Source organism: Pseudomonas matsuisoli, assembly GCF_014647635.1.
In the GTDB taxonomy this organism is placed as follows: Bacteria; Pseudomonadota; Gammaproteobacteria; order Pseudomonadales; family Pseudomonadaceae; genus Pseudomonas_P; species Pseudomonas_P matsuisoli.
Genome location: NZ_BMPO01000008.1, coordinates 56,596 through 171,938, shown reverse-complemented (window position 1 = coordinate 171,938; position 115,343 = coordinate 56,596). Strand labels below are relative to the sequence as shown.

Sequence of the window (115,343 nt, the reverse complement as noted above, 5' to 3'; positions counted from 1 at the left end):
TCGGCTCGGCTGTCGCGGCAATGGAAAGAACGCGCAAGAGCTGCCAGGGTGCTGCGGAGAAGACCACCGACGTCAATACGGGCCTGGATGAAATGGCCGGCTCGATGGGCCGTATCCACGACCTGAGTGCGCAAATCGCAACCGCCGCCGAAGAGCAGAGCGCGGTGAGCGAAGAGATCAACCAGAACATGGTCGCGGTTCGGCAAATGGTCGACGAGTTGGTGGGCAATGGTGTGCAGGTTGAGAAGAGCACCACTTCGCTCGCGTCGTCCAACGGCCAGCTGGCCTCGATCGTCCGGCGATTCAAGGTGTAACCCAAGAGTCACACCTCGCATGTGTGAGTTACCCACCGCCGAGGCGCCGCGCTGTCGCGCGACAAACAGGGGGCATGGCAGTGAGTGCAGACCTTGTGGGAGCGGGTCGGGCGGCGATTTGCGGGGCGGCCATCCGCCATGCCCGCGATGGAGTTATGCGCCATTGCCAATCGCGAGCATGGCTCGCTCCCACAAGGGTTCACAATCCACTCATTTTTTGCTTCTGAATCAAAGAGGTGTTTTTTATTTGATGAGAGCGGGCCGTGCCCGCGATGATTGAGGCAGGGCTGCGCGCATCCCTGCCTCACCCACGAACCAAAGCCCGTATCCCGTACTGACAATTGCTCCACGCTGGTGCGTTTCTTGTCGGTTGTCACCCCGGTGAATGATTAGCCCTATACACTTCGGCGTTTAGCTCTGCCCGAGGTTCGCTTGGATAACGTTCGCCGTCGCCGTATCGCCCTTTTTCTTCTGTTTCTCCTCCCCGGCCTGTTGCTCGCGTCGTGGGTGACGCGTACTCCCGATATCCGCGACCTGTTAAGCGCTTCCACCAGCGAGATGGGGCTCATACTGTTCGGCTTGTCGTCAGGCGCGATGTGCGGGGTCTTGAGTTCCGGAAGGCTGGTAATGGCAAGGGGCACGCGGCCGATCAGCATGGTTGGCACTGCGCTGGTGTTCGCAGGAACGCTAGTTGTCGCTGTCGCGGCTGCCAGCGCGTTGAGTGCGGGTGTTTTCGTTGGGCTGTTCTGTGTCGGTGCCGGTATGGGGCTGGCGGAAATCGCCATCAATATCGAAGGTGCGGATGTCGAGCGTCTGACCGAAAAGCCTTTGCTTCCGGCCCTTCACGGTTGTTTCAGCCTTGGCACGTTGTGCGGTGCATTGTTGAGCATGATGCTCGCGCACCTTGGACTCTCGGTTGTCGTGCATCTGACGCTGATTTCACTGCTGTGCGCGCCTGCCGCGGTATGGGCGTGCCTGCAAGTTCCGCATGGCGTCGGCCGTGAGAATGCGATGTCGACCTCCGATGATCCGGAGAAGGCTGAAGACCGCGCTGCCGTTTGGCCTGACCGGAAATTGATCATGATAGGCCTGATCGTACTGGCGCTCGCCATGGCGGAGGGCTCGGCCACCGACTGGTTGCCGCTGTTGATGGTGGACGGCCATGGCTTCGACCCGGCGTCCAGCGCGCTCATCTATGCCGGGTTCGCCGGGGCCATGACGGTGGGGCGGTTCTGCGGTAACTACGTGCTCCATCGCGTAAGCCGGGAAGCGGTGATTCGCGGTAGTGCCTTGTTTGGAGCCACTGGGCTTGCGTTGGTGATCTTTTCGGAAAGCCCTACGCTTGCCGCCTTTGCTGTAGTCCTCTGGGGCCTGGGTGCATCGCTCGGTTTTCCGGTGGGCATCTCTGCCGCAGGCGACTCCGAACGGCATGGCGCGCGCCGGGTGGCGGCAGTCGCAACCCTCGGCTATCTAGCATTCCTGGTCGGGCCGCCGTCCTTGGGATTCCTGGGCGAGGCGTATGGCCTGCGTTCAGCCATGCTGGTGGTGATGGTGCTCGTGGCGTGCGTGTTCGTGCTGGCGCCAGCCGTGCGCTCGGAGCGTAAGGCTCGTCGCGGGGCGGAGCGGGTATAGGCGCCCTACAGGACGCGAGTCTTATTTAGGTATTGGCCGGATGGTGATTGTTGTAGGGGCGGTGGGCGGCCATCCGCATTTGCTGCGAAGGCGACTAAAGTCGCCCCTACAGAACGCAATTGTCGTCTGTGGTCATTGCTGGATGGCAACCGCGTAGGGGCGACTTCAGTCGCCAAGTTCGCCAAAACGATTATCCGTAGGCTGGGTGAAACCCGCGGTTTTGTCGCTCTGTGCTGAAGGCGTGTTTGCGCTCGGCGTATTACCACGCTGTTTACCCGGCTACGTTTCGGCCCTTACGGCCGAGTTACCTTTTCTTGCTTGCGGATCGCCTCCCGACCCAAGAAGACGTAACCCAAAAGAAGGACACCCAAGCATTCGGGTCTAGCCCTTGGCCAGACTTCCCTGACGACGGGACGTCCCTGTCCCATCGCTCCTTGCTCGGCATCCTACCTCGCAGCCCCCTATGCAACGCCTGCGTTCGGCCTGCTGAACGAGACCCGAAAGCGCGCCTGGGAGATTAACGGGCGCCGTAGGCCCGAGGCGTTTTAGATCTATCGCGGGCGACTGAAGTCGCCCCTACAGTGGTACGGCGGCTGGTTTCGCTCGAGTCGCAGGGCGTGGGGTTCACGCCCCGATCACACCACCATCTTCCCGCGTGATGACCATGACCGACGAGCGTGGTGTGCCGTCACGTTGGTGATCTGGGAACGTCGAGCCGCCTTCTTCCCCAGGATGCTGGATGCCGACGAACATCGTTCGGTAATCCGGGGAGAACGCGAGGCCGGTCACTTCACAACCCACGGGGCCAACCATGAAGCGGCGGATCTCTCCGGTCTTCGGGTCGGCGCAGAGCATCTGGTTATTGCCCATGCCAGCGTAATCGCCCTTGTTGCTGTACTTGCCGTCGGTCAATACCCAGAGCCGGCCGCCATTGTCGAAACCAAGGCCGTCTGGGCTGTTGAACATGTTGTTCGCATCGATCTGGTGCGAGCCGGCATTCGGGCTGCCCGGATGGGCGACTGGGTTGCCGGCGACGATGAATAGGTCCCACTCGAACGTGCTGGCAGCCGCGTCGTCACCGGTCTCGCGCCAGCGCAGGATCTGGCCGTAGAGGTTGTTCTCGCGCGGGTTAGGGCCGCCCACCGGCTGGCCATCCTCGCCGCGCTTGGTGTTGTTGGTCAGCGTGCAGTAGACCTGCCCGTCTTCGGGGCTGACCGCGATCCATTCCGGACGGTCCATGCGCGTAGCACCGACCTGGGTGCCGGCCTGGCGCGCACGAATCACCACGTCCGCCTGGCTGGCGAAACCGTTGGTTTCCGTCAGGTCGCCGCTGCCATGCACGAGCGCGATCCATCGGCCACGTCCTTTGGGGTGGTCCGGATTGCCGTCGCCATCATCGAAGCGCGCCACATAGAGGGTGCCGTGGTCGAGGATGTGGCGATTGGCTTTCGCATCCACAGTATCCAGCCGGTCCCGGGTGATGAATTTGTAGATGAACTCACCGCGTTCGTCATCGCCCATGTACACCACGACCCGGCCATCCTTGGTGGTGGTCAGCGCTGCATTCTCATGCTTGAAGCGCCCGAGCGCCGTTCGTTTGATCGGCGTGGACTGCGGATCGAACGGGTCGATTTCCACGATCCAGCCGTGACGATTGAGTTCGTTCGGGTTTTTCGACAGATCGAAACGCGCGTCGTGTTTATGCCAGTCGTTGTCGGCGCTCGCGTGTTTCACGCTAAAGCGCTTCTGGTCTGGCGTGAAGGTCAGGTCCGCGTCGGTGCTGCCGAAGCAATCACTGAAGTTTTCTTCGCAGGTCAGGTAGGTGCCCCACGGGGTCTGCCCGCTGGAGCAGTTCTGGAAGGTACCGAGGACCTGTATCCCAAGTGGATCTGCCGAGGTCTTGAGCGCGTCGTGCCCTCGCGCGGGTCCGCTGACGTCGATGGGCGTGTTGCCGTGGACGCGACGGTTGTAGCTCGACCCTGGCTGGAAGGCCCATTGGCCATTCTTCTGCTGGACTTCGATCACCGTGACGCCCTCTGCGGACTGGGCCTTGAGCACGTCTTCAGCCGATTGCGGCAGGCCGCCGTGCGCCAGCAGATAGGGGTAATTGACGTATTCGTTGTTGATCGCCATGAGCGCGCGATTGGCGTCACCGGGCCACGGGAAAAAGCTCATGCCGTCGTTGTTATCGCCGAACTGGAGCAACTGCTCGGCAGCCGTGTTGCCGCCCTTGGGCTTGAACGCGGGGCCGTCCGCTGCAAGCGGCTGCCCCCAGCTGATCAGTACACGGGACACATAGCCGGGCGGCAGGGTAATGGCGTCGGCGGTGGAGGCGGCGAGGTTCGCAAAGCCCATGAGGGCTGAGTCGCTGCCGTTACTTACGGCTTGGGCCAGGGCAGACCTGCCCAGCAGGCCACCGCCCAGGAATAGCGCGGCTCCACCTAAGGCGCCCATGCCGATGAAACGGCGACGTGATAGTCCTGTGATGCGTTCGAAATCGGTGGGGGTTTCATCAAGCATGGTGTCGGCTCCGCGATCTTGTTCGGCGGACGCTAGATGAAGTAAATGACGTTTGGATGACAGGCGGGAGGCGAGTCGAGTGGCGCAGTAACGACGGGCCTGCTGCCTATAGGCAGCGGCCGTCGAATGGCGTGGAAATTGTCAGACCCAACGTCTGACGCGGGATTTGTAATCCAGAAAGGTCTCGCCGAATTTTTGTTCGAGGACGCGCTCCTCCGGCAGGATCTGCCAGTGGTGCAGGCATCCGCCAAAGATCGGTACGAGAATCGCCGAAAGCGGATGCGCGAGAATGACGGCCCACGCGGCGAGCAACAGGATGAAGCCTAAGTACATCGGGTTGCGGCTAAGACGGTAGATGCCCGAGGTGACGATCGCCGAGGCACGCCCCGGCCGGCGAGGGCTGACGCTCGTGCGGGCTCGGAGAAAACCGGTAAGCGCGCTGGCAATCAGCAACGCAGAAAGCGCAAGTAGGGTCAGTGCCAGGGGAATCTGCAGCGCGAATCGCGTTGAGCCAGGTGGCAGCATCGTCGCCAGCAGCATCGCGATGGCGAACAAGACCATGAGAAGCAGCGGCGGAATTTTTGAGGTGCTCATGCGAGGAAAGGTCTCCAGGTGAATGTCGGTGGCTGGGTTCGTGACCGCGCCTTCGCTGGCAATCCCGTCCAGCGGTGTGCCAGGGCCGGGAAACATTCAGTCCGTTGAGGGCGGTTGCCGGGTGAGCAGCCGCCGGAGACAAATTTCGATTCGCATTTATGCTGACGGTTCCCCGCATCGAGGCAAGCGCTCGCGAGGCGGATCATTGCACCGGCAGGAAATTCAGGAAGAGCAATCCGTGCGCGTAATTGACGCCGATGCGCCGGTAGCGCTCGTCGAGGATGTCCGTCACCAGGTCCAGCCGCGCGACGATCTTGGCGAATTCGACCGCGAAACTCAGATTGCGGCCGTTCTCGGTGATCTCGTTCGACAGCAGCCATGGGTTGCCGTCGAGGTCCTGGCGGTTGGCAAGCATCCAGGTGGCTTTCTCGATATTGCGTGCCGCGTTGTGGATGAAACGGGCGTCGAGTACGTCGGTGATGTAGAAGCTGGTATGCCCACCGTGGGCGGTGATGATCATGCTGCCCAGGGCATAAATGAAGGCGCCGACGCGATCGCCTTGGAAGTCGTCACTTAGCGAATAGCTCAGGGCGGCAATGTCTTTGCGGCCAGCCAAGGACGCCGGAGGACGGTTTTGCTCGATGGAAAGTTGGACGGCCTTCTCGGCGGCTTCCAGCGTCGGCAGCCCGGTCTTGTGCCATTCGGCTGGATTGCGGCGATACAGTTTGTCGAGCAGGCGGTAGAGGCTGTGCAGATTGTTGCGCATTGCCAGCGTGGCTAGCCGGTCCGAGTGGGTCTGGAACAGTTCACCTGGGTTGGCGAAGCTGCGGTTGCCGCTGATGGAGGCATGGTCCTGATTGCGCGAGCAGCCGCCCAGCGCGATAAGCAGAAACAGGGGCAACAGTAGATAGCTGACGCGTCGCCTCCTGGCGGGCATCGAATAGTTGGGAAGCATGGTGTTCAACCTTCGATTCGGACGTCCTGTGGGCAAGGCTGGCGCCCTCCGCAGCGTTCGGACCGCAGGAATCGAATCCGGTTTCATAATTGAGCGTCGCGGGTTGCACCCGCCCTACGGCAAACCGTGGCTTGGACGTAGGGCGGGTGGAGCCCGCGTGACCGATCGCAAACCGTCAGAACGAATGACTGACCGTCGCTGTGATGTTGCGCTCGGCGCCGAGGTAGCATGCATTCGCGGAGTAGCAGGAGGCGACGTAGTACTTGTCGGTCAAGTTATTGGCGTTAACGCGTACGGTCGTGCCTTTGAGGCCGACTCGTTGCAGGTCATAGCTGACCGAGGCGTCGAATAGCGTGTAAGACGGCACCTTGAAGTCGTGCGCGTCATTGCCCCAACTGCTGCCAACGTAGCGGGCACCCGCACCGATGCCGACGCCTGCAAATGCTCCCTGATCGAAACGGTAGTCCGCCCAGACGCTGCCCATGTGTTCCGGCGTCTGATAGGGCGTGTTGCCTTTCGCGTCGATCAACTCACCTGCCGCGTCATAGGCAAAATAGCTTTTGCTGTATTCCACGTCGTTCCAGGTATAGCTGCCGAGTACGCGCAGGTTGTCCGTTACGTTCACGCGCGCCTCGAGCTCGACACCACGCGATTGCACCTCGCCGACACCTTTGTAGAACGCGCTCGATTCGAGGTCGTTTTCCTTGGCATAGAGGTTTTCCAACGTCATGTCGAACACCGAGATCGTGTAGAGATCGTCGGTGCCGTTCGGTTGGAATTTCACGCCGGCTTCCCATTGCTCGCCGGTCGTCGGGTCGAGAATCTGCGCGCCGCTGGAGTAGTTCGACGTGGGGTTGAACGAGGTGGAATAGCTCAGGTAGGGCGCGATGCCGTTGTCGAAGGTATATAGCGCGCCGAGGTGGCCGCTGAGTTTTTCGCCGCGGTTCGCATCCTTGCCGACGAGGTTGTCGTCGATGGATACGTCGTACCAGTCCTGCCGCAGGCCAGCGGAAAGATTCCAGCGGCCCACTTCGATGAGGTCCTGCAGGTAAATGCCCGTCTGCTTCTGGCGGCGCAGCGCGTCGGCGGTGGGGGCTACGTTGGACAGGTCGACATTCCCATAGACAGGGTTGACGATATCCAGGTCGGCAATGGTCGCGTAGTCCGCATTGTTGTGGATGCGGTTCTTCGAGTACTGGTAATCCAGCCCCAGTACGACCGTGTGGGATGCCGCACCAGTATCGAACTCGGCTTGCAGCATGTTATCGACGATCCAGGCATGCAGCTTCTCATCGCCCCCGCTGTAGCCGCGGTTGAGCGCGTTACCGCTAGCGCTGGTATAGCCGCTCTGCCAGATCTGATCGAGCTCGGTTTCGGCGTCCAGATAGCGGAAGTTCTGCCGCGCACTCCAGACGTCATCGAAGCGGTGCTCGAATTCGTAACCGACCATCTGCTGGGTGCGGCTGAAATTCTCGATGCTTTCCTCGCCTTCGAAGAAATTGCTCGAAAGGCGCTTGCCGTTGCGTTTATCGATCGTACCGGAAGCGGGCAGACTGCCGTGGTAGCCGCCGTTAGGATCGTGCTGCAGGTAGGCGTAGAGATCGAGCAACGTGTCGTCGCCCAGGTTGAAGGTGATGCTGGGCATCAGCGCGTAGCGCGTCTGTTTTACGCCGTCCGTTTGGCTGTCACCGTCTTCGGCCACGCCCACCAGCCGGTAGGCGATGTTCTCATTCAGCGGCGCGGTGTAGTCGAGGCCAAGGCTGCGGGTCGCGTTACTGCCGTAGGACGCCTCGATTCGACCCGATGTTTCGAAGGATGGGCGTTTGGTGGTCAGTGCAGCCAGCCCGCCTGGATTGCTGCGGCCGTACAGAACGGAGGATGGCCCTTTGAGCACGTCGATGCGTTCCAGGAAGAATGGGTCGATCTGCAGCGTGGTGAATGAGCCGGGGTCGCCCATGGCTTTCAAGCCATCGATGATGATGTTGTCCACCGAGCCATCGTTGATACCGCGCAGGGCAAGGTAGTCGTAGCGCTGGGTATGCCCGTAGGGGTTGGTCAAGACGCCTGGGGTGTACCGGAGTGCTTCGGCAACGGTGATGGAGCCTTGGTTTTCGATCTGGTCGCGGGTGACGACGGAGACGCTTTGCGTTGTCTTGGCGATTTCCTTGCTGGTCTTGGTGGCAACGCTGCTGTGGGTGACGTTGTAGCCCTCCATCGAGCCGAGCGCGTTGCCCAAGCTGCCTTGCACGTAGAGTGGGTTCAGCTCTACCGCTGTGCTCTCGGCGCTGGTCGACTCGACGATCGTCCAGGTGCCCTCGCCATTTTGAACAGCCCGTAGTCCGCTATTGCCGAGTACGCGTGCGAAGCCTTCAGTCACGCCGTATTCACCGTCCAGGCCGCCGCTTTGCCGGTTGGCGGTGAGCGTCGCCGGGCTCGACAGCATGACGCCGGATTCCGCTGCGAACTGTGCGAGCGCGCTGGACAGCGGGCCTGATGAAATCGAGTAATGCTGCACACCCGATGACTCGGGGGTAGGCGTTTGTGCGAACGCGGGAGCGCTGGTCAGTAAGGGCAGCGCAAGGCAAGCGCTTCGAATGGCGAGGCGCAATGAGCGACGAGTGTTGAATGAGCAGGAGGAGCGGCGCATGGGATTCCTTGGCAATCGAGCTGGATTGTTCGTTTGCCAAGCGAGAATCGAAAAGGGGAACCGGAGCGCTAAACTTTTTTCCGTTCCCGCGTTTCACCCGGGCTACGTAGTTTTGGTCGGGCGGGTGCCGGCCCGCGCAACGGTTGAGGGCGTATCAGCCAATCGCGGCGAATCCCGCTTCCAGGTCGCGAATGAGGTCGTCCGGGTTTTCCAGGCCGACATGCAGACGCAGCATCGGGCCGTGGGTGCTCCAGTCTGCAACCGAGCGAGTTCCACGCGTGGTGACGACGCTGACCAGACTCTCGAAACCGCCCCAGGAATAACCGATGCCGAACAGCTTCAGGGCGGCGACGAAACGGTCGATCACCTCGGGATCGCGTTGTTTAAACTCGAAGCTGAGCAGGCCGTTCGCACCGCTGAAGTCGCGCTGCCATAAGGCATGACTCGGATCGTCCGGCAGGGCGGGGTGAAGCACGCGGGCGACCTCGGGGCGCGCTTGCAGCCACTCTGCGACCTGCAACGCGTGTTGCTGGTGCATCGCCAGCCGTGCACGCACGGTGCGGGCGCCGCGCAGCACGAGGTAGGCATCGTCTGGGCTGACCGTGTTACCGACGGCAGTGTTCATGCGGGTCAGGGTTTCCCAGCACGCTTCGGTCGTCGTCACGCTGCCCATCATCACGTCCGAATGCCCGGCGATGTATTTGGTGAGGGCCATGACAGAGATGTCCGCACCGAGTTGCAAGGGGCGATATAGCACCCCGGAACCCCAAGTGTTGTCCACCGCGAGCAGGATGTCGTGTCGCTTGCACAGCGTTGATAGCGCGGGCAGGTCGCACATTTCGAAGGCCAGCGAGCCGGGCACTTCGGCATAGACCATGGCGGTATTCGGGCGGATAAGGGATTCGATGTCGCACCCGTCCGCGGCGAAGTACTCGAACTCGATGCCAAAGGGCGCCAGGAAGTTATTGGCCAGACGGCGGACCGGGCCGTAGACGGCGTCGGTGATCAGTACGTGATCGCCGGGGCGCAGGTAGGACTGGAACATCTGCGCAATGGCCGCGAGCCCCGTGGCGTACAAGCGTGTGCCATGCCCGCCTTCGAGCTCCGTGACGAAGGCCTCCAGTGCCTGCGCGGTCGGGTTGCCATTGGCGCCATAGCTGAGTTGCCCACGGGATTCGGTTTCGCGCATACGCTTCAGATTGTCGAAGAGCACGCTGCTCCAGCGAACCACTGGCGGGTTGAAGGGGCGGCCGATGCCGCTGTCGAAGTCACGGCCGGCGTGTACGATGCGGGTATCGGTGTGAAGCTTACGGTCGTTCGGCATGGGACTCTTCCAGTACGAGGCATGCCGTCATGCTAGCGGAAAAATCACGCTGTACGGCTAGGCGGAAAATGCTTCGACCGTGACCCACCAGGGCAGCGTGCGATGAATGCGGACGGGTAGCGTCGCGGCCAGCGCGTCTAGAACGCGGTCGGTATCCGCCAGAGGAAATGCGCCGACAACACGAATTTCCGCGATTGCAGGGGCGTAGCCCAGGTATCCATGGCGATAGCGGGCGAGGTCGTCGAGAACGTCACCTAGACGGCGATCATTAGCCAACAAGATGCCCGTCGCCCAAGCCCGACGCGCCTCGTCGGCGGCGTTTCGGGCGCTGATGCCGTTGCTGTCGAAGCGAATTGTTTGACCAGCAGCCACGTGTTCGACTCGATCGTCGAAGGTGCGCAACATGGCGTCTCCAGCGAACACTGTCAGCCAAAGCGCACCACTGTCTGTCTCCCGTAGCGAGCAGCGGCCGTGTCGCGAAAGCGTGATACGCGCTGCAACGCAGTCGAGGTGGAGATGACCGTGCGTGCCGGCCTGTGCGAGCACTTCGCCCCGCAAGAAGCGAATGTGGTCCGGCCCTGCCAGGTCCACGGCGGAGTCGGAATTGAGCCATAACGCGGCGCCATCGGCTAAGGCGATCTGTCGAACCTGTCCCACGCCGGTGGCGGCATCCGCCTGCCAGTGTTGCCACAACCGGTCGGCACCGGCCTGCCAGGTGAGGGCTCCGCCGCCCATCACGACCGCGAGCGTCTTGAGCGCTTGGCGCCGATTCGTTCGGCCACGTAAGGTCTGGCTAGAGGCGGTGGCATTGGTGGACTGCAACTGCCGCATTTGCCCGCTGATTCGTTCCACTTTTTGCCAGGCCGAGGCGTGTGCGGGCTCGTCTAGCCAGACTTTCCAGGCGCGGTGATCGGCGTCGCTGTGTCGCTCGGAGGCGAACAGGGCGAACCAGTCCGCCGCCTCTTGCAGGACCCTGCGGTCAGGCGTCATACGTCAGTGTCCATCAAGGCCAGGCATTCGAACATCGCGCGTGCCATGTACTTCTTGACCATGCGCTCGGAAACCCCCAGCCGCACGGCGATGACGGAGTAGGTCAGGCCATCGAGTTGCGACAGGAGGAACGCGGTGCGCACGTTCTGCGGAAGGCTGGCGAGCAGTCGATCGATTTCTGTCAGCGTCTCGATGATCAATGCCCGGGTTTCGGGTGAAGGCGCCAGGGCGTCGGGCTGCGCAGCGAGCGCCTGCAGGTACGCCTGCTCAATGTCGCGCCGCTTCCAGTGGTTGACCAGCAACCCTTTGGCGATCGTATGAAGATAGGCGCGGGGCTCGCGAATGGCACTCAGGTCGCGATCCCGAGCGAGCAGACGAAGAAAGGTGTCGTGCGCCAGGTCCGCTGCCTGATCTTGGCATCCAAGCTGACGGCGTAACCAGGCACTCAGCCAGCCGTGGTGATCGATGTAGACGGTGCGGAGCGCGTGATGGTGAAGGACCGCGTTACTGGACATGAGCCGCACCGAAGGTGTGAGTCGGGGTGTACTGGCCCTGTCATGCCAGCGTCAATGTCCGGTAATGATAAGTATTATCAAAGAGGCTTGCCAAGTAGCCTTCAATTGGCAATTCCCAGTGTGCGGGGCTCAAACGAAAACGATTCGGCCTTTGCCTGTGCGTTTAGCGTCATACATGGCCGTATCGGCCGCTTTAACCCATTCCTCAGGGACCAGGGTGTCATCCGGATCGCTGATAGCAACGCCGATGCTAGCGCCGACGCTGGCTTCGCCCTCACTTAGGGGCACCGGTTCAGCGATCGCCGCCAACAGTTTTTCCGCGATTCGCGCAGCGCTGTCCTGGCCACCAGAGACATCTTCCAGCAGCACCGTGAATTCATCGCCTGCAAGACGAAATACGCCATCGCTGACCCGCACGTTGGCCCGCAGACGTTCGGCGACGGTGCAGAGGAGTTGGTCGCCTGCATCGTGACCGAATTGATCGTTCACCTGTTTGAAGCCGTCCAGATCGATGAAGAGCAGGGCGGTTCCTGTCCCATGGCGTTTGGCACGGCCAAGGGCTGCGGGAATCCGTTCGTACATGGCGCGGCGATTTGGCAGGCCGGTGAGTGCATCATGCAGGGCCTCTTGCTCGCGCCGTTGCTCGGTGAGCTTGCGCTCACTGATGTCGTGGAGGAAGGCGTTGAAGATCTTCTGGTCGGGCAGGGTGACGGTGCTGATGCGCACCTCGACGGGCACCGTCTGGCCATCCTTGCGCAGGGCTTCGAGTTCGAGGCGCTTGCCGAACGAGCCGGCACCCTGGGCCGCCTGCTCGTGCCAGTCGGCGCGGTATTCTGGACGCCGTGCAGGTGGAATCAGTAGCGTCTCGATGTGATTGCCCATTGCCTCGTCCGGCGACCAGCCGAACGTTTCTTCTGCTTGTTTGTTCCAGGCGCGAATGCAGCCATTCGCGTTGACGCTCACGAACGCATCGCTTGCGTTTTCCAGCACGGCAGAGAGCTCCGCCTCGCGCCTCGCCAACGTGTTCTGAGCTTCGATCTGCTGCAGCATGGCGTCGGAGAGTGCGCGATTCACGCGGCGCAAGTCTTGTGTCCGTGAGGTGACCTGATGCTCCAGATCATCGCGCAGCGCCTGCAGTTCGTTTTCGGCGACCTTGCGCGCATTGATGTCTTCGATGATGGCGATGAAGTAGTCGATTTCGCCCTGACGCTTGACGTGCTTGGTCACCAGCAGATTGACCCAGATGATTTCGCCGTTCGACTGGATATAGCGTTTTTCCAATTGATAGCGGTCGAGGTCGTCACTGATCAGGTGTTGCAGCAATTGCAGGTCGCTGTCCAGGTCATCGGGGTAGGTGATGTCTTGAAAGGTGCATTCCAGCAGGCCGGCCGCGTCGTAGCCGGTGATCTCGCAGAGCGCTTGGTTGACGCGGATGAAGTGGCCATCCGGTGCAACCAGCGCGATACCGACGCCTGCACGTTCGAAGATCGTCCTGAAGCGCGATTCGCTCGCTTCGATGCGGGCATCCGAGTCTTCCAGCTGGCTGCGCGAGCGCACGGCCGCCTCGCGAATCTGGATCTCGCGGGTCGCCATGTCCGCCAGGTCCTGCAGGGTTTGCAGCTGTTGTTCGGTCAGCTGGCGCGGGCGGCGGTCTAGCGCGCATAGCGTCCCAACCGCATAGCCGTCGATGGAGCGCAGGGGAATGCCCGCGTAGAAGCGAAACTGCTCTTCTCCGGTTACCAGGGGATTGTCCGCGAAGCGCGTGTCCTCGTGCGCATCGGGCACGAGCAGGATCTCCGGCTGGCGGATCGCTGTGTCGCAGAAGGCAATGTCGCGACTCGTTTCGGTGATTGGCATGCCGATGCGCGATTTGAACCATTGCCGGTCGATGTCCACCAGACTGAGCAACGCGACCGGCACATCCAGGCTCTTGGACAAGGTCCGGGTAATGCGGTCGAAGACCGGCTCCGGGTCGGTGTCGAGCAAGTTGAGGGCGTGCAGCAGCTTGATGCGCTCGACTTCGTGGTTGCTGGGTTCCAAGCGACGTTCTCTTCCGGCGTACGTACGGTAAGGGCGATTATGGCGCGCGGACGGGCTGGCGGACAGCCTTCTGCCCTACGCGAATGGAGGGCTAGAAATCGCCCCACAGGTGCTGGGCAAGGCTAAGTGCAACCACGGGGGCGGTTTCCGTGCGCAATACGCGAGGGCCTAGTCGCGCCGGGTGGAAGCCTTCCGCGTGGGCGCGCTCCACTTCGTCATCCGTCAAACCGCCTTCAGGGCCAATGAGAAAGGCGAGGCGGGTGGGCCTGGAATGGTCGCTGAGCGGTGTCGCCACCGGGTGCAGGACAAGTTTGAGGTCCGCCTCGATCGTGTGTGTCCATTCGTCCAGCGTGGCCGGCGCATGGATGACCGGCAGGCGAGAGCGACCGCATTGTTCGCAGGCGCTGATCGCGATCTGGCGCCAATGAAGGAGGCGCTTTTCGGCGCGCTCGTCTTTCAGGCGAACCTCGCAGCGTTCGGACACGACCGGTGTGATTTCCGCTACGCCAAGCTCCGTGGCTTTCTGGATCGCCCAATCCATACGCTCGCCTCGGGACAGGCCCTGGCCCAGATGGATGTGCAGTGGTGATTCTGATAGACCCGGCAGCGCTTCATCGAGCGCCACACGGACCTGCTTCTTGCCGGCCTCGATGAGCGTGCCACGGTATTCCATACCACTGCCGTCGAACAACTGCACCGCCGCCCCCGGTCCGAGACGCAGCACGCGCGCAATGTAATGAGCCGCCGCCTCAGGCAGAGCGTGCTCGCCGAGACCGAGGGGGGCGTCGATGAAGAAGCGGGAAAGTCGCATGGCAAATGGGCCTGTATCAGGAAGGCGGCAAGCTTACGGTTTTAGCGTTCGCTATCAACCCGGGTCGCGATGATCCGGATGGAAATCCGCGCTTACCTGCACACTCGGTCCTTTGCGAGTCGCGATGTCGATCCCCTCGCTAGCGACCTCGGCCAGGAAATCGATCTGCTCGGGCGTGATGACATAGGGCGGCAGGAAGTAAACGACGTTCCCTAGCGGACGCAGCAACGCGCCGCGCGATAAGGCGTGCCCGTAGACGGCCAGTCCACGACGCTCCTGCCAGGCATACGGTGTCCGCGTGGATTTGTCCTGGACCATCTCGATCGCCAGCGCCATCCCTGTTTGGCGGACCTCGGCAACATGCGGATGATCGGCCAGGTGCGCCGTGGCAGAACCCATCCGCTGCGCTAGGCCCTTGTTGGCTTCGATCACATTCTGCTGTTCGAACAGGTCGAGCGTCGCCAAGGCCGCGGCACAGGCGAGGGGATTGCCCGTGTAGGTGTGGGAATGCAGGAACGCGCGCAAGGTCTCGTATTCATCGTAGAAGGCCTGGTAGACGTCGTTTGTTGTGAGCACTGCCGCCATGGGCAAATATCCGCCGGTCAGGGCTTTGGACAGGATGAGGAAGTCCGGGGTAATGCCTGCCTGCTCACAGGCGAACATCGTGCCCGTGCGACCGAACCCAACGGCAATTTCATCATGGATCAGGTGCACGCCATACCGGTCGCATGCTTCACGCAGGAGCGTGAGGTAGACCGGGTGATACATGCGCATGCCGCCTGCGCCCTGAATCAGGGGTTCGACGATGACAGCGGCGGTCTCGTGAGCATGTTCGGCTAGGGCTCTTTCCATGTGCTCGAACATGCGCCGAGAGTGGGCTTCCCACGTTTCACCTTCGGGACGCAGGTAGCAGTCGGGCGTGGGGACCTTGATGCAATCCAGCAGCAACGCGCGGTAAGTCTCGGTGAACAACGAGACGTCCCCTACGGACATCGCGGCGACCGTTTCGCCGTGGTAGCTGTTGGTGAGCGTGATGAAGCGGCGTTTGCCGGGTTGGCCGTGATTGATCCAGTAGTGGTGGCTCATCTTGAGCGCGACTTCGATGCCCGACGAACCGTTGTCCGCATAAAAGACACGATCGAGCCCCTTGGGTGTCAGGGCGACCAGGCGCTCGGACAATTCCACCACAGGCGCGTGGCTGAAGCCGGCGAGCATGACGTGCTCGAGCTGATCCAGCTGGTCGCGGATGCGCCCATTGATGAACGCGTTCGCATGGCCGAACACGTTGACCCACCAGGAGCTCACCGCGTCGAGGTAGCGCTTGCCCTCGAAGTCTTCGAGCCAGACGCCTTCGCCGCGTTTAATCGGGATCAGCGGCAAGCGCTCGTGATCCTTCATCTGAGTGCAGGGATGCCAGAGGACGGCCAGGTCCCGCTTCATCCAGTCGGCGTTAAGTGTCATCGGCGTTCTCCGGGAGCTCGGCGCGGTAGGGTAGCAGATGGTGTTGAGGGGAGCGGCGTTACTGGGCGTTCCGGGGCCGAGGTATTTCCTGAAGCCTCGTGAAGCCAGCGTTAGATCGATTTTGTAGGAGCCAGCTTGCTGGCGATCCAGATCCAACCGATAGCACATTTTCGGCAGGTCGAGCGCGATCGCCAGCAAGCTGGCTCCTACAAAAAAACTGGCTTGAGTAGGATCGGGAGAACGGACGGACCTGGGAGCCGTCATGCAGTTGTACCGCCCAGAAAGTCTCGTTCGCTGAAGGACAGCACTGTGTCAGAGAAGCAGAAACACTGGTACGAGCAAAACCGAGTCACAATACTGTTGATCTATCGACAAAGACGATATTTCAAAGCGAATTTTTGTTCTAGATTTCGATGGGTTTGACGCTACGCTTAGCCGAGTTTTTATTCATTGAGAGCTTGCTCCCATGCAATGGCGCAACAACCAACATCGATACGGTTTCGTTTCGATCATGCTGCACTGGGTCGCTGCACTGACGGTCTTCGGGCTGTTCGCGCTGGGTTACTGGATGGTAGGGCTGGGTTATTACGATACGTGGTACCACCGCGCGCCCGACATTCACAAAAGCATCGGTATGCTGTTGCTCGCCCTGATGGTGATGCGCCTCATCTGGCGACACGTCAGTCCAGTGCCGCCGCCGCTGCCGACGCACGGCCTGGTCACGCGCAGGGCGTCCAAGGCGGGTCACCTTCTGCTTTACTTCGGCCTGTTCGCCGTGATGATCGCGGGCTACCTGATTTCCACGGCGGACGGTGTCGGAGTATCGGTCTTCGGCTGGTTCACCGTCCCGGCATCGATCACTGGCGGTTCGACGCAAGCTGACGTAGGGGGCGTGATCCATAAATACGCGGCCTGGTCGCTGGTCATCTTTGCGGTTCTACATGGCTTGGCGGCGCTAAAACATCATTTCATCGATCGTGACCGTACATTGGTGCGGATGCTGGGTCGCTGATTCAAACGGGGAAGCGCAGCTTCCGACGTCACTAAAGGAGAAAGAGATGCTGAAGAAATCCCTCGCTGCATTGGCACTGGGTTCTGCGCTGTTGGCAGGTAATGCCATGGCGGCCGATTACGTGATCGACAAGGAAGGCCAGCACGCCTTCGTCAACTTCAAGATCAGCCACCTGGGCTACAGCTGGCTATACGGTACCTTCAAGGACTTTGACGGCACGTTCAGCTTTGATGAGAAGAGCCCTGAGGCCAGCAAGATTTCGGTCTCGCTGAAGACTGCAAGCGTCGATACCAATCATGCCGAGCGCGACAAGCACATTCGCAGTGCGGACTTCCTGAACGTCGACAAGAACCCGACCGCGACCTTCGAATCCACTGCGGTTAAATCTACCGGGGAAGGCACGGCAGACGTGACCGGCAACCTGACCTTGAACGGCGTGACCAAGCCGGTCGTGATCAAGGCGAAGCTGCTCGGCGAGGGCAGCGATCCATGGGGCGGCCACCGTGCCGGCTTCGAAGGCACCACAATGCTGAAGCTGAAAGACTTCGATATCGAGAAGGACCTCGGCCCAGCATCTCAGGAAGTCGAGTTGATCATTTCCTTCGAAGGCGTACGTAAATAACGGCTGGAAATGTTTCTGGCTATGACGGAAAGGCCGGTCGAGTGACCGGCTTTTTCATGCCTGGATGATTGTCACGACTCGTTGCGCTTGATGCGAAGTGCCGGGCTCAGTCGCAGCATGTCCAAGCAGCTATCCACGATCTGCGCGCTGTAGCGGTCGAGGTCGAACGCATCTGGAATCAGTAACCACTGGTCCAGCAGGCCCGCGATATAACTGTGCATGCAGAACGCCGCGAGGGTGACGTCCAGATCATCCGGAAGCTGCCCTTTGCTGATCGAATTACGCAACGATGCTTCGATTTCGAGGTCGCATTCGCGTCGCTCTTCTTCCATGCGCCCCCGCAAGTCACCGAGTTCATCCGTATATTCACATTTATGGAACATGATCTCGTGGATGCGTCGGTTTCTGCGGTCGTGGACGACGTCATGAAGGACTTTGATCAGCAACTCGCGCGTGCGGCCGAGAGGATCTGGCTCGTTCTCGTTACGGGTAGCTTCGCTCAAAGGTTCCAGTGGTTGAGTAACGCGATTCAGCATCGCGTCGAAGACGTCGGTCTTGTTCTCGAAGTGCCAATAGATAGCGCCACGCGTAACCCCTGCCGCATTCGCAATGTCCGCCATCGTGGTGCGCGAAACGCCTTTGACGTAAAAGCAGTGTTCCGCGGCGTCAATGATGTGCGAGCGGGTCTCGAGGGCTTCTTCTTTGGTACGGCGGGCCATGGCAGTTCTCGGCGCGTGTCGAGTGGTAACACCCAGGAATTGAGGTAACACGTCGTTCTATATTTGCAACGTTGCTACGTTTACAAACAATCATGCATGTAAGTATATTTTCGCGTCAATGTCGCGATCCCGTCCGCTGGTCAGTCCATAAACGCCTGTCTTTTCGTCCAGCTCAGCCCGTTTTCATGAGGTCTTCCATGTCGATCAAGCCAGCTTCCACAGCTCTGGTTTCCGCTCTCGTAATTGCTATATCGCTCGCCGGATGCGGGCAGCAGAGCGATGCTCCACAACAGGAAGGTGCAGCGCCAGCGCCAAAAGTTGGTGTGGTTACGCTTCAAGCCCAGCCCTTTTCACTGACATCCGAACTGCCTGGTCGCACCGCTGCGTTCCGCATGGCGGAAGTCCGGCCGCAGGTCAACGGCATTATCGAGAAGCGCCTGTTCAAGGAAGGCACCGAAGTTAAGGTGGGTCAGCAGCTCTATCAGATCGACGATTCTGTCTATCAGGCAACGCTCGGTAGCGCGAAGGCGACCCTTGCGTCGGCGCAGTCTCTGGCGCAGCGCTACAAGCAGCTGGTGTCGGATCGTGCGGTGAGCCAGCAGCAGTACGACGAAGCGCAGGCGGCTTATCTGCAAGCTAAGGCCGACCTCGATCAAGCCCAGATCAACGTACGCTACACCAAGGTGATGGCACCGATCGCCGGTCGGATCGGTCGCTCCGCCGTGACTGAGGGCGCTTTGGTCAGCAATGGCCAGACCAATGCGATGGCGACCATCCAGCAGCTCGACCCCATCTACGTCGATGTTAGCCAGTCCGTTACCGATCTCCTGTCCCTGCGCCGTGACCTGGATGCGGGTCGCTTGCAGCGTGCCGGCGATAACAGCGCAAAGGTGAAGTTGTTGCTGTCCGACGGCTCGACCTACGGACAGGAAGGCACGCTGGAGTTCTCGGAAGTATCCGTGGACGAAGGCACTGGCTCGGTCATTCTTCGCGCGGTCTTCCCTAACCCTGATCGTGTCCTGCTGCCCGGCATGTTCGTCCGCGCGGAACTACAGGCTGGCGTTCGTCAGGAGGCGTTGCTCGTGCCGCAGCAGGGCATCACGCGCAACCAGCGTGGCCAGCCGACGGCAATGGTCGTGAATGCAAGCAACGAAGTCGAGCTTCGCGATGTGAAGACGGACCGTGCTGTCGGCAATCGCTGGTTGGTCAGTGAGGGCCTGCAGCCGGGCGACCGCGTTATCACTGAAGGCCTGCAGTACGTGCAGCCTGGCGCCAAAGTCGATGCATCAGAAGCCACCAACGTCGATCAGCCTGGCGCGGCTAACACGGAAGGTTGAGGAATAAACGAACATGTCGAATTTCTTCATTGATCGACCGATCTTCGCGTGGGTTCTCGCGCTGATCATTATGCTTGCGGGCGGCCTGGCCATCCTCAAGCTCCCGGTCAACCAGTACCCGAACATCGCGCCCCCGGCCGTTTCCATTCAGGTCAACTATCCTGGTGCGTCGGCTCAGACCGTTCAGGATACGGTCGTTCAGGTCATCGAGCAGCAGCTCAACGGTATCGACCACCTGCGCTATATCTCCTCGGAAAGTAACTCCGACGGCAGTATGCGGATCATCGTGACCTTCGATCAGGCGGCAAACCCCGATATCGCTCAGGTCCAGGTGCAGAACAAGCTGCAGGCCGCCATGTCCATGTTGCCGCAGGAAGTGCAGCAGCAGGGCTTGCGCGTGAACAAGTTCCAGCAGAACTTCCTGATGGTCGTCGGCCTCGTCAATACAGACGGGACGATGTCCAACTTCGACCTGTCCAACTACATCGTGTCGAACATGCAGGATCCGATTTCACGTACGCAGGGCGTGGGTGATTTCCAGGTGTTCGGTGCGCAGTACTCGATGCGCATATGGCTCGATCCGGACAAGCTGAACAACTTCCAGATGACGCCCACCGACGTGACAGCCGCTATCCAGGCGCAAAACGTCCAGGTTTCGTCCGGCCAGTTGGGCGGCTTGCCCGCCGTCAAAGGCCAGCAATTGAATGCCACCATCATCGGCAAGACGCGTCTGCAGACGCCCGAGCAGTTCCGCAAGATTCAGCTTCGGGTGAACGCGGATGGTTCGCGGGTCTATCTCAGTGACGTCGCGCGCGTCGAGCTCGGCGCTGAGAACTACAGCATCAGTGCGCAATACAACGGCAACCCGGCGTCAGGTATCGCGGTTCGCTTGGCGACCGGTGCGAATGCGCTGGATACCGCTGAGGCCGTGCGGGCGACGGTTGCGGAGCTTGAGCCGTTCTTCCCACCCGGTGTCGAGGCGGTTTTCCCGTATGACACCACGCCAGTCATTTCGGCCTCGATCGAGGGTGTGGTACACACACTTATCGAAGCGTTCGTACTCGTGTTCCTGGTGATGTTCCTGTTCCTGCAGAATCTGCGGGCGACGATCATTCCGACGATTGCCGTTCCAGTCGTGCTGTTAGGAACATTCGGCATCCTGCTGATGTTTGGCTACAGCATCAACACCCTGACCATGTTCGCGATGATTCTCGCCATTGGTCTGTTGGTAGACGATGCGATCGTCGTGGTGGAAAACGTCGAACGGGTCATGCGTGAGGAGGGCTTGAACGCTAGAGAAGCCACGCGTAAATCCATGGGCCAGATCCAGGGTGCGCTGGTGGGCATTGGTGTAGTGCTCTCGGCGGTACTGCTGCCAATGGCGTTCTTCGGTGGGTCGGTCGGCGTAATCTACCGTCAGTTCTCCATCACCATCGTTTCGGCCATGGTGCTGTCTGTATTGGTGGCGCTGATCTTCACCCCGGCGCTGTGCGCTACGCTGCTGAAGCCGATCGACGCCGATCACCACGAAAAGAAAGGCTTCTTCGGCTGGTTCAACCGCTTCTTCGATAACCTCTCGCAGCGATATCTGGGGGGCGTGAAAGTCGTGCTCGGGCGCCGGGTGTCCTTCATCCTGATGTACGTCGTGATCGTCGGCATCATGGTCTTCCTGTTCACGCGTATCCCAACGTCGTTCTTGCCTGAAGAGGACCAGGGCGTTCTCTTTGCTCAGGTACAGACGCCGGCCGGCTCTTCAGCCAACCGCACGCAGCAGGTCGTGGATCAGATGCGCGAGTATCTGCTCACTGATGAGAAAGACACTGTCAATTCTGTATTCACCGTTACCGGCTTCAACTTTGCCGGTCGGGGGCAGAGTTCGGGTATGGCGTTCATAATGCTCAAGCCGTGGGGTGACCGCACGACCGAAGAGCAGGGTGTGTTCGCATTGGCGCAGCGCGCTCAGCAACACTTCTTCACCTTCCGTGATGCGATGGTCTTCGCGTTCGCGCCACCGGCGGTGATGGAGCTCGGCAATGCGACTGGCTTCAACTTGTTCCTCGAGGACCGCGCGGGTGTCGGTCACGACGTCATGATGCAGGCGCGTAACCAGTTCCTGGGGTTGGCGGGCAAAAGCTCGGTGCTTGCCGGGACGCGTCCGAACGGCCTTAACGACGAGCCGCAGTTCCAGCTCGTCATCGATGACGAGAAAGCGCAGGCGCATGGCGTGTCCTTGAGTGAAGTCAACAGCACGCTGTCCATCGCGTGGGGTGGTTCCTATGTGAACGACTTCATCGATCGGGGCCGGGTCAAGCGGGTCTACGTGCAGGGCGAGTCCTCGGCTCGGATGAACCCAGAAGACCTCGGCAAGTGGTACGTGCGGAACAGTTCAGGCGAAATGGTGCCGATGAATGCATTCGCCACCGGCGAATGGAGCTACGGTTCGCCGAAGCTTGCGCGTTACAACGGTGTCGGCGCTCAGGAGATCCTCGGTCAGGCCGCGCCTGGTTACAGCTCGGGTGAGGCCATGGCGGAAGTCGAAAGGATCGCTTCGGAGCTTCCTGACGGGGTCAGCTTCTCCTGGACAGGCCTGTCCTACGAAGAGCGTTTGTCAGGCTCACAGGCACCCGCGCTCTATGCGATCTCGTTGTTGATCGTATTCCTGTGCCTAGCTGCACTGTACGAGAGCTGGTCCATCCCGTTCTCAGTCATGTTGGTCGTGCCGTTGGGCATTCTTGGAGCTGTCATCGCGACCTTGGGACGCGGCCTATCTAACGACGTGTTCTTCCAGGTGGGACTATTGACCACCATCGGGCTGTCGGCGCGGAACGCGATCCTGATCGTCGAATTCGCCAAGGCGCAATACGAGTCCGGCATGTCCTACGTCGACGCCGCGCTTGAAGCGTGCCGGATGCGTCTACGCCCGATCGTGATGACGTCGTTGGCGTTCATTCTCGGTGTCGTCCCATTGGCGATTTCGAGTGGCGCTGGCGCGGGTAGCAAGCATGCCATTGGTACGGGTGTGATCGGTGGCATGCTGTCGGCCCTGGTACTCGCTATTTTCTGGATTCCATTGTTCTACGTTGTGATTGGTTCGCTATTTACCCGTAAGCGCGAAACCAGCCAGGGTGATGAGGAGAAAGTATCGTGAGGAAGTCACTCATTGCCGTCAGCCTCAGTGTCGTGATCAGCGGCTGCACGCTCATCCCGGAATACGAACGGCCGAACGCACCCATCGACAATGCATGGCCGCAGGGTGAGGCCTACGCGGCTGATGCGGCGAATAGCGACGTTCGGTTGTTGGGATGGGAGGAGTTTTTCCAGGACCCTGCGCTGAAGCAATTGGTCGGTATCGCGCTCGAGAACAACCGTGACCTCCGTGCCGCGGCGCTGAACGTACAGTCGTACGAAGCGTTGTACCGGATTCAACGCGCACAGCTGTTCCCTTCATTTACCGGCGATGCGGCGGGAACTCGCACGCGTACGCCGTCTGACCTGAGTTACTCGGGCCAGTCGACTACCGGCGGACAGTACAGCGCGACGCTCGGCGTTTCGTGGGAGATCGACCTGTTCGGCCGTTTGCGCAGCCTCAACGAACAGGCGCTGCAGCAGTACTTCGCGACCGAGGCGGGTCGGCGTGCGACGCAGATTAGCCTCATTTCCAGCGTCGCGACGGCTTACCTGACCTGGCAGGCCGATCAGGCGCTGCTGCAGTTGAGTCGCGATACGTTGGGCACCTATGACAACAGTCTGCGTATCACGCAGCGCAGCTTCGACGTGGGCGTGGCGACATCGCTTGAACTTCGTCAGGCGCAGACGGCGGTCAACAGCGCACGGGCTTCCGTCGCGCGCTATACCCGGCAGGTTGCTCAGGACCAAAACAGCTTGAACGTGTTGCTGGGGGGCGCGGCGCCTGCCGGGTTGCTGCAGCAGCGTGACCTAGGAAGCCAGCAACTGGCACAGCTTCCAGTTGGGTTGCCTTCAAGCCTGCTCAATCAGCGCCCCGACCTTCTCCAGGCCGAGTACCAACTGAAAGCGGCAAACGCCAATATCGGCGCGTTGCGCGCAGCGTTGTTCCCGAACGTCAGCCTCACCGGCTCGGCCGGCACGGCGAGCAGTCAGCTATCGGGTCTGTTCGATGCTGGGTCGGGCTACTGGAACTTCGCGCCGCAGATTTCCGTACCGATCTTCAGTGCGGGTCGCCTGCGCGCCGAGGTCGACTACGCGACGCTGCAAAAGGATGTTCGGGTCGCCGAGTACGAGCAAGCGGTACAAGGGGCTTTCCAGGAAGTGGCCGATGGTCTCGCAGCGCGCCGTACCTATGTGGACCAGGTCCAGGCACAGCGTGATTTGGTGGAAAGCACGCAGGGCTACTACGACTTGGCTGATCGCCGCTACCGTACCGGTGTGGACAGCTACCTGACATTGCTCGATGCGCAGCGTGAACTGTTTACCGCGCAACAGCAGCTGATCACGGACCGACTCAGCCAGTTGACTAGCGAAATCGATCTTTTCAGAGCGTTAGGTGGTGGATGGGACGCACAGAGCCAGGTGCAGGCAAAACAGATACCTGATGCCTGAATGATTGTCTTCGTATCAGAGCCCGGCCTAGTGCCGGGCTTTTTTACGTGTCTGAGTCTGAGCGGCAAATAAAAAGGCCCGTACTCACATAGAGTGCGGGCCTTTGCGTAGCGCAGCCTCTTAGCGATTACGCGTCAGCAGTGCTGGCTTCTCAGTACGCTTGCGCTCATCGCTGAGGCTTTCCAGCTGCTCGAGTGACGGTAGCCGTTCGCCCTTCCGTACGATCAGCGGTTGCCGCTGTTGACGTTCTTGGGGTTGTGGCTCGCCTCGCGAGAAGTTGTCGCGGTTATGCGTATCCGCTCGGCGTTGTCCCCGTTGGCCATTGGCGCCTGCACCATTGTTACGAGGGGCACCATTGCGGCCCTTGGGCTTGCCGCCACCGCGATTGTTGGCATTCGCTTGATTGGCCGTGTCGCCACGCCCCGCTGGCCTGCCGCCCTGCTGATTGCGAGCTGGCTTCTGACCACCGTTGCGACCACGACGGTTGTTGTTCTGGTTCGGGCTGACGTAATCCGCCCGATTGCCAAAGTTGTCGAAGTCGTCGTCTAGGAACTCTTCCGGGTCGCGATCCGCGGGCGCTGCCACGGTAGCCGGTTGGCTCTTCGCTACCGTCGATTCTCCAGTGCCTTCAGGACCTTTTCCGCGTCTGCGATTACGGCGGCGCTTGGTACGTTCCGGGCGGTTTTCGCCTTGCTCTGCGGAGCCGCTCGCGGCGGAAGTTGTCGCCTCGGAATCCTTGGCGGCTGCCGGACGCTTGCGCTCGCCGCGTGGTTGGCGTGGCTGGCGAGGTTCACGTGCCTCACGCGGTGCGCGGACCTCAGGCTTCTCGACTTCCAGCGTGCTGGGGTCGAAACCCTGCATGTCACCATCCGGGATACGCTGCTTCGTCAGGCGTTCGATTGCCTTGAGCAGCTTCTCTTCATCAGGCGCTACGAGCGAGATCGCCTCGCCGCTACGGCCAGCGCGACCCGTACGGCCGATACGGTGTACGTAATCCTCTTCGACGTTAGGCAGCTCGAAGTTGACGACATGAGGCAGTTGGTCGATGTCCAAGCCGCGTGCAGCGATATCGGTCGCGACGAGGATACGGATGCTGTTTGCTTTGAAATCAGCCAACGCCTTGGTGCGTGCGTTCTGACTCTTGTTGCCGTGGATCGCCGCAGCAGGCAAGTTCTGCTTGTTCAGGTATTCGGCAAGGCGATTCGCGCCATGCTTGGTGCGCGTAAACACCAGGACCTGTTCCCACGCACCCATGGTGACCAAATGCGCCAACAAGGCACGCTTCTGGTTGGCAGCGAGGCGGAAGATACGTTGTTCGATACGCTCCACCGTTGTGTTAGGCGGAGTGACCTCGATGCGCTCCGGGTCATGCAGGAGCTTGGTAGCGAGGTCCGTGATGTCTTTGGAGAAGGTCGCGGAGAACAACAGGTTCTGGCGCTTGGTCGGCAGTTTTGCCAATACCTTCTTGACGTCGTGGATGAAGCCCATGTCGAGCATGCGGTCGGCTTCGTCCAGTACCAGTATCTCGACAGCGGAGAGATCGACCGCTTTCTGGCCGACCAGATCCAACAGGCGGCCTGGGCAGGCGACAAGAACGTCGAGTCCTTTCGCCAGTGCCTTAATTTGTGGATTCATGCCAACGCCGCCAAATATGCAGGCGCTGTGTAGAGCCAGGTCACGTGCGTACAGCTTGAAGCTGTCGTGCACCTGAGCGGCTAGTTCGCGCGTGGGGGTCAACACCAGCACGCGAGGTTGTTTTTCGGTACGGCTGCACGCAGGGTCCGCCTGGCCGCCTGGGAATAGCAATTCCAGTACGGGGAGAGCGAAACCGCCGGTTTTTCCTGTGCCTGTCTGGGCGGCGACCATCAGGTCGCGACCTTGCAACACGGCGGGAACAGCCCGCTGTTGCACCGGCGTAGGTTCGGTGTAGCCCGCTGCCTCGACGGCGCGGACTAAAGCCTCGGAGAGACCGAGGGATGCGAAGGACATGGGCAATCCTGTCATATGTATGGGCGAGGCCCGGTAGGGATAGAAGCCTGGCTTGAATCGCGCGTTGGTGGCGTGATCCCGTCCGGTCCTGCTGGCTGAAGAAGCCAAGCATCCGGGCGCAAGTCTGGCGGAAGCGTTCGCAGTATATTCAGTAGCGTTACAAAAGAAAACGAGCGAGGCGGCGCAGGGCACCGGCCGGCTTAATTGCTACGGATTCATGGACAGCGATGCGGTAAATAGGTTCCGGCAAGCGTGCTCCTGATCTCCAATGAACACCCGGCAGAGCGCTGTGCCTGGTGTTCAAAGAAGCATCGCCTTCGTCCTTGAATGCGTGGAGAACAATCAAATGCCGTTGAGGTTCTTCCATATCGCCAGACACGGTTCGGCCTGGTTGAGGGTATAGAAGTGGAGGCTCGGTGCGCCGCCCTCGATCAACTGTTCACTCAAACGTGTCATGACCTCTTCGCCGAACGCCTGGATGCTGGCTGTGTCGTCACCGTAGGCTTCGAGCTGTTTGCGCAACCAGCGTGGCAGTTCTGCGCCGCAAGCGTCGGAGAAGCGCGCCAGCTTGCTGTAGTTGGTGATTGGCATGATGCCGGGGATGATCGGGATCTCCACGCCCGCCTTGCGTACGCGTTCGACGAAGTAGAAGTAGGCATCCGTATTGAAGAAGTACTGGGTGATGGCGCTGTCCGCACCGGCCTTGGCCTTGCGCACGAAATTCATCAGGTCATGCTCGAAGCTGCGTGCCTGGGGATGTGTCTCAGGGTACGCCGCGACTTCGATATGAAAGTGGTCGCCGGTCTCTTCGCGAATGAACGACACCAGGTCGTTCGCGTAACGCAACTCGCCGCTGGAAAGCCCCATGCCGGAGGGCAGGTCGCCACGAAGCGCGACTATCCGCCGGATACCCTTGCTGCGATAGAGCGTCAGCAGTTCACGCAATTCGGCCTTGCTGTCACCTACACAGGAGAGATGGGGCGCGGTCGGGATTTTTACTTCGCTGTCCAGTTGCAGAACGGTACTGAGCGTTCGATCGCGTGTCGAACCGCCCGCGCCGTAAGTGCAGGAAAAAAACTCGGGGCCGAGTTCGGCAAGCTGCCGGGCCACATTGATCAGCTTTTCGTGTCCGGCCTCGGTTTTGGTCGGAAAGAACTCGAAGCTGATGGGAAGTCGGTTGGATTTCATATGCTTTACCACGGATGTTCGACATCGTCGCAGAGACGGCAGCTTGGCTGCCAGTCCCCGCGACGGCCATGATTAGTACCGATAGGTGTCCGGCTTGAACGGGCCTTCGACCTCGACGCCGATATAGCGCGCCTGGGCGTCCGTCATACGGGTCAGTACGCCACCGAAACCTTTCACCATTTCTGCGGCGACTTCTTCATCCAGCTTCTTCGGGAGCACCATGACGGTCACGTTCGCGGTCTTCTCGGTGACCGGCAGGTCAGCGAATTTCTCCTGATACAGGTGAATCTGCGCGAGTACCTGGTTGGCGAAGGAGCCATCCATGATCCGGCTCGGGTGGCCAGTGGCGTTGCCCAGGTTCACCAGACGGCCTTCGGCCAAGAGGATCAGGTAGTCATCGTTGGCTGGGTCGAAGTTGTCCTTGCCGGTGCGGTGAATCTTGTGCACCTGCGGCTTAACTTCTTCCCAGTGCCAGTGTTTGCGAGTGAAGGCGGTATCGATCTCATTATCGAAGTGGCCGATGTTGCAGACCACGGCGCGCTTCTTCAGCGCCTTGAGCATGTTCGCGTCGCACACGTTGACGTTGCCGGTGGTGGTGACGATCAGATCGATCTTGCCCAGCAGTAGGCTGTCGATGCTGGCTTCGGTACCGTCGTTAAGACCGTTCTTGTACGGCGAAACCAGCTCGTAGCCATCCATGCAGGCCTGCATCGCGCAGATCGGATCGACTTCCGAAACCTTCACGATCATGCCTTCCTGGCGCAGGGAGGCCGCGGAACCCTTGCCTACGTCACCGTAGCCGATGACCAGTGCCTGCTTGCCTGACAGCAAGTGGTCGGTGGCGCGCTTGATGGCATCGTTGAGGCTGTGACGGCAGCCGTACTTGTTGTCGTTCTTGCTCTTGGTGACGGCGTCGTTGACGTTGATCGCTGGTACCTTGAGCGTACCGCCCTTGAGCATGTCCAACAGACGGTGGACGCCAGTGGTGGTCTCCTCGGTGATGCCGTGGATTTTTTCCAGCATCTGCGGGTATTTGTCGTGGACGATCTGCGTCAAGTCGCCGCCGTCGTCGAGGATCATGTTGGCATCCCACGGCTGGCCATCCTTGAGGATGGTCTGCTCGATGCACCACTCGTATTCCGGCTCGGTCTCACCCTTCCAGGCGAAGACGGGAATACCGGCAGCGGCGATGGCGGCAGCCGCCTGATCCTGGGTCGAGAAGATGTTGCAGCTGGACCAGCGCACTTCTGCACCCAGCGCAACCAGTGTCTCGATGAGCACGGCCGTCTGAATGGTCATGTGGATGCAGCCAAGAATCTTCGCACCTTTCAGTGGCTGCTCGCCGGCGTATTTACGGCGCAGGCCCATCAGTGCAGGCATTTCCGATTCGGCGATGATGATCTCGCGGCGACCCCATTCGGCCAAGGAAATGTCGGCAACCTTGAAATCATTAAAACCGGCAGGCGTGAGTACAGCGCTCATGCGGTGAGTCTCCATTCGTTATGTGCGAATGGGCGCCGTTGATGCGTTCTGGGAAAACGCCCCGATCGAGCCTGACAGGTCATTGGCCTGCTGCAGCGCCCCTCGCTCGGGTGGCGGGCATGGGCGGGCGGTGCCGACCATGTGAAACGGGTCGAAGTATAGCTTGGTCCAACGAGTCACCAAAGATATTCCGTCACCGCGCGGACCGGCTATCGACGCTATTAAGACGAATGACGCGACAATCAAGCGGTGCATCGGCAGCATCCGTGACGAACGCAACGATCAAGACAACAGAACAGGGAGAATTTATGAATTTCCACACACGCAAATGGGTAAAGCCTGAAGACCTCAATCCGAACGGCACGCTGTTCGGTGGAAGTCTGTTGAAGTGGATCGACGAGGAGGCAGCTATCTATGCCATCGTCCAGCTCGGCAGCCAGAGTGTCGTGACCAAATTGATCTCTGAGATCAACTTTGTCAGTTCGGCACGTCAGGGAGACATCATCGAGCTCGGCATCACGGCAACCGAATTTGGGCGTACTTCTCTCACCATGCGTTGTGAGGTGCGCAACAAGATCACGCGCAAAAGCATTCTGACCATCGACAAGATGGTGTTCGTGAACATGGGCGAGAACGGTACGCCGGTTGCGCATGGCAAGACCGAAATTACCTATATCAAGGACCAACTGTAGCGAGATATCGCCGCAGATTTCTTTCCCTCGTGTACGAGACGCCCACTGCATTCACTGTAAAACGCTGGCAATAGGCGAACGTACCGGTTGGCTGAAACCTTCTATGCCGGCTGCCGCCAGGCGCTCACGCAGCGCCACGACATCCGGATGCTGGAAGAACTCGACGAGGTTTTGCGCGCGTTTTGGTCCGATGCCGGGATGAGCGCTCCAATCGTCCACAGTCCACGAGGCGATGGTATTCCAATCGTTGGGCAGCTCCGTGCTACCACTTGGAGGAAGGCCGAGGGCGCGTAGCCATGTCTGAAACGGCTGCGACCGAGCGCGCTCTATCTGACTCAGAAACGCCGTCGACTTCCGCTCGCCGAATCCCGGCAGTGACGAGAGTTCTTGCCCGTCCAGTTCCAGCCAGTCCAGCAGGCCGGTCACCTTGCCGTGGTCGGACAGGATTTTCCACGTTCCTGGCCCTATACCGTCCAAGGCAAGGCCACGTTTGCCGCTTAGCCATTCCAGCCGCGCCATGAACTGGCTTTCGCACGCGATAGAGCGGTGCCAACAGCTGAGTTCGTTGTAGTCGTTCGGTTCGGGGCTTTTAACGGGGGCGCGTTCGGGGTTTCTGAATACGACGCTTTCCAGCTGCGGAATGGTGAGGCCCGCAAGCGCAATGGAGACTTTGTCTCCAGGTCGGATGTCGAGCTCCTGCCAGCGTCGTAGCGAACCAAGGCTCACGTTTTCGATCTGGCGGTCATCGAGGGCGACAGGAATGATTTTAAGGATTGGCGTGATTTTTCCACTACGACCGATGGTGAACTCGATCGCGGCGACGTCCGCCAGCACGCGGGAGTACGGGTATTTCCAGGCAATCGCCCAGTGCGGTGGTTCGGCGCGCCACCGCGCCGCATCTGGCCGTACGCCTCGTCGCAGGACGACTCCGTCGGTAGCGAACGGCAAAGGCGCTTCGTACCAGGTCTGGCGCCAGCGAGATGCGTCGGTGATGGTCTCGATAGGTTGAGTCAGCGCCGCGCTTTCTGCGAAACCCAATGCTGCCAGCCCGGTCAATCGATCGCGCATGGCATCCGGGCCGTTTGGCCAGTCCCATACGAAGAGGCCCAAGCCGGCGAGGTCGGCGTCGGAAGGCGCTTTCTGTGCCATCAATCCAGCGGCCCGAGACCGAGCGTTTTGGCCGCCCACTTGGGCCTGGATGTGATCGGCGAGCCTCCAGTAAAGCTCGCCTTGAAGGACCAGTCGTGGTGATGTGTCGGTCAGTTCACTAGGAATGGCCGGAATACGCTGTGCGTGCGCTGTCCAGTCCTGGCCCGTTACCCCGTCGCCACGGCTGATGACTTGAAACAAACAGCCGTTGCGATATTCGAGCGTGACCGCGACGCCGTCGACTTTTGGCTGTATCCACAGATCACGTTTATCGCCCATCCAGGCCGCAACCGCCGCACGATTCTTGGCCTTATTCAAGCCGGTTTGCGGGATAGGGTGTCGCCGGGGGCCGGAAGCGCTGGCAAGCGCATCGCTTTCCGAATGACTGATGTCCAGGCAGTTCTGCAGGTGCTCGAGATGAATCTTGGCCTGGTCGTAGATCTGGTCATCGACCAGGGACTCACCTTGGCGATGGTAGGCATCGTCCCAAAGGATCAATTGTTCGGTGAGGGTGGCAAGTTCCGCTTGCGCGACATCGCTATGCGGGCACTCTTCCGCATGCAGGTGTGCGCAGGTCAGGAAGAACAAAAGTGGAAGGCGTCGAATGAGGCTGAGCATCCTTGCTCCGGATTCATTTTGCGTGGCCCGCATGATGCCGCCACCGGAAAAATCTTTCCGGGCGGCGTTCACGCTTTTTTCAGCCAGTCGAAACGGTTAGATCCCTGCCGCGTTACGCAAGGCTTCGGCCTTATCGGTACGTTCCCAGGTGAACGTGGTGAAGGAGTCATCGCCAACGGTCAGTTGCCCTGGCTCGCGGCCGAAATGGCCATAGGCCGCAGTGGCGCGGTACATCGGATGGAGCAAATCGAGCATCGTAGTGATGGCGTACGGACGAAGGTCGAAGTGCTCGCGGACAAGTTGCACGATGCGCTCGTCACCCACCTTGCCCGTGCCGAAGGTATTGATGGAGATCGAGGTCGGTTGCGCGACACCGATGGCGTAGGACACCTGGATTTCGCAGCGGTCCGCAAGGCCCGCAGCTACGATGTTTTTCGCCACGTAGCGACCCGCGTAGGCGGCGGAGCGGTCGACCTTGGACGGGTCCTTGCCGGAGAATGCGCCACCGCCATGTCGGGCCATGCCGCCGTAGCTGTCGACGATGATCTTGCGACCGGTCAAGCCGCAGTCGCCCACCGGGCCGCCAATGATGAATTGACCCGTCGGGTTGATGTGGAACTGGGTGTCCTTGTGCAAGAGATCCGCCGGGATCACGTGCTTGACGATCAATTCCATGATCGCTTCGCGCAGGTCGCTGTTTTTCACTTCCGGGTTGTGCTGGGTCGAAAGCACGATGGCGTCGATACCGACGACCTTCCCGCCGTCGTAACGGCAGGTAACCTGGGATTTGGCATCCGGGCGCAGCCATGGGAGGAGGCCGGATTTGCGGGCTTCCGCCTGGCGCTCGACCAGCGCATGCGAGAAGCGAATCGGCGCGGGCATGAGCACGTCGGTTTCATTGCTCGCGTAGCCGAACATCAGCCCTTGGTCGCCGGCGCCCTGGTCTTCCGGCTTGGCACGATCGACGCCCTGGTTGATGTCCGGAGATTGCTTGCCGATGATGTTCATCACGCCGCATGTCGCACCGTCGAAGCCGACGTCGGAGCTCGTGTAGCCGATATCGCAGATCACATCGCGGACGATTTGCTCGAGGTCGACCCAGGCGCTGGTGGTGACTTCACCGGCGATGATCGCCACACCCGTCTTGACCAATGTTTCCACGGCGACGCGGGCATGCTTGTCCTGAGTGATGATGGCATCGAGCACGGCGTCGGAGATCTGATCGGCAATCTTGTCTGGATGCCCCTCGGAAACGGACTCGGACGTAAACAGGGAATATTCGCTCATCTATCGGTTCCTAATTACCGGTGGGTGAGGCGGTCTTCTACCGGCTTGGCAAAATGCCGTACCTGGATCTGAAAACCGTTGCGTAAACCAATGTAAAGGCTCTCCCCAGAGAGGAGGCCGGCGGCTTCGGCCCAGCGGGCCAGGTCGTCCTGTTCGAACCCAAGCCAGAGATCGCCGCAGGCCTCCCTGGCCCATTTCTGGTCATGGTTGCATAACTCAGTCAGCAAGAGGCCGCCACCTGGATTGACCAGGCGCGCCAGTCGCCCGATCGCGGTTTCGGGTTGCTCGAAGTGGTGCAGCACCATATTCACGATCACGCAGTCCGCGGCAGCTTCGCTTTCCGCAAGCGCGTCTGCCAGCTTAAGTGTCACGTTTTGCAGCTGATGTTCAACGCAGCGCTGGTTCGCTTGTTCCAGCATGGCAGGGTTGTTGTCGACGGCCGTTACGTGGCGAAAGCGCCTTGCCAGCTCCGGAAGAAACGAGCCGTCGCCAGGGCCAATCTCCAGCGCCGTAGCCTTTTCCGGCCACGATAGGGTGTCCAGCAGCGCCAGGACGCTATCGCCGTACTGCGGCAATCCTGCGATGAGATCCTGCTGTGCCTGGAATTTCTCGGCCATCCGGACGAAGAACTCATGGCTGGCGGCGGCACGCTGTTCATGGACACGGCATACGCCGTCTTGCACGGGCGCTGGCAACTCGAGCCTATCGACTTCGTCGAGCAGGGCGATATGCAACGCTCCACCCGTTCGATCGGGTTGCGGTAGCGCACGACGGTAGAAGATCGCATTGCCTTCGCGCCGTGTCGCGACGAGGCCCGCTTGGGCCAGCACTTTTAAGTGATGACTCATGCCCGACTGCCCGATCGCGAAGATCTGGGCGAGCTCCAGGACGCCGAAGGAGTCATGCGCCAACACCCGAAGCACGCGCAGGCGCAACGCATCACCGGCGGCTTTGCAGACGGCGGCAAGCAACTCGCAGGTATCGTCGGGAGCAACCGAAACGCGCATGTTCATAGGGAGCGAAGTCTAGTCGGCGATAGTGCTTGGAGCAATCTCAATATCAAAAAGTTTTGATATTGGTTTTGGTGTATCTCGACCCGATGCCATCCAATAGTGGCACCGCCGGTAATTCAGTATTTGCTAGCGACCTCTGGCTGGGCGAAAATGCACGTCCTTTTTCGACGCAATGCCCCGCAGGAGAACCATCGATGCCCAGCCGTCGCGAACGCGCCAATGCCATCCGCGCCCTCAGCATGGATGCTGTGCAGAAAGCCAACAGCGGCCACCCCGGCGCCCCCATGGGCATGGCCGACATCGCGGAAGTGCTCTGGCGCGACTATCTGAAACATAGCCCGACCAACCCACAGTGGTTCGACCGCGACCGTTTCGTCCTGTCGAACGGCCATGGTTCGATGCTGATCTATTCGCTCCTGCACCTGACAGGTTATGACCTGTCCATCGATGACCTGAAGAATTTCCGGCAGCTGCACAGCAAGACCCCGGGCCATCCCGAATACGGTTACGCACCAGGCGTTGAGACCACGACGGGCCCGTTAGGGCAGGGCATTGCCAACGCGGTCGGCATGGCGGTCGCGGAAAAAGTCATGGCTGCTCAATTCAATCGCGATGGCCATACGATCGTCGATCACTTCACCTACGTGTTCCTGGGTGATGGCTGCATGATGGAAGGCATTAGCCATGAAGTCTGCTCGCTGGCCGGAACGCTGGGCCTGGGCAAGCTCATTGCCTTCTACGACGACAACGGCATTTCCATCGATGGTGAGGTGCACGGCTGGTTCACCGACGATACGCCAGCGCGCTTCGAATCCTATGGTTGGCAGGTGATCCGCAACGTCGACGGCCACGACGCCGACGAAATCCACATGGCGATCGACACCGCTCGCAAGAGCGAACAGCCGACGCTGATCTGCTGTAAGACGATCATCGGCTACGGTTCGCCGAACAAGCAGGGCAAGGAAGAAAGCCATGGCGCGGCGCTGGGCAACGACGAAGTCACGGCTACGCGCAAGCAGCTGAACTGGGCGCACGGTCCGTTCGAAATTCCGGCAGACATCTATGCCGAGTGGGACGCGCGTGACAAGGGGGCTGCGGCCGAGAACGAATGGGTCAAGCGTTTTGCGGCCTATGAAGCGGATCACCCGGGCCTCGCGGCTGAATTCACCCGCCGCATGGCTGGCGAATTGCCGGATGATTTTTCCGCCAAGGCTTCCGAGTTCATTCGCGCCGTGGCTGAAAAGGGCGAAACCATCGCCAGCCGCAAGGCGAGCCAGAACTGCCTGAACGCGTTCGGCCCTCTCCTGCCTGAACTGCTGGGCGGCTCGGCCGACCTTGCCGGATCGAACCTGACCCTATGGAAAGGCTGCAAGCCGGTCGTTGAAGAAGACGCCTCCGGCAACTACATGTATTACGGCGTGCGCGAGTTCGGCATGACTGCCATGATGAACGGTATCGCCTTGCACGGCGGTCTCGTTCCTTATGGCGCGACCTTCCTGATGTTCATGGAATACGCCCGTAACGCCGTGCGCATGTCCGCGCTGATGAAGTTGCGCGTTCTGCACGTCTACACCCACGACTCCATCGGTCTGGGTGAAGACGGCCCGACGCACCAGCCTGTCGAGCAACTTGCCAGCCTGCGTTACACGCCAAACCTGGACACCTGGCGCCCGGCCGATGCGGTCGAAGCCGCTGTGGCCTGGAAGTATGCGGTCGAGCGCAAGGACGGCCCGAGTGCATTGGTCTTCTCACGCCAGAACCTTCCGCACAACCTGCGTGACCACGAAACCGAGTCGGCGATCGCGCACGGCGGCTATATCCTGAAAGACTGCATCGGCGAGCCGGAGCTGATCTTGATTTCGACCGGTTCCGAAGTTGGCCTGGCGATGCAGGCATACGACCAGCTGATCGCGAAGGGTGTGAACGTCCGCGTGGTCTCCATGCCATCCACCAGCGTCTTCGATCAGCAGGATGCCGCGTACAAGCAGAAGGTTCTACCGGTGGAAGTCTCCGCTCGTATCGCCATCGAGGCCGGCCATGCGGACTTCTGGTACAAGTACGTCGGCCTCGAAGGCCGCGTGATTGGCATGACCACTTACGGTGAGTCGGCGCCTGCTGGACAGTTGTTCGAGCATTTCGGCTTTACCGTGGAGAACATTCTCTCGGTGGCTGAGGAGTTGCTGGAGGACTGATTGTCGTAAGGCGCCGTCTTCAAACGGCGCCGGTTTTTTTTGTAGGAGCCCACTTGTGGGCGATCACGCCAATTCAGCCGGCACAGAGTCGTCGACTAGATCCGGACGCCCACAAGCTGATCGCAGCCCGGTGGGCTCCTACAGGAAGCGTCATTTGCACGACAAACGATTTGTTATTCCCCGCCCCCAAAAATACGCGACGGCCTGCGCAGCAGCGGATCGAACGGATTGATCCGTGGCGTAATCGCGTTCGCCTCCCGCTTGAGCAGCTCGATCACCGTCGGCATCCGGTCTGGCCCCAGGCGGTCGCTGATGGTTGCCACGCTCAATGCCGCAACTGAATGCCCGTTGCGATCCAGAATGGGCACTGCTACCCCCGCCATTCCTTGAAGCAACCCCGTATTACGGTTCGCGAAACCCTGGGCCCGCACGCGCTCGATCTCGGCGCGCAGCATCACTTCGTCATAGAGATGCATCTCCTGTAGCCGAGGCAGGTTGTAGCGGATCACCGCTTCACGTTCCTCCTCTGGCAGGAAGGCCAGAATCGCGAAGCTGCCTTGGCCGATCCCCAGCGCGACGCGCCCCCCGATATCTCCTGTAAAGGTTCGAATCGGGAAGGGGCCTTCGCTTCGATCCAGGCAGATCGCATCGAATCCGCTACGTGCCAGCAGGAACAGGGAGTCGTTGATCGATGCTGAGAGGCGCAGCAGCGTCGGGCGCACCAAGTCGCGCAGGTTGGTGATGTTGCCGGCCTTGGCTGCCAGCGCGAACAGCTCGAGGCTCAATCGATAGCGTTTGCTGCGACCGTCCTGCTCGACCATGCCCTCATCCACCAGTTGCTGTAGGAGTCGGTGCACCGTGGGTTGAGACAGGCCGACCCGCTCAGCCAGGCGCGACACCTTTTCGCCATCCGTCGTATCAGAGAGCGCACGCATGATCAGAAAGGTTCTTGAGACCGATCCTGTCGAAGAATTCTTATCAGTGGAATTATTTTCAGAATCAACCATTAGTAATTTCACTAAACGGAATAAATAAGAAATAACCTTCGATATATGGAATATCGTGTTGAGTCCATCCTAAATCGCGGCCTACTCTGCGTCCATCGGGTCATTCGAATAACAAAGCCCACCGTTTTCTTGCTGTACCAACCATAAAAGTCATTCGGCTTTCGCCCTTCGAATCTGCCCAGAACCGTCGTGCCCTTGGTACGCCTGATGTGAGGAGGTAGATTCAGAATGGCTTTCCTGTCCCTGGAAGGGTTGACCAAGCGCTACGCGGATGTCGCCGCTGTGGCCGATACGAACCTCACGATCGAGAAAGGCGAATTCGTTTCCCTGCTGGGTCCCTCAGGGTGTGGCAAGACCACCACGTTGCAGATGATCGCGGGATTCGTCGACGTCACCGAGGGACGGATCGTTCTCGATGGACGCGACGTCACCCACGCCAAACCAAGCTCGCGCGGGCTGGGCGTCGTTTTCCAGAGCTATGCGCTGTTCCCGCACATGACCGTTGCGGATAACGTTGCCTTCGGCCTCTTGATGCGCAAGGTGGCCAAGTCCGAGCGGGATGAGCGCGTCAGGAAAGCGCTTTCGCTGGTTCGCCTCGACGCTCATGCCGAGCGTTATCCACGTGAGTTGTCAGGTGGTCAGCGTCAGCGTGTGGCACTGGCGCGCGCGTTGGTCATCACACCGCCGGTTTTGTTGCTGGACGAGCCCCTGTCCAACCTCGACGCAAACCTGCGCGAGGAGATGCAGTACGAGATCCGCCGCATCCAGCGTGAAGTGGGCATCACCACGCTGATGGTCACCCATGACCAATCCGAAGCACTTTCCATCAGCGATCGCGTCGTGGTCATGGAAGCCGGGCGTATTACCCAGATCGACGCGCCTTACCGTCTCTATGAACACCCCCGTACACGCTTCATCTCCGACTTCGTCGGCAAGGCGAATCTGGTGGGTGGGCGCGCGGGTTCAGCCGGTCAACAAGAAGTCTGCAAGGTGGGCGAGGGCGACTTCCAACTCAGTCTGCGCCCCGAGAAGATTCGCCTGACCGAGGTGGGCCAAGGGCTGTTGGACGGCGAGATCCGTACACGGTTCTTTCTTGGCAGCCAGTGGTTGTATCGCGTTGAAACGCCGCTGGGTGAGCTGACGGTCGTCAGGCCTAACGAAGGTTCGCTTCCACTTGAAGACGGCACACGGGTCGGGCTTGTCTGGTCGACCGAGCTGCTGCGGCCTCTTGAAGAGGATGTACGCGCATGAAGGCCTTGCGGGGCTACCTGCTGACCGGGCCCGCGTTCGCGTTGTTCGCCGGCCTGCTCATACTGCCGCTGGGGCTGACGCTGGTGCTGTCGTTCAACGTGTTCGACTACAACACCGGTGTCGATGCCGACGCCTACACGCTGGACCACTACGCCGAGGTCTTCGGCGATTCCTACTTCTACGAAGTGTTCTTCCGGACGCTGTGGATCAGTGCGCTGACGACCTTGCTCTGTGTGCTGATCGGCGTACCCGAGGCGTACATCCTAAGTCGCATGAAGGCGCCATGGCGATCGGTCTTCCTCATTCTGATCCTGACTCCGCTGCTCATTTCCGTCGTGGTACGCGCATTCGGCTGGAGTCTGCTGCTGGGCGCTGACGGCCTGGTAAACCAGGCGATCCAGGCGCTGGGTGGCAATCCTGTAAAGCTGCTCTATACGCCGTTCGCCGTGGTGATCGCGCTGGTCCACGTGATGCTGCCGTTCATGGTGATCCCGGTCTGGACGTCGCTGCAGCGGCTTGACCCACTCGCGGAGCAGGCCGCGCTTTCGCTGGGGGCGAGCCAGGCGACCGTCATGCGCAAGGTGGTTCTGCCGCAGATCCTGCCGGGTGTGCTTTCGGGCAGCCTCATCGTCTTCGGGTTGGCCGCCAGCTCCTTCGCGATTCCCGGCCTGTTGGGCGGGCGCCGCCTGAAGATGGTGGCCACGTTGATCTACGACCAGTACCTCGCCGAGTTGAACTGGCCCCTGGGCGCCACCGTAGCGGTGCTGCTGCTGGTACTGAATCTGGTGGTGATGCTGACTTGGAACCGCATCATCGAACGCCGCTACAAAAAGGCCCTGGGGTAATCCGATGTCCAGAAACGGTCCTCTCGCATTGTCTTTTCACGCCCTTGTCGTGATCTTCATGCTCGCGCCGCTGGTGGTGGTGTGCCTCGTCGCATTCACGCCGGAAAACACGTTGAGCCTGCCGACCAGCGGATTCTCGCTTCGCTGGTTCGAGGCTGTATTCGAACGCGCCGACTTTCTCGATGCCTTCCACAACAGCCTGATACTCGCCTTCTCGTCGGCCACGCTGGCGACGTTGATCGCGGTGCCGGCAGCATTGGCCATTACGCGGCTGCATTTCCCCGGGCGGGACTTCCTCAACGCGCTGTTCCTGTCGCCCATCATCATTCCGCATCTGGTGCTCGGTGTGGCGATGCTCAGATTGTTCGCGCTGATGGGCGTGAGTGGCAGCTTCAGCTGGTTGATCCTCGCGCATGTCGTCGTGATCACGCCGTATGTGCTGCGTCTGGTACTCGCGGCCGCAGTCGGGATGGATCGCAGCGCCGAGCAGGCGGCGGAGTCGCTTGGTGCAGGTCGGGTCTCGCTGTTCTGCCGCATCACCCTGCCGATGATCCTGCCGGGTGTGGCCGGTGGGTGGCTGCTGGCGTTCATCAACAGTTTCGACGAGGTGACGCTTTCCATTTTCGTCACGTCCCCGGCGACCCAGACGCTGCCGGTACGCATGTATGTCTACGCGACCGAGTCCATCGACCCGATGATGGCCGCCGTGTCGGCCCTCGTCATCGCACTGACAGTGGTGACCATGGTCGTGCTCGATCGTGTGTACGGCCTCGACCGTGTGCTGGTCGGTAAGCAGTGAGGGTGCCATGGCATTGTTGAAACGTCTGGCCGAGCTGGATCGTCCCCAGGTCGACTTTGTGCTCGATGGTCAGCCCGCTATCGCGTTGCAAGGCGATACGCTGCTGACGGCGCTGCTCTGTTCCGTGGATGCCTTGAAGGGGAGTGATTTCAGTGCAGAGCCGCGGGCGGGCTTCTGCCTCATGGGTGCCTGTCAGGATTGTTGGGTTCGCCTGGAGGATGGGCGCCGTGTTCGCGCCTGTTCGACCCTCATCGAGCCAGGTATGCAGGTCACGCGTGAGCCGGGACGTCAGCCATGAATAGCACTCATGTGGTGATCGTGGGGGCGGGGCCGGCAGGTGTTCGCGCGGCAGAAACACTGGTACGCAAAGGTGTGGCACCGGTGCTCATAGATGAAGGAATGCGCGCCGGCGGGCAGATCTATCGCCAGCAGCCGCAGGGTTTCTCCCGTCCAGCCAAAGCGCTCTATGGCTTCGAGGCTTCCAAGGCGAATGCTATTCACGTGTGCGCCGAAGACCTGGCCAGTCAGATCGATTACCGGCCGAAAACGCTGGTCTGGAATGCCAATGCCGACACCCTCGATCTGCTGTGTGACGACCGATTCGAGCAGCTCGGCTATGACCGCCTCATCGTCGCGACGGGCGCCACCGACCGTGTGTTGCCCGTACCCGGGTGGACGTTGCCTGGCGTTTACACACTAGGAGCCGCGCAGATCGCCTTGAAGTTTCAGGGCTGTGCGATCGGTGATCCCGTTGTGTTCGCCGGGACCGGACCGCTGCTCTATCTCGTTGCCTATCAGTACGCCAAGGCGGGCGCGAAGGTCACGGCTGTGCTGGACGAGGCCGGTTTCTCCGACCAATGTCGCGCCCTTCCCGGGCTGTTGCGTCAACCGAGCACGCTGGCAAAGGGGCTGTATTACCGAGCCTGGTTGCTGGCGAATGGTGTGCGTGTGGAGCAAGGCGCGAGCCTGGTCCGGATCGACGGTGAAAAGCGCGTGGCCTCGGTGGCCTGGCAGCAGGGTGGAGTCGAGCACAGTTTGCCGTGCTCGGCTGTGGGGTTTAGCTATGCCCTGCGCAGCGAGACGCAATTGGCGGATCTCCTCGGGTGTGAATTCGTCTGGAGCCCCTTGAATCGGGCCTGGTTGCCTCGGCGAGATGCTTCTGGGCGAAGTAGCCTCGAACACGTTTATCTGGCCGGCGATGGTGCCGGGATCATGGGCGCCGATGCCGCGGAAATGGCGGGCGAGCGAGCCGCATTGGCGGTATTGCAGGACATGGGTATCGCTGTCGATGGCGCGCGAGCCGAAAAGCTGGAGCGCGGACTGGCTCAGATCGAACGCTTCCGAGACGGATTGGAGCATGCATTTCCCTTCCCCGAAGGCTGGGCGGCGAAAGCCGATGACGCCTTGATGCTATGTCGTTGCGAGGAAATTCGTGTCGGCCAGCTGCGCGATGTCGTGCGCGCGGGGGCGGTAGACATCAATCGCGCCAAGGCGCTTTGCCGCGTTGGCATGGGTCGCTGCCAGGGGCGCATGTGCGGTGCGGCGGCGATGGAGATCATCGCTTGCGAAAGCGGCCTGACGATCGATTCGGTCGGACGCTTGCGCGGCCAGGCGCCGATCAAGCCGTTGCCGTTCGCTGTGGGGCCCGACGCATGAGCGCTTTAGTCGAGACCGATGTGGTGATTATCGGTGGCGGGATCGTCGGTGCTTCGGCGGCCTTGTTTCTGCGCCGTCGCGGCATGGAGGTCGCACTTATCGAGCGCGATTACTGCGGCTCGCGTTCCAGTGGTGTGAATTTCGGCGGTGTACGTCGGCAGGGGCGCCCTTTGATCCAGCTGCCGCTCGCCCAGCGGGCGCATGCGATCTGGAACGATTTGCCGGGCCATATCGGTATCGATGGCGAGCTGGTTCGCTCTGGTCATCTCAAACTGGCTCGCAGTGACGAAGACATGCGTTCGCTCGAACGTTATGAGGCCGAGACGCGGGGCTTCGACATGGGGCTCGAATTGCTCGGAGAGGATGACATACGGCGACGTTACCCGTGGGTTGGAAAGAGTGCCGTGGGTGCCTCGCTGTGTCCGGCGGATGGTCACGCCAATCCTCGGCTGATTTCACCGGCGTTCGCCGTTGCAGCGAAGCGCCTCGGTGCGCACGTGTACGAGCAGACACCGGTCGTGCGCGTCGAGGATGCGGGGGATGATTTTCTGGTTACCGCAGGTGATGGGCTCCGCTTTCGCGCTCCTTGGCTTCTGAACTGCGCGGGCGCTTGGGCCGCTGGCTTGGCCCTGCAATATGGCGAACCCGTGCCGATGCGCGCCGGCCATCCAGCCATGCTCGTGACCGAGCCCTTGCCGGTGTTCATGACGTGCAGTACAGGGGTCGAGGGTGGCGGTATCTACGCCCGGCAAGTCGCTCGCGGTAACTGCGTGATCGGCGGCGGTCAGGGGTTTGCATTGGACGATCGCCGTGCCCGGGTGGATCAGCAGGCGGTCGTCACGCTACTCCGTCAGGCCACTACGTTGTTTCCGTCGCTCCATGGTGCCCATGTCATTCGGACCTGGAGCGGTACCGAGGGCTACCTGCCTGATCGCCAGCCTGTGATCGGTTTCAGTCGTATGCGGCGAGGGCTCGTGCATGGTTTCGGTTTTGCCGGAGGAGGATTTCAGATCGGCCCGGCCGTAGGCGATGTCTTGGCGGAGCTGGTCTGCGAGGGCGCGAGTCGCACGCCAATCGAGCCCTTTTCCATTCAGCGTTTCCAACACGTGGCCGCCTAGTGCGGCCTATTCATCCAGCCAAAAAGGAAGGTCGCTACATGAGGAACGTCACAAAACGCACCGCACTGACCGGTCTGCTCGGTCTAGCCATCGCCGCAGGAAGCGGCGCCACCTTTGCCGCGGAAACCCTCTACCTGGGCATGAACGGCGGCACCATGGAGCGCCTCTATGCGGATAAGGTCCTGCCTGCGTTCGAAAAGGCCAATGACGTCAAGGTAGTGATCGTGCCCGGAACGTCCGCCGATATCCTGGCCAAGGTTCAGGCGGCAAAGGACAAGCCGCAGATGCACGTGATGTTCCTCGACGACGGCGTGATGTATCGCGCCATTTCCATGGGTCTCTGTTCTCCACTGGAAAAGAGCGAATCGCTATCGCAGATTCCTGAAAAAGCGTTGATCAAGGATCAGGCCGCTGCGGTGAGCATTGGCGTCACCGGCCTGGCCTACAACACGCGGATGTTCAAAGAAGAAGGCTGGGAAGCACCGACCTCCTGGATGGATATGGCCGATCCGAAGTTCGAGGAGAAACTGGTCTTCCAGTCGATGCCGTCTTCCAGTTTCGGTCTGCACGGCTTCCTGGCCTACAACCGCATCAAGGGTGGCACCGAGGCGGACGTCGAGCCCGCATTCAAGGCCTGGCCGGATGAGGTCGGGCCGAACGTGCTCGAGTACATTCCGAGTTCGGCCAAGATTTCGGAAATGGTGCAGACCAACGAAGCGGCGCTGTTCCCACTGACCCCGACGCAGGTCACCGCACTGAAAATGCGCGGTGTACCGGTCGAATATGCCCAGCCGAAAGAAGGTGCGGTGGTACTCAACGTGGCTGAGTGCGTGATCGCCAACAATTCAAATTCGGCGTTGGCGCAGAAGCTTGCCGCATTTTTGCTGACACCTGAGGCGCAGGCCGCTGCGCTGGAGTTCGGTGATCAGATCCCGTCGAATCCCAATACACCGACGACTGACAAGACCCGCGGCCAGGTCGAAGCCATGGCGGAGTATCAGAAAACCGCGCTCGTCATTGATTGGGATCAGATCAACCAGGCGCGCCCGGAATGGAATTCAAGGTGGAATAGGACTATTGAGCGTTAGAGGTCTTTAAGTGGGAGCCGGGCCGCGGCTCCCAATTCCAGTCGCTTCACCGCATAATGCCGGCCTTCGTAGCTTGATGCTGTTCACATAAGTCGGATCTGTAGCTTTCTAGTTCGTGGGAGCGGGCCATGCCCGCGATTTATGGGCATGGTCTATCGCTGCCTGACACGTCCCCACAAGCAGAAAAGTTCTTATTGAACAGCGTTAAGTTTCCGCTGGCCTTATACGGCTTCAAACGATTCGACGGGAACCTGGCATTTCATGGCTTCACGCCCTTACCGAGTCGCCCTCAACGGCTACGGCCGCATCGGCCGTTGTGTACTGCGCGCCTGGCATGAGCGGTCGCCCTCGCCGAACTTCGAGATCGTCGCCCTCAATGATCTCGCCGACGCTGCTTCCATCGAATATCTCACCCGCTTCGACTCTACCCATGGCCGCTTTCCCGGTTCGGTTCATGCCGGAGCCGATTGCCTGGACGTGAATGGAAGCCGGGTGCAGGTGTTTCGCGAGGGTGAGCCGGAAGCTGTGAATTGGCGGGGACTGGATGTCGATCTTGTCCTCGAATGCTCTGGCGTGTATCCAACGCGAACTGCTGGAGAACGATTCCTTCAGGCAGGCGCGCCGCGAGTGCTGTTCTCGCAGCCCATGGCGAGCGAGGCGGATGTCGATGCCACCATCGTTCAGGGCGTGAATCAGGCGACCCTTACGGGCAAGGAAAGGCTCGTTTCCGCTGCGTCCTGCACTACCAATTGCAGCGTTCCGCTGCTGCGCTTGCTGAACGAGCGCGTTGGCCTCGAATACGTCTCCATCACCACCATCCATTCGGCCATGAACGATCAGCCGGTGATCGACGCCTTCCACGACGCAGACCTGCGCCGTACTCGTTCGGCGTTTCAGTCGATGATTCCGGTATCCACAGGTTTGCCGCGCGGGATCGAGCGCCTGCTTCCGGAACTAAGCGGTCGAATACAGGCCAAAGCGATTCGTGTGCCGACAGTGAACGTGTCCTGCCTCGATATCACTCTGCAAACGGCGACCGATGTGACGGCCGACGCGATCAACCGGATGCTGCGCGAAGCCTCCGAACAAGGCCCCTTGCAGGGTTTGCTGGCCTACACCGAACTGCCGCACGCCAGTTGCGATTTCAACCATGACCCGCATTCGGCGATCGTCGACGGCAGTCAGACCCGGGTATCCGGCCCTAGGCTGGTGAACCTGTTGGCCTGGTTCGACAATGAATGGGGGTTCGCCAACCGCATGCTCGACGTTGCGAGCCATTTCCTCGACGTCGCTCACTCACATAGCAATTCCATTGCAAAGGACTGATCGCATGACCGTTTTGAAAATGACTGATCTCGACCTCACCGGAAAACGCGTACTGATTCGCGAGGATCTCAACGTGCCGGTGAAGGATGGCAAGGTCAAAAGCGATGCCCGTATCGTCGCCTCCCTGCCCACGATCAAGCTGGCGCTGGAGAAAGGTGCTGCCGTACTGGTGTGCTCGCACCTTGGACGCCCTGAAGAAGGCGTCTATAGCGAAGAGGACAGTCTCAAGCCAGTCGCCGATTATTTGTCCAAGGCACTGGGACGCGACGTCCCGCTGGTCAAGGATTACCTGGACGGCGTCGAGGTTCAGCCTGGTCAGGTCGTATTGCTGGAAAATGTGCGCTTCAACAAGGGCGAGAAGAAAAACACCGATGAGTTGGCGCAGAAATACGCCGCGTTGTGCGATGTTTTCGTGATGGACGCTTTCGGTACTGCGCACCGCGCCCAGGGTTCGACCCACGGCGCCGCCAAGTTTGCGAAGGTCGCCGCCGCCGGTCCACTGCTCGCGGCTGAACTGGACGCGCTTGGCAAGGCACTTAACAGTCCAGCACGTCCGCTGGCCGCTATCGTCGCGGGCTCGAAGGTGTCCACCAAGCTGGATGTGCTGAACAGTCTGAGCAGCCTTTGCGACCAACTCATCGTGGGCGGTGGCATTGCCAACACTTTCCTCGCTGCCGCAGGTTACAAGGTAGGTAAGTCGCTGTACGAAGCAGATCTGGTCGATACCGCCAAGGCCATCGCGGCCAAGGTCAACGTGCCGCTCCCGGTCGACGTGGTGGTCGCCAAAGCATTTGCAGAGGATGCCGAGGCCACTGTCAAGGCGGTCGGCGATGTCGCCGACGACGATATGATTCTGGACATCGGTCCGCAGACGGCGAAACAGTTCGCCGAGTTGCTGAAGTCTTCCAAGACCATTCTGTGGAACGGTCCAGTGGGCGTGTTCGAGTTCGATCAGTTCGGTGAGGGCACCAAAGCGCTGGCTCTTGCCATCGCGGAAAGCCCGGCGTTTTCGATCGCAGGTGGCGGCGACACCCTGGCGGCCATCGACAAGTATGGCGTGTCGGAGAAGGTGTCCTATATCTCCACCGGTGGTGGTGCGTTTCTCGAATTCGTCGAAGGCAAAGTGCTCCCAGCGGTAGAAATCCTCGAGGAGCGCGGTCGCTAGGTCAGCGGCACCACGTGCAGGTCATGAAGGTCCAACCGGATAAACCCGTCTGGAGGATCTGCACATGCGCCCGTTTGCTCTCGTACTGTTGGCTCTCGTTCTGTCTGGTTGTGCTGGTGGCGGTTCCGGAAGTGCGTGCGAAGTGTTTTCGCCGCCCCCGCCCATGGATCCGGGCGCGCAGAACTCCGAGCGTGTCGAATCGCTGAGTACTGGAAACCGCGGCGAGGTCAGAGGTGCTCAGGATTGCTGAGTCAGACCGTAAACGTAATGTGGTCCCTGTAAAGTTGGAGATGTGATGAAAACGGTGATCGCCCTGCTGGCCCTGGCCATATTGGCAGGCTGTGCAGGGCGTGATGAGGCTCGGTCCACCAGCGGACCCTGGGTCCGTTGGGTGTGCGACGGCCAAAGTGAAGTGTTTTGGCGATTCGCCGACGACAGCCGAGATATCGTGGAGGTCCGCTTTGAGGGGCGCGACGATATCTATCGCCTGCAACAGGAACCTGCCGCCGATGGTGTTTTCTATAGCGACGGCATGCTCGCGTTCCAGACCCAAGGTGATCAGGGGCTGGTGTACTGGGTCGCGAACCAGGCGCCCATAGGACAGGGCTGCGAAGCGCCTTGAAGACGCGCGATTAGTATTAATGCAGCGGTTTTCCGCTGAAAGACTTGAATACGGCCTGCCCACCCGGCAGGCTTTCACGATTAACGACTCCAATCGGGAGAGGAGACCCCATGGCACTCATCAGCATGCGCCAGATGCTCGACCACGCCGCCGAATTCGGCTACGGCGTGCCGGCTTTCAACGTCAACAACCTTGAGCAGATGCGCGCCATCATGGAAGCGGCGGACAAGACCGATTCGCCGGTCATCGTCCAGGCTTCTGCCGGTGCCCGTAAATATGCGGGTGCGCCGTTCCTGCGCCACCTGATTCTGGCGGCGGTCGAAGAATTCCCGCACATCCCGGTCGTCATGCACCAGGATCATGGCACCAGCCCGGATATCTGCCAGCGCTCCATCCAGTTGGGATTCAGCTCGGTGATGATGGACGGCTCGCTGAAAGAAGACGGCAAAACGCCTTCTGACTACGATTACAACGTTCGCGTAACGCAGCAGACCGTCGCTTTCGCTCACGCCTGTGGCGTGTCCGTCGAGGGTGAGCTGGGTTGCCTGGGCAGCCTGGAAACCGGCATGGCCGGTGAAGAAGACGGTGTTGGCGCAGAGGGCACGCTGGATCACAGCCAGCTGCTGACCGATCCGGAAGAGGCCGCCGAGTTCGTCAAGGCCACCAAGGTCGATGCCCTGGCGATCGCCATCGGTACCAGCCACGGTGCCTACAAGTTCACCAAGCCACCTACAGGTGACACGCTGTCCATCCAGCGCATCAAGGAAATCCACCAGCGTATTCCTGATACCCACCTGGTGATGCACGGCTCCTCCAGCGTCCCGCAAGAGTGGCTGAAAATCATCAACGAGTACGGTGGCGACATCAAGGAAACCTACGGCGTGCCGGTCGAGGAAATCGTCGAAGGTATCAAGTACGGTGTTCGCAAGGTCAATATCGATACCGACCTCCGTCTGGCTTCTACCGGTGCGATCCGTGAATTCATGGCGAAGAACCGTAGCGAGTTCGACCCGCGCAAATACCTCGCCAAGACAGTAACTGCCATGCGTGATGTCTGTATTGCACGTTACGAAGCGTTTGGCACCGCCGGCAATGCCTCCAAGATTAAGCCGATCTCTCTGGAAGCGATGTTCCAGCGTTATGCCAATGGTGAGCTCGATCCAAAAGTGAACTGATCACAGTCGGTTCCAGAAAAACCCGCTTCGGCGGGTTTTTTCGTTTCCCATAGTCGACGTCTGTAGCCGGCTCTCACTGTTCTGCGCAGCTTTGAGACGCGCTATTTCAGCAAACCTCCGGATACATAACGTCATTAGTGCATTTCCACTATTGGGCACTTTCCCGGTTGGGGCTTGGTCAACCGCTAGTGGGCGAAGGCCCGACAGTGAACCGAGGAGAAGAAAACCATGCGTTTGCACGCCTTACTACTGCCACCGTTTATGGCGTTAACCCTCACCGCTTGTGGGGGTGCGGACGAACCGGAGAAGCCTCAGGGGACTGACGAGCAGCCTGCTCAGTCCACGCCCTCTCCAGCGCCAGCACCTGAGAAAAGCGAGCCGTCGTCGGCGTCGGATAACGAGCCGACTGCTTCGGAAGGTGTTGACACCAAAACGGGAACCGCACCAAACGTAGGCGATTCCCTGCCTGCAGAAACGCCGCCGTCCGGCAGTGAGGGTGAGCGGCCGAGCCAATAGATTTCGGGTTCGACTGTCGAGGGAGTGCTCATGACGAAGAGCGGCCTCGAGCCTTCAGCTGATCCGCTTGATAGAAGCCGTCATTACCCAATAGACCAGTGCGTTGGTTTGATCCGCTGTCGCCGACAAACGCGGTCAACATAAATGAAGGAGATTTCCATGCGTATCTACGCCTTACTGCTGCCACCTGTTCTAGCGCTGTCGCTCGCCGCGTGCGGTGGGCCGGACGAGCCAAAAGCGCCACCGGCGAACAGCGCCAGTGAGCAGCCTGCACAGCCGGCTCCTACGCCACCAGCGCCAAGTGGTGAACAGCCAGCTGCGCCGACCGAGCCCGCAACCCCAGCGCCTAACGCTCCAGAAGGCTCCGGGGCAGGCGAAGGTAATGCTATGCCTGGCGAAACGCCCCCACCCGCAACCGGCACTGGGACAGGTACCAATAGCGGTACTGGTACTCAGAACACACAGTGAGGGTGAGTCGACTCTGACGGGTCTCTACCCGTTGGAGTCGCTATGAGAAGTGCCCAATACCGTGACTCCACGGCCTTGATGCTTAGCGCGGTAGAGATTGCGATCGGCCTGGTGGAGCAGGTTCTCCAGATCGCTTGCCTTACTCTCATAAGCGCCCGCGCTAAAAGAGAGAGGTGGAGCGCCGGCGGCGTAGTCGAGTTTCGCGCATCGCTGCCTGAGTGCATCGAGCGTTGCAACCACTTCGCTGCCTGGGCGGACGCTTAACAGCGCGAACTCTTCCCCGCCTAATCGACCCAGCACGTCATCCGGGAAAAACCTTCGGAACGCTTTGGAGAAGGTCGAAAGCGCCGAATCACCGCTCGCGTGCCCGAACTGATCATTGATCGACTTGAAATAATCCATGTCGATCATGGTCATGCACACCTGCTTTTCCTCGCGCTTCGCGTCATGCAGCCGCTGGGTAGCCTGTTCGTAAAAAGCGCGTCGGTTAAGAAGATTCGTCAGCGAGTCGTATTGGGCTGCTCGCCTTAATGCGCGCATTAGGTCCCGCCGTTCCAGACTGGAAATCACGCGACAGTTCAGCTCTTCCGGGCAGAACGGCTTACGCAGGAAGTCGTCTGCACCGTGCTTGATGAACTGCGCGCTCAGCGTGCCTTTATCATCGGCGGACAACCCCAGGATGATGAGCTCGCTGCGGCGCATCTTCTGCCGAAGAATCTTCACCAGCTCGAATCCGCTAGTGCCCGGCATGCTGTGGTCGACCAGGAAAAGATCGATATCCGTTTGCGCCTGCAGCACGGCAAGTGCTTCGTTGCCATCCCGTGCCTCGATAATCTGGAACCGTTGCGGTGCCAGTACTCGCCGTATCAGGTTGCGGGTCGCTTCCGAGTCGTCGGCAACCAGTATCTTTACGTTCCGATTGCTTTCCAGACGGTGAAGCAGCCTGAAGGCGTAGTCGTAGGAGTACTGGCTCTCCTTCAGAACGTAATCGACGATGCCCTTTGCCAGCAGCTCGTTTCGCCGCGTTTCGTCGTACGAGCCCGAAAGCACTACGCACGGCAGCGAATAACTCAAAATGAGATCGACGATTTCGCCGCGTGGCGCATCGGGCAGGTGCAGATCGACGATGCTGGCCGAAAACGAGGCGGCTGAGGTTTCCAGCATGAGTTGCGCTTCCGCGTAGGAGGCGCAGAACACAGGCTCCAGTCCTGGCTGCTGACGAAACAGATGGCCAAGTATCTTCAATACGAGCGGACTGTCTTCCACTACCAGGATATGTCGCACTACGGTTGGCTCCATCTGACGCCTCGAACTAGGTGCGAGCGCGGCAAGCGTGTGTCTGGCTACGGGTGTTTACAGCGGCATCCAGCACACGGCTTTAACCTAGTGTAGACGGCCACCGATCGTTCCACCGCGACGAGCTTTCCATCACGGCGATGGAAGATTCTTCGGCACGCGGATGCTCGGCTGCTTCTTCTGTAGCAGGACGCCAAGCGTACGTAGCGGGCCGAGTTGGCGCAAGATCAGCGCCAATTGAGTTCTCACCAGACGATGGCTTTCGGGCAGATCGTCTGGCATCTGTTCGAGTTCGTTCGTGAGCGTTTCTTCGGTATCGCTGTGCACGGCGATGGTGGATTCATTGCGCAGGCCGCTGGCCACTTCCTCTAGCGTCTTCTGGATGAACGCGCTGGCCCGGTCGATGAGCTCGTCGCTGGTTGCGTCGTCCGGCAGTGCATCACGGTGTGCACCCAGGGCCGACAGGTAGCCGAGCAGCGTGTGGGACAACACGAGGAAGCGAAAGCCGGCGTCGGCATCGCGCCGAAAATGCCCTGGCTCCATCAACATATTGGACAAGGAGTTCGACAGGGCTGCGTCGGCGTTATGCGCGTTACGCCGGGCCAGGCGATAGTTCAGGTCATCGCGTTTGCCAGAGTCGTATTGCGCCATGACCGCCTGCAGGTAGCGCGCATTGGAGCTCAACGTATTCGCCAGCATTACGGTGAGGCGGCGACCCTGCCAATCAGGGAGGATCAGGAAGACCGCAAGCCCAGCGATGACCGTCCCCAGCACGGTATCCACCAGACGCGGCCAGATCAGGCCAAAGCCGTCGCTAATCTGGTTGAAGCACAGCAGCACCATCAAGGTGATCGCTGCAGTTGCCAAGGTGTAACGATCGACGCGGTTGACGAAGAACACTACGCCCGCAGCCACGGCGAACAGGCACTGCAGGATCGGCGCGGGGAAGAGCGTGATCAGCGCCCAGCCGACCACCAAGCCAATGATGGTGCCGATGATGCGCTGCTTCAGGCGTACGCGCGTCGCCCCGTAATTGGGTCGGCAGACGAACAGGGTCGTCAGCAATATCCAATAGCCGTGTGTAGGGTGGATCCAATGCAGCACGCCGTATCCGGCGGTCAGCGCGACGGTCAAACGAATGCCGTGGCGAAATACCAGGGAGGTTGGCGTCAGGTTCAGGCGGATGCGATCGAACGCTTCCTTGAAGGATTGCGGTGAGCGATCCAGCAGGCTGTTGTCCTGCTCATCCGAAAGCGCGTCCGGGTTGCTCGCGTTCGCAAGGTTCTGATCCAGCGTGTTTAAGTTGTTCGCCAATGCGTCCAACGAGCGCAGCAGGCGTCGCCAAGTTGGGTTGTTTTGTTCTCTTAAATACGCAAGCGATGCCTGAAGGTCGACCAATGCCTGGCCGCTCTGGTTGTGCTCGAATGGCTGGCGCCTCTGGATCGCCTCCGCCAGCATCCGGCACGCGCGTCCTTGCTGGGCGAGTAAGCGCTGCGCACGAAATAGGATGTCACTGTGGAAGAAGGTTTCGGCGAGCTGTTGGTAGTTGTAGTGCGATGAGCTCGCGCGCTCGTGAATGTCTTGGGCGATGAAATACAGGCGCAGGTAGCGTTTAACCTTGGTGCCATCGCGGCTGTTGCCCAGCCGGTTCAAGATGATTTCCTTGGTCTTGTTCAAGGCGCTGACGACTTTGCCGTTCTGTCGGGCGAGCGCCAGGCGGCGGCTTTCGATATCGACCTGGCGCAGCGGCTCGAACAAGTCGGATTTCAGTCGAAGGTAGGTCCCGAGCTCGACGAAGAGCTGCGCGAGCGCGTGCTGAATGGGCTTGTGGGCGAACACCGCGCTCCAGATAACCGACAGCAGCCCGTACCAAGCCGCGCCACCGAGCAGTAACAATGGTTCCCGCCAGAAATGCCCGCCGGTAATGGCACGGGCTTCGACGCCAATCATGGTGTAGACGGAGAGGATCAGGGTCCCGTAGGCGATGGTGTTATAGCGCTCTCCAACGGCGCCGAGCATCGTCAAGCCGAACGTGGCGAGCGCAAGCCCGGTAACGAATAACCAGGGATAGGGGAAGAGCAGTTGAACCGAGAATGAGGCGATGGCGAAGCACACAAGGGTGACGGTTAGGGCCTGCAACCGGCCGCGCCAATTGTCGTCCGTTTCCGCAAGGGCGCAGGCGATGATGCCGAGAAACAGTGAGATCACCAGCGCCAGCTGATCCAGGTACCAACCCAGCGCCATGGCCCCGGATAGCGCCAGCAGAACCCTGAGGCCATAGGCGAATTTCTCCCGCGCCCATAGGTCGCGGAAGGTTTTGCCAAGTGCTGCTTTCTTGCTCATGCGTGGCCGTCTATCGATGCAACGGAGGCAGCATACCCAAACCGGCTGGTGCCGTCTGGCTGGCGACGCGTTTTTCTTGGCCGTGCAATCACCCCTCGACCTCGTTGCGCTTGTCGATACGGCTGGTGGGGCCTCCGTCGACCGGATGCAACTGCAGGAAGATACCGGAAGATAGGATCGTCAGGCCGCCGATGCACAACAACGTCAGCTGGAAAGCCTCGATGACAGGACGGCCCGGGTCTTCGCCAAACCCACCCAGCAAGGCAGCCGCGGTTGCAACACCAAAGCTCATCGCGACCTGAACGACAACCGCCAATAAGCTGTTGCCGCTGCTCGCGTTGGTGTCGCGCAGATCGATCAGCGTGACCGTGTTCATGGCGGTGAACTGCAGCGAATTGACCGCGCCCAGTAGGGCCAGCAAGGCCCACAGCATCCAGGTGGGTAAGCCATAGCCGAGCAGCGCGAGGCTCGCGATCAACACGCCGAGGGCGACAGTATTACCGCCCAGCACGCGGCGATATCCCAGGCGGTCGATCAGCGGTTTGGCGAACGGTTTCATGGCCATTGCCGCCAGGGCGAGGGGAATCATGCTCATGCCGGCGCTGGCCGGTGAATGCCCAAGGCCCAGTTGGAGCAGCAAGGGAACAAGAAAGGGTAGGGCGCCGCTGCCCAGGCGTGCGAAGAGATTACCGAGCAAGCCCACGGCGAACGTACGGGTATGGAACAGCGTGGGACTGAACAGCGGGCGATCGAAACGTGCGGCGCGTAACCAGTAAGCCGCCATGCAACCCATTCCAGCTAGCAGCAAAAGCGTCATGCGTACCGGCGACATCGTCTGGTGGCCGAGCCCTTCCAGGGCAAGGCTGATCATTGCCATGGCCGTACTGAATAGAATGAAGCCGAAGCCATCGAACCGTGAGGTATCGATGCCGCGCAGGTCCGGCAGATGACGCCGTACGGCGATACAGCCAATGACGCCAACCGGCAGGTTGATCAAGAAGATCCAATGCCACGACGCGTACTCCACCAGCCATCCCCCCAACGAAGGGCCGACCAGCGGCCCTACCAGCCCAGGCATGGTGATGAAACTCATGATGCGGACCAAGTCTTCTCTAGGGTATGTCCGCAATACCACCAGCCGGCCCACCGGCATCATCAGCGCGCCGCCCAATCCTTGGATGATCCGACCGGCAATGAGCATCTCGAAGTTCTGCGCGATCGCACAAAAGAGCGAGCCAAGCGAAAACGCGACGATGGCGCCAAAGAACACGTTCCGCGTGCCAAAGCGATCTGCAATCCAGCCGGATGCCGGGATTAGCAGCGCCACGGTGAGCATGTAGGCAATGATCACGGCCTGCATGCGTAACGGGTTCTCGCCGAGATCGGTCGCCATGGCGGGCAGCGCAGTGTTGAGGATGGTGGCATCGAGCGACTGCATGAAGAAAGCAATCGCGACCAGCCAGGGCAGGAGGCGGGCAGTGCGAGGGTCTAATGCGACAGGCATCGGTGTCGGAATTCTTTAGCTTGCGGAATGCGTTGGACTCTTTTTGCGACGGATTGTCGCGGCGGTTTTGGGAGAAAACCTAGTACCAGAGCTCGTGTACGTACTCAGAACGCGTTGCGTATATGTAGCAGCCCGGCGGGCTCCTACATTGAAGCGGTGGCGATAGCCTATAGGGTGGGTGCAACCCACGTACGGTAGCGCCCCCGACTACTACGCGCTCGCTTTACCCGCGCTACGCCGACCGCTGCATCTCATGCCGCGTGGGCAGGCCGCGAACAGGTGCACCGTTCGCCTGGTAATACGGCGCAGTACTGCGTGGCAGCGGTGCCTGGCCATGGATACGGTCAGCGATCTTCTCGGCGATCATGATGGTGGTCGCGTTGAGATTACCGGTAATGATCTCCGGCATGATCGACGCGTCCACCACGCGCAGTCCATCTACGCCATGCACTCGGCCTTGTCCATCGACGACCGCCATCTCATCGTTGCCCATCTTGCACGAGCAGGATGGATGGAACGCGGTCTCCGCATGCTCGCGGACGAACGCATCCAGCTGGGCGTCGGTGACGCAGTCCAACCCTGGGCTGAGCTCGCGCCCCCGATAAGGATCGAGCGCGGGCTGCTGCATGATCTCGCGGGTGATGCGGATCGCGTCGCGAAACTCCTGCCAATCCTGCTCGTGGGACATGTAGTTGAATAGGATGCTCGGATGTTGGCGCGGGTCCCTCGATTTCAGGTGAACCCGACCGCGGCTTAGCGATCGCATCGAGCCGACATGTGCCTGGAAGCCGTGCTCGTGTACCGCGTTGCTTCCGTTGTAGTTGATCGCCACCGGCAGGAAGTGGAATTGGATGTTCGGCCACTCGAACTCCGGGCGTGTACGGATGAAACCGCCCGCTTCGAATTGGTTGCTGGCGCCGATGCCTTCACCCGAGAACAGCCATTTGGCACCGATACCCGGCTGATTGAGCATCTTCAAGGCCGGATACAGCGACACGGGTTGGGTGCATGCGTACTGCAGGTACATCTCTAGATGGTCCTGCAGGTTGGCACCCACGCCGGGCAGGTCGTGGACCAGCGGAACGTCGAGATCACGAAGCAGGTCGCTGGGGCCCACGCCGGAGCGCTGCAGGATCTGCGGCGAGGCGATCGCGCCGGCGCACAGCAGTACTTCGCGCCGCGCATGGGCGGATTTTGCCTGATTGCTGTTGCCTTCGAGAAAGGCTACGCCGCTCGCACGCTTGCCGCTGAACAGAATGCGGTCAGTCGTGGCGTGAGTGATGATCGTCAGATTCGGGCGCTCGCGGGCCTGGTCCAGGTAGCCGCGCGCGGTGCTGGCGCGCCGTCCTTCTGGCGTGACCGTCCGATCCATCGGGCCGAAGCCTTCCTGCTGGTAGCCATTCAGATCGTCCGTCCGGGGATAACCGGCCTGCACACCGGCGTCGATCATCGCGTGGAACAGCACGTTGTTGTCGGCCTTCGGCGTGGTGACGCTTACCGGACCATCGCCGCCGTGATAGTCGTTTGGGCCAATGTCGCGGGTTTCAGCTTTACGGAAATAAGGCAGGCAATCGCTGTACGTCCAGTCTTCCAGGCCAGGGGCCTTGGCCCAATTGTCGAAGTCCATCGCGTTGCCACGGATGTAGCACATGCCGTTGATCAGCGAGGAACCGCCCAGGCCCTTACCGCGGCCGCATTCCATGCGGCGGTTGTTCATATGAGGTTCGGGGTCGGTTTCGTATGCCCAGTTGTAGCGGCGACCCTGCAGGGGGAACGCTAGCGCTGCTGGCATCTGGGTACGAAAGTCCATGCGGTAGTCCGGGCCACCCGCTTCGAGCAGCAGGACGCTGACATCCGCATCCTCGGTAAGGCGCGTCGCCAGGACGTTACCTGCCGAGCCGGCGCCGATGATGATGTAGTCGTATTCGATGTTCATCCTGTCCCTCCTGGCTCAGTGGATGGCAAGCCTGCGATCCACCGGACGATGTGGGTTTGAACGGTGGATTACGCCGCCTTGCGGCCCATCCACCCTACGGTTCCGCGTGTTCAGAAAACCGAAGCGAATTCGCCGAGTTCGATCTGTACCGACTTGATGCGGGTGTAGTGGTTGAGCGCGGCAAGCCCGTTTTCACGGCCGACGCCGGACTGCTTGTAGCCACCTACGGGCATTTCCGCGGCGGACTCGCCCCAGGTGTTGATCCAGCAGATACCCGCTTCGAGCCGGTGGATCACGCGATGCGCGCGCGTCAGATCAGCCGTCACCAGGCCCGCGGCCAGGCCGTAGGTGGTGGCATTGGCGCGGCGGACGACCTCGTCTTCGGTTTCGTAAGCGAGGATGCTCATCACTGGGCCGAAGATTTCATCCTGCACGATGCGCATGTGGTCGCGGCAGTCAGTGAATACAGTGGGTGCGACATAGGCGCCGTTAGCGTACGCGCCGTCGGTCACACGCTCGCCGCCGATCAACACACGGGCGCCTTCGTCGCGGCCGCTTTGGATGTAGCCAAGCACCTTCTCCATGTGCGCGAAGCTCACCAGCGGGCCGAAGTTGGTTTCGTCGCGGGTCGGATCGCCGAGGCGAATGCGCTTCACGCGCTCCAGGACCTTCGCCTCGAAGGCTTCTTTCAATGCATTTGGGACGAACACACGGGTGCCGTTGGTGCACACCTGGCCCGAACTGAAAAAGTTGGCCATGACCGCGATGTCTGCGGCGCGGTCGAGGTCGGCGTCCTCGAAAATGATCAGTGGTGACTTGCCGCCGAGCTCCATGGTGACGTCCTTGAGCGACGAGCCTGAGGCGCTGGCCATGACTTTCTTGCCGGTGACGGTGCCGCCGGTGAACGAGACCTTCTCGATAGCCGGGTGTTCGGTGATCAGCTGTCCAACGCTGCCGGGGCCGCTGATGACGTTGAAGACGCCGGGGGGAACGCCCGCCTCGGTATAAATCTCGGCCAGTTTCAAGGTGGTTAGCGGCGTCGTTTCACTCGCCTTGAAGATCATGGCGTTGCCCGCCGCCAAGGCCGGTGCCGACTTCCAAAGGGCGATCTGAATCGGGTAGTTCCAAGCACCGATGCCTGCGACGACACCCAGCGGCTCGCGGCGGGTATAGACGAAGCTCGTGTCGCGCAGCGGAATCTGCTCGCCTTCGATCGCCGGGATCAAGCCGGCGTAGTACTCGAGCACATCGGCACCCGTAACGATGTCGACACCTTGCGTTTCGGACAGCGGCTTGCCGGTGTCCAGCGTTTCCAATGCGGCCAACTCGTCGTTGCGCATGCGCAGCAGGTCTACCGCTTTACGCAGGATGCGCGAGCGCTGCATCGCCGTCATCGACGCCCAAACTTTCTGCCCTTCGGTGGCACTGCTCACCGCGCGGTCGACGTCCGCAGGGCTGGCGATCTGCGCGTCCGCCAGTACCTCGCCGTTGGCAGGGTTGATGGTCTGAAAGGTATCACCGCTGCTGGCATCGACATATTCGCCATGGATGTACAGCCGCTGGGTCTCAAAACGGGGCATCACCTGTCCTCTTGTCTTGTCTGCACCGACAGCAACGCGCCTCTATAAAGAGAGGGGGCAGTCGGAAGGGAATGACAAAAAGTCTAGGTTATTTAAGTTGAACGATCAATCAATAAAGAATGGAAGGACGCCGAAAGACATGTCCTGTCGCTATCGGGAACGTGCGCAGTGAGGGACGATTTCGAAGGTGGGCGGTGCTCGTTTAGGTGGCACGTCGCTATGGCGGGGACAACGCTGCGCTGGCTGATCAGCCCCGCGTTGACGAGGCTGGTGGTGATGCCTAGGTGCGAGGTGATGTGGATTGGAGGCGCGTTACCCCTTCGCCTTTGATCGACGCGATGAGCGCGTCTTTTTCTGCCCAGAGGTCGCTCACCCAAGCCTGAACCCGCGCCCGGAAGGCAGGGTCGTTCTGATAGTCGCCGTCGCACAGACTCGGGTCGAGCGGGCGCACCCTCACATCGATGATCACCTCGGGTAACTGCCCGCTGATGAGCGCCCAGAATCCCGGCGCGCGTTCACCGGGATAAACGATCGTCACATCAAGAATGGCATCGAGCCCGTGCCCGATGGCCGCCATCACGAACGCAACGCCGCCTGCTTTTGGCTTGAGCAGATAGCGATAGGGCGACGCCTGCTCGGCGTGTTTGGCCGGCGTGAAGCGGGTGCCTTCCAGGTAGTTGATGATCGCGACGGGCAAATCCTTGAATTTTTCGCACGCAGCCTTGGTGATTTCCAGGTCCTTGCCCTTGAGGTGCGGGTACTTGTCCAGCTTGGCCTTGCTGTAACGCTTCATGAACGGGTAGTCGAGCGCCCAGAAGGCCAGGCCGAGCAGGGGAATCCAAATCAACTCGCTCTTGAGGAAGAATTTGAAGTAGGGCGTGCGGCGGTTGAATGTCTGTAGCAGCGCCGGAATGTCGACCCAGCTCTGGTGATTGCTGATGATCAGGTACGACGTGTCGCGCCGTAATTTCTCCAGCCCGCGAATGTCCCAACGCGTCGGGGTCAGCCAGCCGAAGATGGCCTTGGTGACCTCGGCCCAGGCCTCAGCGATGCGCATCACGCCGATTGAACACGCGCGACGCAGGGATTGGCTCGGCAGGATTAGCTTGAGCAACGCGATCGCCATCAACGGGATGATCATGATCACTGTATTGGCGATGGCCAGCAGCAGGACGCTGGCAGCGGTCAGAAACGGCCGCATCGAGGACTCCAGGGCGAAAGTGAGGGGCGATGATAGCGATTGACCCGAGGCTCGCCCAGATGTGCGCTGTTACGCCTCGTCACCGTAGCTGCACGCGATACCGGCGGGCTTTTCGTAGGGCGGATGATCCCCGCCGAGTCATGGGCCTGCTACGCGGGTTTCATCCGCTCTACGAATCGGCACGCCTGTGCGCTTCGCACTTGCTCTACCAGGACACGAACACCATCATGCCGCTGCCGTTGATTCAGCACTAAACCTAGGTTCAGGAGTTCGATGTGAAAACCGTTATTGCCGCCGTTGCCATGGTGCTCGCCGCCAGCGCTTTCAACGCGATGGCTGAGGTCCAGGTGCTCGGGCGCTACGAGCAAATCCACCTGTCACAACTGGGCAAGACCTTGCCGGCGAAGATGGATACGGGAGCCGTAACCGCATCGCTCTCGGCAAAGGACATCGAGCGTTTTCGGCGTAAGGGCGAAACTTGGGTACGCTTTCGCCTGGCGATAGCGAAGGCAGATAACACGCTCTACGAATATCCAGTGGCGCGGGTAAGCAAAATCAAGAATCGCGCTGACGAGCAAGGCGAAGAGGACGAAGCGCCCGGTGCCAGCGAACGGCCCGTCATCGAGCTGGAAATGTGCCTGGGCAATGTGCGCAAGACCGTGGAGGTCAACTTGACCGACCGCAGTCACTTTTCCTACCCACTGCTGATCGGGGCCAAGGCGCTGCGCGCCTTCGATGTCGCGGTCGACCCCGCGAAGAAAAATGTCGCTGGGCGGCCGGAGTGTTGAAGTGTGAAGCCGGCGGCTGGGCCGCCGGTTGTCATTTGAATCAGAAGTCGACGGTGGCGCTCAATGCGAGCGTGCGTGGTGCGCCAAGAACCATGTAATTAGCGCCTGGGTAGCCGCCGGTCGATGCCCAATAGTCACGCCCGGTAGCGTTGTCCAAGCGCGCGCGGAAGGTGACGTCGCGATCATCAAGTTTCACCTTGTAGCGGGCGCCTAGGTCCAATCGTGTCCACGATGGCAATCTCAGATCGTTGCTGGCGCTGGCGTATTGCTTGCCGGTATGTACCACTAAGCTGGTCAGTGTCAGGCCTGAGATGCCTGGGACATCCCATTCGCCACCAATGTTGGCCTGCACCTTAGGTACACCAATGGCATAGTTTCCATCGTTGACACCGTTCAGCGTTTTCTTTTGTTTAGCATCGAGTAGTGTCACGCCGCCGAGCACGCGCACGCCAAATACCGGTTCCCCGAATGCCGACAGCTCGATACCGCGGTTGCGCTGTTCCCCGCCTTCACGGAAGGTCTGTCCTTCGAGGACTCCGAACGGCCGCTCTGTGCTAAATACCGCGATGCTGCCACCGAGTGCGCCGCCATCGTATTTGAGGCCAACTTCAGTTTGTTTGGCGACATAGGGGGCTAAACTTGTGCCAGCATTCAGTACAGGAAGGTTTCCACTGGTTTGCGACGGAGCGCTATCTCCTTTTGTCAGGCCTTCGATGTAGTTGGCGTAGACCGACAATTCGTCATTTAGCTTGTACACCACTCCGGCGACCGGAGTGATTTCGGAGTCATCGTATTGAGCGCTGCGATTACCGGTCGTGGATGCGTAGCTTTTGGTCTCGATGCCCTGCCAGCGAGCGCCAAGCGTTACCAGAAGTCGATCATCCATGAAGCCCAGCGTGTCGGCTAACGCAAAGCTCTTGGTGTGAATGCGCTCGGTAACTTTCGGGTTTGACAGGTCACCCCCGTCAAACGTGACGGTGGTAGGAAGGGCCGCATCGAACGGGTCATACAGGTTGCCTGCTACGGCCGAATAAAATTGGTTGGCGTTCTTTTCCTTCGAATCGTAAATCGCAGCGGATGTTACGAGTTCGTGCGATACGGACCCGGTTTGCGCACGGGCGCGTAGGCCTATTTCGCCGGTGAATACGTCGTCTTCACGGTGGTTGTCGAAACGCGAGCCTGAAGTCGTTCCGTCCGGCGCTGCTGATGGGTTGGATAGGCGATTCTTCTCCTCTCCATCCCTGACGCCGGCAGCTAGCCAGCCGGTCACTGAGTCAGCGAAGTCATATTCGGCGCGGAAGGTTCCAAAGGTTTGTTTCTCCTTTGAATAGGTCCATGGCTGAGCGAAGTTGTCGTCGGAATCCGGCGCGCTGGGGATACCGCCGTTCGGTGTAACGCTAGGGCGAGGATTGTCGAGGAAGTGATATTGATGGCCGATGTCTGCGGACAAACGCAGCCGATCGCCTTGGTAGTCCAGCCCCAAGACGAACATATCCAGTGTTTGATCTTCGTCTTCGACGCCAGTCTCGCCGTCGCGTTTAGCTGCATTAAGTCGAACCCCGAACTGATTTTCAGCGCCGAAACGGCGGCCTAGGTCGGCCGCGACCGTTCCTTGACCTCCGCTGTCTGCGCCTACGGTGAGCCGTGTCAGCGGCTCATTCGGCGCGCGTTTGGGCAAGATGTTAACGGCACCGCCGATGCCGGTGCCTCCTGGCGCGGCTCCATTCAGAAAGGCGCTTGCGCCACGAAACACCTCCACCCGCTCAATAAATTCGGATGCCACGTATTGACGCGGCAGCAAACCGTATAAACCGTTATAGGAGATGTCGTCTGAATACAGCGGGAAGCCGCGCACGACATACAGTTCCTGCATGTTTCCGAATCCACGGGCGATGCGTACGGAAGGATCGTTCTGCAGCACGTCGGCTACGCTGCGAGCTTGCTGATCCTGGATTAACTGCGAGGTGTAGTTGGTGGAGGTGAAAGGCGTCTCCATGTAATCGCGGTTACCCAGGATGCCGACACGTCCGCCGCGCGCGACCTGATCACCCGCGTAAGGCTCGACCAGTCCGTCGGCCGAAGCGTCTGCGCTTGCATTGATCGCGGTCTCGTTTAGTTCTAGCGTCCCGGATTCCTCAGCGCTGACGCCTTCGGGCTCAAGAATCACGGATTGCGCGAACGTAGGACCGGCGTAGATTCCGGCAGCAATACACAGCGGTAGTAGTGCGGGGGCAATCCCGGTCTTTCGCGAAATCAAAGAGCTGAACATGGTTTGGCCTGCAGGAGTGGTGAGAGAGGTCGGCGCCGTCCATAGGCGTTGACGTCAATTGCCAATGCAGGAGCCAGCGATAATTATTCGCATTGTTAGGCTCGTGTCTACTCTTAGTTGATTTCGGCGACTGCTACCACCCGGTTCATGGCGTTTCATGTGATACGGATTGATAGAGGCTCCGTGTTTGCCATGCTTTCTGTAGGGGCGGCTTTAGCCGGGTGGGCTTATCGGACCGCGTTGATCTCCTGGCAGTCGCAGAGCGCTCTGTTACCAAACTCGGACGTTGCTCTCTTTACGAGATTAGGCGGCGTCGATACCGATAGCGACTAAAGTCGCCCCTACAGAAAAGCGCTAGGCCAGATGCGCTTTTACTTGCGGCCTAACGTGGCTGGCTAGTTATATGAGGGGCGTCATCTAGAAGCCTGGTGCCGAACAGGAGCGTCGCCAATGTCGACATTGATCTCCGAGCTCTGCATACCGCTGTGTTCCCCACCGTCGGGCATGGTTGAACAACATCAACACCAACTCCGCACTCACCAGGGCATCCGCACTGGCATGATGGCGCTGCCCTACGCCAAGACCGAAGTACGCGATCCAGTCATCCAGACCGGCGCGTGGTGGTAACGCGTCCGGATGAAGGAGCGGCGCCAATTCGGCAATGTCGAGAAATGGGTGTTGAAAGGAATAGCCGAGATCTTCTTTGAATGCACGCGTCAGCATGCGCTGGTCGAAGTCGGCGTGAAAGGCCAGCAGCGGGCTTTCGCCGAGGTAGTCGAGAAAGGCCAGCAAGGCGTCCGACGGTTCGTCACCGTCGGCCAGCGCTTCCGGGCCGAGCCCATGAATCAACGTACTGGCACCGGGCAACGCTTCGCGGCGTAGCGTGCATTCGAAACATTGGCCAAGATCGATCGCGCCGTGCTCGATGGTCACGGCCCCAATGGACAGCACACGGTCTTTTTGCATATTGAGTCCGGTGGTTTCCACGTCCACGACGACCATTCGCCCTTCGCGTATATCCAGGTCTTCTCTGGGCCTGAGCGCCCGCAACGAATCCAAACGCCGGCCCTGTTCGAGGGTTAGTTCAGGCGTTACCGAACGGTTGCCCCAGGGAAAGAACCTCATAGCTGATAGCGCAATGTCAGGCTGGTTTGCAGGCGTTGTGCCTGGCGGAAGGATTCGCGCAGGATGCGTCGGTCCAAATGATTCAGCGTGTCTGGGTCGATGCGGTTTGAAAACGCTTGATCAGCGCGGGCGAGGGTTTGATGCAGTTGCAGGCGGGTTTGCTGGATCAATTGATAGGCCTCCTCGTAAGCGGCTCCGTCGAGCGCGTCGACTACACCTTTGCCGACCAAAGCGCGCAAACGTGGGAGCGTGCCGACTTCACTGATGCCATTAGCCAGCGCCAACAACCGCGCACCGTCCACGAATGGCGTGAGCCCTTCGGTCTTGAGGTCGAGCGTATCCTTCTCCGCCCCGCGGCGTGCCACGACGAAATCGCGAAAGCGGCCTAACGGTGGACGATGGCGCAGCGAATCCGCAGCCATCAATCGCTGGAACAGCGCGTTGTCCGCCACCCAGGCGAGCAGGTCGGCACGTAACCGCTCGCAACCTTCGGTGGGGCCCCACACTGCGCGAAGGTCGAAGTAAATGCTGGAGCCAAGCAGATTTTCCGGCGTCGCTTCGCGGATGAATCCGGCAAAGCGCTTGCGCCATTCCGTGGTCGACAGGCATAGCTCGGGATTGCACGCCATGATGTTGCCTTTGCACAGGCTGAACCCACAGCGTGCCAGCGCTTCGTTGATGTGATGCGCCAGTGGCAGTAGCTGCGTGCGGATGCGCTGGGCTTCCTCCGCGTCCTGTGCGTCGAACAGGATGCCGTTGTCTTGGTCGGTGTGCAGCGTTTGCTCTCGGCGCCCCTCGCTGCCAAAGCAGAGCCAGGTAAAGGGAATGCCCGGATCGCCGTGGGCCTCGATCGTCAGTTCGATGACGCGACAGACCGTGTGATCGTTGAGTAGCGTGATGATGTGGGTGATCTGCGTCGAACTCGCGCCTTGCGCAAGCATGTGATCGACCAGCCGGCGGATGTCGTCGCGCAGTGCGATCAGGGTTTCCAGTCGTCCAGCATGGCGAATGGTGCGTGCCAGGTGCACAAGGTCGACCCGCTGCAGGGAAAACAGGTCGCGCTCCGAGACGACGCCGATCAGCCGTTCGCTTTCCACCAGGCAGACATGCGCGATGTGCCGCTCGGTCATGGCGATCGCGGCATCGAATGCACTGGCGTCCGGGGCAAGATAGAAGGGCGCCTGGGTCATCAATGCCGCGATCGGCTGGTCGAGGTCCGCCGACGTATCGGCAACGATTTCGCGTAGGTCGCGCAAGGTGAAGATGCCTTTTGGGCGGCTTTGCTCGTCAACGATGACGATGCTGCCCACCTGCGCTTCGTGCATGTGTTTCACGGCCGCGCGCAACGGCGTGGCGGGAAGGCAGCTGACCGGCTTGCGCATCGCCAGGCCGCGCAGTGGCATATCCAGCGAATGGCCCGCGCCCAGTGTTTCCACCGCGCGGCGTTGCGCTTGTTGGTTGACCAGATCTAACAGGCTGCTCACGCCACGTAGCGCGAAGTCTCGGAAGGGCGTTGAGCGCGCCATGAGCTGGACGAAGGCATCCTTGCTCAGAAGGAAGCAGAAGGTGTCCTGTCCCGCCAGGTGTTCGGTGCGGGTCGCCCGTTCGCCGAGCAGCGCCGCCAGCGGAAAACACTCACCCGCCTCGATCTCGAACGTCGTCTCAGTGCCGCGTTTGGCGGAATGCGGCCGCTCACCGACGACCTGGCCCTGCTTGACGATATAGAAGTATCGAACCGGACCGTCGGCCGGTTTGATGATGGAGTCGCCCTTGGAATAGAAGCGCAGCTTGCAGTGCTCGACGAGAAAGGCGAGATGGCCTTGCTCCATCTGATTGAAGGGCGGGTACTTGCGCAGCAGCTCAAGCGTGCCCTGGATGTTCTGCATCACTGCGGTCTTGCCCGCTTCGACGATGGCGTCTGCTTTGCTCATGGGGCGCCTCGTTATTGGTCTTGTTGTACAGCGCTGACACGCTCGCAGGGCGCCCGGCCCGGCGCCTATTGGACGTAAGTATAGGGTGTGCCTCTGTAATGTTTCCTCGGGTTCGTCCGGGCTTCGGTTCTGGCCACATTCTGTAGGAGCCCACCGGGCTGCGATCAGCTTGTGGGCGATCTGAATTAAACCGACGACACGGAGTTGCCTGAAAGGCCGAGATCGCCCACAAGTGGGCTCCTACAGGGAGACGGATGATCCGCCGGATCGGGTTTCTATACGGGCTTTGGTAGGGCGGGTGCAACCCGCGTGGCGGTTTCCGGATTTCATCGGTATTCGGTCCTGTCCAAGTCGCATTTTGTAGGAGCCAGCTTGCCGGCGATCGCGCCTGGTCAGGCAATACCGCGTTGTCGACTGGATCCGGATCGCCAGCAAGCTAATCGCAGCCCGGCTGGCGCCTACAGGTAAACGTTCTGAATTCGACGCCCGGGCATCCAAATATCGCCTTGCAAATGATAATTTGATGCAATCTCGTTTCGGCGATTAAACTTCGACCCATTCCGTCGGCTTCCCGCCGACTTCATGTGCCGTTCTTAGTCACACGACCATGCCCCAGGCCAACCCTGATCTTCTTCATTTGCTCGATGTCACGTCCCGCAGCCTGCCCGGGTTGAACGGTCGTGTCGGTGATGCGCACCGTGAAGAGTTTCGCCTAGGCGCCGCCTACAATCGCGATCACATTGCGGCCTTGCATGAGCACTGGCGCTTGGCACATCCGGAGGCAGGCCCGCATTACTGGTCGACGCGCAGTTGGACCTTGTTGATCTGGCAACCCATTTACCTTTGCCTACTCGGCGTGCACCTGGCGCAGCGTGCGCCCTGCCTTGCGCAAATGGGGCAGTCGGTGAACGAGGGATTCGTGTCCGGCTTCTGCCTGCCCGAGCACTGCCCGCGTCAAGCGGCGCCACAACGCTTGATTGAACTGGCGGCCGAGCAACTGCGTGAGCAGCTGGCGCATCAATTGGTGGAATTCCAGGGCGTGGTTGGTATCAAGGCGAAGATGGCCAACCGACTGGCCGCGGACTACGTCCTCGCGGCCTTGCTCTTCATCCAACGTCAGCAGGGATTCTGCAACGGGCGCGCCCATGCCCTGGAATGCCAATGGCTCGACGCGCTGAGTTTGCAGGACGAGAGTTCGCTGATCGACGTGCATCTGGATGACGGACGCGAGCGCCTCGCCTTGGGAAGAAAAGTCTGCTGCCAGCATTTTCGTCGTGCCGACGGTGCGCTGTGCAGCACCTGTCCGAAAATCCGCGAAGCGGAAAGGATCGAACGTTTGCGCCAGGAGTTGGCCGCCGAATGCTGAAGCTGCATGACATCAAGGTGCGCCACGATGGGCGCACCACGTTGGACATCGATCACCTGGAGATCGCCGGCGACCAGTTCACGGTGATTCTCGGTCACAACGGTTCGGGCAAATCGACTTTGATGAACCTGATCGCCCGTCAAACGGAGCCAGCCACGGGAGCCTTGCAGCTCGACGATCGCCCGCTGGACGCCTACAGCTCGCGAGATTTTGCTCAGCGAGTGGCCTTCCTCCCGCAGCGTTTGCCGGAAGTGGCGGGGCTGACGGTGCGCGAACTGGTCCGCTTGGGACGTTTCCCCTGGCGGGGGCTGCTTGGCCGTTGGCGCCCTGAAGACCTCGACGCCGTCGAGAAGGCCATGCGCGAGACTGACGTGCTGCAATACGCCGATCACCTTGCGGATACTCTGTCGGGCGGCGAGCGTCAGCGCGCCTGGATTGCCATGCTGCTGGCCCAAGCTTCACCGCTGATCCTGTTGGACGAGCCGACGTCAGCACTGGACCTCTCGCATCAGTACGACCTGATGCACCTGTTGCGCGGGCTCAATCAGACAGCGCGGCTCGGTATCGTCGCGATCCTGCATGACGTCAACCTGACGACACGCTACGCCGACCGCATCATCGCCCTGAAGCAAGGCCGCGTGTATTTCGATGGCACGCCGGACGAACTGCTTTCGGGGTCGTTGTTGAGCGGCCTGTATGAGATCGACATCCAGCTCATCCAGCAGCCAGGTGCCGCTCGCCCCGTGGCCGTGGTCGCGCCGTGACGCAGGCTACGGCGACGATGCCGGTGTTGGGGTGGCGGGGAGGCATTTGGCGGTACGTGCTGATCGTCGCGGCCTTGCCGGCGATGGCGATGCTTCATCTCCAATTAGGCAGCGCTCTGCCCATGGCCCAGCAATGGGCAATCATTACCGGAACGGCCGGCGGCTTCGATGCCCTCGAGTTCAGTCTGTCGGTGCTGCCGCGGTTGGTCATGGCGCTGTTGGTAGGCGCGGCGATGGGCCTTTCCGGAAGTGTCTTGCAGCAGATGACCGGGAACCGGTTGGTCTCGCCGATGACAATTGGGGCCAGCTCTGGCGCGTGGTTGGGGTTGGTTTGTGCAACCTTGTGGCTACCCTCGATCGCCTCGGGCCATGGCGAGTGGGCGGCGCTGACGGGCGCGATCGTGGCGGTCGGCCTCGTGGCGCTGATCGCAGGGCGCAACGGCATCAACGGGCTGCCGATCGTGCTGGCCGGCATGGCCATGAACCTGCTATTGGGCGCGTTGGCGTCGGGTATCACGCTGGTGAACAACCAGTACACCCGCGGGTTATTCGTATGGGGCGCAGGCGATCTCGCGCAAATCGACTGGCACTGGGTGAGTTGGCTCTGGCCGAAGCTACTCGTTGGCCTCGCGGTCATTGCCCTGGCACCTCGCGTCCTGACATTGCTCCAGTTGGGCGGGGATGGGGCGCGTGCGCGCGGTTTGAGTCTCTGGCCGGTGATGCTGGTGCTGTTCATGGTGTCCATCTGGCTGACATCGGTTTCGATCACGGCGGTAGGACTGATCGGCTTCATTGGCCTGCTGACACCAAATCTCGCCCGTCTGTTCGGCGCCCGGACCTCGCGCGATGAACTGGTCTTCAGCGCCTTGCTCGGATCGTTGCTGCTTTTGGCAACGGACGCCATCGCGCTCGGGATGAATCACTGGACCTCCGACCTCGTTCCGAGCGGTGCTGCGGCTGCATTGATTGGTGCACCGGCGTTGCTATGGTTGTCGCGTCGTCAATTATCCGCGGACGACCCGCGCGGCTTGCAGTTGCCCGATGGCGCGGAGCGTTTCAGGCGCCGTAGCGGCGTTCTGATCGCCCTGTTCGGGTGCGTTTCGCTGGTGCTGAGTTTTTGTGTGTTTCGCGGTGCGAACGGCTGGGAATTGGCCTGGCCGGATGATCTGATCCTGTCACTGCGCTGGCCACGTATGCTTACCGCTGCGGCGGCGGGCTGCGGTCTCGCCATCGCGGGCATGATGCTGCAACGTCTGTTGCGCAACCCGTTGGCGAGCCCGGACATTCTGGGGTTGTCGGCGGGCGCGACCCTGGCGGTGATGATCGCGCTGATGGTGTTCGGCGGCTCGCTGTTGGGCTTTACCGCGCCGATCGCGGCATTCGCGGGTAGCCTTACGGTGCTTGCCATCCTTCTGCTGCTGGGGCGCAAGCATGCGTATTCGCCCGCGTTGATGGCGCTTGTGGGCATCTCCCTCACCGCGTTGCTCAATGCCGCCCTGCAGTTTGGCTTGGCCAAAGGGACGGCGGATTCCTTCGCGCTGCTGGGCTGGTTGGCCGGTTCGACCTATCGCGCATCGCCTGGGCAGGCATTGGGGTTGACGCTCGGTGTGCTGGTCTTGGGTGGGCTGAGCCTCACGTTCCACCGCGCGTTGACGCTGATTTCCATCGGTGATGGCGTGGCCCGTAGCCGTGGGCTGAATGTGACCTACACGCGGGTCGGCCTTTTGGTTCTGGTGTCGTTGTTGTGTGCGGTGGTGACCAGCCTGATGGGACCTGTGGCATTTCTCGGTCTGCTTGCGCCCCACATGGCGGCAATTCTCGGCGCCCGTCGCGTACTGCCGCAAATCCTGCTTGCTTCCGCCTTGGGGGCGATGCTGATGCTGCTCGCCGATTGGCTGGGGCGCATGCTGATCTTTCCTTTGCAGATACCTGTGGGCATCGTCGCTTCCGTCATCTGCGGCACCTACTTCGTTTATCTGCTGGTACGCCGGAGGCTCGCATGAGGTGGAGCTGGTTGTTGCCGCTGCTGGTGGCTCTGTCGATGGGCCAGGCAATGGCGGCAGATTCACGTGTCGTCGCCTTGGGCTGGGAGTCCGCCGAGCACCTGCTGAAGCTGGACATCACCCCGCTGGGTATCGCCGATGCGAAGGATTACCGCGCCTGGGTCGTCCGCCCGACGCTGCCGGAATCGGTCATCGACGTTGGATCGCGTACCGAGCCGAACCTCGAGTTGCTCGCGCAGCTGAAGCCAGAGCTGATCGTGATTCCGCCGTTGCTGGAGGATATGCGTCCGACCTTGAAGCGCATCGCGCCGGTCGTGGCCTACGACAGCTTCATGACCGAGGCGGACAACTACGCAGTTCAACGTGAGGGGTATGAAGCGCTCGCCAAGCGCATCGATCGCGAGGCGCTGGCTCAAGAGCGGCTGGCGGAAATGGACGCCCATATCCTCGATATGCGTCAGCGGTTGTTCGAACACTTCGCCGGTAATCCGCCGAAGGTCACGGTCGTGCGCTTCTCCTCGCCGACGGTCGTGTTCATCAACAGCCGCAACTCCATGGTGCAGCGAGCGATGGACCTGCTTCATCTGGAACCTGCCTATCCACAGCCGGCGAGTGCTTGGGGCATTACGCAAACCTCCGTGACGACGCTAGGCGCGATCAAGGAGGGCATCGTTTTGCACATCGAGCCGTTTGCCCAAGGGGATCAGTTGTTCGAGACGCCGCTGTGGCGGGCGATGCCCTTCGTGAAGAGCGGGCACTTTGGGGCGCTGCCTTCGACGTGGACATATGGAGGGGTGTTTTCGGTGGAGTATTTGGCGGAGCACATTACCGAGGCGTTGTTGAAGATACCGGCGGATGAGGTGTTGGCTCGGAGGTAGGGCGGGTGGAACCCGCGGCTTTTATGGTGGCGACTTTAGGCGCGCTTTCTAGGAATTATCGAGTTGTCTATCGCTTTGGTTTCGCCCCCTCGGGCGAGTCACTTTTTCTTGCCTGGCCAAGAAAAAGTAACCAAAAAGAAGGCCACCCCGACATCCGGCCTCATACGAAGCGAGCTTCGTATGAGGTTCCCTCGCTCCATCGTTGTTTCGAAGGCCCGTCGCGAAGGGCCATCCTTGGCCCATCGCGCCTTTCGCGGCATCCATGCCGCTCAACCCTCGAAACAACGATGGAGCGAGGCCTTCTGAAGGGGACCCCTGCGTGGCGCCTATGCGATTGAGTGCGCGCTTTGATTTCTTGAGAACCAACGTCTTTTAAGTTCTTCATGATCGGTAGGGCGGGCAGTGCGATAACGCGCTTTTGCTCAGATCCCTTTTGCGTCATGGGCAGTGCTATCGCACGACAGATTCGGTCCCCTGTAGGAGCGGACTTGCCCGCGAATGGGGTGATGGGGTCAACATCGTCGTCATGGCAGATATCGCTTTCGCGGGCAAGCCCGCTCCTACAATGATCGTGGTGAATTCGAGACTTTAGTTCGCATGACCAGAAGTCGTAGCGACGGCCGAAGCATGAAAAGCCAAGCAAACAGCCACATTCCAATCCATCTCCCTACTCGGTCTCACAGGCGCGCTTTTCGGGTCCCGTTCAAGAGGCCGAATGCAGGCGTTGGGTAGGGGGTCGGAGTGAGGGAAGTCTGGCCATCGGCCAGACCCGGATGTCTTTCTTCTTTGGTTACTTTCTTGTTGGACAAGCAACAAGAAAGTAACTCGCCCGAGGGGGCGAAACCCAAACGCAGAGACGGCTCATTAATCGGTTTTGCACCAATCTCAAGCACACCACCGTCGAAAAAAACCAAAGCGCCGCGGGTTCCACCCGCCCTACGCCTGACGAGGCTTCCGCACGAGCAACGGAAAAGCCGCCGCCGTTACAACCAACCCAATCGCCCCCGCCCAAAACGGCATCGCCTGCCCATAATGGCTCACCAGCAACCCCGCCCCATAGGAGGCGCCCATCGTGCCCAGGCACTGGAAGATATTCACCTTGCTGAAGTCCACCGCATAGTTTTCCGGCGTACTCAACTCGAATAACAGCGCATCGAGCCGCACGGTCACCTGATACAACGCCCAGCCAAACAGCACCCGACCAAGGATGATCAGCCACTGGTTTTCGAAGCCCTGGATTAGCGTCGCCGCCGCGCCCAGTAGCAACCCGGCGAGAATGCCATCGCGTGTTGAGCCTTTCTTCGTGGCGCGGCGTGCCCACCACAGTGCGAACACGGCGACGGCGCCGGGGAGCGAGTAGACGAAGCCCGCCATCAGTTCGCTGTTCCATAGCGCCACTTCCTGCCAGTACACGGCGAAGAACGGTCGAGTGATGTAGCCCACGCAGTAGAACAACAGCATCACGACGCAGAGCTTGTAGATGGCCAGCAGGCTGCGGCTTCGGGTGTCGGCGCTTTTCTCCTCGGCGGTTTCGGTGCCGTCGCTCGCCTCACCGGGTTTTGGCAATGCGCCTCGGAGCAGGCTCATGCAGATCGCCATCTGGATGAAATCGGCAGCGCCCATGACGAGAAAGACATCCCCAATCGCCATGAACTGCAGGATCAGCCCGCCCAGCGCAGCCCCGAGGATCGCGCCGAAATGCACGACCACCGAAAGCGTGCCGATGGTTTGGGTGTGGTTCTCGTTGGCCTGCAGGCTCATCACGTACGGGTACATCAGCAAGTAGCTGCCCTTGAACGCGACCATCACCAAAGAAACCACCCAAAACAGCGGCAGGGAATAAATGAACGCGCAGGCCACGGTCAGGCTGCCGGCCATGAATTGGGCGCCGACAAGAATGCGCACGGGATGCACGCGCTTGGCCAATCGCGCCCAGAACGGAAACGCGGTCATGACGACGAGACTGATTGCCGCAAGATAGAGCCCAACGTGCGACGGCGGAGGATTACCGAACCGCTCGGCGAAGTACTGCGGGAAGAACGGGATGATCAAGTTATCGGTGATGACCGCGAGCGCAGTCATGGCGATGAGGCAGAAACGCAAGTTCATGAGTGGCAGGAGATGAGGTGCAAAGGGGGCGTCATGATGCATGCGGCGGTTGGAGAAAGCGAAGCAATAACGACTACGCTGCCGTGCGATTTCGTTGCGAGGCGCGACTACGCTTGAACTGTCGGCGTCGCCGCTACTCCCTTTTGAACAACGTCATCACTGCCTGGAGCGCACACCATGGACCACCTCGTACTGACCGTCATCGCGCAGGATCGACCTGGGCTCGTCGAGCGTCTCGCTGCCTGTATCGCGCGTAACGGCGGCAATTGGCTGGAGAGCCGCATGGCGCGGATGGCCGGGCAGTTCGCTGGAATTTTGGAAGTGGCGGTGGACCCCGCCGGCAGCCACGCGCTGGTGGTCGATCTGCAATCTCTCGAAGGCATTCGAGTATTGGTGACGCCTGGCGGGCAAGAGCCCATGGGCGAGTGGAAGTCCGTTGCGCTCGAGCTGGTCGGCAATGACCGGCCAGGAATCGTCCGGGATATCACGCGATTGCTGGCCGAACAGGGCGTGAATCTGGAGTCACTGGACACTGAAGTCGTTCCGGCGCCGATGAGTGGCGAGCCGCTGTTTCAATGCCAGGCATTGCTTGCAGTGCCGGCATCGTTGTCGCTGGGAACGCTGCAGGAAGCCTTGGAGACGTTGGCGGACGAGCTGATGGTCGAACTTGGGCTGCACGAAGGGGGGCGGGCGTAACCGTTTGTTCACAAAGAACGTGGATGGGGCTGTGGATAACCTCTGCATCGTTTAGTCCACGCCCCGCTCAGCGCCCGCCGCGACGTGCTGTACGAATTTTGATCAGCTGCTCGGCGGGGGCAATCGAACGCGGGCGCGCCGCAGCGTTCGTACCGCATCGAGACTGTAGATGGCCAGCCCTATCCAGATGCATATGAAGGAAAACAGGCGGCTGCTATCGAACGGCTCTCCGTAGACGAACACCGCCAGCCCCAACACCAGTGTCGGCCCGATGTATTGAAGAAAACCAAGGGTGGCATAAGGCAGGTAGCGGGCGGCGGCGTTGAAGCAAAGCAGCGGGATCAGCGTCACCGGCCCGGACAGTGATAGGAAAAGCACATCGCTGGTCAGCCAGTATTCGGGTTGATAGCTGTTCATTTCCGGATGCGACAGCAACATGGCGATCACCACCGGCACGAGCATCCAGGTTTCCACGACGAGACCAGGTAGCGCCGCAACGGGGGCCTTTTTGCGTACCAGTCCATAAACGCTAAAGCTCATCGCCAGTGCCAGCGAAATCCACGGCAGCGTACCGAGCATCAGTAGCTGTTGCAGTACGCCAAGTGCGGCGAGGATGACCGCAACCCATTGCAGTCTGCGCAACCGTTCGCCCAGCACAACCATGCCGAGCAGTACGTTCATGAGCGGGTTGATGTAATAGCCCAGGCTGGCTTCGATCATTCGATTGTGGTTCACCGCCCAGATGTAGATCAGCCAGTTGCCAGCGATGAGTAAGCCCGTGAACGCCAGGAGCCCGAAGAGGCGCGGACGGGCAAGCAACTCACGCCACCAGCCCGGGTGTTTCCAGACGAGCAGCAGAAAACTGCCCAGCAATGCAGACCAGAGCACCCGATGGACGATCACCTCCAGGGCAGGAACGTCGCTGAGTAATTTAAGGTAGATGGGGAACAGCCCCCAGAGGGTATACGCGGTGAGCCCGAGCAGATAACCGCGTTGCAGCGTGGCGGATGACATCGAATGGCCTTGCAGAGTGAAAAGCGCCGCGGGGCGCGGAGAAGACGGTAGGCAGTATAGTGCGCAGTCGGTGTAACTGGCGGAATCTTTCCGGGGATATTCAGGCTCTCCCGATTGCGCGGTGCGCCAGCGCTCGAGGGGTTACGCCCCTGTCTCGGCGGCGCGTTGGGCACTCGACTTCGGTCTTTCGGTCTACCCTGTACAGACATGGAACAACCGAGGACAGGCATGCCGCCGACATCAAAATGGCAAACCCCGGTCTTTCGCATGAAGGCGATCGCCACCGGGTTGCTCGTATTGGCCGCGGTGCTCTACGCCATCGCCACCGCGCTGGAAGCACGACACCCTGCTTGGGGATACGTCGCTTCGTTCGCCGAAGCGGCGATGGTTGGGGCCATCGCGGACTGGTTCGCGGTCACCGCGCTGTTCCGCCATCCGTTGGGTCTGCCGATCCCGCATACGGCCATCATTCCGCGTAACAAGGCGCGCATCGGGCGCAAACTGTCCGACTTCATCGTCACCCACTTTCTTGCGACGCCGCAGGTGCTGGCGAAAATTCAGGCACTTGACCCGGGTGGTCGAATTGCAGACTGGTTGCGTCATCCAGACAACGCCAAGGCTGTGGGGCAGCATGCCGGTGGCATCGCTCGTTTCGGGGTGTCGGCGCTGCGTGACGAACGCGTGCAGGCGTTCATCCAGTCCACGGTCACGCGACGGCTGCGTAAAGTCGATCTGGCGCCGTTGTGTGGCCAGGCACTCGAAGTGCTGACGAGCCAGGGACGTCATCAGGCGATGCTCGATGAAGTGCTAATCGAACTCGACCGCATGATGCAGAACGAGGAGACCCAGGCCATGGTCGCACGGGCGATCACGGCGGAAGTGCGGACGCTGCGTTACCTGGGGCTGGGCAGCATGGTCGGTGGGTGGTCTGCGAAAAAAGTCGTGGGGGGCATTTGCGCGTTGATCGCCGAAGTCGCGGCAGACCCCAACCACCCCTTGCGCGAACGTTTCGATGTCTATGTCGCCGAGTTCGTTAATCGTTTGAAGTACGACGATCACTACCGGCTGGAGATCGAACGCATCTTCTCCCAGCTCCTGGATCATCCAGCGACCTCGGCCTATCTGCGCACGCTGTGGCGCGATTTGATCGACTGGCTGCAAACGGATCTGGAAAGTGACGCGTCGACGATCCGCCGGCGTATCACCGAGCTCGTGCAGAATTTCGGTGAATCGCTTGCCGCCGACCGCGCCATGCATGATTGGATTAACGAGCAACTGATGGCCGCGGCGCCGGCGCTGGTCGAGCGTTATCGGACTCAGATCGGCCACTACATCTCGGACCGAGTCGAGCAATGGGAGAGTCGTGAGCTGGTAGCGCAGATGGAACAGAGTGTTGGCAAGGACCTGCAATTCATCCGCATCAACGGCACGTTGGTGGGCGGATTGGTGGGTTTGTTGCTGCACGCGCTGACGCAGGCGTTTGCGGGGTAGGTGTACGCGATTTTGTAGGAGCCCACCGGGCTGCGATCAGCTTGTGGGCGATCCGATCTGATCGACAGCACGGTATCGCCTGGCTGGGCGCGATCGCCCACAAGTGGGCTCCTACAGGACTGTGCGCAACCCGATGACCCATCAAAACAACTTCAAAGGCTCTTCATCCAACGCCGACAACTGTTCGCGCAACGCCAATACCTGATCGCCCCAATAGCGCTCGTTCGCGAACCACGGGAACGCTTTGGGGAATGCAGGATCATCCCAGCGCTGGGCGATCCAGGCGGTGTGGTGGATCAATCGCAACGCACGCAGGGCTTCGATCAGGGGCAACTCGCGCGGATCGAAATCGTGGAATTCGTTGTAGCCCTCGACGAGTTCTGCAATCTGACTCATACGCTCGTGGCGATCGCCCGCAAGCATCATCCATAGGTCTTGCACGGCCGGGCCGGTGCGGCAGTCGTCCAGATCGACGACGTGGTAGGCCTCATCGCGGTACAAAAGGTTGCCGGGGTGGCTGTCGCCATGCAGGCGAATCGGTTGGTAGCGAACCTTCGCATAAACCGCATCGACTTTGGCCATGAGGTCCTTGGCCACCGAGCTGTACGCCGGCAACAGGCTCTTGGGTACATAATCTCCATCCAGCAGGATCTGCAATGAGGCATGGCCAAACCCCTGCGGGGTCAGCGCTTCACGATGGAGGAAGGGTTGGCTGCTGCTTATCAGGTGCATGCGCCCCAGCAGTTGCCCGAGGCGATAAAGCTGGTCGAGATTGCCCGGCTCGGGCGCGTGACCCCCGCGTCTGGGGAACAACGCGAAGCGGAAGCCGCCATGCTCGAACAGCGACTCCCCGTCACGTATCAGTGGCGCGACAACGGGGATTTCTCCGTCGACGAGTTCCTGGCTGAACCCATGTTCTTCGCGGATGGCATCATTGCTCCAGCGTCCCGGTCGGTAGAACTTGGCGATCAGCGGCGCCTGTTCGTCGATACCCACTTGGTAGACGCGGTTTTCATAGCTGTTCAAGGCCAGGATGCGTGCGTCACTGAGATAGCCAAGGCTCTCCACGGCGTCGATGACAAGGTCAGGCGTGAGGGTATCGAAGGGATGGGCCATGGGGTCACTCCAGAAGCGAAGGCGGCAGTCTATCGCCTGTGGCGCGAATATGCGTTCGCCTTCGGTGTCAGCGGCCAGGTTTGGGAGTGCGCGCCAGACAATAGACATCCACCCGTTGCGCACCTGCACGCTTGAGCAAGCGTGCAAGGGTCTCGGCGGTGCTGCCAGTCGTGAGTACGTCGTCCACCACGGCGACATGCTTGCCCTGCACGCTAGCCTTCGGCGACAGCGTGAACGAGCGGCGCAGGTTCTTCTTGCGGGCGGCGGCGTCGAGGCCTTGTTGGGCGGGGTCATCGTGTATGCGGAGCAGCCATTGCGGTTCGACGGGCAGTTGCAACGCTTTACCCAGGCAGTCAGCAATCATGTGCGCCTGGTTGAATCCGCGCTGACGCAAGCGCTTTGCCGCCAAGGGGACGGGTAGCAGTACGTCCGGCTTGGGTAGGCCGCCGTCGACGGCATGCCGAACGTGTGTGGCGAGCTTTTCGGCCAGCAGCCGACCGAAGGGCCAGCGTGATTGGTGCTTGAACCGGGTGATGAGCGTGTCCACCGGGAAGTCGTAACGCCAAGCGGCGACTACCTGATCGAATGGAGGCGGCTGTTTGAGACATCCGCCACAGGGTAGACCCTCGGTCAGTAGCGGCAGCGCGCAGATGCAGCATTGCTGCGTTAGCCAGGGCAGATCAGCCTCGCAATCGTGGCACAAGGGAACGCTGCCCTCCGTCGGGCCCTTGCAGAGCAGGCATTGAGTGCGCGGACGAAGCCACGGCAAATGGGCGGTTAGTAAGCGAAGCATGGTGCGTCCTTGCACGCGGCGTGTTGATTGCATATCACTCAGTGGCCCGTGGCGATGCCGCAAGAGTCCTACGGGAGTGTTGAGAAGCGACATTTTAGGCGTAGATATGCGTTCCATCCGCGCAGCATTTCTCGTCTAGAGATTACCAGTGATGATCATAAAATGATCAGATGTTTCCTGCGTAATGATCTAAGGTCGACGGCAATCTCGAATACGGCCCCTATGCCGGGTCGCCTGTAACAGGACCAACCGAATGATTGCCTCCGTAACTCGCCATAACTGGACGCTCCACGATGTGCGTGCACTGTTCGAGCTGCCTTTCAACGACTTGCTGTTCCAGGCCCAAAGCGTTCATCGCCAGCATTTCGATCCGAACCGGGTCCAGGTTTCGACGTTGCTTTCGATCAAGACCGGCGCCTGCCCGGAAGACTGCAAGTACTGTCCGCAATCCGGCCACTACAACACCGGGCTCGACAAAGAAAAGTTGATGGCCGTGCAAAAGGTGCTCGACGCTGCTGCTGACGCAAAAGCCATCGGCTCGACCCGGTTCTGCATGGGGGCGGCCTGGAAGCACCCAAGCGCGAAGGACATGCCCTACGTGTTGGAAATGGTGAAGGGCGTCAAAAAGCTTGGCCTGGAGACCTGCATGACGTTGGGGAAGCTCAGCCAGGAGCAGACCCAGGCGCTCGCCGATGCCGGGTTGGACTACTACAACCATAATCTGGATACCTCTCCGGAGTTCTACGGCAACATCATCACCACGCGTACCTATTCCGAACGGTTGCAAACGCTTGCGTACGTGCGCGAAGCCGGGATGAAGATTTGCTCCGGCGGCATCCTGGGCATGGGTGAATCGGTGGATGACCGGGCGGGCCTGCTCATTCAGCTGGCCAATCTGCCGGAGCATCCAGAGTCCGTGCCGATCAACATGCTGGTCAAGGTCAAAGGCACGCCGCTGGCGGAGGAGAAAGATGTCGATCCGTTCGACTTCATTCGCACGCTGGCCGTCGCGCGAATCATGATGCCGAAGTCTCATGTCCGGCTTTCGGCCGGTCGTGAACAGATGAACGAGCAGATGCAGGCACTGGCCTTCATGGCCGGTGCCAATTCGATTTTCTATGGCGAGAAGCTTCTTACGACGGGCAATCCGCAGGCAGACCGTGACATGAAGCTGTTCGCCCGCCTCGGGATCAAGCCGGAAGAGCGTGAAGAGCATGCGGACGAGGTGCATCAAGCTGCCATCGAACAGGCGCTGATCGAGCAGCGCGATGCGAGCTTGTTCTACGACGCAGCCTCAGCCTGACACGGCTTTTGTAGGAGCCCACATGCGGGCGATCTGGTTGGTCAGTTCACACCATGAGCTAGACCTCCAGCGATCCATCGTAGGAGCAGGCCGGGCGGCGATCCGCTTGCCCGCGAATGTGGTGGCACGACCGGCACATTTTTCCGCGGCTGAAATCGCTTTCGCGGGCAAGGATTCGTCGTCCGCCCCGCTCCTACAGCAAACCCGCTCCTACAGAACGCAATAACGCGTGCTGGCGATCTCGTACGAAAAGGGCGCGCAAAAGCGGCCTCCCAACGGTAATACCCCATGAGTTTCAATCTTTCCTCTCGCTTAGCCGAACGACACACGGCAAGTCTTTACCGGCACCGCCCGCTCTTGGAAACGCCCCAAGGCCCCGTCGTCAACGTAGACGGTCGTGAGCTCATCGCGTTCTGCTCCAACGACTACCTCGGCTTGGCGAATCATCCGAGGGTCGTTGCGGCGCTGAAAGAAGGTGCCGATCGCTGGGGCGTCGGAGGTGGCGCGTCGCATTTGGTTGTCGGGCACAGCGGCGCTCATCACGCGCTGGAAGAGGCGCTGGCGGCGTTTACCGGCCGCCCGCGCGCATTGTTGTTCAGCACCGGCTACATGGCGAACCTTGGCGCTATCACCGCTTTGGTCAGCAAGGGCGACAGCGTGTTGCAGGACCGCCTGAATCACGCGTCGCTGTTGGACTCAGGCCTGTTGAGTGGCGCCCGCTTTTCACGCTACCTGCACAACGATCCCGCGAGCCTGGCCAACCGCCTGGAGAAAGCCGAAGGCAACACGCTGGTCGTGACCGACGGCGTGTTCAGCATGGACGGTGATCTCGCCGACCTTCCTGCGTTGTGTACAACGGCTTGTGCCCGGGAAGCCTGGACGATGGTGGATGACGCCCATGGCTTCGGCGTGCTCGGCGCGACCGGGGCCGGCATCGTCGAGCATTTTGGACTCGGCATGGACGAGGTGCCCGTGTTGATGGGGACGCTTGGCAAAGCGTTTGGCACCGCAGGCGCCTTCGTCGCGGGCAGTGAAGCGCTGATTGAAACCTTGATCCAGTTCGCCAGGCCCTACATCTACACCACCAGCCAATCACCCGCGATCGCCTGTGCGACCCTCGAAAGTCTTCGGTTGGTCCAGGAGGACGCCTGGCGACGTACGCATCTGCGCGTCCTCATCGCTCGGTTCAGAGCAGGCGCGGCGCGATTGGGCTTGGCACTGATGGACAGTCCAACACCGATCCAGCCCATTCTAATTGGGAGCAGTGACCGCGCGTTGCGGGTCGCCGACCGGCTGCGCGACCTGGGTGTGATGGTGGGGGCGATACGGCCGCCGACCGTGCCTGTGGGGTCGGCGCGGCTGCGTGTCACCTTAACTGCCGCGCACACTGAGGCCCAGGTCGATCGCTTGCTCGATGCCCTGGCAGACGCAATATCCGAGGTCATCCCCCATGACTAGGCGTGTGGTTCTCCTGCCGGGCTGGGGACTCGGCCTCGCACCTTTGTTACCGCTGGCCGACGCGTTGCGTGGATATGGCGTCGAGGTGCACCTGCAACCGTTGCCGGCATTTGCCCATGGGACGCTTGCACACCATTTGGACGCGTTGGCGGCTGAGTTACCGGCAGATTGCTGGCTGATGGGGTGGTCGCTGGGTGGCATGCTGGCCGCAATGCTGGCGGCGCGGCAGGATGTTCAGTGCCAAGGCCTCGTGACGCTTGGCAGTAACGCACGGTTCGTTGCCGAGCCAGGATGGCCGAGGGCCATGGCGGCAGACACGTTCGAAGCGTTTCGCAGCAGCTGCCTCGTGGACCCCGCCACGACCCTGAAGCGTTTTGCGTTGCTCTGTAGTCAGGGGGCTAAACAACCGCGAACGCTTTCCAGGGCGCTATCTGTCGATGCCGGTTCTGACCCCGAGTCGCTTCGTGCTGGTTTGGATGTGCTGGCACATCTCGACCTGCGCCACGCGTTGCGCGTCTATACGGGACCGCGTCTGCATGTCATGGCTGAACGGGATGCGCTGGTGCCCGCCGATGCATTACCGGCGCTCGAGCATCTGTCAGGGGAGGGCGCCACCGTCCTGATGGAGGCCGCGTCTCACGCTTTCGTGTTCGAGCAGGCGGATGAACTGGCAGAGCTGATCGTCGGCCGAATGGAGGCTCACCATGCAGGCTGAGCAGGCGCTACAACCGGACAAACGCCGCGTGGCCCAGTCCTTTTCCCGCGCCGCCGCGACATACGATGATGCGGCGGCATTTCAGCGTGACGTCGGCGAACAGTTGCTGGCGCGTTTGCCGCTGATAGAGACATCGCGTTGGCTGGACCTTGGTTGCGGTACTGGGCATTTCACACGCGTCCTGGCGCGGCGATTCGATGGTGAAGGGATCGCGCTGGACCTATCCGAAGGCATGCTGGCTCATGCGTTCGAGCGCGGAGGCGCAGACCATTGGATCGCCGCCGATGCCGAACGCTTGCCGTTCGCGGACCATTCGCTGGACCTGGTGTTTTCCAACCTGGCGGTACAGTGGTGCGACGATTTCGCCCGCGTACTGGCCGGCGTCCAGCGTGCGTTGCGTCCGGGCGGTGTCTTCGCATTCAGCAGTCTTTGCATCGGTACCCTGCAGGAGTTGCGGGAAAGCTGGGAGACCGTGGACGGCCTGGTTCATGTCAACCGTTTCCGGCCGTATGCGGCTTATCGGGCCGATTGCGCAGCGGGCGCTTGGGGCACGTGTGATCTCGAGCTGCGACCACATGTCCTGCATTTCGCAGAGATAGCCGGCCTCATGCGCGAGCTCAAGGCAATCGGCGCTCACAACCTCAACGAAGGTCGCCCTACCGGGTTAGGGGGGCGTCAGCGAATCACCGCGTTAGGCGAGGCCTACGAGGCATATCGAAGCTCCGAGGGGCTGCCGGCGACCTATCAGGTCATCTACGGCGTTTTGCGGAAGGGAAATTGATGACACGCGCCTATTTCGTCACGGGTACGGACACCGACGCGGGCAAGACCACCGTTGCGACGGGGCTACTTCATGCCGCACGGCGACGAGGGCTGACAACCGCTGCGGTAAAGCCGGTCGCTTCCGGCTCTTCGTATTCGCCTGAGGGGTTGCGAAACAGCGATGCACTGGCGCTCTGGGCGGAATGTTCGGTGCCGCTGACGTATCGCGAGGTGAACCCGTATGCCTTCGAGCCAGCGATTGCGCCGCATGTTGCCGCAGCCGAGGTGGGTGTCGAGTTGAGCGTGAACGCGCTGGTCCGAGCGACCCAAAAGGTGCTCGATCGCGGTGCAGACTTAACGGTCGTCGAGGGTGCAGGCGGTTGGCGCGTTCCGGTGAATCGCACTGAAATGTTGTCGGCGCTGCCGGTTTCGATGGGGCTTGGTGTGGTGCTTGTGGTCGGCGTTCGACTGGGCTGCATCAACCACGCCGTGCTGACGGCGGAAGCAATCGCGAAGGATGGCTTGACCGTGGTCGGGTGGGTCGCGAACGTGCTGGACCCAAATATGGCTCGGTTGGAAGAAAGCCTTTCGACCTTGACCCAGTTGTTGACTGCGCCTTGCCTTGGGCGCATTCCGCGTCTGTCCAATGCGCAGGCAGAAAACGTGGCTTCTTATCTTGACCTGACTGCGTTGGAATAAGCAGCGCGCTTGTCATAGCAGAAGAGTCATTCTTCTGGCGTTGGAATTTTGTTCTAATGGCGTAAAGCCATCCTGGTTGGGAAGATGACCATGCAAATTTCCGGAAGCGCCTTCACCGCAGGCATCAGCACGTTTCAGTCCGGGCAGCAGCGTGTCGAGCGTGCCGCCGGAAACATCGCGTCCGCTACCGTCGATGCACCTTCACGCGTCGAAGGCCGGAGTGACGCGGTAGATACCGCGAAGAATATGGTTGAACTCAAGCAGGGTCAGTACCAGGCCGAGATTGGCGCGAAAGTCGTGAAGACCGCCGATGAGGTGCTCGGCACGTTGATTGATATCCGCGCTTAACGGCTATCACCCAGCCAGTGGGTGTCTAGCCTGCTGTCTCCCCCTTCGAAACAAGCGGTCAATCTGCGCTCACCTACTCCTTCCTATCCTAATCGTCACAGGATGCGTCGCTTGCGATAGACGCCTGCGCGCCTATTGTCTGCAGTAAATGACGCTTCTCCGCACGCAGATGGCCGCTACTCGTTATGAAGCCCGGGCTGGTGATGGCGCCCGTCGGACGAGCTATTGACACTGCAATACGGCAAACGTAGGTTTCAAACGTCTGTTTGATAACCACTGTTCCACCTCCGAGTTACCAATAACAAACTAGAAGCCTGCGGCGCTTTTCCGCGGCCAGATACTCACAGAGGTCTCCGTCATGCCCGAGTACAAGGTTCCCCTGCGCGACATCCGTTTCGTCCGTAACGAATTGCTGGACTACGACGCTCATTATCAGCGCCTGCCTGGCGGTGAAGAGGCCTCTGCTGACATGGTCGACGCCATTCTTGAAGAGGGCGCGAAGTTCTGCGAACAAGTGCTGGCGCCGTTGAACCGGGTGGGGGACCAGGAAGGTTGCACGTGGAGCGAATCTGGGGTGAAGACCCCAACGGGCTTCCGTGAGGCGTACCAGCAATACGTGGAAGGCGGCTGGCCGAGCCTTGCGCACGATGTCGAACATGGCGGGCAGGGTTTGCCGGAATCGCTAGGCATGGTCGTGAGTGAAATGATCGGTCAGGCCAACTGGGCGTGGGGCATGTATCCGGGCTTGTCCCATGGGGCGATGAACACCTTGCACGCGCACGGAACGCCTGAGCAACAAGCGACCTATCTGACCAAGCTGGTTTCGGGTGAATGGACCGGCACCATGTGCTTGACGGAGGCCCACTGTGGGACTGACCTCGGCATGTTGCGTACACGCGCCGAGCCACAGGCGGATGGCAGCTATCGCATCAGCGGTACCAAGATTTTCATTTCCGCTGGCGAACACGACCTTGCGGATAACATCGTACATATCGTCCTCGCGCGGCTGCCCGATGCGCCTGCCGGCACCAAGGGTATTTCCTTGTTCATCGTGCCGAAATTTCTGCCAGACGCGGAAGGCAACAACGGCGAGCGCAATGCGATGAACTGTGGCTCCATCGAGCACAAGATGGGCATCCACGGAAATGCGACCTGTGTGCTCAACTTCGACGGTGCTACGGGTTACCTCATTGGTCCGCCGAACAAAGGTTTGAACTGTATGTTCACCTTCATGAATACCGCGCGCCTCGGTACGGCCTTGCAAGGATTGGCGCATGCGGAAGTCGCCTTCCAGGGCGGTATCCGTTACGCCCGCGAGCGCCTGCAAATGCGTTCGCTCGCCGGCCCTAAGGCGCCGGACAAGCCCGCCGACCCCATCATTGTGCACCCCGATGTGCGGCGCATGCTGCTGACCATGAAGGCGTTCGCCGAGGGCAACCGGGCGTTGTTGTACTTCGCGTCGAAGCAGGTGGATATCGTCCAGCGCTCCACCGATGAGGCAGAGCGCAATGCGGCAGACGCGCTACTGGCGTTCCTTACGCCAATCGCGAAGGCGTTCATGACTGAAGTGGGCTTCGAGTCGGCCTCGCACGGCATGCAGATCTATGGCGGCCACGGCTATATCAGCGAATGGGGCATGGAGCAGAATCTGCGCGATGCCCGTATTGCCATGATGTATGAGGGCACGACGGGTGTGCAGGCTCTCGATCTGCTGGGTCGCAAGGTTCTGATGACGCAAGGTGAGTCGCTGAAGAGCTTTACCAAGATCGTCCACAAATTCTGCCAGGCACAAGCTGATAATGGGTCCATCAAAGCGTTCGTTGAACCCCTAGCGGCGCTCAACAAGGAATGGGGTGAGATCACCCTGAAGATCGGCATGGCGGCGATGAAGGATCGGGAAGAAGTCGGCGCGGCGTCGGTCGACTACCTCATGTACTCCGGCTACGCCTGCCTGGCTTATTTCTGGGCCGACATGGCGCGCGTCGCCAGTGAGAAGCTCGCCAGCGCTGAGGGCGACAAGGCGTTCTATGAGGCCAAGCTGAAAACGGCGCGGTTCTATTACGATCGCATCCTGCCGCGGACTCGCACGCACGTTGCGACTATGTTGTCCGGCGCAGACAACCTTATGTCGATGGATGAGCGTGAGTTTTTGATTGGGGATTGAGGTGGCCCGGTATGGGCGATGCGCTCCGGTTCGTAAGGTGGATAACGGCAACACCTTATCCACGTGCCGTGGCGGGGTGTTGAACGGTGGATGGCTTTGTCCATCCACCCTACGGCGGTATTAACGGCGTTCACCAAAAGCTGTAGGGGCGACTTCAGTCGCCCACGATGGTCGATTCACCGCCGAACTGGATCAGTGCCGCGATGAAGGCATATCGAAAATGAGTTCAGGGTCTAGCTTCTTCTAGGGGACTTCAGATCGCGGGCGACTGAAGTCGCCCCTACAGACGTTTGAAGCGTTTCCGCGTGGACTGCACCTGACCTACGATGCAATCAAGGGTGAAAAAGGTAGGCGCCCAGTCTGTGGGGTGCGTAACGGCAAAGCCTTGTCCACGCGTTCTGGCGGTGTGTGAAGCAGGGAAATCCGGGTTACTCCTCGTTCGGATCTAGCCGCCAGTAACCCGCAGCCTTGACCTGGCTTTCGTCGATGCCGCGTTCATTGATCAACATCGCGCGTATTTGTCTTGAAAGTTTGGCTTCGCACGCAATCCAGACGTAGAGCGAGCCTTGCGGCAACTCCACCTGGCGTGCAGCTTCGAGCAATCGCTCGCCCTGCCCACGCTTGATCCAGCGGCAAGCCAACGTCGTCGCCGTCGCCAATGGCTGCTTCTCTTGGTCATTTTCGATCTCGATCAACGCCTGAACGTTGCGGCTCGCCGGCAATTCTTCCAACCGTCGTGCCATGGCGGGCAAGGCGGTTTCGTCGCCGATGAGCAGGTAGTTCTCGAAGATGTCCGGCACGATCAATGAGCCACGAGGCCCCGCTAGATGCAGGTGCTGGCCGGGCTCGGCCTGGTTCGCCCAGGTGGCTGCAGGGCCGTCGCCATGCAGCACGAAGTCGATTTCCAGCTCGCCTTTTTCTGCGTCGTAATAGCGGGGTGTGTAGTCGCGCATCACAGGCTTCGGGGCGTCTCCAGCAGGGACGCCGGTAGCCGACATGAACGATTCGAGGGCTGTCTGCTCGGTTTCGTTGGTGGCGAATACCAGCTTCACGTGGTCGTCGGGCGCGGCGCTGATGAAGCCTTCCAATTGCTCGCCAACCAGCGTGATGCGACGCATGCGAGGCGTGATGTCGAGCACGCGCGCGACCTCTAGTTTGCGGCGCACGATGGGATGGCTGACGCGATGGATTTCCTGTGATTCGGTCGTCATAGGGATGGCTCCTCGGAATTCGATAAGGTCGGCTCGGCCGCAATGGCGCGAGCGGTTTCGTTAAGCAGGCGGCTGACCCGTTCGATCTCGGCTGCGGTCCAGCGGCCGTGGTGCAGGCGCAAGGCGTGGCGGAGATTGCCAACCGCTTCGTGGATTTCGGGAGGGCGGCTATGCCCGGCTAACGCGCGGCGGCTGAGATCGATACGGGTGCGCATGCCTTCCAGGGCCACGGCCTGATCCGCCAGCCAAGCATGTCCGGCAGCGGTCGCTTCGTAGCGCTTTTTGCCGCCGTGGCTTTCTCCCGTGATCCATTCGCTCTCTTCGAGAAAGGTCAGCGTGGGGTAGATCACACCGGGGCTGGGTGAATAGGCACCTTCGAACATGGATTCGATATGCCGAATCAGGTCGTAGCCGTGTCGAGGTTCGATGGCGATGAGTTCCATCAATAGAAGCTTCAGATCGCCGGGAGCGAATACGCGCGGGCCGCGTTCTCGGCCACCTCGTAGGGCGGTGTCTTCGGTGAAGGTGGGGCGAATCATGGGATTAACCGTTATTAAGATATGTCTTAAGATATATCTTAAAAAAGGTTTTCGAAAATAGTTCTTATTTATGAAGGGGCAGTCGGTTGATAGGGCAGGGTGCTTCCAGGCGGCGTCTCCGTCGAATGATTAGACGGTGATCGCCAGCAAGCTGGCTCCTACAGGTCCGGGCTTTTGTAGGAGCCAGCCGGGCTGCGATCAGCTTGCTGGCGATCGCTCTGCTTTTTTGGGTAAATCGCAGCCAACAAAAAACCGGCCGAAGCCGGTTTTTTGTATTGCTAGACCGCGGGTCAGGCCGGGGCGCTGGTGCGGATCAGGTGGTCGAAGGCCGCCAGGGAGGCTTTCGAACCTTCGCCCATGGCGATGACGATTTGCTTGTACGGCACGGTCGTCACATCGCCTGCCGCGAACACACCCGGCAGCGAGGTCTGGCCTTTTGCGTCGACGACGATCTCGCCACGTGGGCTGAGCTCGACGCTGCCCTTGAGCCATTCGCTGTTAGGCAACAGGCCGATCTGGACGAAGATGCCTTCCAGTTCCACGGAGTGGAATTCGTCCGAGTTGCGATCCTTGTAGGTCAGGCCGGTGACTTTCTTGCCATCGCCCTTCACTTCACTGGTCAGCGCGCTGGTGATGACGTTCACGTTCGGCAGGCTGCGCAGTTTGCGTTGCAGGACTTCGTCTGCACGGAGTTGGCTGTCGTACTCGATCAGCGTGACATGGCTCACGATGCCGGCGAGGTCGATCGCCGCCTCGACACCGGAGTTGCCGCCACCGATCACAGCGACGCGCTTGCCCTTGAACAGCGGGCCATCGCAGTGCGGGCAGTACGCCACGCCCTTGTTGCGGTATTCCTGCTCACCTGGGACGTTCATTTCGCGCCAGCGCGCGCCGGTCGCGAGGATGATGGTCTTGGCCTTGAGCGTCGCGCCACTGGCGAATTCGACTTCGTGCAGCTTGCCTGCCTCGCTGGCCGGAATCAGCTTGGCCGCGCGTTGCAGGTTCATGATGTCGACATCGTATTCCTTGGTGTGCTCTTCGAGCGCACGGGCGAGCTTCGGACCTTCGGTTTCCTTCACGGAAATGAAGTTTTCGATCGCCATGGTATCGAGCACCTGGCCGCCGAAACGCTCGGCTGCCACACCGGTGCGGATGCCTTTGCGTGCAGCGTAGATAGCTGCTGCAGCGCCGGCCGGCCCACCACCCACGACAAGCACATCGAACGCTTCTTTCGCGTTGAGCTTCTCGGCATCACGGGCACTGGAGTTGGTGTCCAGCTTGGCGAGAATCTGATCGACGTCCATGCGGCCCTGGCCGAACAGTTCGCCATTCAGGTACAGGCTTGGGACGGCCATGACCTCACGTTTCTCGACTTCATCCTGGAACAAGGCGCCGTCGATGGCGACGTGACGGATGTTCGGATTCAAAACGGCCATCAGGTTCAGTGCCTGAACGACATCCGGGCAATTCTGGCAGGACAGCGAGAAGTAGGTCTCGAAGTTGTACTCACCTTCGATGGCCTTGATCTGCTCGATCTTGTCGGCTTCCAGCTTGGACGGGTGACCGCCAACCTGCAGCAACGCCAGTACCAGCGAGGTGAACTCGTGGCCCATAGGGATGCCGGCGAAGCGCAGGCTGATGTCCGCGCCGGGGCGGTTCAGGGAGAACGATGGGCGACGGGCATCGTTGCCATCGGTCTTCAGGGTGATTTTGTCGGTCAGGCCGACGATGTCCTGGAGCAGGCCCAGGAGCTCTTTGGATTTGTCGCCGTCATCGAGGGACGCGACGATCTCGAACGGCTGGGTGACCTTCTCGAGGTAGGCCTTCAACTGGGTTTTAAGATTGGCGTCCAACATGGGCGAGGTCCTCTCAAATACGAAATTCAGAAACGAAAACGCCCGGGCGGATCGCGCCCGGGCGCTCCGGCACAACTAAATCAGTGATCCAGTAATGCGGGTTGGCAAAGTCAGGCGCCGCTTACTGCTGCAGCGCCGGAACAGATCCTTAGATCTTGCCGACCAGGTCCAGCGATGGCGACAGAGTCGCTTCGCCTTCTTTCCACTTGGCCGGGCAAACTTCGCCTGGGTGAGCGGCAACGTACTGAGCGGCTTTGACTTTGCTCAGCAGGTTGGAGGCGTCACGGCCGATACCTTCAGCAGTGATTTCAACAGCCTGGATGATGCCATCCGGGTCGACGATGAAAGTACCGCGGTCAGCCAGGCCCTGAGCTTCGCGCAGGACTTCGAAGTTACGGCTGATGGTCAGCGTCGGGTCACCGATCATGGTGTACTGGATCTTGCCGATGGTCTCGGAGCTGTCGTGCCAGGCTTTGTGAGTGAAGTGAGTGTCGGTGGAGACGGAGTAGATTTCTACACCCAGCTTCTGGAACTCAGCGTAGTTATCAGCTACGTCGCCCAGTTCGGTCGGGCAAACGAAGGTGAAGTCGGCTGGGTAGAAGAAGAATACGGACCACTTGCCTTTCAGGTCGGTATCGCTGACTTCGATGAACTTGCCGTTCTTGAATGCTTGAGCGGTGAAAGGCTTGATCGGGGTGTTGACCAGAGACATGAGCACTCCTTGTTTGGATCGGTTTAAAAGTCGGAAAGAAGGTTAATGGCAGTGGATCATTTTCAAAAATTGATTGAAGCCATCAGATCGATTGCCTCGCTCAATAACCCTATTCTCTAGAAGATTCATGGCGATTGGTAGACGCTGCGCTCAGCGGAAAAAAACCGAGTGTCGAACGTTCGTTTGAATCGGGGCACTGCGATCTACACTGACCCTACAACGCAGGTAAACACTTGGGCCGCTCCATCGCACATTTGGTCGGCGCGGGCCGTTTTCAAGGGCGCGCCTCTGTTCGGACCGTCTAGGGCGGCAATGTTCCTGCAGGCACTACGAATCAGGCTCGGATCAGCATGCGCCGGCACCCTGAATTTCAGCGACAGAGGAAGAATGATATGGCGGACTACAAAGCGCCCCTGCGCGACATGCGATTCATCCTGAACGATGTCCTCGACGTCGCCGCGCATTGGCAAAAGTGGCCCGAATTGGTCGATCAGGTCGACATCGACACCGCCTGGGCGGTGCTGGAAGAGGCCGGCAAGTTGGCGTCGGGCACCGTGGCACCGCTCAATCGAACGGGCGATGAAGAAGGCTGTGTCTGGCACGACGGCGCGGTGAAGACGCCAAAGGGATTCAAGGACGCCTACTCGGTGTACGCAGAAGGCGGATGGGTGGGTGTCGGCGGCGATCCTGCATTTGGTGGGATGGGCATGCCGAAGGTGATCAGCGCACAGGTCGAGGAGATGATCAACTCGGCGAGCCTGGCGTTCGGCTTGTATCCCATACTGACGGCCGGTGCCTGCCTTGCGTTGTCCGCACATGCCAGCCAAGCCCTGAAGGAGCAGTACCTGCCAAACCTGTATTCCGGGGTATGGACCGGGACTATGTGCCTGACCGAAGCCCATGCGGGGACCGACTTGGGCCTGATTCGAACCAAGGCGGAACCGCAGGGCGATGCGTCCTACCGTCTCTCCGGAAGCAAGATTTTCATCACCGGTGGCGAACATGATCTGACCGAAAACATCATCCATCTCGTGCTGGCGAAATTGCCCGACGCCCCGCCGGGGCCGAAGGGCATTTCGTTGTTCCTGGTACCGAAATTCCTGATTGGAGAAGACGGCTCTATCGGGGAGCGCAATGGGGTGAGCTGTGGTTCGATCGAGCACAAGATGGGTATCCATGGATCGCCCACCTGCGTGGTGAATTTCGATGGGGCGCAAGGGTGGTTGGTCGGTGAGCTTGGGCGCGGCTTGAACGCGATGTTCACGATGATGAATTACGAGCGCCTCGGCGTCGGCATCCAAGGGCTCGCTGCGGCAGAGCGCTCCTGGCAAAGCGCGCGTGAATACGCCTGCGAGCGCTTGCAGAGCCGCGCTCCGTCCGGCCCACAGGCACCCGAAAAGATGGCGGACCCGATCATCGTCCATCCAGATGTACGGCGCATGCTGTTGACCATGAAGGCACTCAATGAAGGCGGTCGCGCGTTTTCCAGCTATGTTGCCCTCCAGCTGGATACTGCCAAATACAGCCCGGATGAAACCGAGCGCACTCGAGCGGCTGGGATGGTGGCGCTGCTGACCCCCGTGTCGAAGGCGTTTCTTACCGACGTGGGGCTCGAATGTACCGTGCACGGCCAGCAAGTGTTCGGCGGGCATGGGTATGTCAGGGAGTGGGGACAGGAGCAACTGGTGCGTGATACGCGCATCACGCAGATCTACGAAGGCACGAACGGAATACAGGCGCTCGACCTAGTCGGGCGGAAGATCGTAGCTAACGGCGGTGCTTATTTTCGGCCCTTCGCGGCAGAGATCCGGGCGTTCATCGAAGGGGCTCCAGCGGAGCAGGGCGAGTTCGTCGCGCCGCTGGCGAAAGCGCTCGAAACCCTCGAAGACCTGACCCAATGGGTCGTTCGACGAGCTGAGTCCGACCCGCGCGAAATCGGGGCGGCCTCGGTCGAGTACCTGCATGTTTTCGGCTATACCGCGTATGCCTATTTATGGGCGAGGATGGCGGCCACGGCGAGCAGTCACCAAGACGAATTCCACCAGAACAAACTGGCCACCGCTCGGTTCTTCTTCGCGCGCCTCCTCCCACGTATCCATTCACTGGAGGCCATTGTGAGGGCGGGCAGCGAAACGTTGTATTTGTTGGAGGATGACGCTTTTCGGGCGACGTAAGCATTTACTTACAATGCGTGCTGCCAATCGCTTCTATTCAGCTCTGAGCTCGCTCCGTAGTCTTGCCCACCAAGGACGTAGCGCAGGAAGCGCCAAGTAACACAGGGAGACGATGGATTTTCGCCAGGACGGCGATAGACGAAGGACGTCAGGATTACAGTCTGCAAAACCCCGCTTAGGCGGGGTTTTTTCTTTTCTGCTTTTCGTGCCGCATATGGTCCGCGCCCTCGGACCAGTAAGGCTCATTCCCGCAGGCCACACGTTGCACGCCGCACGTGTTGAGGCGACGCGGCGGCCGTCCGCTTCAGTCGCCTATGCAGCGTCACAAAAGCGTCCATTTTCATCCGGTCAGCCTGCCCCGACAACCGCTCGACGAAAAACACTTCCCCGCGGTCAAGCTCGCGCAATGCCCGCCGATATGCAGGATCGGGACAGCGAACGGCATCACTTTCCGGCTGTGATACAGTTGACACAAGGTGATGGCACATTGTCAGCATTCGCGTGCGCTCTATGTTGGCCCGGCGATTGCGTATGCGCGTGTGATCGACATGCGGCGCCAGAGAATCGGCGTGGCATGAGAGGCGGGATTTCGCGAGGTGCCAGAGGCATCCGCAAGGATAGGGCAGCAAGGGACATGAGTTTGTTCAACTGGACGCGAAAAAAAGTTTCGACGACCGCAGGGCTCGTCGGCATTGAAAGTGCCGACGACGGTCTGGCACTTGCGCACGTCCAAAGCGAAGCGGGTGCGGCCGTCCTGCGTCGCTGCCTTCATACTGCCGCACCGGTTGCAGCGCACGCGGCTTTGTTGAAAGGCTGGGTCGATACCCATGGCCTGGCAGGAAGCCGCGTCAACGCCGTCCTTCCGCCTTCCGCCTATCAACTCCTGCTGCTGGATTGCCCGGACGTCAGCGATGACGAACTCCGTGACGCCATGCGTTGGCGGGTGCGCGATCTTATTACCGAACCGCTCGAGAACGTCGTCGTCGATGCCTTTACGCTGCCTGCCGATGCCTACCGCGGGCGCAGCCGAATGGCGTATTGCGCCGTGCTTTCCAAGGCCCGCATGCAGGCGTTGGAGGCGCTGATCAACGGCGCAGGTTTGCAACTGGATAGCATCGACATTCGCGAAATGGCGTTCCGCAATCTGGGGCTACTGGCCGGTGCGGACGCGTTGAACATCGCTGTGCTGCGGCTCAATGCCAATGACGGCCTGATCACCGTTCAGCACGGTCCGGACCTGTACATGGCACGGCGTATCGAACAGGGCTTGCAACGCGCCGCCGGCGATTACTCGGGCATCACCCTGGAAATCCAGCGGTCCCTCGACTACTTCGAAAGCCAGCTCGGCAAGGGTTACCTCAACCGCCTGTTGCTGGCGCCTGCTGGCGATGCCACCGGCGCTATCCATGAAGCGCTGTCGGCGGGGCTTGCCGTCAACCTGCAACGTCTCGATCTGTCCACGCTGTTGGCGAACGACGAGGCCCCTGTCGTGTTGGATAACGGTTTCGCCGCGATCGGCGCCGCGCTGAGACAAGAGGCGGCATGATGCAGAACCTCAATCTTTATCAACCCGGTGAGCGCGTCACCCAGCGCGGCCCGCAGTTGCCCCACGTGATCGCAGCGTTCGCGCTGATGTTCGTGGCGCTGGTGGTGCACGCGGGGATACAGCTTTGGCAGGCCAGCGCCCTTGAAACGCGCTTGGCGAATGCGAACGCCGCTGCGCAAATGGCCGAGACGGAGCTCGCGGCGGTGAGTGCGAATTTCGTCGCTCCCGTACTGGATGCGGGCTTGCCGCCGCAAGTGGCCGAACGTCAGGCGGCGAATGCCCAGCTTTCACGCCTCGAGCATTACCTGGTAGGCCTCGAAGACCAGCGCATCGCCGGCTTCGCTGGCGTGCTCAAGGCGCTGGCGGACCAGCATCCTTCCAGCGGGTTGTGGTTGACCGCCATTTCGCTGCAGCAGGGCGGTGTCGACATGCGCCTGCAAGGGCTTAGTCAGACGCAAACGCTATTGCCGGTCTATCTGGATAGCCTGGGACGTAACCCAATCCTCGCCGGCCGGCAGTTCGCTCAGTTCGCCGTGGAGCGGGACCCGTCGGGTCTGTTTGGTTTCAGCCTAGATTCTCGCGCCGCGGAGAATAAGCCATGAAGGCACTGATCGCTCGCTGGCAGGCGTTCGCGCCGCGTGAGCAGTGGATGGCGTTGGCGGTCGCATTCGCGAGCATCTGCATGCTGTACGTGGTGCTCGTGTCCGACCCGTTGGCCGCGCGCCAAGACGAACTCGAACGCGCCAGGGGCATGGCCGAGTCCAGAACCGAGGCCGCCCGGCAAGCGCTCAACGCGATCGAGGCACAGCGCGCGGCCGATCCGAACAAACCTTACCGGGATGCCCTGCAAGCTGCGCTCGCCGAGCGTCAGCTACTGCTCGACGGTATCGACCGCAGCACCGCCGGATTGGTGACACCCGAAACGATGCGCCGTGTGCTGCAGGACCTGCTGCAGGAACAGCCCCAACTGCGCTTGCTCGGTGTACAGAGTTTCAGCCAGCCGCTGGTGATTCCTGGGAATGAGCCGGTGGCCTCGAATACGCCGGATGCGACGGAGAGAAGCGTCCCGCAAACACCGGTCGCGCTGTATCGCCATGGCGTGCGGCTCACCCTCGAAGGCGGCTACTTCGACCTGCTGGGCTATCTCGTCGCCGTACAGAAAAGCGGCTGGCGATTGCATTGGGAAAGCCTGAATTACGAGGTCGGCGAGTCTGGCCCGGCAAAGGCGCGGATTTCCCTGGAGCTCTACACGTTGAGTCGGACCGCGGGGTGGATCGGTGTTTAAGTTCATCATGGCCGCGTTCGCGGCACTTTATGTCGCGTCGGCGCATGCCGTCGTCGACCCGACGATGCCGCCAGTCGAACTGCGCACCGCCTCCGCGACGGCTACCGTTGCCACCGAACCGCTCACTTTGCAGGGCGTGCTCGGCGGGCGTACACCACGCGCCGTTATCAACGGTGTCTCGGTGCCCGTTGGCAAGGAAGTCGCCGGCGCCCGTGTCATCAGCATCCGTTCCAATACCGTTCTCGTAGAGCGTCAAGGTCAGCGCGAATGGCTGCGCCTGGCGCCCACCATCCTGCAGTTGAGTCGATAGTCATGACCTCCAACCGTTTACCTGCCTTCATTGCGCTGGGCTTGAGCACGCTGCTCGGCGCCTGCCAAACCTTTCCGGATGGCAACAAGGAGCTGCACGAGCAAGGCAATCGAATGCTGCAGGAAAGCATCGAACAGAACACCCGTCGCGTGACGCCGCCGGCTTCCGTGCAGGCCGCGCTGATTCCGCCCTTGGGGCTCGACGCGCCCACGGTGTCCAGCGGGCCGCGTTTCGACGTAGCGGTGAAGGACATGCCTGCCCAGGAATTCTTCCTGAGCCTGATGGACGGTGCGGGGCAGAACCTCGTCGTGCATCCGCAGGTGACTGGCACCATCACGTTCAGCCTGCGCAACGTCACGCTCGAAGAAGTGCTGGCCGCGGTTCGCGATGCCTACGGTTACGATTACCGCCGCACCACCTACGGTTACCAGATCCTGCCGAACCTGGCGGTGACCCGTAGCTACGACCTCAACTACCTGAATATCCAACGCCAGGGCACGACCGATACCCGTGTCAGCTCCGGCCAGGTCAACACCAGTCAGGACACCGGTGCGACTGCCGTCGGCACCACCACAAGCAGCAGCGCTACGACCGTGAATGCCAGCCAATTGGTGACCACCAGCAACGCCGACTTCTGGTCGGAGGTGAAGTCGGTGGTAGAGATGATCATCGGCGGTGAGGAAGGCAATAACGTCGTGGTCAACCCGCAGGCCGGCATCCTCGTGGTACGCGCTTCGGTGGCGGATCAGCAGAACGTCGAGCAGTTCCTCAAGAAGGCGCAGCGCAACCTGCAACGCCAGGTGATCCTGGAAACCAAGATTCTCGAAGTCCAGCTTTCGGACCAGTTCCAGGCCGGTATCAACTGGAGCTTCCTGCAGGGCCAGAAGGGCATCGGCCTGGGTGGATTCTCGACGCTGGCCAACGGCGTGAACGTACCTACGGTGCCCATCACTGGGCCGCAAGGCATTGGCGGCGTGTTCGGCGCCACCTTCGACTTCGGCAACTTCGAAGGCGTGCTGCAGCTGCTGGAAACCCAAGGCAACGTCCGCGTGCTGTCCAGCCCGCGCGTGTCGACGCTGAACAACCAGAAAGCCGTAATCAAGGTCGGCAGCGACGAGTTCTTCGTCACCGACGTGTCCACCACGACGACGTCGCTTGCCGGTGGCACCACTGCGCCGGATCTGGATGTCACCCTGACGCCGTTCTTCTCCGGCATCTCACTCGACGTCACGCCGCAGATAGACGAGAACGAAGAAGTCACCCTGCACGTTCGCCCGACGGTGAGCGAAGTGACTGACCAGAACAAGAGCATCCAGCTCGGCAGCAGCGACAACGTCTTCAATCTTCCGCTGGCGCTGTCCACCACGCGGCAGTCTGACTCCATCGTGCGTGCGCACAGCGGTCAGGTCGTTGTGATCGGCGGCCTGATCCAGAACATCTCCGACAACACCGACGCCAACGTTCCGTGGGCCTCGAAGCTGCCGTTCGTAGGCGCAGCCTTCAAACAGCAGCGCCGTAACACGCAGAAGAGCGAGCTGGTGATCCTGATGCGTCCGCAGGTGGTCGATGACCAGGTGTGGATAAATGAGCTGCGCAAAAGCGCCGAATCCTACTCGGAGCTGAGGTAACCGCGATGTACCGCGCCTACTTCGGCTTGCGCGACAAGCCCTTCGCCCTGACCCCGAATACCGAGTTCCTGGTGCAGCTCGCGCCGTATCAGGCCTGCCTGAATCTGCTGCGCGTGGCGCTCGGCGAAGGCGAAGGTTTCATCAAGGTGACGGGGGAGGTCGGTACCGGCAAGACGCTGCTGTGTCGGGCATTGCTCAACGAGCTGGACGCCGAGCGCTTCCAGGTCGCCTACCTGCCTAATCCAGGGCTGACCCCGGAAATGCTGCACCGCGTGCTGGCGGATGAACTGGGGCTATCGCTGGCCGAAACCCTCGGCGATCACGCGGTACTCGCGGCCATCAACCATCGGCTGATCGAGATCGCAGCGGAGGGTCGCAGCACTATCCTGCTGATCGACGAAGCCCAGGCGCTGCCGCCGGAAACGCTGGAAGCGCTGCGCTTGCTGACCAACCTGGAAACCGAGCAGGCCAAGTTGCTGCAAGTCGTTCTGTTCGGTCAGCCCGAACTCGATGCCTTGCTGGAAAGCACCGCCTTCCGCCAGTTGCGCCAGCGCATCACCTTTTCCTACAAGCTGCATCCGTTGTCTGTCGAAGACGTGCGGCGTTACCTGCTCGAGCGTCTGTCCGTAGCGGGCTACCGCGGCGAACCGCTATTCGGCGCCTCGGCCGTGCGCGCCCTGGCGCGGGGGAGCGGTGGTATTCCTCGGTTGATAAACATCCTCGCCAACAAGTCGTTGATGGTGGTGTTCGGGGAAGGACGCCGGCAAGTTTCGGCCCGCCACGTGCGTCGCGCCATCGCCGACACCGAGGGCGCCCGACCCTTTCTGCGTCGCTCGCTGGCGATCTGGCAGTGGGGCGTCGCCGCCTGTGTGCTGTCGGTCGGCGTATTCGCCGGCGTCTGGGCCTGGACACCCGCCGGAGCGCTGCTGCCATGAGTCTGGTCAATGACATGCTTCGTGATCTCGACGCGCGCCGTGCCGGTGGCGAAGAGCGGGCATCGTTGGCGAACCTGCGGGCGGCCGACGAATCTTCTTCGCGTCAGGGCACCAATAAGCGCACAGCGTTCTGGCTGGTACCGTTGGTTGTGCTCTGCGTCGCCGTGGGGCTTGCCTGTGCTCACTATTTCACCCGCGGCAGCGAGGTCGTCGCACCCGAGGTCGCGCCAGTCGTTGCCGTCGCACCGGCAACGCCAGCCAATCAGCTGCTCGATGTGTTGCCGCAGAACGATGGCAAACGTTTCGTGCTGCAGTTGTTGCTGGATCAGTCGGTGGGCTATCAGCGCATCGAGGAGAACGGCGCCGTACGCCTTCTACTTCGTGGTACGCACTTGAGCACACCCGATGCCGAGAGTGGCCGGGTGCAGCGTGATGGCGCGAGTCTGTCCTGGCGCGTCGAGCAGAAGGGCGATGACGTTCAGGTGTTGTTCGTTGGCCTGGCTGGCGATGTCTCGCTGATAGACAGGCTCGAACGTGCGGGCGATCGCTGGCAGCTCTGGCTGGAAGTGCCGTTGGTGAGCGAGGCGGATGCCGCTTCCAGTGACGCGGACGACCTGGCGAATATCCCGGCCTCCGCTCCGCGTGAAGAAGCGCTGCCGGATTGGCGCGCACGCAATGATTCCGCTATCGATACTGCGCCGCCACGTGCCGCCACGGTGTCGCTGCCCGCTGCTGCTCCGCCGGTACCGGTCACTGCACCACAGATAATGATTGCGCCCCATCGCGCCGACCCGCTGACCGAGGCTCGCCAGGCGCTGTTAAACGGTGATTACTCCCGTGCGATCGGCCAGCTGGAAGCTCTGAACACGGCGCGTCCGGAAGACAGCGAGACGGCCCGTTGGCTTGCGCGTGCCTATCTGGCGGCAGGCGATCAGATGCGCCTGCTGGCCTGGGCGCCCGCTCAACTCCAGCGCTTCCCGAATGACTCCGAACTCCGCGTGCTGCTGGCCCGCGCGCAATTGCAAGGCGGCGACAGCCAGACGGCCGTCACGACGCTACAAACCAACCCGCCGCCGCTGGCGAAGGATCCCTCGTATCACGCACTGCTCGCGGCGGCGTTTCAGCAGACCGGCCAGTGGCGTGAGAGCGCTACGCGCTACGGCATGCTGCTGGCGCTGCGCCCACGCGAAGGCGCCTGGCAACTGGGTATGGCGATCGCGCTGGAGCAGCTTGGTCAGGCTACGCAGGCCGCCGGCTTCTATGCGCAGGCGCAACAGAACCCAGGGTTGGACGATAACAGCCGGCGTTTCGCCGCCGAACGGGCACGGATTCTCGGAGGCCAATCATGAGTGACGCGCCCCAGCGCAAACTACGTCTCGGCGACCTGTTGGTTCAGGCCGGGCTGATCAGCGATGCGCAGTTGCAGATTGCGCTTCAGGAACAGAAGCGCACCGGCTTCAAGCTTGGGCGCATGGTCATCGACCTGGGCTTCGTGGCCGAGGCGCGATTGCTCACCGCGCTGTCCGAACAGCTCAAGATTCCGTTCATCGAGCTGCGTCATTTCAAGTTCGATAACGCCCTGATCCAGTCGTTGCCCGAAGCGGTCGCTCGGCGCTTCCGTGTCATGCCGCTGTCCCGCGAGGGCGGTGGCGTGCTGCTGGGCATGTCCGACCCGCTCGATCTGTTCGCCCTCGACGAAGTCGGGCGGATTCTGAAAAGCCCGGTTTATCCCGCCGTTGTGCGCGAGAGCGAGTTGCTGCCGACCCTCGACGTCGTCTACCGGCGGACCAGTGAAATTGCATCCATCGCCGGTGAGCTGGAAGGCGAGCTGCAGGACAGCGATTTCGATCTGGCTCGCCTTGGCGCCGAGAGCAATGTCACCGATGCCCCGGTCGTGCGCCTGTTGCAGACGCTGTTCGAGGACGCGGTGCAGGTCAGTGCGTCGGACATCCACATCGAGCCGGACGAAGGTGTCGTGCGCATTCGTCAGCGGATCGACGGGGTGCTCAACGAGCAGGTGATGAAGGAGGCGCGTGTCGCCTCGGCGTTGGTCATGCGCCTGAAGATCATGTCCGGCCTGGACATCTCCGAGAAGCGTTTGCCGCAGGACGGTCGCTTCAATATCCGGGTGAAGAACCGTAGCCTCGACGTGCGGGTCTCGACCATGCCTGTGCAGCATGGCGAGTCCGTCGTGATGCGTCTGCTGGACCAAACGGCGGGCGTGTCCAACCTCGATTCAAGCGGGATGCCGCCGGACATTCTCCAGCGCTTCCGCCTGCTCTTGTCGCGCCCGCACGGGATGATCCTCGTCACCGGCCCGACTGGTTCAGGTAAGACCACGACGCTATACGCTGGCCTTGCGGAACTGAACAGCCCCGAGAACAAGATCATCACCGTGGAGGACCCGGTCGAATACCGCATGCCGCGCGTCAATCAGGTGCAGGTCAATCCGAAGATCGACCTGACCTTCGCCCGCGTGCTGCGCGCTGCTCTGCGTCAGGACCCGGACGTCGTGCTCATCGGTGAGATGCGGGATCAGGAAACCGCTGAGATTGGCCTGCGCGCCGCGCTCACCGGTCACCTGGTGTTGTCGACCCTGCACACCAACGATGCCGTGAGTACCGCGATGCGTCTGGTGGACATGGGCGCGGAGCCGTTCCTCGTTGCCAGCGCCCTGCACGGCATTCTCGCTCAGCGCCTGGTGCGCCGCGTCTGCGAGAACTGCATGGAAGACCACGATGCCTCGCCCCGCGAGCGCGTGTGGTTGGAAAACCTGCATGGTTGCAGCCTCGAAGGACGCCACTTCAAACGCGGCGGCGGTTGCCATCATTGCCACAACAGCGGGTATCGCGGCCGGATCGGCGTCTACGAATTGCTGGAACTGAACGAGCCGATGATCGCCGCCCTGCGCCGCAGCGATCCACAAGCCTTTGCCGAAGCCGCCGCCAAACAACCGAGCTACCGCCCACTCGCCGCCTGCGCCCTGGATTACGCCCTCGCGGGCGTGACCAGCGTCGAGGAAGTCCTGCGGGTGTGCGCGACCTTGGGTGATGAGGTCGGGGTGTGAGGGGGCGAATCGTGGCGGCGCAAAAGCGTAGCGGCGAGCACCGTGCGGGCTTTTGTAGGAGCGGGCTTGCCCGCGAATGCGGTGTCAGGCATCACGAATTCGTCGCGGCAGAAACCCCATTCGCGGGCAAGCCCGCTCCTACAGGTATGGAGATCCTCCAGACATTTTGCGTTGCCCCTCGCGGGCATGGCCCGCTCCCACGACGAGACACAAATACCTGTGGGAGCGGGTCGGGCGGCGATCTGTCATGCCCGCGATGGATTTCGGTGCGGCATCGCATCGGAGGCATGCACTAATGGCCACCTTCCTCTACCAAGGCCGCGACGCCGGAGGTGCCAAGGTTTCTGGCAAAGTACAGTCCTCCAGTGCCGACGCCGTCGCCAGCGAGCTCATGGCCCAACGCATCACGCCGCTGACCATCGTCGAGCAGGTCGAAAGCGCGCAAGTCGACGTCCTGGGTGAGCTCAAGTCGCGCCTGCGCCGCAAGCGCGTCGAACTCGACGAGCTGATCATCTTCACCCGGCAAATGCACAGCCTGGCCAAGGCTGGCGTGCCGATCATTCGCGCCATCAGCGGTCTCGCCGAGTCCCATCGCAACGCCTATTTCCGCGAAGTCTTGCAGGACGTCCGCAGCAGCCTCGAAAGCGGCCAGTCGATGGCCACGGCGATGAATACGCATCCCAAGGTTTTCAATCGCTTGTTCATCAGCATGATCAGCGTGGGCGAGAACACCGGCCAGATCGACCAGGCTTTCCGGCAGCTGTCGAATTACCTGGAGCTGGAGCGCGAGACACGCAAGCGCATCAAGCAGGCGACGCGTTACCCCACATTCGTACTCGTCGCCATGGCGGTGGCGCTGGCGATCATCAACCTGTTCGTGATCCCGGCCTTCTCCAAGGTCTTTCAACAGTTCCACGCGCAACTGCCGCTGCCGACCCGCATCCTGATCGGCACCTCGAACTTCTTCCAGCACTACTGGTGGCTGGTGCTGATCCTCATCGTCGGCGGGCTCGTGGCCTTCTTCCGCTGGAAAAAGACCGATACCGGTGAAGTGACCTGGGACAGGATCAAGCTGCGCCTGCCCATTGTCGGCGGCATCTTCGAGCGCATCGCCCTGGCGCGTTTCACCCGCACCTTCGCAATGATGTACCGCGCTGGCGTGCCGCTATTGCAGACGCTCTCGATCAACAGCGCCTCGGTGGGTAACCGCCATATCGGCAACGCCATCCTGAAAATGCGCGACGGTATCGAACGTGGCGAGGCATTGACCCGCACCGCGTCGGCCAGCGGCCTGTTCACACCGCTGGTCCTGCAGATGATGGCTGTCGGTGAAGAGACCGGTGCACTGGACGACCTTTTCGTCGAAGTCGCCGAATTCTACGAGCAGGAAGTCGACTACGACCTCAAGCAGCTGGCCAGTGCCATCGAGCCCATCCTCATCGTCGCGATGGGCGGCATGGTGCTGGTGCTGGCGCTCGGTGTGTTCCTGCCCATGTGGGAGCTGGGTGCAGCCGCTCAAGGGCGCGGTTAAACAAGTCATGTTTTTTCGAGTACCGCCGATAACCATTTCGGTGGTTTCGCAGTGGAAAGACATCAAAGTGTTTTGCAGTGATGGCAAAATAATATCCAACGGATTTCGGGCGAACCTTATGAAGAATCAACGCGGCTTTACGCTTATCGAACTGGTGGTGGTGATCGCCGTACTCGGCATTCTTGCCGCCGTCGCGTTGCCGCATTTCATGAACACCACCAAGGATGCTCACCGCGTCACCGTACGCAACGCTGCCGGCGCCTTCACCTCGGCGGTGACGTTGGTACGCGGGCAATACGAACTCAACCGCGCGGGTGGTGCGAACGGCTGCCAGGCGGGTAACTGCCAGATCAACGTGCTCGGCTACGGTAACAACACGGTCGACGTGAACGCCGCCGGTTGGCCGGTTGGTACCGAGCGCACCGGTACCCCCACGATCAACACCAGCATGAGCGCCGACGAATGCCGCCGCCTCTGGGCCAACTTGCTACAGGCCTCGGCACCGACCGTAGCCGGCGACACCGCGACGTTCACGTCCTCGTCCAACGGTCCGCGTTGCCTTTACACCTACACCCTCGATGGCGGCGATGACGTCATCGAATACAACAGCAATACCGGCGAAGTGTTCGTCAATTTCAATTGATTTTGGGCAGGAAACCTTTCCCATGAGCAAGCAGCAAGACGGTTTTACCCTGATCGAATTGATCGTTGTGATCGTCATGCTGGGTGTTCTGGCTGCCGTTGCGTTGCCACGGTTCGTCAACCTGGGTAGCGATGCTCGCGTGGCGACGATCAAGGGCTTGGCGGCGTCACTGCGCTCGGCTTCATCCATCGCGCACGCAGCCTACGTCGCGGCGGGCTCGCCGAGTACGAATTCGATCGTGATGGAAGGCAAAACGATCGATCTGGAGTTTGGTTATCCGAAGAGTTTCGGCTGGGGCATCGTCGATGCCGCCGGTGTCTCCAATGACGATTTCGACATTACCGATGCCAATGACATCACGACGTTCAAGGCAAAAGGCGCTGCCGACGCAGCTACCTGCCAAGTGGTTTACACCGCCGCGAAGGATGCCAACACACCACCGACGATCGTAACGACGGTGAGTGGTTGTTAAGGGGCGGCCACGTGAGCAGGTGTCGGTAGAAAAACAGGTTTGTTCAAACGTTCGATGACGATGACGTCACCGGGCATAACCGCAATACCGGCGAATGACTCGCCGTTTCCAACCAAGCGTCAGAGGGGAGTAGTACTGATGAAGAAGCAACAAGCGGGTTTTACGCTGATCGAATTGATCATGGTGATCGTGATTCTGGGGATTTTGGCGGCGGTGGCTTTGCCGCGGTTTGTGGATTTTGGCGGTCAAGCTAGAGCTGCATCCGTAAATGGTATGGCTGGTTCACTGCGGTCGGCCTCAGCTATTGCGCACGCTGCATTGCTCGCAGCAGGTGGAAACAACAGCACCGCAACAGTAGCGATGGAAGGTACCTCAGTCGATTTGGTAAATGGCTACCCAGCTGCAACTGCTAGTGGTATTTCTCGTGCAGTTCAGGCTGAGGGCTACACGGGCACGGTTGGTACTAACTTGATTACGTATGTTCCGACGGGCTTTACGGGCAGCAATTGCCAGGTGGTCTACAACGCAGCTACTACCACCACCACTGCAAACGTTACAACCGTCACGCCTCCTACTGTCGTCGTGACTACGGGTGGTTGCGGCGGCTGATAAATGCGCGGCTTCACCCTCATCGAACTCATCGTGGCTATCGCACTTGTCGGCATCCTCGCCGCCGTCGCGATTCCGCGTTTCGCCAACTTTGGTACGGACGCTCGCGTGGCTGCCCTCCAAGGCGTAGCGGGTTCGATGAGGTCTGCAGCCGCGATCGTGCATTCGGCTTACCTGGTCAATGGCAGCGTCAACAACGTCCCGACCGGAGTCGAGGGTGCGCAGATCAACACCCAATACGGTTATCCCGACGCCTATGGCGACGGGATCATCGCAGCGGCGGGGATCTCAACCAACGATTTTGCGGTGTCCCACAAGGACGGCGTGACGATGGTGAAATCCAGAAACGCACCGGACGCGGATGCCTGCAAGGTGGAATACACCAAAGCCATGAATGCCAATACGCCTCCGGTAGTCCTCGTCACTACCAGCGGTTGTTGAGTATGAACATGCGCGGTTTCACCCTCGTCGAGCTGGTCATGGTCATGGTGATCATCGGCATTCTCGCCGCTGTGGTGGGGCCGCGTTTTTTTGATCGTCGGGTCTTCGATGAGCGGATGTTCTACGAAGACGTGGTCAGCGCCGTGCGCTATGCGCAAAAGCTGGCGATCTCCAGTGGTTGTCTGACCCAGGTTTCCTTGACACAGAACGGCGGATATCGCGTCCAGCGTGCGACCGGCTGTGTGTCGGGCAGCTATGCCACCGATGTGCGCGGACCGGATGGGCAAACGCCATTCGCCAATGCCAGCGTTCCCTCGGGCGTGACACTGACCGTGGTCGGCTTTCCCATAGCGTTCGATTCGCTCGGGCGGCCTAGCAGCGGCGCATCCGTGAAGGTCGGCAGTGGTCAGGTTTTTTCCGTGACCGCCGACACCGGGCTCATCCAATGAACGCGCGCCGGCCGACCCGTGGACCCCAGCGTGGCATGACGCTCATCGAGCTCGTCCTCACCATCGTCATCGTGAGCATTGCCGCAGTAGCGCTGTACACGGCGATGGCGTCCATCACGGCGCGCTCCGCCGATCCGATGCTTCGCCAGCAAAGCCTGATGATCGCGGATGCGTATCTGGAAGAAATTGGGCTCGCCGCCTTCATGCCAATCGCCAATCCGGCCTGTACGCCCATACGTTCCTGCTACAACGATGCGCGTGACTACAACGGCGTGTGGGAGGCGCCCACGGATGCCAATGGCGCGCTCATCAATGGCCTGTCGGATTACCGCGTAGCCGTCAGTGTGACCGGCCCGACCGCTCTGTCGGGCGTGCCCATGCTCGTTATCGGCGTGACGGTAACGGACCCTGCCGGGCAACTGCTCGCGCTGACGGGCTATCGCGCGTGTTACGGCGAAACCGATGCGGCCGGCGCGAGCGTTTGTCCATGAAACATAGCCGGGCTTTTACGCTCGTAGAGCTGATCATCGTGATCGCGGTGTCCAGCGTCGTGGCGATCATGATCAGTACGATACTGTCCCGGCCAATGCAGGGGCTCGTCGATCAAAGCCGGCGCTCCGCTCTGGTCGATATGGCGACCGTTGCCCTGGACCGAATGGCGAGGGACATCCGCCTGGCCGTCCCCAATTCGCTACGTCTAAGCGGTGCCTGTGTATCGGGCGGAGCCAACTGTCGTGTCGAGCTGCTGCGCGCGCAGATTGGCGGGCGCTACCGTGCTTCGCCTGACGCATCCAACGTCAGGCGTGACCCGCCAACCTGCGCGGCCAGCCCCTGCACGGTCGAAGTGCTCAGCCCGTTCAACGGTACTGACCAAGCGCTGATGAGTACCATCAATTGGATGGTGATCTACAACGTCGGCGGCAGTGAAGCGGGAAGCAACGTGTGGCCAAATGGTTCGGCCACCGGTCCGGCAGTCGTATCCCCGAAGGTGGCGGTGACGCTTACGTCGTCGAACGCACTCAGCCTGTCCGGCAGCGGTGTGGCCGGATTCTCATTCAAATACGCGTCGCCTCAACATCGCTTCTATCTGGCCGATAAGGTGGTCGGATACGACTGCGCCGGCGGAGCATTGCGGCGCCAGGAGTTCACCAGCCTTGCCGCGACCGGCGATTACAACTATTCCGCCGCTGCGCCATTGGCGAGTGGCGTAAGCGCCTGTGTCTTTCGCTACGACCCCGGTACCGCTCGCCGGAACGGCTTGATCACCCTGCAACTGACCTTGGCTAAAGGCGGCGAACAGATCACCTTGATGAAACAGGTCCATGTCGACAATGCGCCGTGAACGAGGCTTCGGTCTGGTGGCCGCGCTGTTCCTCATTATCGTCGTCGCTGGTGCGATCGCCGCGATGGCGCGCTTGACGATGACGACCAACAGTTCGGTGTCTTTGGGGCTTCAGCAAGCACGCGCCTACCAAACCGCACGAGCAGGGATGGAATGGGGCATAGCCCGGGCATTGAAGGGGCAGAGCTGCGGCGGTCTTTCGGCGCTGAACGGCTTCTCAGTATCGGTGGGTTGCACCTTGAGCAGTACCGTAGCGGTCCCCGAGGAGAATAAATCGGTGCAGTTCTACCGTATCGACGTTGTCGCTCAATACGGTGCGGTAGGCGACCCGGATTACGCCTATCGCAGCCTGACATCGGTGGGGGAAAAGCCATGAGAAGCCGCCTGCTGTTGGGGCTGACGCTCCTGGCGTTCTCGGCTGTGGCGCAAGCCGCCAATTACACATTAAGCGCGACGAAGCCCGCCTTTTGTTCGGGGACCTGGGCGGCCTCGGGGTCGACTTATACCTGCAGCGGTAAGGTGACGCTTGCCTCTGGCGATGTTGTCAGCAGTTCGGCTGCCGCGACGATCAGGGCGGGTGAGGGGTATCAGATCGCCGGCAGTACGCTTGGCTCGAACAGCGTCGGGGTGAGCATCGTTGCTACCGGCAGTTCTGCGATTACTGTAACGGCGACCTCGCGGATCAATGGCTCGGTAACCAGCGGTTCCGGTGTGATTTCGCTTACCGGGACCACGGTAACGGGGGCTGTTACGACATCGGATGGGGGCAAGGCTACATTCTCGGGCGGGTCGGTCGCCGGGGCGGTTACCGTCCCAGGCGGTGTTACTGCCTCGAACGGCGTCACATTCGGCAGCAGCATCACCACGTCTGCGGGCGGCGACGTCACCCTGGCTGGAGGCTCGGTAGCGGGCGCGGTCTCCGCTGGCGGCGTGGTTACCGCGACAGGCGGTGTCACTTTCTCAAGCAGCGTATCCGGGGGCGCCGTGAACCTGACCGGAGGGTCCGTCGCGGGCACGCTGACCTCGACCTACGGTGCCCTGACGACCAATAACACCAACGTCTCCGGCAATGTGACGGCGGGCAGTGGCATCATTTCCATCACTGGCGGCACGTTGAACGGCAACATCAGTGGCAACTGCTGCAAAGTTGGTCTAAGCGGCGCGACGCTTACCGGTAACGTCTCCACCAACAGCGGCGATATCGAAATCGCAACGTCTACCGTGAACGGTAATCTGACGACCAATCAGAAGATTACGCTGACTAATACGACCGTCTACGGCGGCGCGCAAGCCGCGAGCTGGAGCACGATCTCGGGGGATAGCGCCAGCAAGGTCTATGGTAACTGTGCGCCGACCGCGACATCGCCCTCAAACCTGTGTAATTCCACGGCGATCACCAGTTGCTACGTGGACAACTTCGACCGGAGCACGCTGGGCGATGACTGGGCCGTGACGAGCCGCAATGGCAACTTCGGTACGCCTCGTATCGTTGCGGCGAACAACGCCTCTCGGCTGCGCCTGACCGACAACGGTGGGAACGTCTCTACCGCAGCAACCTTGAATCGCCTGTTCCCTGCCAAGGGCAACTTTGTTCAATTGCAGTTCAAATACTACGGCTATGGCGGGAATGGCGCGGACGGGGTGGCGGTTGTGCTCTCCGACGGCAGCGTCACTCCGCAGCCCGGCGCTTTCGGTGGCCCACTGGGCTACGGATTGCGGGGAAACCAGTATTTCGCGGGTGGCTGGCTGGGCATCGGTATCGATGAATACGGCAACTTCTCGAACGAGGGTGGCGTGGGCAGCGTTGGTTTCAGGCCCGACTCGGTAGCGATACGCGGCGCCGCCGGGCCTAACAACAACAGCTTCCGGTGGCTGGCCGGTACGAGCGCCAACCTGGACCCCGGCGTCGACGTTTCAGGCAGTACACCTGGCCCTGGACATACCTACCGCATAACGGTCGATAGCATGACCAGTGGCAAAACGCTGGTGTCGGTGGACCGCGATACGGGCTCGGGTTTCAAACCGTTGATCTCTGCGTTCGATGCCCAGTCAGCGCAAGGTCAAACGGCCGTGCCGGCGAATTTTTACCTGTCGTTCACTGGCTCCACTGGCGGCTCGAATAACTACCATGAGCTGGACGACATGCAGATTTGCGCGACGCAAATCTCGTCCAGCAGCACACCCATCGATCATTTCGATTTCAGCTATACCAGCCCGGGTCTGACCTGCACCGCGCAAGAGATGACCGTCCGCGCCTGCGCTAACGCGAGCTGCAGTAGCCTCTACACCGGCGAAACGTCAGTGGTGCTTTCGGGCACTGGCCCGGCTGCGAACTATTGGAGCGCCACGGCTCCTGCCAGGATGAACGGGACCACACTTACCTTTTCTGGCGGGTCGGCAGTCGTCCAGCTACGGCATACCGTGGCCGAAGACGTCACGCTCGGCTACGGCGCGTCCACGCCGGCAGCCAAACCGCTCAGTACACCGACCTGCTCGACAGCGGGGTGCAAACTGACCTTCGCGGAAAGCGGATTTTTGATCGACATCCCGAACATGACGGCGAACAAGCCGGTTACCGGCAGCATCCGCGCCGTCCGTGCCTCCGACAAAGCCGGTATCTGCGCTCCGGGGTTTGCCGATGTAACGCGCACGATTAATTTCTCCGCGACTTACAGTGACCCTACCGGTCCTTCCTCTTCAGGCGCCATCCGGCCTATCTCTATCAATTCAGTCGATCTGATTCCTGCAGCTTCGGGAGCAACCCCTGCGGCGAAAGGGATCAGCCTGGCATTCGACCGCAATGGATCAGCCCCGCTGACCGTGCGTTACACCGACGCCGGGCAGATGAAGGTCAGTGCGACCTATTCAGGTGGCAACAATAATGACGCGTACCTATCGATGAAGAGCGGCACGGGCGACGCCCTGTTCGTCAGCAAGCCCTACGGCCTGTGCGTTACGGCCCCTTCCAGTGTGCCGGTTGCGAAACCCGAGGCGCAGTCCTGCCGAGACGGCAGCGTGGGCAACTGCGCTGTATTTCCAGACGGCATCCGCGCGGGTGACGCCTTCCCTTTGACGATCCAGGCCGTGGGCTGGGAGGCGGATGGCGAGGCGCTAACAGCCGGCGCATTGTGCGACAACATCGTCACGCCGAATTTCGTTCTGCCCGCCGTTGAGCTCAAGAGCACGTTGGTAGCACCCGCGAATGGCGTGCCTGGCGTCTTGACTCCAGCTACCTATGATCATGCCGCTGGTGCACAAAACGTCGTCAGCAGTAAGCAGTCCGAAGTAGGCGTTTTCACTATTACGGCAGCGCCCACTGCCGGCTATTTCGGTCAAACGGTGAGCGGTGGAACCAGTGGCTATGTCGGGCGTTTCATTCCGGCGATGCTACGGGTGGAGGACAACTCTCCCAAACTGGCGCCGAGCTGCGTGGTCAATAGCGCCACAGGTTTCGGGTTCAGCTATCAGGGGCAAGACATTGGCTGGTCCACCTCACGTAGCCCGGCCATCACCGTCACTGGCGTCAATCGTGATGGCTTCGTGACGCGAAATTATGATCGCGGCGCCTTCTGGCGACTTTCTAGCCAATGGGTAAGAAGCTACGGATTTGGCACGGACGATAAGGGGGTCCACGACAACGCGCGCCTGAGTGGCGGGGCGAGCCCGAATGACGAGCCCTCCTTCGTGGAAAGCGGCGCCAGCGACGGTGATGGCGCTCGGCAGTACGCGTTTGCCAAGGACAAGATCCGTTACGTCCAGCGGAATTACTCCCCGGTCGGTACGGATGCCCCATTCGAACCCTACGTGACCATGAGCATCGATCCCGCTGCAACCAAGGACAGCGATGGTGCGTGTTATACGGGCGGGAACAATGACGTCGGCGCGGCGTGCGCCTCGTACAGGGTGGCCAACATCTCGTTCATAGGGAGCGGGAACGCCAAGAGCGTCGTTCGGCTAGGCCGGGTACGTATTGATAATGCGTCCGGATCCGAGCTATCCCCGCTCGCGTTGCCTCTACACTTGGAAACCTATACCGGTAACGGATGGACGTTGTCCTCGGACGATAGCTGCTCCGTTATTGGCGCAGTCTCCTTGGATACCTACACCGATAGGCTGAGCGCTGGAAAAACAACCGCTACGGTCGCCGCACCTTCCAACGGGGCCGGACGGGTGACCTTGAGCGCCCCTGGTTCGGGCAACTACGGGACCGTGCGCGTAGTGCCGTCGGTATCGGAATTTCTCAAGTTCGATTGGCTCGGTACCGGTCAGGGCTTTCAAGCGCCGAGCGCTACGGCATTCTTCGGCATTTATAAGGGATCGGAGCCTCTGATCTTCCGCCGCGAGGTCTACCGTTGAGGTAGGCTGGCTTTGGCCAGAAAGCAAAAAGGCCGCTCCGAGGAGCGGCCTTCTGCTTTGGGGATAAAAGAAGGGAGTCTCGGCCTGCCTGTACCAAGGTCCCTGAAACTGGATTGCTTAATACATTGCAGGCGGCGTACCAACTTTTAACTTTTCCTTAGATAACTAAAAATTGTCTTTAATTTCAGTTGTTTATGATTGGGTGGGCTGAGTGCGTATCGAGCGGGCAAAATATTCGTAATACGCACGCGCTGGTGTGTGGCCCCAAAGTGGTGCGTCGCGCACAGATTTGAAACCAAATGCGATTTCCCGCAGGAGCGCCGCGCTCTTGTAGGAGCTAGCTTGCTGGCGATCATGGTTAGCAGGGCGCTCGGCATCGCCAGTTGGATCCGGATCGCCAAGACCGTAATCCGCCATTGACGATGCGCATGACCCAAGGCCCAAGCGCCCCAGAACTCCGGCCTACCATTCCAACATGGCGGACCTTACGCATTGGTCCGGACATTACCGAATTCCGCTTTCTGTAGGAGCCCATTGGGCTGCGCTCAGCTTATGGGCGATCGCATTTAGATCGTGATCGCCAGCGAGCTGTCTCCTACAACCGCAGCACTGAGCGCGTGCGGTACGAGACCTAGGGTGGATTAGCCGCTTGCGGCGTAATCCACCGTTAACGATACGCGGGGCTTAAGCCACAAGCCCTGCGAGACGGGCTATGGCGATATCAGGGCTTGGCGCTGGACAGCTCCATGATCATCGACGCCGTTAGGTACAGGCGTGGCGCGATGCTTGCGAGCTCCATGTATTCGTCGTCGCCATGGAGACCCGCGCCGACGACGCCCATCGTTTCCAATACTGCTGGTTTGTCGCTGCCCTGCACATACGCGTAACCGGCATCGGTGCCGAAGGCCATGGCAACGGGTTTCAGGTCCAGACCGACTTTCTTGTAGAGCGATTGCGCGGTCGTTGCGAGTGCCTCGGATTGTGCATTTTTCGCCAGTGGCGGCCGGCCTTTCTCCAGGCGGAAGGTCGTGGTTGTGCCATCGATACTGGCTTTTTTCACGATGCCTTCGGCATCAGCGATCACGCGGTCGGTTTCGCTGAGGTCGGAGTAGCGCATGTCGCCTTCGGCGGAAGCGTTGGCTGGAATGATGTTGCGTTTCTCACCGGCCTTGGCGAGGGTCCAATTGACCGTCGTGCCCTTGTCCAGGTTGCCGAGGCTGTTGAGGCGTATCAGTTGTTGGGACAGTTCGATGAGGGCGTTGCGGCCTTGTTCGGGTGCTGAACCCGCATGGGACGACTTGCCTTTGACGTCCAGGAATACGTAGTTGATGCCGTTGGTGGCGACGGCTACGGCATTGGTGTCTGGCGGTTCATAGGAGAAGACGTAGTCGTGCTTGCGTGCCAGTTCTCCAATGAGCGCCTTCGAGCCTGCCGACCCTTTTTCCTCATCCGGATTGAACAGCACGGTGATCTGGCCGAAATCTTTGAATGCCTGGTCCTGAAGCAGCTTGAGCGAATGCAGGACCATGGCGACGCCGCCTTTGGCGTCTGCCACGCCTGGGCCAAAGGCGCGCTCACCCTCGATGCGGAAGGGTCTTTTGGCTGCGGTGCCTTCGCCGAACACGGTGTCGTAATGGATCATCAGCAGGAATGATTTATCGCCATTGCCCTTGAGCGTGCCGACGATGTTGTCACCTTCCGAAGGTTTGGCAGGCGTGCGCTTCACTTCGGCACCGAGTGCCTCCAGCCGCTCGACCAGCATGTCGCCAACTGTCTTCAAGCCCGGCGCGAGGCCCGTGCCGGTGTCGATGTTCACCAGTTGCTCTACCGTCGCCAGGTAGCTTTTCTGTTCGGTCTCGGCGCTTTTTAAGAGCTGCTCTGGGGGCGGAACATCGGCAAACGCGTTAGCCGTCAGTGAAAGCAATGCAGCTGCGGTAACGAACGACAGGGGACGAACGAGCATGGAGGCTCCTCAGGTTTCAGATGGTGGTAACTCCGGATTCGTAGGAACTGCGTGATGCCTGAGTTGAGGATAGCAGTCGTTAGGAAGGACGGCGGAGGAGGCGGGATTCGCCGCCGAGTACACCCGGTCGATGGCGTTCTGCCTATGCTTTTGTAGGAGCCCACTTGTGGGCGATCAGTACCAAAACGATCGCCCACAAGTGGGCTCCTACAAAAAGCAGTGCCGGGAACGTAAATGTGGTGGGCTTCGTAGGGCGGGTGGAAACCCGCGTGGTAGCGCAAGTCCCCCGGTTCGTGCAGCCGGGTTGTCACCCGGTCTACGAGCTGACGAAAAAAGCGATCGCCCACAAGCTGAGCGCAGCCCGGTGGGCTCCTACAAGAGCTGTGGTAGGAGCGCAAATCCGAGTGGGCATCGTAGGGCGGGTAGAACCCGTGTAGCTCGGTCTCAGCCAGGCGCTGTAATGGAGAAGTGCCTCATCCCAAAAAAGAAACCCGCCATCAGAGGCGGGTTCGTTCAGCATGACGAGGCATCAGTCGTCGCTGTCGTCGTCATCGCCGTTGCCGACGTTCATGCCCAGCTCTTTGATCTTGCGTGTCAGGGTGTTCCGTCCCCAGCCCAGCAGGACGGCAGCATCGCGGCGGCGGCCGGCGGTGTGCTTGAGGGCCGTCTCGATCATGATGCGTTCGAAGGTGGGCACGGCGCTGTCCAGCAAGCTCGACTGACCACGGCCGAGGGCCTGGTCAGCCCACTGACGTAGCGCTTGTTCCCAGTTGGCCGCGGGCTGTGCTTCCTGAGGTTGGGTCAGCAATTCAGGGGGCAGATCGTCGACATGCACTTCGCGGCCGGACGCCATGACGGTGATCCAGCGGCAGGTGTTTTCCAGCTGACGCACGTTGCCGGGCCAAGCGAGGTGCTTGATGTATTCCTCGGTCTCCGGCTTGAGCAGTTTGGGCTCGACGGACAGCTCCTGCGCCGCCCGCGCGAGGAAATGGCGCGCCAATGCCGGTACATCTTCGCGACGATCCGACAGGCGTGGAATGTGAATGCGGATAACGTTCAGTCGGTGGAACAAGTCCTCACGGAATTTACCGGCCTGCACCAGTCCTTCGAGGTTCTGGTGCGTGGCCGCGATGATGCGTACGTCGACCTTGACCGGCGTATGACCGCCGACGCGGTAGAACTCGCCATCGGCCAGGACGCGCAATAGTCGCGTCTGCGTGTCGGCGGGCATATCGCCGATTTCGTCAAGAAAGAGGGTGCCACCATCGGCCTGCTCGAACCGACCCCGGCGTTGCGAGGCGGCGCCGGTGAAGGCGCCTTTCTCATGGCCGAAGAGTTCTGACTCCATCAAATCCTTCGGAATTGCCGCCATGTTCAGCGCAATGAAGGGCTCGGACGCGCGCGGGCTGTGGCGATGCAGCGCATGGGCAACGAGCTCTTTACCGGTACCGGATTCGCCGTTGATGAGCACGGTGATGTTGGAATGAGACAGGCGGCCGATGGCGCGGAAGACCTCCTGCATCGCCGGCGCTTCGCCGATGATTTCGGGCGTCGGCGCCGCCTGCTCCGGCTCGCTCAGGCTTTGCTGTTCCTTCGCATGCTGGTACGCGCGTTTGACCAAGGACACGGCTTCGTCGACGTCGAACGGCTTGGGCAGGTATTCGAACGCGCCGCCCTGATAGGAAGCGACCGCGCTCTCCAGGTCGGAATGGGCAGTCATGATGATGACGGGGAGCCGCGGCAGCATTTCGCGGATCTGTGCCAAGAGGTCGAGACCGCTGGAGCCGGGCATGCGAATGTCGGAGATGATCACGTCTGGTTGCTGGCGCGAGAGGCGGTGCAGCACGCTGTCGGCGTTATCGAAACTTTGCGTGGTCACGCCTTCTTGCTGCAGGGCCTTTTCCAGCACCCAGCGGATCGAGCGATCGTCGTCGACGATCCAGACGGTTTCACTTTGACTCATGCGAAGTCGCTCCTTGTTCCAGCGGCAGGTAGATCGTGAACGCGGTCTGGCCGGGTTGGCTCTCGCACTCGATCATGCCCTGGTGCTGGGTAATGATTTGCTGGGCGATGGACAGTCCCAGACCGGTACCGTCCGGGCGTCCACTGACCATGGGGTAGAAAATCGTGTCGAGCAGCTCCGCGGGGATACCGGGGCCGTTGTCGATGATGTCGAGCTTGGCGACGAGGCGGTGGCGCACGTAGCCGATGGTGAACTGGCGCACCGTGCGCGAGCGTAGGGTGATGCGGCCCATGCGGTGCTCGGCGAGGCTGGTCATTGCCTGCATCGCGTTACGCATGATGTTGAGCACGGCTTGGATCATTTGCTCACGGTCGATGAGCACGTCCGGGATGCTGGGGTCGTAATCGCGCACCAATGTGATGCTCCCCTGGCTCTCCGCCTCGATGAGGTTGCAGACGCGCTCAAGGACTTCGTGCACGTTGGTCATCGACAGCGACGGCAGCTTGTTCGAACCAAGCATGCGGTCGACGAGGTTACGCAGACGGTCGGCTTCCTCGATGATGACGTTGGTGTAGTCCTTGAGGCTTTCGTCCGGCAGTTCGCGTTCGAGTAATTGCGCGGCGCCGCGGAGACCGCCCAGGGGATTCTTGATCTCGTGGGCCAGGCCGCGAACCAGCAGGCGGGTGGTTTCCTGATTCGTCAGCTGCGCTTCTTCCTTGGTGATCCGCAGCAGGCGATCCCGTGGCAATACTTCCAGCAGCAGGAGCGTCGTGCCCCGGTTGATGATGGGCGTCACGGCGTAATCCACCGTCATGCTCTGTCCCGCCAGCGACGTGAGCTGCGCTTCGCGCTTGGTAAAAGGGTGAGCCTGCTCCACGGCTTGCTTCAACGCATTCAGGGCTTCAGGCGACTCGGTGAACAATTCGCTGATGAACTGGCCGTGACTGCGTTGGCCGCTGACCGCAAGGAGCATTTCCGCGGCCGGATTCATGTACTGCAGACGGAGTTCCGCGTCGAGCAGGATGGTTGCCGTGGTGAGGTTGTCGAGTAGCAGTCTGTGCAGTGCGTCTTGAAGGGTCATGGCAATTGATCTGGACCTGTATCGATGCGTGCGTGCTGCTGGATAGCGTGGCGACTACAGGCTTCGATAGCCGGGATGAGCCGCAATTGGGCATGAAAATGCAAGAAGCAAACCAATGCCCCGAAAACGATCGCGCAGCGCTAGTGCCGCGTGCGGCGGCGCTCTGGGACGCTACGCTGAGTGTCGTGCGCTGTTTTGGGGATATCGGCGCCTTTGTCGCGCATTGGTGCACCGTTGTAGTGCACTCTGCGGCAGCTGTCGAGCGGGGAGAGATACGCTGCGGATCAGAATACGCCGAGAATGCGCTTTCGCGGCTCGGGCGGCTTATCTGCGAGCGGACATTCGGGGCGCACGCCGTAGTCATCCTTCTGGCATGGGTGAATACGCCGCTTTTGGCTAAGCGAGGTACGATGCACGAACAGGGGCTGCGCCTTGCTCTGCAGCATGACCTCGCCGGCTTGATTGATGATCTCCACCGCGAGCTGGTGCGTGCCGCGGTCGATGTTGGTCAAGGCGATGCTGGCCACGGCGTTGGGCTGCCCGGCGGGTGAGCCGTCGAGCAGTACACGATAAGCATGGCCGGGAAGGATTGCCGGCTCACTGGAGACCGTGACGGTGACATCTCCACCGCCCCGGACAGTTGCCTCTGGCGCTGGGCTGTCAATGTTCAACGAGGTGTAGAAGACGCGCCTGACTTGCGCCGGAGGCGAGGGCGGCGCTGTCTGCGGGACGGTCGGCGTGGGCAATACGTTACCGGGCTTGATATCCACCGCTTTGGCGTTGCCAGCCGTGGGACGATCGGTAAAGACGCGATTGCCCTCTTTGTCCACGTAGCTGTAGACCTCCGCCGTGGCCAGGGCG

The 115,343-nt window shown here is 60.6% G+C and carries 93 protein-coding genes and 1 riboswitch (2 of these 94 only partly in view); of the genes, 54 read left to right on the top strand and 39 right to left on the bottom strand.

Going from position 1 to position 115,343, the window contains the following annotated elements; genetic code table 11:
• Together IEY47_RS20830 and IEY47_RS16745 are read left to right on the top strand one after the other, a co-directional pair.
• A protein-coding gene (locus tag IEY47_RS20830; protein ID WP_373293624.1) for a methyl-accepting chemotaxis protein crosses the window boundary here: on the top strand, positions 1-314 show its end. It extends 529 nt beyond the left edge of the window; 314 of the gene's 843 nt are visible here — the last part of the coding sequence; its start codon lies beyond the left edge, outside the window; the stop codon is at positions 312-314.
• 432 nt (positions 315-746) lie between these two features.
• Positions 747-1,946: an MFS transporter gene (locus tag IEY47_RS16745; protein ID WP_188984749.1), complete on the top strand. Its 1,200-nt coding sequence runs from the start codon at positions 747-749 to the stop codon at positions 1,944-1,946.
• A gap of 624 nt (positions 1,947-2,570) precedes the next feature.
• Here IEY47_RS16745 and IEY47_RS16740 read toward each other — a convergent pair.
• The 10 genes from IEY47_RS16740 to IEY47_RS16695 all read right to left on the bottom strand — a co-directional run bounded on the left by IEY47_RS16740 (position 2,571) and on the right by IEY47_RS16695 (position 15,803).
• Complete coding sequence (locus IEY47_RS16740; protein WP_188984747.1) at positions 2,571-4,466, bottom strand: PhoX family protein; 1,896 nt, start codon at positions 4,464-4,466, stop codon at positions 2,571-2,573.
• 141 nt (positions 4,467-4,607) lie between these two features.
• Positions 4,608-5,060, bottom strand: a complete 453-nt coding sequence (locus IEY47_RS16735; RefSeq protein WP_188984745.1) for a methyltransferase family protein — start codon at positions 5,058-5,060, stop codon at positions 4,608-4,610.
• A gap of 202 nt (positions 5,061-5,262) precedes the next feature.
• Positions 5,263-6,024 carry a hypothetical protein gene (locus tag IEY47_RS16730; RefSeq protein WP_188984743.1) on the bottom strand — a complete coding sequence of 254 codons (762 nt, stop codon included), beginning with the start codon at positions 6,022-6,024 and terminating at the stop codon, positions 5,263-5,265.
• A gap of 166 nt (positions 6,025-6,190) precedes the next feature.
• Positions 6,191-8,662, bottom strand: a complete 2,472-nt coding sequence (locus tag IEY47_RS16725; protein WP_188984741.1) for a TonB-dependent siderophore receptor — start codon at positions 8,660-8,662, stop codon at positions 6,191-6,193.
• A 154-nt stretch (positions 8,663-8,816) separates the two neighbouring features.
• Positions 8,817-9,986 carry a cystathionine beta-lyase gene (gene metC, locus IEY47_RS16720; protein ID WP_188984739.1) on the bottom strand — a complete coding sequence of 390 codons (1,170 nt, stop codon included), beginning with the start codon at positions 9,984-9,986 and terminating at the stop codon, positions 8,817-8,819.
• Between the two features lie 57 nt (positions 9,987-10,043).
• Positions 10,044-10,976, bottom strand: a complete 933-nt coding sequence (locus IEY47_RS16715; RefSeq protein WP_188984737.1) for a DUF4880 domain-containing protein — start codon at positions 10,974-10,976, stop codon at positions 10,044-10,046.
• Positions 10,973-11,491 carry a sigma-70 family RNA polymerase sigma factor gene (locus IEY47_RS16710; protein WP_188984735.1) on the bottom strand — a complete coding sequence of 173 codons (519 nt, stop codon included), beginning with the start codon at positions 11,489-11,491 and terminating at the stop codon, positions 10,973-10,975. The genes IEY47_RS16715 and IEY47_RS16710 overlap by 4 nt, the downstream gene beginning before the upstream one ends.
• 129 nt (positions 11,492-11,620) lie before the next feature.
• Positions 11,621-13,531 carry a sensor domain-containing diguanylate cyclase gene (locus IEY47_RS16705; RefSeq protein WP_188984733.1) on the bottom strand — a complete coding sequence of 637 codons (1,911 nt, stop codon included), beginning with the start codon at positions 13,529-13,531 and terminating at the stop codon, positions 11,621-11,623.
• Positions 13,532-13,622: 91 nt separating this feature from the next.
• A complete protein-coding gene (locus IEY47_RS16700; RefSeq protein WP_188984731.1) occupies positions 13,623-14,342 on the bottom strand; it encodes a 16S rRNA (uracil(1498)-N(3))-methyltransferase in 720 nt (239 codons plus the stop codon).
• A 54-nt stretch (positions 14,343-14,396) separates the two neighbouring features.
• Positions 14,397-15,803 (bottom strand): adenosylmethionine--8-amino-7-oxononanoate transaminase, encoded by a 1,407-nt coding sequence (locus tag IEY47_RS16695; RefSeq protein WP_188984729.1) that lies wholly within the window; start codon positions 15,801-15,803, stop codon positions 14,397-14,399.
• Between the two features lie 466 nt (positions 15,804-16,269).
• Between IEY47_RS16695 and IEY47_RS16690 the strand changes: the two genes are divergently transcribed.
• Both IEY47_RS16690 and IEY47_RS16685 read left to right on the top strand, forming a co-directional pair.
• Positions 16,270-16,815 carry a cytochrome b gene (locus IEY47_RS16690; protein WP_188984727.1) on the top strand — a complete coding sequence of 182 codons (546 nt, stop codon included), beginning with the start codon at positions 16,270-16,272 and terminating at the stop codon, positions 16,813-16,815.
• Positions 16,816-16,861: 46 nt separating this feature from the next.
• The gene (locus IEY47_RS16685) at positions 16,862-17,437 is read left to right on the top strand and encodes a YceI family protein (RefSeq protein WP_188984725.1); all 576 of its coding nucleotides are present in this window, start codon (positions 16,862-16,864) and stop codon (positions 17,435-17,437) included.
• A gap of 71 nt (positions 17,438-17,508) precedes the next feature.
• Here IEY47_RS16685 and IEY47_RS16680 read toward each other — a convergent pair whose 3' ends face one another.
• Complete coding sequence (locus tag IEY47_RS16680; protein ID WP_188984723.1) at positions 17,509-18,156, bottom strand: TetR family transcriptional regulator; 648 nt, start codon at positions 18,154-18,156, stop codon at positions 17,509-17,511.
• A gap of 197 nt (positions 18,157-18,353) precedes the next feature.
• Between IEY47_RS16680 and IEY47_RS16675 the strand changes: the two genes are divergently transcribed.
• From IEY47_RS16675 to IEY47_RS16665, 3 genes are read left to right on the top strand one after another with little or no spacing between them, the layout of a single operon-like run.
• Complete coding sequence (locus IEY47_RS16675; RefSeq protein WP_188984721.1) at positions 18,354-19,493, top strand: efflux RND transporter periplasmic adaptor subunit; 1,140 nt, start codon at positions 18,354-18,356, stop codon at positions 19,491-19,493.
• 13 nt (positions 19,494-19,506) lie between these two features.
• Positions 19,507-22,641: an efflux RND transporter permease subunit gene (locus IEY47_RS16670; protein ID WP_188984719.1), complete on the top strand. Its 3,135-nt coding sequence runs from the start codon at positions 19,507-19,509 to the stop codon at positions 22,639-22,641.
• Positions 22,638-24,071, top strand: coding sequence for an efflux transporter outer membrane subunit (locus IEY47_RS16665; protein WP_188984717.1), 1,434 nt, complete (start codon positions 22,638-22,640; stop codon positions 24,069-24,071). The genes IEY47_RS16670 and IEY47_RS16665 overlap by 4 nt, the downstream gene beginning before the upstream one ends.
• A 120-nt stretch (positions 24,072-24,191) precedes the next feature.
• Here IEY47_RS16665 and rhlE2 read toward each other — a convergent pair whose 3' ends face one another.
• The 3 genes from rhlE2 to ahcY form a co-directional block, all read right to left on the bottom strand.
• On the bottom strand, positions 24,192-26,060 hold the full coding sequence (gene rhlE2 / locus IEY47_RS16660; RefSeq protein WP_188984715.1) for an RNA helicase RhlE2: 1,869 nt from the start codon (positions 26,058-26,060) through the stop codon (positions 24,192-24,194).
• A 342-nt stretch (positions 26,061-26,402) separates the two neighbouring features.
• Positions 26,403-27,248: a methylenetetrahydrofolate reductase [NAD(P)H] gene (gene metF / locus IEY47_RS16655; RefSeq protein WP_188984713.1), complete on the bottom strand. Its 846-nt coding sequence runs from the start codon at positions 27,246-27,248 to the stop codon at positions 26,403-26,405.
• A 72-nt stretch (positions 27,249-27,320) separates the two neighbouring features.
• Positions 27,321-28,730, bottom strand: coding sequence for an adenosylhomocysteinase (gene ahcY / locus IEY47_RS16650; RefSeq protein ID WP_188984711.1), 1,410 nt, complete (start codon positions 28,728-28,730; stop codon positions 27,321-27,323).
• A gap of 23 nt (positions 28,731-28,753) precedes the next feature.
• Positions 28,754-28,840, bottom strand: a riboswitch (S-adenosyl-L-homocysteine riboswitch).
• Positions 28,841-29,038: 198 nt separating this feature from the next.
• Here ahcY and IEY47_RS16645 point away from each other — a divergent pair.
• Positions 29,039-29,422 carry an acyl-CoA thioesterase gene (locus IEY47_RS16645; protein ID WP_188984709.1) on the top strand — a complete coding sequence of 128 codons (384 nt, stop codon included), beginning with the start codon at positions 29,039-29,041 and terminating at the stop codon, positions 29,420-29,422.
• Positions 29,423-29,473: 51 nt separating this feature from the next.
• Here IEY47_RS16645 and ligB read toward each other — a convergent pair whose 3' ends face one another.
• From ligB to IEY47_RS16630, 3 genes are all read right to left on the bottom strand, one after another.
• Positions 29,474-31,189, bottom strand: coding sequence for an NAD-dependent DNA ligase LigB (ligB, locus tag IEY47_RS16640; protein WP_188984707.1), 1,716 nt, complete (start codon positions 31,187-31,189; stop codon positions 29,474-29,476).
• A gap of 96 nt (positions 31,190-31,285) precedes the next feature.
• Positions 31,286-32,476 (bottom strand): methionine adenosyltransferase, encoded by a 1,191-nt coding sequence (gene metK, locus IEY47_RS16635; protein ID WP_188984705.1) that lies wholly within the window; start codon positions 32,474-32,476, stop codon positions 31,286-31,288.
• A 14-nt stretch (positions 32,477-32,490) separates the two neighbouring features.
• The gene (locus IEY47_RS16630) at positions 32,491-33,489 is read right to left on the bottom strand and encodes an ArsR/SmtB family transcription factor (protein WP_188984703.1); all 999 of its coding nucleotides are present in this window, start codon (positions 33,487-33,489) and stop codon (positions 32,491-32,493) included.
• Between the two features lie 194 nt (positions 33,490-33,683).
• On the opposite strand from IEY47_RS16630, the gene tkt reads away from it, so the two are divergent.
• Positions 33,684-35,681 (top strand): transketolase, encoded by a 1,998-nt coding sequence (gene tkt / locus IEY47_RS16625; RefSeq protein ID WP_188984701.1) that lies wholly within the window; start codon positions 33,684-33,686, stop codon positions 35,679-35,681.
• 173 nt (positions 35,682-35,854) lie between these two features.
• Here tkt and IEY47_RS16620 read toward each other — a convergent pair whose 3' ends face one another.
• Positions 35,855-36,688, bottom strand: a complete 834-nt coding sequence (locus tag IEY47_RS16620; RefSeq protein ID WP_188984699.1) for an IclR family transcriptional regulator — start codon at positions 36,686-36,688, stop codon at positions 35,855-35,857.
• A gap of 228 nt (positions 36,689-36,916) precedes the next feature.
• Here IEY47_RS16620 and IEY47_RS16615 point away from each other — a divergent pair, with 228 nt between their 5' ends.
• From IEY47_RS16615 to IEY47_RS16560, 12 genes are all read left to right on the top strand, one after another.
• Positions 36,917-37,939 (top strand): ABC transporter ATP-binding protein, encoded by a 1,023-nt coding sequence (locus IEY47_RS16615; RefSeq protein WP_188984697.1) that lies wholly within the window; start codon positions 36,917-36,919, stop codon positions 37,937-37,939.
• The gene (locus IEY47_RS16610) at positions 37,936-38,784 is read left to right on the top strand and encodes an ABC transporter permease (RefSeq protein ID WP_188984695.1); all 849 of its coding nucleotides are present in this window, start codon (positions 37,936-37,938) and stop codon (positions 38,782-38,784) included. The genes IEY47_RS16615 and IEY47_RS16610 overlap by 4 nt, the downstream gene beginning before the upstream one ends.
• Before the next feature lie 4 nt (positions 38,785-38,788).
• A complete protein-coding gene (locus IEY47_RS16605) occupies positions 38,789-39,583 on the top strand; it encodes an ABC transporter permease (protein WP_188984694.1) in 795 nt (264 codons plus the stop codon).
• A gap of 7 nt (positions 39,584-39,590) precedes the next feature.
• Positions 39,591-39,881, top strand: a complete 291-nt coding sequence (locus tag IEY47_RS16600) for a (2Fe-2S)-binding protein (protein WP_188984692.1) — start codon at positions 39,591-39,593, stop codon at positions 39,879-39,881.
• A complete protein-coding gene (locus IEY47_RS16595; protein ID WP_188984690.1) occupies positions 39,878-41,239 on the top strand; it encodes an FAD/NAD(P)-dependent oxidoreductase in 1,362 nt (453 codons plus the stop codon). Before IEY47_RS16600 ends, IEY47_RS16595 begins: the two co-directional genes overlap by 4 nt.
• Positions 41,236-42,357 (top strand): NAD(P)/FAD-dependent oxidoreductase, encoded by a 1,122-nt coding sequence (locus IEY47_RS16590; protein WP_188984688.1) that lies wholly within the window; start codon positions 41,236-41,238, stop codon positions 42,355-42,357. Before IEY47_RS16595 ends, IEY47_RS16590 begins: the two co-directional genes overlap by 4 nt.
• Before the next feature lie 38 nt (positions 42,358-42,395).
• Positions 42,396-43,445 carry an ABC transporter substrate-binding protein gene (locus IEY47_RS16585; protein WP_188984686.1) on the top strand — a complete coding sequence of 350 codons (1,050 nt, stop codon included), beginning with the start codon at positions 42,396-42,398 and terminating at the stop codon, positions 43,443-43,445.
• 261 nt (positions 43,446-43,706) lie between these two features.
• A complete protein-coding gene (gene epd / locus IEY47_RS16580; protein ID WP_188984684.1) occupies positions 43,707-44,771 on the top strand; it encodes an erythrose-4-phosphate dehydrogenase in 1,065 nt (354 codons plus the stop codon).
• Between the two features lie 4 nt (positions 44,772-44,775).
• Positions 44,776-45,936 carry a phosphoglycerate kinase gene (locus IEY47_RS16575; protein WP_188984682.1) on the top strand — a complete coding sequence of 387 codons (1,161 nt, stop codon included), beginning with the start codon at positions 44,776-44,778 and terminating at the stop codon, positions 45,934-45,936.
• A 295-nt stretch (positions 45,937-46,231) separates the two neighbouring features.
• Positions 46,232-46,558, top strand: coding sequence for an MliC family protein (locus IEY47_RS16570; protein ID WP_188984680.1), 327 nt, complete (start codon positions 46,232-46,234; stop codon positions 46,556-46,558).
• A 110-nt stretch (positions 46,559-46,668) separates the two neighbouring features.
• On the top strand, positions 46,669-47,733 hold the full coding sequence (gene fba / locus IEY47_RS16565) for a class II fructose-bisphosphate aldolase (protein WP_188984678.1): 1,065 nt from the start codon (positions 46,669-46,671) through the stop codon (positions 47,731-47,733).
• Positions 47,734-48,408: 675 nt separating this feature from the next.
• On the top strand, positions 48,409-48,717 hold the full coding sequence (locus IEY47_RS16560) for a hypothetical protein (RefSeq protein ID WP_188984676.1): 309 nt from the start codon (positions 48,409-48,411) through the stop codon (positions 48,715-48,717).
• 24 nt (positions 48,718-48,741) lie between these two features.
• Here IEY47_RS16560 and IEY47_RS16555 read toward each other — a convergent pair whose 3' ends face one another.
• The 6 genes from IEY47_RS16555 to yihG all read right to left on the bottom strand — a co-directional run bounded on the left by IEY47_RS16555 (position 48,742) and on the right by yihG (position 58,577).
• Entirely contained in the window at positions 48,742-50,001 is a 1,260-nt protein-coding gene (locus IEY47_RS16555; RefSeq protein WP_188984936.1) for a diguanylate cyclase domain-containing protein, read from the bottom strand.
• Between the two features lie 144 nt (positions 50,002-50,145).
• Complete coding sequence (gene yccS / locus IEY47_RS16550; RefSeq protein ID WP_188984674.1) at positions 50,146-52,356, bottom strand: YccS family putative transporter; 2,211 nt, start codon at positions 52,354-52,356, stop codon at positions 50,146-50,148.
• An 88-nt stretch (positions 52,357-52,444) separates the two neighbouring features.
• Positions 52,445-53,860: a multidrug transporter subunit MdtD gene (mdtD, locus tag IEY47_RS16545; protein ID WP_188984672.1), complete on the bottom strand. Its 1,416-nt coding sequence runs from the start codon at positions 53,858-53,860 to the stop codon at positions 52,445-52,447.
• A gap of 232 nt (positions 53,861-54,092) precedes the next feature.
• Positions 54,093-55,796 carry a choline dehydrogenase gene (betA, locus tag IEY47_RS16540; RefSeq protein WP_188984670.1) on the bottom strand — a complete coding sequence of 568 codons (1,704 nt, stop codon included), beginning with the start codon at positions 55,794-55,796 and terminating at the stop codon, positions 54,093-54,095.
• 110 nt (positions 55,797-55,906) lie between these two features.
• Positions 55,907-57,376 carry a betaine-aldehyde dehydrogenase gene (betB, locus tag IEY47_RS16535; protein WP_188984668.1) on the bottom strand — a complete coding sequence of 490 codons (1,470 nt, stop codon included), beginning with the start codon at positions 57,374-57,376 and terminating at the stop codon, positions 55,907-55,909.
• Between the two features lie 280 nt (positions 57,377-57,656).
• Positions 57,657-58,577 carry a 1-acylglycerol-3-phosphate O-acyltransferase, YihG family gene (yihG, locus tag IEY47_RS16530; protein WP_188984666.1) on the bottom strand — a complete coding sequence of 307 codons (921 nt, stop codon included), beginning with the start codon at positions 58,575-58,577 and terminating at the stop codon, positions 57,657-57,659.
• Positions 58,578-58,879: 302 nt separating this feature from the next.
• Here yihG and IEY47_RS16525 point away from each other — a divergent pair, with 302 nt between their 5' ends.
• Positions 58,880-59,365 (top strand): ATP-dependent zinc protease family protein, encoded by a 486-nt coding sequence (locus IEY47_RS16525; RefSeq protein ID WP_373293623.1) that lies wholly within the window; start codon positions 58,880-58,882, stop codon positions 59,363-59,365.
• 40 nt (positions 59,366-59,405) lie between these two features.
• On the opposite strand, the gene IEY47_RS16520 is transcribed toward IEY47_RS16525, so the two are convergent.
• The 3 genes from IEY47_RS16520 to IEY47_RS16510 form a co-directional block, all read right to left on the bottom strand.
• Positions 59,406-61,634, bottom strand: a complete 2,229-nt coding sequence (locus tag IEY47_RS16520; RefSeq protein WP_188984662.1) for a TonB-dependent receptor — start codon at positions 61,632-61,634, stop codon at positions 59,406-59,408.
• A 417-nt stretch (positions 61,635-62,051) separates the two neighbouring features.
• A complete protein-coding gene (locus IEY47_RS16515; protein WP_188984660.1) occupies positions 62,052-62,759 on the bottom strand; it encodes a 3'-5' exonuclease in 708 nt (235 codons plus the stop codon).
• Positions 62,756-64,690: a DUF294 nucleotidyltransferase-like domain-containing protein gene (locus IEY47_RS16510; RefSeq protein WP_188984658.1), complete on the bottom strand. Its 1,935-nt coding sequence runs from the start codon at positions 64,688-64,690 to the stop codon at positions 62,756-62,758. The genes IEY47_RS16515 and IEY47_RS16510 overlap by 4 nt, the downstream gene beginning before the upstream one ends.
• 607 nt (positions 64,691-65,297) lie before the next feature.
• On the opposite strand from IEY47_RS16510, the gene IEY47_RS16505 reads away from it, so the two are divergent.
• From IEY47_RS16505 to IEY47_RS16490, 4 genes are read left to right on the top strand one after another with little or no spacing between them, the layout of a single operon-like run.
• The gene (locus IEY47_RS16505) at positions 65,298-66,056 is read left to right on the top strand and encodes a siderophore ferric iron reductase (RefSeq protein WP_188984656.1); all 759 of its coding nucleotides are present in this window, start codon (positions 65,298-65,300) and stop codon (positions 66,054-66,056) included.
• Complete coding sequence (locus IEY47_RS16500) at positions 66,050-66,820, top strand: ABC transporter ATP-binding protein (RefSeq protein ID WP_188984654.1); 771 nt, start codon at positions 66,050-66,052, stop codon at positions 66,818-66,820. Before IEY47_RS16505 ends, IEY47_RS16500 begins: the two co-directional genes overlap by 7 nt.
• Positions 66,817-68,823, top strand: a complete 2,007-nt coding sequence (fhuB, locus tag IEY47_RS16495; protein WP_229779495.1) for a Fe(3+)-hydroxamate ABC transporter permease FhuB — start codon at positions 66,817-66,819, stop codon at positions 68,821-68,823. The genes IEY47_RS16500 and fhuB overlap by 4 nt, the downstream gene beginning before the upstream one ends.
• Positions 68,820-69,701, top strand: a complete 882-nt coding sequence (locus tag IEY47_RS16490; RefSeq protein WP_188984652.1) for an ABC transporter substrate-binding protein — start codon at positions 68,820-68,822, stop codon at positions 69,699-69,701. Before fhuB ends, IEY47_RS16490 begins: the two co-directional genes overlap by 4 nt.
• A 936-nt stretch (positions 69,702-70,637) precedes the next feature.
• On the opposite strand, the gene IEY47_RS16485 is transcribed toward IEY47_RS16490, so the two are convergent.
• Positions 70,638-71,810, bottom strand: a complete 1,173-nt coding sequence (locus tag IEY47_RS16485) for an MFS transporter (RefSeq protein WP_188984650.1) — start codon at positions 71,808-71,810, stop codon at positions 70,638-70,640.
• Positions 71,811-71,987: 177 nt separating this feature from the next.
• On the opposite strand from IEY47_RS16485, the gene IEY47_RS16480 reads away from it, so the two are divergent.
• A complete protein-coding gene (locus tag IEY47_RS16480) occupies positions 71,988-72,506 on the top strand; it encodes a glycine cleavage system transcriptional repressor (protein ID WP_188984648.1) in 519 nt (172 codons plus the stop codon).
• A gap of 102 nt (positions 72,507-72,608) precedes the next feature.
• Here IEY47_RS16480 and rarD read toward each other — a convergent pair whose 3' ends face one another.
• Positions 72,609-73,520, bottom strand: a complete 912-nt coding sequence (gene rarD, locus IEY47_RS16475; RefSeq protein WP_188984646.1) for an EamA family transporter RarD — start codon at positions 73,518-73,520, stop codon at positions 72,609-72,611.
• A gap of 228 nt (positions 73,521-73,748) precedes the next feature.
• On the opposite strand from rarD, the gene IEY47_RS16470 reads away from it, so the two are divergent.
• Positions 73,749-75,011, top strand: coding sequence for a DUF445 domain-containing protein (locus IEY47_RS16470; RefSeq protein ID WP_188984644.1), 1,263 nt, complete (start codon positions 73,749-73,751; stop codon positions 75,009-75,011).
• 141 nt (positions 75,012-75,152) lie between these two features.
• On the opposite strand, the gene IEY47_RS16465 is transcribed toward IEY47_RS16470, so the two are convergent.
• Both IEY47_RS16465 and IEY47_RS16460 read right to left on the bottom strand, forming a co-directional pair.
• The gene (locus IEY47_RS16465) at positions 75,153-76,127 is read right to left on the bottom strand and encodes a serine/threonine protein kinase (protein WP_188984641.1); all 975 of its coding nucleotides are present in this window, start codon (positions 76,125-76,127) and stop codon (positions 75,153-75,155) included.
• A gap of 67 nt (positions 76,128-76,194) precedes the next feature.
• The gene (locus IEY47_RS16460; protein ID WP_188984639.1) at positions 76,195-76,920 is read right to left on the bottom strand and encodes a ComFC family protein; all 726 of its coding nucleotides are present in this window, start codon (positions 76,918-76,920) and stop codon (positions 76,195-76,197) included.
• Positions 76,921-77,173: 253 nt separating this feature from the next.
• On the opposite strand from IEY47_RS16460, the gene bioB reads away from it, so the two are divergent.
• From bioB to IEY47_RS16425, 7 genes are all read left to right on the top strand, one after another.
• The gene (gene bioB / locus IEY47_RS16455; protein WP_188984637.1) at positions 77,174-78,223 is read left to right on the top strand and encodes a biotin synthase BioB; all 1,050 of its coding nucleotides are present in this window, start codon (positions 77,174-77,176) and stop codon (positions 78,221-78,223) included.
• Between the two features lie 288 nt (positions 78,224-78,511).
• Positions 78,512-79,681: an 8-amino-7-oxononanoate synthase gene (gene bioF, locus IEY47_RS16450; protein WP_188984635.1), complete on the top strand. Its 1,170-nt coding sequence runs from the start codon at positions 78,512-78,514 to the stop codon at positions 79,679-79,681.
• Entirely contained in the window at positions 79,674-80,396 is a 723-nt protein-coding gene (locus IEY47_RS16445) for an alpha/beta fold hydrolase (RefSeq protein WP_188984633.1), read from the top strand. The genes bioF and IEY47_RS16445 overlap by 8 nt, the downstream gene beginning before the upstream one ends.
• A complete protein-coding gene (gene bioC, locus IEY47_RS16440; RefSeq protein WP_188984631.1) occupies positions 80,386-81,177 on the top strand; it encodes a malonyl-ACP O-methyltransferase BioC in 792 nt (263 codons plus the stop codon). Before IEY47_RS16445 ends, bioC begins: the two co-directional genes overlap by 11 nt.
• Positions 81,177-81,857, top strand: a complete 681-nt coding sequence (gene bioD, locus IEY47_RS16435) for a dethiobiotin synthase (RefSeq protein WP_188984629.1) — start codon at positions 81,177-81,179, stop codon at positions 81,855-81,857. The genes bioC and bioD overlap by 1 nt, the downstream gene beginning before the upstream one ends.
• A gap of 90 nt (positions 81,858-81,947) precedes the next feature.
• Positions 81,948-82,205, top strand: coding sequence for a hypothetical protein (locus tag IEY47_RS16430; protein WP_188984627.1), 258 nt, complete (start codon positions 81,948-81,950; stop codon positions 82,203-82,205).
• 358 nt (positions 82,206-82,563) lie between these two features.
• A complete protein-coding gene (locus IEY47_RS16425; RefSeq protein WP_188984625.1) occupies positions 82,564-84,369 on the top strand; it encodes a phenylacyl-CoA dehydrogenase in 1,806 nt (601 codons plus the stop codon).
• A 428-nt stretch (positions 84,370-84,797) separates the two neighbouring features.
• Here IEY47_RS16425 and IEY47_RS16420 read toward each other — a convergent pair whose 3' ends face one another.
• The 4 genes from IEY47_RS16420 to ahpC form a co-directional block, all read right to left on the bottom strand.
• Positions 84,798-85,580: a siderophore-interacting protein gene (locus IEY47_RS16420; protein WP_188984623.1), complete on the bottom strand. Its 783-nt coding sequence runs from the start codon at positions 85,578-85,580 to the stop codon at positions 84,798-84,800.
• On the bottom strand, positions 85,577-86,119 hold the full coding sequence (locus IEY47_RS16415; RefSeq protein ID WP_188984621.1) for a PadR family transcriptional regulator: 543 nt from the start codon (positions 86,117-86,119) through the stop codon (positions 85,577-85,579). Before IEY47_RS16415 ends, IEY47_RS16420 begins: the two co-directional genes overlap by 4 nt.
• A gap of 290 nt (positions 86,120-86,409) precedes the next feature.
• Positions 86,410-87,975 (bottom strand): alkyl hydroperoxide reductase subunit F, encoded by a 1,566-nt coding sequence (gene ahpF, locus IEY47_RS16410; protein WP_188984618.1) that lies wholly within the window; start codon positions 87,973-87,975, stop codon positions 86,410-86,412.
• Positions 87,976-88,123: 148 nt separating this feature from the next.
• Positions 88,124-88,687, bottom strand: a complete 564-nt coding sequence (gene ahpC / locus IEY47_RS16405; protein ID WP_188984616.1) for an alkyl hydroperoxide reductase subunit C — start codon at positions 88,685-88,687, stop codon at positions 88,124-88,126.
• Between the two features lie 392 nt (positions 88,688-89,079).
• Between ahpC and IEY47_RS16400 the strand changes: the two genes are divergently transcribed.
• The 19 genes from IEY47_RS16400 (at position 89,080) to IEY47_RS16310 (ending at position 109,475) form a co-directional block, all read left to right on the top strand.
• The gene (locus IEY47_RS16400; RefSeq protein WP_188984614.1) at positions 89,080-90,861 is read left to right on the top strand and encodes an acyl-CoA dehydrogenase C-terminal domain-containing protein; all 1,782 of its coding nucleotides are present in this window, start codon (positions 89,080-89,082) and stop codon (positions 90,859-90,861) included.
• 634 nt (positions 90,862-91,495) lie between these two features.
• The gene (locus tag IEY47_RS16395; RefSeq protein ID WP_188984612.1) at positions 91,496-92,407 is read left to right on the top strand and encodes a type IV pilus biogenesis protein PilM; all 912 of its coding nucleotides are present in this window, start codon (positions 91,496-91,498) and stop codon (positions 92,405-92,407) included.
• Positions 92,404-93,009, top strand: coding sequence for a PilN domain-containing protein (locus IEY47_RS16390; protein WP_229779494.1), 606 nt, complete (start codon positions 92,404-92,406; stop codon positions 93,007-93,009). Before IEY47_RS16395 ends, IEY47_RS16390 begins: the two co-directional genes overlap by 4 nt.
• On the top strand, positions 93,006-93,692 hold the full coding sequence (locus tag IEY47_RS16385; RefSeq protein ID WP_188984610.1) for a type II secretion system protein M: 687 nt from the start codon (positions 93,006-93,008) through the stop codon (positions 93,690-93,692). The genes IEY47_RS16390 and IEY47_RS16385 overlap by 4 nt, the downstream gene beginning before the upstream one ends.
• Positions 93,685-94,002, top strand: a complete 318-nt coding sequence (locus IEY47_RS16380; RefSeq protein ID WP_188984608.1) for a Type II secretory pathway component — start codon at positions 93,685-93,687, stop codon at positions 94,000-94,002. Before IEY47_RS16385 ends, IEY47_RS16380 begins: the two co-directional genes overlap by 8 nt.
• A gap of 2 nt (positions 94,003-94,004) precedes the next feature.
• Positions 94,005-95,630 carry a pilus (MSHA type) biogenesis protein MshL gene (mshL, locus tag IEY47_RS16375; protein ID WP_188984606.1) on the top strand — a complete coding sequence of 542 codons (1,626 nt, stop codon included), beginning with the start codon at positions 94,005-94,007 and terminating at the stop codon, positions 95,628-95,630.
• A gap of 5 nt (positions 95,631-95,635) precedes the next feature.
• On the top strand, positions 95,636-96,565 hold the full coding sequence (locus tag IEY47_RS16370) for an ExeA family protein (RefSeq protein ID WP_188984604.1): 930 nt from the start codon (positions 95,636-95,638) through the stop codon (positions 96,563-96,565).
• Positions 96,562-97,914 carry a tetratricopeptide repeat protein gene (locus tag IEY47_RS16365; RefSeq protein WP_188984603.1) on the top strand — a complete coding sequence of 451 codons (1,353 nt, stop codon included), beginning with the start codon at positions 96,562-96,564 and terminating at the stop codon, positions 97,912-97,914. Before IEY47_RS16370 ends, IEY47_RS16365 begins: the two co-directional genes overlap by 4 nt.
• Entirely contained in the window at positions 97,911-99,632 is a 1,722-nt protein-coding gene (locus IEY47_RS16360) for a GspE/PulE family protein (protein ID WP_188984601.1), read from the top strand. Before IEY47_RS16365 ends, IEY47_RS16360 begins: the two co-directional genes overlap by 4 nt.
• 295 nt (positions 99,633-99,927) lie before the next feature.
• Positions 99,928-101,163, top strand: coding sequence for a type II secretion system F family protein (locus IEY47_RS16355; protein WP_188984599.1), 1,236 nt, complete (start codon positions 99,928-99,930; stop codon positions 101,161-101,163).
• 118 nt (positions 101,164-101,281) lie between these two features.
• Positions 101,282-101,806, top strand: coding sequence for a type II secretion system protein (locus IEY47_RS16350; RefSeq protein ID WP_188984597.1), 525 nt, complete (start codon positions 101,282-101,284; stop codon positions 101,804-101,806).
• Between the two features lie 22 nt (positions 101,807-101,828).
• Complete coding sequence (locus IEY47_RS16345) at positions 101,829-102,278, top strand: type II secretion system protein (protein WP_188984595.1); 450 nt, start codon at positions 101,829-101,831, stop codon at positions 102,276-102,278.
• A gap of 138 nt (positions 102,279-102,416) precedes the next feature.
• Complete coding sequence (locus tag IEY47_RS20650) at positions 102,417-102,887, top strand: pilin (RefSeq protein WP_188984593.1); 471 nt, start codon at positions 102,417-102,419, stop codon at positions 102,885-102,887.
• A gap of 3 nt (positions 102,888-102,890) precedes the next feature.
• Positions 102,891-103,328 carry a pilin gene (locus IEY47_RS16335; RefSeq protein WP_188984591.1) on the top strand — a complete coding sequence of 146 codons (438 nt, stop codon included), beginning with the start codon at positions 102,891-102,893 and terminating at the stop codon, positions 103,326-103,328.
• 8 nt (positions 103,329-103,336) lie between these two features.
• On the top strand, positions 103,337-103,777 hold the full coding sequence (locus tag IEY47_RS16330) for a type II secretion system protein (RefSeq protein ID WP_229779493.1): 441 nt from the start codon (positions 103,337-103,339) through the stop codon (positions 103,775-103,777).
• Positions 103,778-103,812: 35 nt separating this feature from the next.
• Positions 103,813-104,268: a type IV pilus modification PilV family protein gene (locus tag IEY47_RS16325; RefSeq protein WP_188984588.1), complete on the top strand. Its 456-nt coding sequence runs from the start codon at positions 103,813-103,815 to the stop codon at positions 104,266-104,268.
• Positions 104,265-105,119, top strand: coding sequence for a PulJ/GspJ family protein (locus IEY47_RS16320; protein WP_188984586.1), 855 nt, complete (start codon positions 104,265-104,267; stop codon positions 105,117-105,119). Before IEY47_RS16325 ends, IEY47_RS16320 begins: the two co-directional genes overlap by 4 nt.
• The gene (locus tag IEY47_RS16315) at positions 105,100-105,495 is read left to right on the top strand and encodes a hypothetical protein (RefSeq protein WP_229779492.1); all 396 of its coding nucleotides are present in this window, start codon (positions 105,100-105,102) and stop codon (positions 105,493-105,495) included. Before IEY47_RS16320 ends, IEY47_RS16315 begins: the two co-directional genes overlap by 20 nt.
• Positions 105,492-109,475, top strand: coding sequence for a DUF6701 domain-containing protein (locus IEY47_RS16310; protein WP_188984583.1), 3,984 nt, complete (start codon positions 105,492-105,494; stop codon positions 109,473-109,475). The genes IEY47_RS16315 and IEY47_RS16310 overlap by 4 nt, the downstream gene beginning before the upstream one ends.
• A 721-nt stretch (positions 109,476-110,196) precedes the next feature.
• Here the strand turns inward: IEY47_RS16310 and IEY47_RS16305 are convergent.
• The 4 genes from IEY47_RS16305 to IEY47_RS16290 form a co-directional block, all read right to left on the bottom strand.
• Entirely contained in the window at positions 110,197-111,438 is a 1,242-nt protein-coding gene (locus tag IEY47_RS16305; RefSeq protein ID WP_188984581.1) for a M20/M25/M40 family metallo-hydrolase, read from the bottom strand.
• Positions 111,439-111,967: 529 nt separating this feature from the next.
• The gene (gene ntrC, locus IEY47_RS16300; protein ID WP_188984579.1) at positions 111,968-113,401 is read right to left on the bottom strand and encodes a nitrogen regulation protein NR(I); all 1,434 of its coding nucleotides are present in this window, start codon (positions 113,399-113,401) and stop codon (positions 111,968-111,970) included.
• Complete coding sequence (gene glnL / locus IEY47_RS16295; protein WP_188984577.1) at positions 113,388-114,482, bottom strand: nitrogen regulation protein NR(II); 1,095 nt, start codon at positions 114,480-114,482, stop codon at positions 113,388-113,390. Before glnL ends, ntrC begins: the two co-directional genes overlap by 14 nt.
• 284 nt (positions 114,483-114,766) lie before the next feature.
• Positions 114,767-115,343: the 3' portion of a DUF4124 domain-containing protein gene (locus IEY47_RS16290; protein ID WP_188984575.1), read on the bottom strand. Its footprint extends 41 nt past the window's final position; 577 of the gene's 618 nt are visible here — the last part of the coding sequence; the start codon falls outside the window, past its right edge — the gene reads right to left on this strand; it ends in the stop codon at positions 114,767-114,769.

Excerpts from the sequence above, each read along its gene's own strand:
- IEY47_RS16740 (WP_188984747.1), bottom strand. The coding sequence starts at position 4,466 with ATGCTTGATGAAACCCCCACCGATTTCGAACGCATCACAGGACTATCA.
- IEY47_RS16735 (WP_188984745.1), bottom strand. The coding sequence starts at position 5,060 with ATGAGCACCTCAAAAATTCCGCCGCTGCTTCTCATGGTCTTGTTCGCC.
- IEY47_RS16725 (WP_188984741.1), bottom strand. The coding sequence starts at position 8,662 with ATGCGCCGCTCCTCCTGCTCATTCAACACTCGTCGCTCATTGCGCCTC.
- metC (WP_188984739.1), bottom strand. The coding sequence starts at position 9,986 with ATGCCGAACGACCGTAAGCTTCACACCGATACCCGCATCGTACACGCC.
- IEY47_RS16715 (WP_188984737.1), bottom strand. The coding sequence starts at position 10,976 with ATGACGCCTGACCGCAGGGTCCTGCAAGAGGCGGCGGACTGGTTCGCC.
- IEY47_RS16710 (WP_188984735.1), bottom strand. The coding sequence starts at position 11,491 with ATGTCCAGTAACGCGGTCCTTCACCATCACGCGCTCCGCACCGTCTAC.
- IEY47_RS16700 (WP_188984731.1), bottom strand. The coding sequence starts at position 14,342 with ATGCGACTTTCCCGCTTCTTCATCGACGCCCCCCTCGGTCTCGGCGAG.
- IEY47_RS16695 (WP_188984729.1), bottom strand. The coding sequence starts at position 15,803 with ATGACACTTAACGCCGACTGGATGAAGCGGGACCTGGCCGTCCTCTGG.
- IEY47_RS16690 (WP_188984727.1), top strand. The coding sequence starts at position 16,270 with ATGCAATGGCGCAACAACCAACATCGATACGGTTTCGTTTCGATCATG.
- IEY47_RS16685 (WP_188984725.1), top strand. The coding sequence starts at position 16,862 with ATGCTGAAGAAATCCCTCGCTGCATTGGCACTGGGTTCTGCGCTGTTG.
- IEY47_RS16680 (WP_188984723.1), bottom strand. The coding sequence starts at position 18,156 with ATGGCCCGCCGTACCAAAGAAGAAGCCCTCGAGACCCGCTCGCACATC.
- IEY47_RS16675 (WP_188984721.1), top strand. The coding sequence starts at position 18,354 with ATGTCGATCAAGCCAGCTTCCACAGCTCTGGTTTCCGCTCTCGTAATT.
- IEY47_RS16670 (WP_188984719.1), top strand. The coding sequence starts at position 19,507 with ATGTCGAATTTCTTCATTGATCGACCGATCTTCGCGTGGGTTCTCGCG.
- rhlE2 (WP_188984715.1), bottom strand. The coding sequence starts at position 26,060 with ATGTCCTTCGCATCCCTCGGTCTCTCCGAGGCTTTAGTCCGCGCCGTC.
- metF (WP_188984713.1), bottom strand. The coding sequence starts at position 27,248 with ATGAAATCCAACCGACTTCCCATCAGCTTCGAGTTCTTTCCGACCAAA.
- ahcY (WP_188984711.1), bottom strand. The coding sequence starts at position 28,730 with ATGAGCGCTGTACTCACGCCTGCCGGTTTTAATGATTTCAAGGTTGCC.
- IEY47_RS16645 (WP_188984709.1), top strand. The coding sequence starts at position 29,039 with ATGAATTTCCACACACGCAAATGGGTAAAGCCTGAAGACCTCAATCCG.
- ligB (WP_188984707.1), bottom strand. The coding sequence starts at position 31,189 with ATGCTCAGCCTCATTCGACGCCTTCCACTTTTGTTCTTCCTGACCTGC.
- metK (WP_188984705.1), bottom strand. The coding sequence starts at position 32,476 with ATGAGCGAATATTCCCTGTTTACGTCCGAGTCCGTTTCCGAGGGGCAT.
- IEY47_RS16630 (WP_188984703.1), bottom strand. The coding sequence starts at position 33,489 with ATGAACATGCGCGTTTCGGTTGCTCCCGACGATACCTGCGAGTTGCTT.
- tkt (WP_188984701.1), top strand. The coding sequence starts at position 33,684 with ATGCCCAGCCGTCGCGAACGCGCCAATGCCATCCGCGCCCTCAGCATG.
- IEY47_RS16620 (WP_188984699.1), bottom strand. The coding sequence starts at position 36,688 with ATGGTTGATTCTGAAAATAATTCCACTGATAAGAATTCTTCGACAGGA.
- IEY47_RS16615 (WP_188984697.1), top strand. The coding sequence starts at position 36,917 with ATGGCTTTCCTGTCCCTGGAAGGGTTGACCAAGCGCTACGCGGATGTC.
- IEY47_RS16610 (WP_188984695.1), top strand. The coding sequence starts at position 37,936 with ATGAAGGCCTTGCGGGGCTACCTGCTGACCGGGCCCGCGTTCGCGTTG.
- IEY47_RS16605 (WP_188984694.1), top strand. The coding sequence starts at position 38,789 with ATGTCCAGAAACGGTCCTCTCGCATTGTCTTTTCACGCCCTTGTCGTG.
- IEY47_RS16600 (WP_188984692.1), top strand. The coding sequence starts at position 39,591 with ATGGCATTGTTGAAACGTCTGGCCGAGCTGGATCGTCCCCAGGTCGAC.
- IEY47_RS16595 (WP_188984690.1), top strand. The coding sequence starts at position 39,878 with ATGAATAGCACTCATGTGGTGATCGTGGGGGCGGGGCCGGCAGGTGTT.
- IEY47_RS16590 (WP_188984688.1), top strand. The coding sequence starts at position 41,236 with ATGAGCGCTTTAGTCGAGACCGATGTGGTGATTATCGGTGGCGGGATC.
- IEY47_RS16585 (WP_188984686.1), top strand. The coding sequence starts at position 42,396 with ATGAGGAACGTCACAAAACGCACCGCACTGACCGGTCTGCTCGGTCTA.
- epd (WP_188984684.1), top strand. The coding sequence starts at position 43,707 with ATGGCTTCACGCCCTTACCGAGTCGCCCTCAACGGCTACGGCCGCATC.
- IEY47_RS16575 (WP_188984682.1), top strand. The coding sequence starts at position 44,776 with ATGACCGTTTTGAAAATGACTGATCTCGACCTCACCGGAAAACGCGTA.
- IEY47_RS16570 (WP_188984680.1), top strand. The coding sequence starts at position 46,232 with ATGAAAACGGTGATCGCCCTGCTGGCCCTGGCCATATTGGCAGGCTGT.
- fba (WP_188984678.1), top strand. The coding sequence starts at position 46,669 with ATGGCACTCATCAGCATGCGCCAGATGCTCGACCACGCCGCCGAATTC.
- IEY47_RS16560 (WP_188984676.1), top strand. The coding sequence starts at position 48,409 with ATGCGTATCTACGCCTTACTGCTGCCACCTGTTCTAGCGCTGTCGCTC.
- yccS (WP_188984674.1), bottom strand. The coding sequence starts at position 52,356 with ATGAGCAAGAAAGCAGCACTTGGCAAAACCTTCCGCGACCTATGGGCG.
- mdtD (WP_188984672.1), bottom strand. The coding sequence starts at position 53,860 with ATGCCTGTCGCATTAGACCCTCGCACTGCCCGCCTCCTGCCCTGGCTG.
- betA (WP_188984670.1), bottom strand. The coding sequence starts at position 55,796 with ATGAACATCGAATACGACTACATCATCATCGGCGCCGGCTCGGCAGGT.
- betB (WP_188984668.1), bottom strand. The coding sequence starts at position 57,376 with ATGCCCCGTTTTGAGACCCAGCGGCTGTACATCCATGGCGAATATGTC.
- yihG (WP_188984666.1), bottom strand. The coding sequence starts at position 58,577 with ATGCGGCCGTTTCTGACCGCTGCCAGCGTCCTGCTGCTGGCCATCGCC.
- IEY47_RS16525 (WP_373293623.1), top strand. The coding sequence starts at position 58,880 with ATGGTGCTCGCCGCCAGCGCTTTCAACGCGATGGCTGAGGTCCAGGTG.
- IEY47_RS16520 (WP_188984662.1), bottom strand. The coding sequence starts at position 61,634 with ATGTTCAGCTCTTTGATTTCGCGAAAGACCGGGATTGCCCCCGCACTA.
- IEY47_RS16515 (WP_188984660.1), bottom strand. The coding sequence starts at position 62,759 with ATGAGGTTCTTTCCCTGGGGCAACCGTTCGGTAACGCCTGAACTAACC.
- IEY47_RS16510 (WP_188984658.1), bottom strand. The coding sequence starts at position 64,690 with ATGAGCAAAGCAGACGCCATCGTCGAAGCGGGCAAGACCGCAGTGATG.
- IEY47_RS16505 (WP_188984656.1), top strand. The coding sequence starts at position 65,298 with ATGCCCCAGGCCAACCCTGATCTTCTTCATTTGCTCGATGTCACGTCC.
- IEY47_RS16500 (WP_188984654.1), top strand. The coding sequence starts at position 66,050 with ATGCTGAAGCTGCATGACATCAAGGTGCGCCACGATGGGCGCACCACG.
- IEY47_RS16490 (WP_188984652.1), top strand. The coding sequence starts at position 68,820 with ATGAGGTGGAGCTGGTTGTTGCCGCTGCTGGTGGCTCTGTCGATGGGC.
- IEY47_RS16485 (WP_188984650.1), bottom strand. The coding sequence starts at position 71,810 with ATGAACTTGCGTTTCTGCCTCATCGCCATGACTGCGCTCGCGGTCATC.
- IEY47_RS16480 (WP_188984648.1), top strand. The coding sequence starts at position 71,988 with ATGGACCACCTCGTACTGACCGTCATCGCGCAGGATCGACCTGGGCTC.
- rarD (WP_188984646.1), bottom strand. The coding sequence starts at position 73,520 with ATGTCATCCGCCACGCTGCAACGCGGTTATCTGCTCGGGCTCACCGCG.
- IEY47_RS16470 (WP_188984644.1), top strand. The coding sequence starts at position 73,749 with ATGCCGCCGACATCAAAATGGCAAACCCCGGTCTTTCGCATGAAGGCG.
- IEY47_RS16465 (WP_188984641.1), bottom strand. The coding sequence starts at position 76,127 with ATGGCCCATCCCTTCGATACCCTCACGCCTGACCTTGTCATCGACGCC.
- IEY47_RS16460 (WP_188984639.1), bottom strand. The coding sequence starts at position 76,920 with ATGCTTCGCTTACTAACCGCCCATTTGCCGTGGCTTCGTCCGCGCACT.
- bioB (WP_188984637.1), top strand. The coding sequence starts at position 77,174 with ATGATTGCCTCCGTAACTCGCCATAACTGGACGCTCCACGATGTGCGT.
- bioF (WP_188984635.1), top strand. The coding sequence starts at position 78,512 with ATGAGTTTCAATCTTTCCTCTCGCTTAGCCGAACGACACACGGCAAGT.
- IEY47_RS16445 (WP_188984633.1), top strand. The coding sequence starts at position 79,674 with ATGACTAGGCGTGTGGTTCTCCTGCCGGGCTGGGGACTCGGCCTCGCA.
- bioC (WP_188984631.1), top strand. The coding sequence starts at position 80,386 with ATGCAGGCTGAGCAGGCGCTACAACCGGACAAACGCCGCGTGGCCCAG.
- bioD (WP_188984629.1), top strand. The coding sequence starts at position 81,177 with ATGACACGCGCCTATTTCGTCACGGGTACGGACACCGACGCGGGCAAG.
- IEY47_RS16430 (WP_188984627.1), top strand. The coding sequence starts at position 81,948 with ATGCAAATTTCCGGAAGCGCCTTCACCGCAGGCATCAGCACGTTTCAG.
- IEY47_RS16425 (WP_188984625.1), top strand. The coding sequence starts at position 82,564 with ATGCCCGAGTACAAGGTTCCCCTGCGCGACATCCGTTTCGTCCGTAAC.
- IEY47_RS16420 (WP_188984623.1), bottom strand. The coding sequence starts at position 85,580 with ATGACGACCGAATCACAGGAAATCCATCGCGTCAGCCATCCCATCGTG.
- IEY47_RS16415 (WP_188984621.1), bottom strand. The coding sequence starts at position 86,119 with ATGATTCGCCCCACCTTCACCGAAGACACCGCCCTACGAGGTGGCCGA.
- ahpF (WP_188984618.1), bottom strand. The coding sequence starts at position 87,975 with ATGTTGGACGCCAATCTTAAAACCCAGTTGAAGGCCTACCTCGAGAAG.
- ahpC (WP_188984616.1), bottom strand. The coding sequence starts at position 88,687 with ATGTCTCTGGTCAACACCCCGATCAAGCCTTTCACCGCTCAAGCATTC.
- IEY47_RS16400 (WP_188984614.1), top strand. The coding sequence starts at position 89,080 with ATGGCGGACTACAAAGCGCCCCTGCGCGACATGCGATTCATCCTGAAC.
- IEY47_RS16395 (WP_188984612.1), top strand. The coding sequence starts at position 91,496 with ATGAGTTTGTTCAACTGGACGCGAAAAAAAGTTTCGACGACCGCAGGG.
- IEY47_RS16390 (WP_229779494.1), top strand. The coding sequence starts at position 92,404 with ATGATGCAGAACCTCAATCTTTATCAACCCGGTGAGCGCGTCACCCAG.
- IEY47_RS16385 (WP_188984610.1), top strand. The coding sequence starts at position 93,006 with ATGAAGGCACTGATCGCTCGCTGGCAGGCGTTCGCGCCGCGTGAGCAG.
- mshL (WP_188984606.1), top strand. The coding sequence starts at position 94,005 with ATGACCTCCAACCGTTTACCTGCCTTCATTGCGCTGGGCTTGAGCACG.
- IEY47_RS16370 (WP_188984604.1), top strand. The coding sequence starts at position 95,636 with ATGTACCGCGCCTACTTCGGCTTGCGCGACAAGCCCTTCGCCCTGACC.
- IEY47_RS16365 (WP_188984603.1), top strand. The coding sequence starts at position 96,562 with ATGAGTCTGGTCAATGACATGCTTCGTGATCTCGACGCGCGCCGTGCC.
- IEY47_RS16360 (WP_188984601.1), top strand. The coding sequence starts at position 97,911 with ATGAGTGACGCGCCCCAGCGCAAACTACGTCTCGGCGACCTGTTGGTT.
- IEY47_RS16355 (WP_188984599.1), top strand. The coding sequence starts at position 99,928 with ATGGCCACCTTCCTCTACCAAGGCCGCGACGCCGGAGGTGCCAAGGTT.
- IEY47_RS16350 (WP_188984597.1), top strand. The coding sequence starts at position 101,282 with ATGAAGAATCAACGCGGCTTTACGCTTATCGAACTGGTGGTGGTGATC.
- IEY47_RS16345 (WP_188984595.1), top strand. The coding sequence starts at position 101,829 with ATGAGCAAGCAGCAAGACGGTTTTACCCTGATCGAATTGATCGTTGTG.
- IEY47_RS20650 (WP_188984593.1), top strand. The coding sequence starts at position 102,417 with ATGAAGAAGCAACAAGCGGGTTTTACGCTGATCGAATTGATCATGGTG.
- IEY47_RS16335 (WP_188984591.1), top strand. The coding sequence starts at position 102,891 with ATGCGCGGCTTCACCCTCATCGAACTCATCGTGGCTATCGCACTTGTC.
- IEY47_RS16330 (WP_229779493.1), top strand. The coding sequence starts at position 103,337 with ATGCGCGGTTTCACCCTCGTCGAGCTGGTCATGGTCATGGTGATCATC.
- IEY47_RS16325 (WP_188984588.1), top strand. The coding sequence starts at position 103,813 with ATGACGCTCATCGAGCTCGTCCTCACCATCGTCATCGTGAGCATTGCC.
- IEY47_RS16320 (WP_188984586.1), top strand. The coding sequence starts at position 104,265 with ATGAAACATAGCCGGGCTTTTACGCTCGTAGAGCTGATCATCGTGATC.
- IEY47_RS16315 (WP_229779492.1), top strand. The coding sequence starts at position 105,100 with ATGTCGACAATGCGCCGTGAACGAGGCTTCGGTCTGGTGGCCGCGCTG.
- IEY47_RS16310 (WP_188984583.1), top strand. The coding sequence starts at position 105,492 with ATGAGAAGCCGCCTGCTGTTGGGGCTGACGCTCCTGGCGTTCTCGGCT.
- IEY47_RS16305 (WP_188984581.1), bottom strand. The coding sequence starts at position 111,438 with ATGCTCGTTCGTCCCCTGTCGTTCGTTACCGCAGCTGCATTGCTTTCA.
- ntrC (WP_188984579.1), bottom strand. The coding sequence starts at position 113,401 with ATGAGTCAAAGTGAAACCGTCTGGATCGTCGACGACGATCGCTCGATC.
- glnL (WP_188984577.1), bottom strand. The coding sequence starts at position 114,482 with ATGACCCTTCAAGACGCACTGCACAGACTGCTACTCGACAACCTCACC.